The 115,343-nt window shown below is 61.4% G+C and carries 85 protein-coding genes, 1 tRNA gene and 1 pseudogene (1 of these 87 only partly in view); 48 read left to right on the top strand and 39 right to left on the bottom strand.

What is annotated here, in order from left to right; genetic code table 11:
* Window positions 1-72: 72 nt before the first annotated feature.
* Entirely contained in the window at window positions 73-936 is an 864-nt protein-coding gene (locus FRT59_RS20705; RefSeq protein ID WP_153872235.1) for an EamA family transporter, read from the bottom strand.
* A gap of 103 nt (window positions 937-1,039) precedes the next feature.
* Between FRT59_RS20705 and FRT59_RS20700 the strand changes: the two genes are divergently transcribed.
* The 3 genes from FRT59_RS20700 (at window position 1,040) to FRT59_RS20690 (ending at window position 4,825) form a co-directional block, all read left to right on the top strand.
* Window positions 1,040-1,822 carry an AraC family transcriptional regulator gene (locus FRT59_RS20700; protein ID WP_153872234.1) on the top strand — a complete coding sequence of 261 codons (783 nt, stop codon included), beginning with the start codon at window positions 1,040-1,042 and terminating at the stop codon, window positions 1,820-1,822.
* Between the two features lie 87 nt (window positions 1,823-1,909).
* The gene (locus FRT59_RS20695; protein ID WP_153872233.1) at window positions 1,910-3,463 is read left to right on the top strand and encodes a DUF726 domain-containing protein; all 1,554 of its coding nucleotides are present in this window, start codon (window positions 1,910-1,912) and stop codon (window positions 3,461-3,463) included.
* 42 nt (window positions 3,464-3,505) lie between these two features.
* Window positions 3,506-4,825, top strand: coding sequence for an Nramp family divalent metal transporter (locus FRT59_RS20690; RefSeq protein ID WP_034120115.1), 1,320 nt, complete (start codon window positions 3,506-3,508; stop codon window positions 4,823-4,825).
* Window positions 4,826-4,852: 27 nt separating this feature from the next.
* Here the strand turns inward: FRT59_RS20690 and FRT59_RS20685 are convergent, their stop codons facing one another.
* The 3 genes from FRT59_RS20685 to FRT59_RS20675 all read right to left on the bottom strand — a co-directional run bounded on the left by FRT59_RS20685 (window position 4,853) and on the right by FRT59_RS20675 (window position 6,660).
* Window positions 4,853-5,230, bottom strand: coding sequence for a type II toxin-antitoxin system VapC family toxin (locus FRT59_RS20685; protein WP_153872232.1), 378 nt, complete (start codon window positions 5,228-5,230; stop codon window positions 4,853-4,855).
* Window positions 5,227-5,586, bottom strand: a complete 360-nt coding sequence (locus FRT59_RS20680) for a type II toxin-antitoxin system Phd/YefM family antitoxin (RefSeq protein WP_233094217.1) — start codon at window positions 5,584-5,586, stop codon at window positions 5,227-5,229. Before FRT59_RS20680 ends, FRT59_RS20685 begins: the two co-directional genes overlap by 4 nt.
* Before the next feature lie 141 nt (window positions 5,587-5,727).
* Window positions 5,728-6,660 carry a LysR family transcriptional regulator gene (locus FRT59_RS20675; protein ID WP_153872231.1) on the bottom strand — a complete coding sequence of 311 codons (933 nt, stop codon included), beginning with the start codon at window positions 6,658-6,660 and terminating at the stop codon, window positions 5,728-5,730.
* A 117-nt stretch (window positions 6,661-6,777) separates the two neighbouring features.
* On the opposite strand from FRT59_RS20675, the gene FRT59_RS20670 reads away from it, so the two are divergent.
* The 3 genes from FRT59_RS20670 (at window position 6,778) to FRT59_RS20660 (ending at window position 7,986) form a co-directional block, all read left to right on the top strand.
* Window positions 6,778-7,266, top strand: a complete 489-nt coding sequence (locus FRT59_RS20670; protein WP_034120110.1) for a DMT family transporter — start codon at window positions 6,778-6,780, stop codon at window positions 7,264-7,266.
* A gap of 4 nt (window positions 7,267-7,270) precedes the next feature.
* Window positions 7,271-7,726 (top strand): DMT family transporter, encoded by a 456-nt coding sequence (locus FRT59_RS20665; protein ID WP_034120109.1) that lies wholly within the window; start codon window positions 7,271-7,273, stop codon window positions 7,724-7,726.
* A gap of 89 nt (window positions 7,727-7,815) precedes the next feature.
* Entirely contained in the window at window positions 7,816-7,986 is a 171-nt protein-coding gene (locus tag FRT59_RS20660) for a metallothionein (protein ID WP_153872230.1), read from the top strand.
* A 77-nt stretch (window positions 7,987-8,063) separates the two neighbouring features.
* Here FRT59_RS20660 and FRT59_RS20655 read toward each other — a convergent pair whose 3' ends face one another.
* Window positions 8,064-9,095: a purine-nucleoside phosphorylase gene (locus FRT59_RS20655; RefSeq protein ID WP_153872229.1), complete on the bottom strand. Its 1,032-nt coding sequence runs from the start codon at window positions 9,093-9,095 to the stop codon at window positions 8,064-8,066.
* Window positions 9,096-9,109: 14 nt separating this feature from the next.
* Window positions 9,110-10,060, bottom strand: coding sequence for a nucleoside-specific channel-forming protein Tsx (locus FRT59_RS20650; protein WP_034120106.1), 951 nt, complete (start codon window positions 10,058-10,060; stop codon window positions 9,110-9,112).
* Between the two features lie 211 nt (window positions 10,061-10,271).
* On the opposite strand from FRT59_RS20650, the gene FRT59_RS20645 reads away from it, so the two are divergent.
* The gene (locus tag FRT59_RS20645) at window positions 10,272-11,072 is read left to right on the top strand and encodes an aminoglycoside phosphotransferase family protein (RefSeq protein WP_153872228.1); all 801 of its coding nucleotides are present in this window, start codon (window positions 10,272-10,274) and stop codon (window positions 11,070-11,072) included.
* Here FRT59_RS20645 and FRT59_RS20640 read toward each other — a convergent pair.
* Complete coding sequence (locus FRT59_RS20640) at window positions 11,069-11,995, bottom strand: AraC family transcriptional regulator (RefSeq protein ID WP_153872227.1); 927 nt, start codon at window positions 11,993-11,995, stop codon at window positions 11,069-11,071. The genes FRT59_RS20645 and FRT59_RS20640 overlap by 4 nt on opposite strands.
* Window positions 11,996-12,205: 210 nt before the next feature.
* Between FRT59_RS20640 and FRT59_RS20635 the strand changes: the two genes are divergently transcribed.
* From FRT59_RS20635 to FRT59_RS20610, 6 genes are all read left to right on the top strand, one after another.
* Window positions 12,206-13,516, top strand: a complete 1,311-nt coding sequence (locus FRT59_RS20635) for an ABC transporter substrate-binding protein (RefSeq protein WP_153872226.1) — start codon at window positions 12,206-12,208, stop codon at window positions 13,514-13,516.
* Window positions 13,517-13,534: 18 nt separating this feature from the next.
* Window positions 13,535-14,308, top strand: a complete 774-nt coding sequence (locus tag FRT59_RS20630) for an L-iditol 2-dehydrogenase (protein ID WP_153872225.1) — start codon at window positions 13,535-13,537, stop codon at window positions 14,306-14,308.
* A gap of 196 nt (window positions 14,309-14,504) precedes the next feature.
* Window positions 14,505-15,152: a nicotinamidase gene (locus FRT59_RS20625; RefSeq protein WP_153872224.1), complete on the top strand. Its 648-nt coding sequence runs from the start codon at window positions 14,505-14,507 to the stop codon at window positions 15,150-15,152.
* A gap of 74 nt (window positions 15,153-15,226) precedes the next feature.
* Window positions 15,227-15,802 (top strand): DUF2239 family protein, encoded by a 576-nt coding sequence (locus tag FRT59_RS20620; RefSeq protein WP_153838366.1) that lies wholly within the window; start codon window positions 15,227-15,229, stop codon window positions 15,800-15,802.
* Window positions 15,803-15,821: 19 nt separating this feature from the next.
* Window positions 15,822-17,177, top strand: a complete 1,356-nt coding sequence (locus tag FRT59_RS20615; RefSeq protein WP_034120097.1) for an MATE family efflux transporter — start codon at window positions 15,822-15,824, stop codon at window positions 17,175-17,177.
* A 41-nt stretch (window positions 17,178-17,218) separates the two neighbouring features.
* A complete protein-coding gene (locus tag FRT59_RS20610) occupies window positions 17,219-18,391 on the top strand; it encodes an MFS transporter (RefSeq protein ID WP_034120096.1) in 1,173 nt (390 codons plus the stop codon).
* Here the strand turns inward: FRT59_RS20610 and FRT59_RS20605 are convergent.
* The gene (locus tag FRT59_RS20605) at window positions 18,373-18,582 is read right to left on the bottom strand and encodes a hypothetical protein (RefSeq protein ID WP_153872223.1); all 210 of its coding nucleotides are present in this window, start codon (window positions 18,580-18,582) and stop codon (window positions 18,373-18,375) included. The two genes, FRT59_RS20610 and FRT59_RS20605, sit on opposite strands and share 19 nt — an antisense overlap.
* A 230-nt stretch (window positions 18,583-18,812) precedes the next feature.
* Between FRT59_RS20605 and FRT59_RS20600 the strand changes: the two genes are divergently transcribed.
* The 3 genes from FRT59_RS20600 to FRT59_RS20590 are packed head-to-tail and all read left to right on the top strand — an operon-like array spanning window position 18,813 to window position 44,962.
* Window positions 18,813-29,810: a non-ribosomal peptide synthetase gene (locus FRT59_RS20600; protein WP_153872222.1), complete on the top strand. Its 10,998-nt coding sequence runs from the start codon at window positions 18,813-18,815 to the stop codon at window positions 29,808-29,810.
* A gap of 3 nt (window positions 29,811-29,813) precedes the next feature.
* A complete protein-coding gene (locus FRT59_RS20595; protein ID WP_153872221.1) occupies window positions 29,814-40,832 on the top strand; it encodes a non-ribosomal peptide synthase/polyketide synthase in 11,019 nt (3,672 codons plus the stop codon).
* Window positions 40,832-44,962: an amino acid adenylation domain-containing protein gene (locus FRT59_RS20590; protein WP_153872220.1), complete on the top strand. Its 4,131-nt coding sequence runs from the start codon at window positions 40,832-40,834 to the stop codon at window positions 44,960-44,962. Before FRT59_RS20595 ends, FRT59_RS20590 begins: the two co-directional genes overlap by 1 nt.
* Before the next feature lie 143 nt (window positions 44,963-45,105).
* Here the strand turns inward: FRT59_RS20590 and FRT59_RS20585 are convergent, their stop codons facing one another.
* Entirely contained in the window at window positions 45,106-47,496 is a 2,391-nt protein-coding gene (locus tag FRT59_RS20585; RefSeq protein ID WP_153872363.1) for a TonB-dependent siderophore receptor, read from the bottom strand.
* Between the two features lie 151 nt (window positions 47,497-47,647).
* The gene (locus tag FRT59_RS20580; protein ID WP_034120093.1) at window positions 47,648-49,300 is read right to left on the bottom strand and encodes a cyclic peptide export ABC transporter; all 1,653 of its coding nucleotides are present in this window, start codon (window positions 49,298-49,300) and stop codon (window positions 47,648-47,650) included.
* A 202-nt stretch (window positions 49,301-49,502) separates the two neighbouring features.
* Between FRT59_RS20580 and FRT59_RS20575 the strand changes: the two genes are divergently transcribed.
* The gene (locus FRT59_RS20575; RefSeq protein ID WP_153872219.1) at window positions 49,503-50,330 is read left to right on the top strand and encodes a formyltransferase family protein; all 828 of its coding nucleotides are present in this window, start codon (window positions 49,503-49,505) and stop codon (window positions 50,328-50,330) included.
* Window positions 50,331-50,465: 135 nt separating this feature from the next.
* Here FRT59_RS20575 and pvdO read toward each other — a convergent pair whose 3' ends face one another.
* From pvdO to pvdM, 3 genes and pseudogenes are all read right to left on the bottom strand, one after another.
* Complete coding sequence (gene pvdO, locus FRT59_RS20570; RefSeq protein ID WP_153872218.1) at window positions 50,466-51,338, bottom strand: dihydropyoverdine dehydrogenase; 873 nt, start codon at window positions 51,336-51,338, stop codon at window positions 50,466-50,468.
* Window positions 51,339-51,368: 30 nt separating this feature from the next.
* Window positions 51,369-51,701 (bottom strand): annotated as a pseudogene (locus tag FRT59_RS20565) (aminotransferase class V-fold PLP-dependent enzyme); the annotation flags it as partial.
* A gap of 48 nt (window positions 51,702-51,749) precedes the next feature.
* Complete coding sequence (gene pvdM, locus FRT59_RS20560) at window positions 51,750-53,099, bottom strand: pyoverdine-tailoring dipeptidase-like protein PvdM (protein ID WP_153872217.1); 1,350 nt, start codon at window positions 53,097-53,099, stop codon at window positions 51,750-51,752.
* 142 nt (window positions 53,100-53,241) lie between these two features.
* Here pvdM and pvdP point away from each other — a divergent pair, with 142 nt between their 5' ends.
* Window positions 53,242-54,870 (top strand): pyoverdine maturation tyrosinase PvdP, encoded by a 1,629-nt coding sequence (gene pvdP, locus FRT59_RS20555; RefSeq protein WP_153872216.1) that lies wholly within the window; start codon window positions 53,242-53,244, stop codon window positions 54,868-54,870.
* A 13-nt stretch (window positions 54,871-54,883) separates the two neighbouring features.
* Here pvdP and FRT59_RS20550 read toward each other — a convergent pair whose 3' ends face one another.
* Complete coding sequence (locus FRT59_RS20550; RefSeq protein WP_034120087.1) at window positions 54,884-55,426, bottom strand: acyl-CoA thioesterase; 543 nt, start codon at window positions 55,424-55,426, stop codon at window positions 54,884-54,886.
* Window positions 55,427-55,835: 409 nt separating this feature from the next.
* On the opposite strand from FRT59_RS20550, the gene FRT59_RS20545 reads away from it, so the two are divergent.
* A complete protein-coding gene (locus FRT59_RS20545; RefSeq protein WP_153872215.1) occupies window positions 55,836-56,198 on the top strand; it encodes a hypothetical protein in 363 nt (120 codons plus the stop codon).
* Window positions 56,199-56,319: 121 nt separating this feature from the next.
* Here the strand turns inward: FRT59_RS20545 and FRT59_RS20540 are convergent, their stop codons facing one another.
* Window positions 56,320-57,042 carry a pirin family protein gene (locus FRT59_RS20540; RefSeq protein WP_153872214.1) on the bottom strand — a complete coding sequence of 241 codons (723 nt, stop codon included), beginning with the start codon at window positions 57,040-57,042 and terminating at the stop codon, window positions 56,320-56,322.
* A 179-nt stretch (window positions 57,043-57,221) separates the two neighbouring features.
* On the opposite strand from FRT59_RS20540, the gene FRT59_RS20535 reads away from it, so the two are divergent.
* Together FRT59_RS20535 and FRT59_RS20530 are read left to right on the top strand one after the other, a co-directional pair.
* Window positions 57,222-58,172 carry a GlxA family transcriptional regulator gene (locus tag FRT59_RS20535; protein ID WP_153872213.1) on the top strand — a complete coding sequence of 317 codons (951 nt, stop codon included), beginning with the start codon at window positions 57,222-57,224 and terminating at the stop codon, window positions 58,170-58,172.
* A gap of 95 nt (window positions 58,173-58,267) precedes the next feature.
* Window positions 58,268-59,776: an ATP-binding protein gene (locus FRT59_RS20530; RefSeq protein WP_153872212.1), complete on the top strand. Its 1,509-nt coding sequence runs from the start codon at window positions 58,268-58,270 to the stop codon at window positions 59,774-59,776.
* Here FRT59_RS20530 and FRT59_RS20525 read toward each other — a convergent pair.
* Together FRT59_RS20525 and FRT59_RS20520 are read right to left on the bottom strand one after the other, a co-directional pair.
* Window positions 59,723-62,494: an ATP-binding protein gene (locus FRT59_RS20525; protein ID WP_153872211.1), complete on the bottom strand. Its 2,772-nt coding sequence runs from the start codon at window positions 62,492-62,494 to the stop codon at window positions 59,723-59,725. The two genes, FRT59_RS20530 and FRT59_RS20525, sit on opposite strands and share 54 nt — an antisense overlap.
* Window positions 62,495-62,552: 58 nt before the next feature.
* Complete coding sequence (locus FRT59_RS20520; RefSeq protein WP_034120082.1) at window positions 62,553-62,951, bottom strand: helix-turn-helix domain-containing protein; 399 nt, start codon at window positions 62,949-62,951, stop codon at window positions 62,553-62,555.
* Window positions 62,952-63,155: 204 nt separating this feature from the next.
* Between FRT59_RS20520 and FRT59_RS20515 the strand changes: the two genes are divergently transcribed.
* The 5 genes from FRT59_RS20515 to FRT59_RS20495 all read left to right on the top strand — a co-directional run bounded on the left by FRT59_RS20515 (window position 63,156) and on the right by FRT59_RS20495 (window position 68,350).
* A complete protein-coding gene (locus FRT59_RS20515) occupies window positions 63,156-64,064 on the top strand; it encodes a LysR family transcriptional regulator (RefSeq protein WP_153872210.1) in 909 nt (302 codons plus the stop codon).
* A gap of 141 nt (window positions 64,065-64,205) precedes the next feature.
* Window positions 64,206-64,796, top strand: coding sequence for an antibiotic biosynthesis monooxygenase (locus FRT59_RS20510; protein WP_153872209.1), 591 nt, complete (start codon window positions 64,206-64,208; stop codon window positions 64,794-64,796).
* On the top strand, window positions 64,793-66,631 hold the full coding sequence (locus FRT59_RS20505) for an amidohydrolase (protein WP_153872208.1): 1,839 nt from the start codon (window positions 64,793-64,795) through the stop codon (window positions 66,629-66,631). Before FRT59_RS20510 ends, FRT59_RS20505 begins: the two co-directional genes overlap by 4 nt.
* A gap of 24 nt (window positions 66,632-66,655) precedes the next feature.
* A complete protein-coding gene (ycaC, locus tag FRT59_RS20500) occupies window positions 66,656-67,273 on the top strand; it encodes an isochorismate family cysteine hydrolase YcaC (protein ID WP_034120078.1) in 618 nt (205 codons plus the stop codon).
* A 195-nt stretch (window positions 67,274-67,468) separates the two neighbouring features.
* Window positions 67,469-68,350, top strand: a complete 882-nt coding sequence (locus tag FRT59_RS20495; protein WP_034120076.1) for a LysR family transcriptional regulator — start codon at window positions 67,469-67,471, stop codon at window positions 68,348-68,350.
* A 7-nt stretch (window positions 68,351-68,357) separates the two neighbouring features.
* Here FRT59_RS20495 and FRT59_RS20490 read toward each other — a convergent pair whose 3' ends face one another.
* The 6 genes from FRT59_RS20490 to FRT59_RS20465 form a co-directional block, all read right to left on the bottom strand.
* Entirely contained in the window at window positions 68,358-69,317 is a 960-nt protein-coding gene (locus FRT59_RS20490) for a D-isomer specific 2-hydroxyacid dehydrogenase family protein (protein ID WP_153872207.1), read from the bottom strand.
* Window positions 69,314-70,483: an acyl-CoA dehydrogenase family protein gene (locus FRT59_RS20485; RefSeq protein WP_153872206.1), complete on the bottom strand. Its 1,170-nt coding sequence runs from the start codon at window positions 70,481-70,483 to the stop codon at window positions 69,314-69,316. The genes FRT59_RS20490 and FRT59_RS20485 overlap by 4 nt, the downstream gene beginning before the upstream one ends.
* Window positions 70,484-70,540: 57 nt before the next feature.
* Complete coding sequence (locus FRT59_RS20480) at window positions 70,541-71,881, bottom strand: LLM class flavin-dependent oxidoreductase (protein WP_153872205.1); 1,341 nt, start codon at window positions 71,879-71,881, stop codon at window positions 70,541-70,543.
* Between the two features lie 10 nt (window positions 71,882-71,891).
* The gene (locus tag FRT59_RS20475) at window positions 71,892-72,866 is read right to left on the bottom strand and encodes an ABC transporter substrate-binding protein (RefSeq protein ID WP_153872204.1); all 975 of its coding nucleotides are present in this window, start codon (window positions 72,864-72,866) and stop codon (window positions 71,892-71,894) included.
* Window positions 72,867-72,950: 84 nt separating this feature from the next.
* On the bottom strand, window positions 72,951-74,534 hold the full coding sequence (locus tag FRT59_RS20470; protein WP_153872203.1) for a rhodanese-related sulfurtransferase: 1,584 nt from the start codon (window positions 74,532-74,534) through the stop codon (window positions 72,951-72,953).
* Window positions 74,531-75,142 (bottom strand): cysteine dioxygenase family protein, encoded by a 612-nt coding sequence (locus FRT59_RS20465; protein WP_153838342.1) that lies wholly within the window; start codon window positions 75,140-75,142, stop codon window positions 74,531-74,533. The genes FRT59_RS20470 and FRT59_RS20465 overlap by 4 nt, the downstream gene beginning before the upstream one ends.
* A 213-nt stretch (window positions 75,143-75,355) precedes the next feature.
* Here FRT59_RS20465 and FRT59_RS20460 point away from each other — a divergent pair, with 213 nt between their 5' ends.
* Both FRT59_RS20460 and FRT59_RS20455 read left to right on the top strand, forming a co-directional pair.
* Window positions 75,356-76,261: a LysR family transcriptional regulator gene (locus FRT59_RS20460; RefSeq protein ID WP_034120068.1), complete on the top strand. Its 906-nt coding sequence runs from the start codon at window positions 75,356-75,358 to the stop codon at window positions 76,259-76,261.
* A gap of 106 nt (window positions 76,262-76,367) precedes the next feature.
* The gene (locus FRT59_RS20455) at window positions 76,368-77,162 is read left to right on the top strand and encodes a class II aldolase/adducin family protein (protein WP_153872202.1); all 795 of its coding nucleotides are present in this window, start codon (window positions 76,368-76,370) and stop codon (window positions 77,160-77,162) included.
* Between the two features lie 132 nt (window positions 77,163-77,294).
* Here the strand turns inward: FRT59_RS20455 and FRT59_RS20450 are convergent, their stop codons facing one another.
* Both FRT59_RS20450 and FRT59_RS20445 read right to left on the bottom strand, forming a co-directional pair.
* Window positions 77,295-78,377, bottom strand: a complete 1,083-nt coding sequence (locus FRT59_RS20450) for an LLM class flavin-dependent oxidoreductase (RefSeq protein WP_153872201.1) — start codon at window positions 78,375-78,377, stop codon at window positions 77,295-77,297.
* 165 nt (window positions 78,378-78,542) lie between these two features.
* Complete coding sequence (locus FRT59_RS20445) at window positions 78,543-79,397, bottom strand: AraC family transcriptional regulator (RefSeq protein ID WP_153872200.1); 855 nt, start codon at window positions 79,395-79,397, stop codon at window positions 78,543-78,545.
* A 109-nt stretch (window positions 79,398-79,506) separates the two neighbouring features.
* Here FRT59_RS20445 and FRT59_RS20440 point away from each other — a divergent pair, with 109 nt between their 5' ends.
* The 4 genes from FRT59_RS20440 to FRT59_RS20425 all read left to right on the top strand — a co-directional run bounded on the left by FRT59_RS20440 (window position 79,507) and on the right by FRT59_RS20425 (window position 81,626).
* Window positions 79,507-79,917, top strand: coding sequence for a hypothetical protein (locus FRT59_RS20440; protein WP_153872199.1), 411 nt, complete (start codon window positions 79,507-79,509; stop codon window positions 79,915-79,917).
* 72 nt (window positions 79,918-79,989) lie between these two features.
* Window positions 79,990-80,334 (top strand): hypothetical protein, encoded by a 345-nt coding sequence (locus tag FRT59_RS20435; protein ID WP_153872198.1) that lies wholly within the window; start codon window positions 79,990-79,992, stop codon window positions 80,332-80,334.
* Window positions 80,335-80,389: 55 nt separating this feature from the next.
* Window positions 80,390-81,298: a glutaminase B gene (gene glsB / locus FRT59_RS20430; protein ID WP_153872197.1), complete on the top strand. Its 909-nt coding sequence runs from the start codon at window positions 80,390-80,392 to the stop codon at window positions 81,296-81,298.
* Window positions 81,270-81,626 carry a zeta toxin family protein gene (locus FRT59_RS20425; protein WP_325167947.1) on the top strand — a complete coding sequence of 119 codons (357 nt, stop codon included), beginning with the start codon at window positions 81,270-81,272 and terminating at the stop codon, window positions 81,624-81,626. Before glsB ends, FRT59_RS20425 begins: the two co-directional genes overlap by 29 nt.
* 216 nt (window positions 81,627-81,842) lie before the next feature.
* Here FRT59_RS20425 and FRT59_RS20420 read toward each other — a convergent pair whose 3' ends face one another.
* The gene (locus FRT59_RS20420) at window positions 81,843-82,073 is read right to left on the bottom strand and encodes a DUF6124 family protein (RefSeq protein ID WP_153872196.1); all 231 of its coding nucleotides are present in this window, start codon (window positions 82,071-82,073) and stop codon (window positions 81,843-81,845) included.
* A gap of 171 nt (window positions 82,074-82,244) precedes the next feature.
* On the opposite strand from FRT59_RS20420, the gene FRT59_RS20415 reads away from it, so the two are divergent.
* Together FRT59_RS20415 and FRT59_RS20410 are read left to right on the top strand one after the other, a co-directional pair.
* A tRNA-Lys gene (locus FRT59_RS20415) sits at window positions 82,245-82,319 on the top strand.
* A 51-nt stretch (window positions 82,320-82,370) separates the two neighbouring features.
* Window positions 82,371-84,644: a hypothetical protein gene (locus FRT59_RS20410; protein ID WP_153872195.1), complete on the top strand. Its 2,274-nt coding sequence runs from the start codon at window positions 82,371-82,373 to the stop codon at window positions 84,642-84,644.
* Window positions 84,645-84,735: 91 nt separating this feature from the next.
* Here the strand turns inward: FRT59_RS20410 and FRT59_RS20405 are convergent, their stop codons facing one another.
* From FRT59_RS20405 to FRT59_RS20390, 4 genes are all read right to left on the bottom strand, one after another.
* The gene (locus FRT59_RS20405) at window positions 84,736-85,980 is read right to left on the bottom strand and encodes a saccharopine dehydrogenase family protein (protein ID WP_153872194.1); all 1,245 of its coding nucleotides are present in this window, start codon (window positions 85,978-85,980) and stop codon (window positions 84,736-84,738) included.
* A gap of 28 nt (window positions 85,981-86,008) precedes the next feature.
* Complete coding sequence (locus tag FRT59_RS20400; protein WP_034120055.1) at window positions 86,009-87,106, bottom strand: carboxynorspermidine decarboxylase; 1,098 nt, start codon at window positions 87,104-87,106, stop codon at window positions 86,009-86,011.
* A 268-nt stretch (window positions 87,107-87,374) separates the two neighbouring features.
* Window positions 87,375-88,463 carry a polyamine ABC transporter substrate-binding protein gene (locus FRT59_RS20395; RefSeq protein ID WP_153838337.1) on the bottom strand — a complete coding sequence of 363 codons (1,089 nt, stop codon included), beginning with the start codon at window positions 88,461-88,463 and terminating at the stop codon, window positions 87,375-87,377.
* A gap of 19 nt (window positions 88,464-88,482) precedes the next feature.
* Window positions 88,483-89,772, bottom strand: a complete 1,290-nt coding sequence (locus FRT59_RS20390; RefSeq protein ID WP_198809881.1) for an NAD(P)/FAD-dependent oxidoreductase — start codon at window positions 89,770-89,772, stop codon at window positions 88,483-88,485.
* 116 nt (window positions 89,773-89,888) lie between these two features.
* Here FRT59_RS20390 and FRT59_RS20385 point away from each other — a divergent pair, with 116 nt between their 5' ends.
* Together FRT59_RS20385 and metE are read left to right on the top strand one after the other, a co-directional pair.
* Window positions 89,889-90,764: a LysR family transcriptional regulator gene (locus FRT59_RS20385; RefSeq protein WP_153838335.1), complete on the top strand. Its 876-nt coding sequence runs from the start codon at window positions 89,889-89,891 to the stop codon at window positions 90,762-90,764.
* A 165-nt stretch (window positions 90,765-90,929) separates the two neighbouring features.
* The gene (gene metE, locus FRT59_RS20380; RefSeq protein WP_153872192.1) at window positions 90,930-93,218 is read left to right on the top strand and encodes a 5-methyltetrahydropteroyltriglutamate--homocysteine S-methyltransferase; all 2,289 of its coding nucleotides are present in this window, start codon (window positions 90,930-90,932) and stop codon (window positions 93,216-93,218) included.
* Between the two features lie 43 nt (window positions 93,219-93,261).
* Here metE and FRT59_RS20375 read toward each other — a convergent pair whose 3' ends face one another.
* The gene (locus FRT59_RS20375; protein WP_153872191.1) at window positions 93,262-94,416 is read right to left on the bottom strand and encodes an acetyltransferase domain-containing protein; all 1,155 of its coding nucleotides are present in this window, start codon (window positions 94,414-94,416) and stop codon (window positions 93,262-93,264) included.
* A 70-nt stretch (window positions 94,417-94,486) separates the two neighbouring features.
* On the opposite strand from FRT59_RS20375, the gene FRT59_RS20370 reads away from it, so the two are divergent.
* Window positions 94,487-95,029, top strand: coding sequence for a DUF924 family protein (locus tag FRT59_RS20370; RefSeq protein WP_153872190.1), 543 nt, complete (start codon window positions 94,487-94,489; stop codon window positions 95,027-95,029).
* Here the strand turns inward: FRT59_RS20370 and FRT59_RS20365 are convergent.
* Window positions 95,026-96,465 (bottom strand): alpha/beta hydrolase family protein, encoded by a 1,440-nt coding sequence (locus tag FRT59_RS20365; RefSeq protein WP_153872189.1) that lies wholly within the window; start codon window positions 96,463-96,465, stop codon window positions 95,026-95,028. The two genes, FRT59_RS20370 and FRT59_RS20365, sit on opposite strands and share 4 nt — an antisense overlap.
* A 146-nt stretch (window positions 96,466-96,611) precedes the next feature.
* Here FRT59_RS20365 and yfcF point away from each other — a divergent pair, with 146 nt between their 5' ends.
* A complete protein-coding gene (gene yfcF, locus FRT59_RS20360; protein ID WP_153872188.1) occupies window positions 96,612-97,244 on the top strand; it encodes a glutathione transferase in 633 nt (210 codons plus the stop codon).
* Here yfcF and FRT59_RS20355 read toward each other — a convergent pair.
* The gene (locus FRT59_RS20355) at window positions 97,203-97,487 is read right to left on the bottom strand and encodes a hypothetical protein (protein ID WP_034120044.1); all 285 of its coding nucleotides are present in this window, start codon (window positions 97,485-97,487) and stop codon (window positions 97,203-97,205) included. The genes yfcF and FRT59_RS20355 overlap by 42 nt on opposite strands.
* 137 nt (window positions 97,488-97,624) lie before the next feature.
* Between FRT59_RS20355 and FRT59_RS20350 the strand changes: the two genes are divergently transcribed.
* Both FRT59_RS20350 and FRT59_RS20345 read left to right on the top strand, forming a co-directional pair.
* Window positions 97,625-98,269, top strand: a complete 645-nt coding sequence (locus tag FRT59_RS20350; RefSeq protein ID WP_034120043.1) for a hypothetical protein — start codon at window positions 97,625-97,627, stop codon at window positions 98,267-98,269.
* Window positions 98,270-98,314: 45 nt separating this feature from the next.
* Entirely contained in the window at window positions 98,315-98,656 is a 342-nt protein-coding gene (locus FRT59_RS20345; protein ID WP_153872187.1) for a hypothetical protein, read from the top strand.
* A gap of 128 nt (window positions 98,657-98,784) precedes the next feature.
* Here the strand turns inward: FRT59_RS20345 and FRT59_RS20340 are convergent, their stop codons facing one another.
* Window positions 98,785-99,531 (bottom strand): creatininase family protein, encoded by a 747-nt coding sequence (locus tag FRT59_RS20340; protein WP_153872186.1) that lies wholly within the window; start codon window positions 99,529-99,531, stop codon window positions 98,785-98,787.
* Between the two features lie 30 nt (window positions 99,532-99,561).
* The gene (locus FRT59_RS20335; protein ID WP_153872185.1) at window positions 99,562-100,275 is read right to left on the bottom strand and encodes a murein L,D-transpeptidase catalytic domain family protein; all 714 of its coding nucleotides are present in this window, start codon (window positions 100,273-100,275) and stop codon (window positions 99,562-99,564) included.
* A 40-nt stretch (window positions 100,276-100,315) separates the two neighbouring features.
* Here FRT59_RS20335 and FRT59_RS20330 point away from each other — a divergent pair, with 40 nt between their 5' ends.
* Window positions 100,316-101,917: a L,D-transpeptidase family protein gene (locus FRT59_RS20330; RefSeq protein WP_153872184.1), complete on the top strand. Its 1,602-nt coding sequence runs from the start codon at window positions 100,316-100,318 to the stop codon at window positions 101,915-101,917.
* Window positions 101,918-101,990: 73 nt separating this feature from the next.
* Here FRT59_RS20330 and FRT59_RS20325 read toward each other — a convergent pair whose 3' ends face one another.
* Both FRT59_RS20325 and FRT59_RS20320 read right to left on the bottom strand, forming a co-directional pair.
* The gene (locus tag FRT59_RS20325; RefSeq protein ID WP_153872183.1) at window positions 101,991-103,382 is read right to left on the bottom strand and encodes a sensor histidine kinase; all 1,392 of its coding nucleotides are present in this window, start codon (window positions 103,380-103,382) and stop codon (window positions 101,991-101,993) included.
* Window positions 103,360-104,043 (bottom strand): response regulator transcription factor, encoded by a 684-nt coding sequence (locus FRT59_RS20320; protein WP_005787712.1) that lies wholly within the window; start codon window positions 104,041-104,043, stop codon window positions 103,360-103,362. The genes FRT59_RS20325 and FRT59_RS20320 overlap by 23 nt, the downstream gene beginning before the upstream one ends.
* A gap of 344 nt (window positions 104,044-104,387) precedes the next feature.
* On the opposite strand from FRT59_RS20320, the gene FRT59_RS20315 reads away from it, so the two are divergent.
* Window positions 104,388-105,293, top strand: coding sequence for a hypothetical protein (locus FRT59_RS20315; RefSeq protein ID WP_153872182.1), 906 nt, complete (start codon window positions 104,388-104,390; stop codon window positions 105,291-105,293).
* 101 nt (window positions 105,294-105,394) lie between these two features.
* Here the strand turns inward: FRT59_RS20315 and FRT59_RS20310 are convergent, their stop codons facing one another.
* Window positions 105,395-106,630, bottom strand: a complete 1,236-nt coding sequence (locus tag FRT59_RS20310) for a multidrug effflux MFS transporter (protein WP_153872181.1) — start codon at window positions 106,628-106,630, stop codon at window positions 105,395-105,397.
* Between the two features lie 93 nt (window positions 106,631-106,723).
* Between FRT59_RS20310 and pdxR the strand changes: the two genes are divergently transcribed.
* Complete coding sequence (gene pdxR / locus FRT59_RS20305; protein WP_153872180.1) at window positions 106,724-108,136, top strand: MocR-like pyridoxine biosynthesis transcription factor PdxR; 1,413 nt, start codon at window positions 106,724-106,726, stop codon at window positions 108,134-108,136.
* 106 nt (window positions 108,137-108,242) lie between these two features.
* On the opposite strand, the gene FRT59_RS20300 is transcribed toward pdxR, so the two are convergent.
* Window positions 108,243-109,151, bottom strand: coding sequence for a MurR/RpiR family transcriptional regulator (locus tag FRT59_RS20300; protein ID WP_153872179.1), 909 nt, complete (start codon window positions 109,149-109,151; stop codon window positions 108,243-108,245).
* A 284-nt stretch (window positions 109,152-109,435) separates the two neighbouring features.
* On the opposite strand from FRT59_RS20300, the gene FRT59_RS20295 reads away from it, so the two are divergent.
* From FRT59_RS20295 to iolG, 5 genes are all read left to right on the top strand, one after another.
* Window positions 109,436-111,373: a bifunctional 5-dehydro-2-deoxygluconokinase/5-dehydro-2-deoxyphosphogluconate aldolase gene (locus FRT59_RS20295; protein ID WP_153872178.1), complete on the top strand. Its 1,938-nt coding sequence runs from the start codon at window positions 109,436-109,438 to the stop codon at window positions 111,371-111,373.
* Window positions 111,374-111,476: 103 nt separating this feature from the next.
* The gene (iolE, locus tag FRT59_RS20290) at window positions 111,477-112,364 is read left to right on the top strand and encodes a myo-inosose-2 dehydratase (RefSeq protein ID WP_153872177.1); all 888 of its coding nucleotides are present in this window, start codon (window positions 111,477-111,479) and stop codon (window positions 112,362-112,364) included.
* 3 nt (window positions 112,365-112,367) lie between these two features.
* Window positions 112,368-113,156: a 5-deoxy-glucuronate isomerase gene (gene iolB, locus FRT59_RS20285; RefSeq protein ID WP_034120031.1), complete on the top strand. Its 789-nt coding sequence runs from the start codon at window positions 112,368-112,370 to the stop codon at window positions 113,154-113,156.
* Between the two features lie 10 nt (window positions 113,157-113,166).
* A complete protein-coding gene (gene iolD / locus FRT59_RS20280; protein WP_153872176.1) occupies window positions 113,167-115,098 on the top strand; it encodes a 3D-(3,5/4)-trihydroxycyclohexane-1,2-dione acylhydrolase (decyclizing) in 1,932 nt (643 codons plus the stop codon).
* 19 nt (window positions 115,099-115,117) lie between these two features.
* A protein-coding gene (gene iolG / locus FRT59_RS20275) for a bifunctional inositol 2-dehydrogenase/D-chiro-inositol 1-dehydrogenase (protein WP_153872175.1) crosses the window boundary here: on the top strand, window positions 115,118-115,343 show its 5' portion. The gene runs 785 nt beyond the window's last position; the window shows 226 of its 1,011 coding nt (coding positions 1-226); its start codon is at window positions 115,118-115,120; its stop codon lies beyond the right edge, outside the window.

Raw genomic sequence — 115,343 nt, 5'->3', positions numbered from 1 at the left:
AGCCGGGCTTTTGGCTATCTGCGTTGTAGTGGGACGATCAAAGTCCCCGATTTCTGGCAGGGTTATCTATCGCTAGACACGAGCGCTTTTGCGATAAAGCCCCACTGCCAGCCCGATAATGATCACGGCGATGAAGAGCCAATGGAGCGTGCTAATGCGTTCGCCCAGTATCAGCATCGAACTGGCAATGCCGAACACTGGAATCAACAGCGACAGCGGCGCCACGGTGGACACCGGGTAGGCCTTGAGCAGGGTATTCCAGCCCCAGTAGGCAAAATGCGTGGCAAGGTAGACCTGGAACAGGATCGACGCTATGGCGGTCAAGTCGAGCGCCGCCGGTACGCTGTCGAACGCGGCGCTGCCGTGCAGCCACCAGGCCATGAGGAACAGCGGAATCGGCGGGAACAGGCTGGCCCATACCATGAACGAGAAAATTTCCTTCACCCCCGAGATCTTGATGATCACATTGCCGATGCTCCAGGCCAACGCACTGAGCACAATCAACAATACTCCCTGCACGGCGTGGTCACCGTGCTGGGTAGCGATGATCCCCGTCAGGCCGATCAAGGCGAGAAAAGCGCCGAGCCACTGCGCACCACGGATTTTTTCCTTGAACAGCACACAACCCCAACCCAGGCTGAAAAATACGCTGAGCTGGATGAGCAACGAGGCAATGCCCGGGCTAACACCCCGTTGGATGCCATAGTTGATCACGCCCCACATGCCCAGGCCGAAGATAACGCCATAGGCCGCCACATAGCCGAACTTGACCGCTGGGCGGCGGATGATGAACACCAGTGGCAAGGCGGCAAGAGCAAAGCGAATGCCGGTCAGCACAAACGGATCGATTGAGTGCAGGCCCAGTTTGGTGATGGGAAAGTTCAGGCCCCAGACCAGGGTGACCAGGAGGGCGAGGGCCAGGTGTTTCTTGTGCATGGTGGTTCCTTGGGCGCGGGCAGGGGCTTCAAAGGTGAGAATGTTAGGGGGCGACGCTGTGGCCCGCTTGCTATGCCAGGTCATAGTTTGACAATATCGGGCCATGATCCCGACCTTTGATCCCAACGACCCCGACGCGGTGGTCACCCTGCGCCAGTATCCCGGTGGCAGCGTGTTCGAGCGGCATACCCACGTGCGGGGTCAGTTTGCCTACGCTTCCACCGGCGCGATGAGAATGTTCACCGACCTCGGCAATTGGGTAGTGCCGCCGCAGCGGGCTATCTGGGTGCCAGCGGGTGTGCCCCATGCCATGCACATGCGCGGTGAGGTGGTCATGTTGAACACTTACCTGGATGACGAAGCTGCCCGCCGTGCCGGCCTGCAGGCGCATTGCCAGGTGTTCGAGGTGTCGCCGCTGCTCAGGCATTTGTTGCAAGCGGCGCTGGCGATCGGGCCTTCGGCGGTGGGCGGTGTCCGCCAGCTCAGTGTGCTGGCGCTGTTGGTGGATGAAATCGGCGCCATGGCCGAGTTGCCCCTCAGCGCGCCGCTACCCGCTGAACCGCGCTTGGCGCGGGCGTGCCAACGCTTTCTGGAGGCGCCGACGCAGGCTGTTTCCCTCGACGAGATGGCCGCGTGGGCGAGCATGAGCCGGCGCACCTTCACCCGGCATTTCCATGACAGCACTGGCATGACGTTTGTGGCCTGGCGCCAGCAGGTTTGCCTGTTGGAGGCCACGGCCCAGCTCGGTCAGGGTGCGTCTATTACCGAGGTAGCGCTGGCGTTGGGTTTCAGCAGTTCCAGTGCATTCACCTCGGTGTTCCGCCGCAATCTGGGGGATTCCCCAACGCGCTACCTGGGCAGGTCCAAGGCGACACCCTTGTTCTGAGCCGGGCACACGTCGGTCAGGATTCACCTTTCCTATCGGCTCTGTTTGTTACTATCGCCGTCCCTTGCCACCAGGAGTCACCGGCCCATGCAACACCAGTGGGATGAAATGCACCGCACCCGCAAGCCCACGTTCGTCCTGTGTGGCGAGCCACAGGGGGATGTGCTCAATCTCTATGTTCACGGCTACTCGGCTTTCTTCAACCGTCAGCAACTGGGCAGTTTCAAGGAACAACTGGCGGGTATCGAAGGCTCGACCAACCTGATGCTGTTCTGGCCGGCGGGGCACTTTCTGGAAAACCTGTTTGCGCCGTTCAAGGATGTGATCACTTCGATGCTCGGCGGCGGCGGCCTGGGCGCCGCGACGGTGGGCGTGGGCAAGGCGATTGGCTATTTTCTTGACCATTACAAGAGTGTCGAGGCGCGGGTCGATGAAGTGGCCAAGACCTTGCTGCCCGAGCTGGCCGGCTACCTGCACGCCGAGTCACTGCCGGTGCGGCGCATCAACCTGATCGGCCACTCCCTGGGCGCAAGAATCCTGGTCAAGAGCCTGCTGGCCAGCCCCGAGGTGGCCCGCGAACTGCCGTTGCATAACCTGTTGCTGATGGGCGGGGCGATCTGTACATCGAGCCCTTGGGATGACGTGTCGGCGCCGCTCAAGGGGCGGCTGATCAACTGTCATTCGAGCAAGGACTGGGCGCTGGCCATGAAACCGGATACCGAACGGTGCATCGGTCGTTATGCGATTGACGTGACGCCCGCGCTCAAGACCAAGGTCACCAATGTGCACCTGGCCAGCTTCGATCATGCCGCCTACTGGCCGCAGTTGAAGACCGTGGTGCAGTACACCGACTTGCTGCAGGAGCGGCGCGGCATGATCCGTGCGGACCAGCGCAGCAGTGAAGTGCGCTTTGCCGAGGAGGATGGAGATTTGTTCCCGGCACTGGTGCAGGCGCGACCGGATGAGTTGAAGTTCCTCGCCGAGCTGATGGCGCAAAAGCGCAGTGCCTCGATTGATGCCAATGTGCGCGAACCGTTGAAGCTGGCCATCGAGTTGCAGCGCATGGGCGGTGACAGCTTTATGAACCTGGCCCGTGGTCACGGCGTGGGCTATCGCCAGATTGCCGAGGATGTGGCGCAGCGTTTGGGCATCACGTTCGACGAACCGCTTGGAAACGTGGTGCTGGCGGATATCGAAGGGCAAGTCGCAGAAAAACTGATCGAGCAGTACAAGGACAAGCTCAGCCGCGCCGACCGCCAGGCGTTCGATGCCGAGCTCAAGGCCGCTGCGCAAAAAGAGCAGGGCCTGTTCACCCGCTTCGATGTGGGCCGGTCGGCCACGACAGCCTTGAGCGGCACCGCGCTGGCCGGGCTGACCGGGTTTATCCTGCGGCGCGGTGCGGCCACGGCGATTCCGCTGGTGGGCCAGGCGCTGGCCGCGGCGATGTTGCTGGTCAGCGGTGTACGGGCGTTTTCCGGCCCGGCGTATTCGATCACCACCCTGGCGGTCTTGGTGATCGGCGTGATTCGCCAGCGCATGGAGCGCGAGGCGCTGAACCAGGAGCTGGACCTGGTGGTGCAAGTGGTGGAAGCGTTTGACCTGCCGCGGGACACGGTGATGCGCACGGTCGCGTCTGACTGATAAGCTGCTGCCCAAGTCTTGTGTATTTGCCTGGAATACTGCGTGAAATTCAGCCTGCCGAAAATCGCTACCGCCCCGTTCTGCCCACCGGAAGTGGCCGGCTCTGTCGCCGTTGACCCCAAGGCATCGTTTTTCAAACGAATGCTGATGTTTGCCGGGCCTGGCCTGCTGATCTCCATCGGCTACATGGACCCTGGCAACTGGGCAACCGCCATCGAAGCCGGGTCACGCTACGGCTATAGCCTGTTGTTTGTGGTGCTGCTCGCCAGCCTGGCGGGGATGGCGGTGCAATGCCTGTGCTCGCGGCTGGGCATCGCCACCGGTAAAGACCTGGCGCAACTGTGCCGCGAGCGTTACAGCAAGCGCTCCTCACGTACCCAGTGGGTATTGGCGGAAATCTCCATCATCGCCACCGACCTTGCCGAAGTGCTCGGCTGCGCCCTGGCGTTTCACCTGCTGCTTGGCGTGTCGCTGACCACCGGTATTGTCATTACCGCCTTCGATACGCTATTGATCCTGGCCCTGCAAAACCGCGGCTTTCGCCGCCTGGAAGCGATCATGCTGGCGCTGGTGGCGACCATCGGCGTGTGTTTTTTTATCGAACTGGTGCTGATCAAACCCTACTGGCCTGACGTGCTCAGCGGTTTCACCCCGTCATTGTCGGCCATCAGCGATGCTGCGCCGTTGTACCTGGCCATCGGTATCCTTGGCGCCACGGTCATGCCCCATAACCTCTACCTGCACACCTCCATCGTGCAGACGCGCCTGTTCGGCAAGGACCTGGCCAGCAAGCAGGACGCGGTCAAGTTGGCGCGTATCGACACCATCGGCTCCCTGGCCCTGGCCTTGCTGGTCAACGCGGCGATCCTGGTGCTGGCTGCGGCGGCGTTCTACAAGACTGGCCACACCGATGTGGTGGAAATCCAGGACGCGTACCATCTGCTCGACCCGCTGGTGGGTGGCGCCTTCGCCAGCATTCTGTTCGGTATCGCCTTGTTGGCGTCCGGGCAGAGTTCGACCTTTACCGGCACCATTGCCGGGCAAGTGATCATGGAGGGCTACCTGAACCTGCGCATACCTTGCTGGCAACGACGGCTGATCACCCGTGGGCTGGCGTTGATTCCGGCGTTCCTCGGCGTATGGCTGATGGGCGACGATGCCATCGGCAAGCTGCTGATTCTCAGCCAGGTGGTACTGAGCCTGCAGTTGCCCTTTGCGCTGTATCCGCTGATCCGCATGACCGGCGACAAGCAGTTGATGGGGCCGTTCGTTAACCGACTGCCCACGCGGCTGTTGGCATGGTTTCTGTTTGCGGTGATCAGTGGGGCGAATGCGTGGTTGATTGGGCAGTGGTTGTTTTGATTGGACATCGCGCTACTGGCGCATCACCTAAACTAACATCGCCAGGGATGTGTATTGGGCAACCTGCGGATCGGCTGTTAATAGCTTCATTGGTTCACTCAGCGCGGTTGCAATAATCAGCCGATCGAAAGGGTCCTTGTGATGATGCTCGAGATCCTTGACTGCAATGGCGTGCTCCAAGGTGATGGGGAGTTCGACGAAACCGCTTTCCAGGCAATACTCGCGGATTTCATCCAGGTCTACGGCGAGCTTTCCCACGCCAACGTTGATTGCCATTTCCCAGAATGTTGCCGCGCTGACGTAGACTTCTGCGGCGTTTTCAATCAGTTTGCGGGCTTTGCCGGACAGCTTGGGGTCATCGTTGAGTGCCCACAGCAGGATATGGGTATCCAGCAGCAGTCTCATGAAGGACTGCCCTCAAACGCATCCAACATATCGCTGGGTAGCGGTGCGTCGAAGTCTTCGGGGATGACCAGCTTGCCCTTCATTGCGCCAATTCGCCGGCCCTTGGATTTACCGATGGGGACAAGCTGTGCCATTGCACGGCCATGTTTGGCAATGGTGATGACTTTGCCGGCGGCGGCTTCATCGACCAGTTTGGACAGGTTGTTTTTTGCTTCACCCAGCGCGACGGTAATCATGTGGTCTTCCCCGTATTTTGGCCAAATATAGCCAAAACTACGAACGCTATCAAAGACGGCTCGACCACTGGTCAAGGCCGCTCGTTCGGCGCGTGATGGTTTGTAATACACGACATCCATGGCATCTCTCCAAAAAAAGAATTCGCCAAAGTCTGCCCCAACACATCGTGCCCAGAAATACTGGCCCGTAAAATCAGAACGGGCCTACTTTTCCTACGAGGAAATTTCCCTGCCGGTTTCGTTCAGAAGCGGCGATAGGGCTCACCGATCCCAATACGGCACCGCCCCGAAACACTCGACGAAATAATCGATCACCGTACGCACCTTCAGCGACAGCCTCCGGCTGCCGGGCCATAACGCCGCAATCTGCTGGGGCTCCAGGGTGGTGGCGACGTCGTATTCAGTCAGCACAGCCTGCAAGGTGCCGGCGCGCAAGCTTTCGCCAATCAACCAGGAAGGAAACACCACCAACCCCAGGCCCTGTTCGGCGGCGTGGGTCAGGGTATCGGCGTGGTTGCCGGTAATCGGGCCCTTGACGCTGTAGGGTGTCCAGTCGCCCTGGCCGTGCCTGAAGAACCAGCGCTGCTGGCCGGTGATGCCTTTGTAGGCCAGGCATTGGTGGTTGGCCAGTTCGTCAGGGTGGCGTGGTGTGCCATGGTGCGCCAGGTAGGCGGGGCTGGCGGCGATGCGAAAACGCTGGGGCGCGAAGATGCGTGCCTGCATGCCGGAATCATTGAGCACGCCGATGCGAAACAGCAGGTCGGTGCCATCTTGCAGCGGGTCGACGAAGGTGTCGGTCTGCTGGATATCCAGTTGCAACTTCGGGTAGCGCCGGCACAACTCCCCCAGCCACGGTGAAAGGTGGCGCTGGCCGAATACCATCGGCGCGTTGATGCGCACCAGCCCGCTGGGTTCGCTGTCCTGTTCCTGCAGGGCCTGGTTCGCTGTTTCCAACTGCTCCAGTACCAGGCGCGCGTGATGCCCGAGCAGGCGCCCGGCTTCGGTAGGGCTCACGGCGCGGGTATGGCGGTACAGCAATTGCTGGCCGAGGGCCTGTTCCATCAGTTGGATCTGCCGCGAAATGGAAGAGGGCGCCAGGCTTTCGCGGCGGGCCACCTCGGAAAAGCTGCCATGGTCTAGCACTGCCACAAACAGGCGCAGCGCTTTGAAACTCAATTCATTCAAGCCCTGCATCTTGTCTCCAGGCTGTGCGTATTGCGCAAAGGTGTTGTCTGCATACTCCCATTTATCGCATAGGACGGCCACCGGATAATGCGCGCCATGTTTCCTTTCTTGATGCGCAGGTGATGTATGCAGGCACGGACTATCGAGGGTGTGGCACAGGCCAGGCCGAACAAAAACCTTCTGCGGCTGCTGTTGTTGCCGTTGGTGATCCTGGCGGGCATGGGCCTGTCGGTGGAGGCCGGCCTGCTCGGGCCATTGGGTGTGCAGGTCGGGCATTTGTGGGCGACCTTGAGCATCTTCGGCGTCGGCACGGCAATCCTGTTTTTACTGCTGTTGTTCAGCGGCCCGCAGAAGGGCCCGGCATTCACCCAATTGCCACGCTGGCAGTTGATCGGCGGGTTCCTGGGGCCGATGTACGTAGTAGTGCTGACCCTGGCCACGCCGCACATCGGCATTGCCATGACGATGATCGCGATCCTGTCGGGCCAGGTGGGCAAGAGCGTATTGATCGACCACTTCGGTTGGTTCGGTACGGCGCGCAAGCGCGTCAATGGCGAGCGCTGGATTGCGCTGGCGTTGATTGTGGCGGCACTGGTTCTGATTGCACGAGGGTAAGGCGATGAATCTGATTATGTTATTGGTGGTGGTGATTGCAGCAGGCGCGGTGTTGAGTGTGCAGGCCGCGATCAACGGGCGTCTGGGCCAGACAGTAGGCGTGTTGCGCAGCAGTCTGCTGACCTTTGCGGTCGGCGCGCTCACCACCGCGCTGCTGATATTTTTCTTCGAACCGGCCCAGGCCGTCAGCCTGCTGGATGTGCCGAAGTGGCAACTGACCGGTGCCCTGTTCGGCGTGGTGTACATGCTGGTGATGGTCGGCGCGGTGCCTGTGGTTGGCACGGCAGTCGCCACGGTGGCAGTGATTGTCGGGCAGTTGGGCATGGGTATGCTGATCGACAACTTCGGCTGGCTGGGCAACCCGGCGATCGAATTGTCAGGTAGCCGCATCGTGGCAATGCTCTGCCTGGCCTTGGCGCTGGTGTTCATGTATCGCAGCAATACACGCGCGGCCGACTGATGGCGCTGAACCTTGGTGTCGTGCACGGAGTCACTGCTTAAGGTGTGGCGTTCGCCGCACCGGGACGACCATGAAAAAGGAGTCTGACCATGCCAGATAAAACCTGTGCTTGCCCACACTGCAAATGTGTACTGGGCACCGACGCGATAATGAAGGACGGTAAAGGTTATTGCTGTCAGGGCTGTGCCGAGCACCACGCCCACGGTGAACCTTGCGCTTCGGCGACGGACTGTGAATGCACCAAGTCCGCTCACGGTTGACATGATCGACCTGCAGGCCCGGGTAATCCGGTGCCTGCAGGATAAGTAAAAACAGTTCGCTTGGCGGCGGCCAGTCTTCACTCGACCTCGGGTACGCCTTTTTCCCACGCCGACCAGTTCTTCACAATCGCCTGGACCAACGGATTGCCCGTGCGATACAGGTTTTCCAACGCCGGCACGAACCCGCCCTGGTCCGCATACTTGAGCAGATTGTCTACTTCACTGTAGCCAGGATAAGGCCGGTCAAAGTCTGAGCCCGCGCGCACCACGGCCAGGCGCTGGATATCCACCAAGCCTTCGCGGCTGGCACGCAGCAGCGCTTCATAGGTGGAATTGTCTTCTTGCTGAGTGGTGCAGTATTCGCCTTTATTGTCGGTGAGCAATTTGGTCCAGACTTCGGCGCGTTCGCTCAGGCGAGTGCCGGAAAACCAGGTGTTGCCCGCCAGGGTATCGCAACGCGTGACTTGCGGCGGCTGATTGGCCGGGGCGGCGGGGTAGTGTTTGCGCCAGGCGGTAGACTCCTTGCTTTCCGTCAGCTCCACCGTGTGCGACAAGGCAAATGCCTTGGCTTGCAGCTTGGGGTTGAGCTCAAACACTTCGGTCTTGTAGTCCAGCGGTGGTTTTTCGTTGGGGCCCTTGGTATTGATACCGGTATAGCCGGTCGGCCAATCCTTGGGTGCATCCCGTGAATCCAGCTCCCACTGGGTGCCGAACTCCACCAGGTAATGGGCCCAGGCCGCGGTACCGATGGTGCCGTGCTTGGGGCTGATGCCCGCAATCCCGGCGATCAGGAAGTAGCTCTGGCGCAGGTCGAACTTGGGTGACAGGGCTAACGCCAGTGTTGACGCGGCAGCGTTGGTCTGGCCCATGCCGGTCACCAGCAGGCACACGTCCTGGGTGTTGCAGCGAATCACCGGGTACTCGGCAGACAAGCCTGGCACACGCACTTCTTGCTTGAGCTCCAGGCGGTCGATCCAGGTTTGCGCCTCGGGGGCGAACATGGTGATCAGCATCACCTTGGGTTTGATCGGCGCCGGGTTATCCGCCAGCACCAAATGGGGCAGCAGGGCCAGGCCGACGGCCAGCGACATACGGGTCAGTGCTTTCATCTACAGCTCCTTGATCAGAATTGGTATCCCACGCCGGCGTAGTAGCCCCAGCCGTCGGAGCGGGCGCGGAAGTTGCCTTCGCCGAAATTCAACTCGCTGCCGTCCTCCCAGTTGCCGCCGTTATGAAAATAACGACCGACCAGGGTAAAGCGCAGGTGGGTGAACGAGTACAGCAACACATTGGTGGCCACCAGGGAATTGGCGGTGCGCGCCGGGTTGTCCTTGTGCAGGTCTGAACCGAAATCGTAGTTGGTGAAACCGATGTAGGTCAGCGAGGCACCGTTGTCGAACTTGCCGATGGGTACGATGTACTTCATCTGCGCACGGTAGCCATCCCAGGAATATTCATTGCTGGCGCCGTAGTTTTCCCACTGGTAGCGCCCGTAGAAGTTGGCCGACAGGTTGACCCGCGAGTGGGTATCGATATCGGTGCCCAGGCCGCTGTACAGAGTGTTGGCGCGGTTTTCCTTGCGGCTGCCGTGGTCGTAGATCCAGTCAAAGGCCACATACCATTCCTTGAATGGGCCAATCGCCAGGCTGCGGCCTGCCAGGTAGTCGATGGAGATCCGCGGTTCATGCTCCATGAACACCGGCGAGCCATGGTCCCACACGCCCTTGTCATTGCTGTTACCGATGGTGAGGATCTTCGGTACGTCGATATAGCCGTACAACTCAAAGGGCCCTTTGCGCCCGAAGTACTCGTACTCCAGGTAGACGTCATCCTGGGGCTTGGGGCCGAAGCTGATGTCTTTGCTGCCGATCAGCGTCAGGTCCTGATTGAACCATTCCGACAGATAGACGCCTTTTTTCGCCGGGGGATTGGCCTCAGGGCTGAGGGTTTCGCCCTGTGCTGAGTCATCCACGGGCTTTTCCTGCGCCAAAATGGGTGCACTGAGTACTCCCGTAACGGCGGCCAGTAGCAAGGAAACACCAAAGCAAGCGCGGGGCCTTGAGGTAGGGTGCATTGAAAATCCTTATTCGTACGCGGTTGAAGCCCGTTTTAACGGGTAGAAGTGAACTTGGTGGTCAAGTTCGTTCCGCAAACGTTTGCACAGGTTGTACCAACTTGTGTCAATGGCTTGAACTGTTTAGAAAAAAGGCGGATTAGTCGACGTTTTGGTCAGAAAACCAGCGTGTTACCTGTCATCCTTCTGCACCACCGATTGGAGGACCTCTATGTTCGATCACTACCTGCACGCCTGGAAACTGAGTGCCGATGGCGAGCCCATCGTCACGCCTGGCAGTCACCTCCTGCCGGTGCGCTGGCAAGGCGTGCCGGCGATGTTGAAAATTGCTCATACCCCTGAAGAAAAGCTCGGCGGCCGCCTGCTGAGCTGGTGGGCAGGTGACGGCGCGGCGCAGGTGTTTGCCCATGACCACACCGCCGTATTGATGGAGCGGGCCACCGGCCAGGGCTCGTTGATGCATATGGCCCTCAATGGCCAGGACGACGAAGCCAGCCGGATCGCCTGCGCCACCGTGGCCCGGCTGCATGAGCCCCGTGCGTCACCGCCCGAGGGCTTGCTTGGGCTGGACGAATGGTTCAAGTCCTTGTGGCGCGCCGCCGAGCGCGAGGGTGGGGTGCTACGCGACTGCGCGACAGTGGCCCGCACATTGTTGGCGGCACCGCAGGATGTGGTGGTGCTGCACGGTGATATCCATCACGACAATATCCTCGACTTTGGCCCCCGAGGCTGGCTGGCGATTGATCCAAAGCGGGTGATGGGTGAGCGCGGCTACGACTACGTCAACCTGATCTGCAATCCGGATTTACCCACCTGTAGCAACCCGCAGCGTTTCAGCCGCCAGGTCGAGGTCATCACCCAGGCGGCGGGCCTGTCGCGCACGCGCGTGCTGCAATGGGTGGTGGCCCACGCCGGGTTGTCCGCAGCCTGGTTTCTGGAAGACCAGGAGCGCGAGCGCGCCGAGATTGAGTTGCGGGTTGCGCACCTTGCGCAACAGGCACTGGCTCATTAGGCGAGCTTGGCGATGGGGCTGAATAAATGCATCGCGGTCTGCCGCCGGTATTCGCTCGGCGTCTGGTGCATTTCGATGCGAAAGTGGCGGTTGAAATTGGACAGGTTGGCGTAGCCCACCTCAAAGCAGATATCCGCCACTGACATCTCACTTTGCAGCAACAACCGGCAGGCACGTTGCACGCGGAACTTGCGCATCAGGTCGATAAAACCGTGGCCGGTGTTGCGCTTGAAGAAACGCGAGAAGCCCGGTTCGCTCATCTCCAATTGCCGGGCAATCTCCGACAGGCGCACATCGCCGGTCAGCTCCCGCATAAGGTAATCGAAAGCCCTGTTGATGCGTTCGGCACTGCGCGCGTCCAGGGTCGGTGCGTAGCACGGGCTGGCCAGGGCCTTGGCCTGTGGCGGCGGGGCGTTCTTCAGGGTATCGAGCAATTGCAGGAACAGGATCAGGCGTTGCAGGCCGTGGGCGCTGCCGATGGCTTCCATCAGCCTTGCTGCGTTTGCAGCGGTCTCCCCGGTAAATTCAACGCCACGTCGCGCCTGTTCAAACAGCGGCTGTAAATCGCCGAGTTCCGGCAGGGTGTTGCGCAGGGCGAGGAGGGCGGCGCCGTCGAATTGCAGTACCACATCGCGGCCGCTCAGGTATTCGCCGGGCGCCAGGTCGCCGATCCAGTCGTGGGGCAGGTCAGGTCCGATCAGGGCGACATGGCCGGCGCTGAAGGCACCGATATAGTCGCCTGCCACCAGCTTGCCGCTGCCTTGGCGGATCAGGTGGATTTCGAATTCGGGGTGATGGTTCCAGCGCGCCAGTTCATAGGGGTAGTCATGTTCAAACCACCGGAAGCAGTGGTCCGGTTCGGGCAGGATCACTTCAAGTTCCGCAGGGCGGTGCTCGAACAGGGTAGCGCGGCTGACGGGCATGGTGCTGCCTCTTGTAGGTGTGCGATGGCCTCAAAATACGCGCACTGGCAATCAGTGCGCTACTCCCGGTTTCACCTGGCACTGGTACTTTTTTGATCCTGGGCGTGAGGTTAAAAAAGTATCAGCCGCGCATTCGCCAGGCGTTTGTGAGGGCCTGGCCAAGCTGCTGTAATCGCTGCTCAACAACAAAAACAACAGGTGGAAACCGCCATGTTCAAGCTCCCGCAAGCACTGTTCCTGCTGACCGGCCTGGCCCTGGCCATACCCAGCTACGCCGCTGACACTGTCACCATCGCCACGGTCAACAACAGTGACATGATCCGCATGCAACGCCTGTCCAAGGTGTTCGAAGCGCAGCATCCGGATATCAAGCTCAAATGGGTCGTACTGGAAGAAAACGTGTTGCGCCAGCGCCTTACTACTGACATCGCCACCCAGGGCGGGCAGTTCGACGTGCTCACCATCGGCACCTACGAAACCCCGTTGTGGGGTGCCAAGCACTGGCTGGAACCATTGACCCAACTGCCGGCCGACTACGACATCGAGGACATCTTCCCCTCGGTGCGCCAGGGCCTGTCGGTCAACAACACGTTGTATGCCTTGCCGTTCTACGGCGAAAGTACCGTCACCTACTACCGCACCGACCTGTTCAAGCAAGCCGGCCTGAGCATGCCGTCACACCCCACCTGGACTGAACTGGGTGAGTTCGCTGCCAAGCTTACCGCCAAGGACAAAGACCAGTACGGCCTGTGCCTGCGTGGCAAGGCCGGTTGGGGCGAGAACATCGCCCTGCTGAGCACCATGGCCAACGCGTTCGGCGCCCGCTGGTTCGACGAGCAATGGCAGCCCGAACTGACCAGCCCCGAATGGACCGCGGCCGCCAATTTCTACGTCAACACCCTCAAGCAATATGGCCCGCCGGGCGCTTCCAGCAATGGCTTCAACGAGACCCTGGCGCTGTTCAACAGCGGCAAGTGTGCGATCTGGGTGGATGCCAGTGTTGCCGGCTCCTTCACCACCGATAAAAGCCAGAGCAAAGTCGCCGACAGCGTAGGTTTCGCCGCAGCGCCCACCGAAGTCACCGACAAGGGTTCTTCCTGGCTCTACGCCTGGTCCCTGGCGATCCCGGCCACCTCCAGGCACAAGGATGCCGCCAAGGCTTTCATCAGTTGGGCGACGTCCAAGGACTACATCAAACTGGTCGCCGAGAAAGAAGGCGTCACCAACGTACCGCCGGGCACGCGCCAGTCCACCTATAACGCGGCGTACTTGCAGGCCGCGCCGTTTGCCCAGGTGACTCTGGAGATGATGAAACACGCCGACCCCGCGCACCCTTCGGCCAAACCGGTGCCGTACGTGGGTATCCAGTACGTGACCATCCCCGAGTTCCAGGCCATCGGCACCTCTGTCGGCAAGCTGTTCTCAGCGGCACTCACCGGCGGTATGTCGGTTGACCAGGCATTGCAGCAGGCGCAGTCCAGCACCGAGCGCGAGATGAAGCGCGCCGGCTACCCGAAATAACGTTTACAGGACGCCCACATGAAACGACTCGAAGGTAAAAGCGCGCTGATCACTGGATCGGCGCGGGGTATTGGCCGTGCGTTTGCCCAGGCCTACATCGCTGAAGGCGCCACCGTTGCCATTGCCGACATCAACCTGCAACGGGCACAGGCCACCGCCACCGACCTGGGGCCCCAGGCCTACGCCGTGGCGATGGACGTCACCGACCAAGCCTCCATCGACGCCGCAATCGCCGCAGTGGTGGCCCATGCCGGCAAGCTGGATATCCTGATCAACAACGCCGCGCTGTTTGACCTGGCGCCCATCGTCGACATCACCCGCGACAGCTTTGAGCGGCTGTTCTCGATCAACGTCGCCGGCACTCTGTTCACTCTCCAGGCCGCAGCCCGGCAGATGATCAGCCAGGGCCATGGCGGCAAGATCATCAATATGGCCAGCCAGGCCGGACGGCGGGGCGAGCCGTTGGTGGCGGTCTACTGCGCGACCAAGGCGGCGGTGATCAGCCTGACGCAATCCGCGGGGCTGAACCTGATCAAGCAGGGCATCAACGTCAACGCAATCGCCCCGGGGGTAGTGGACGGCGAGCACTGGGATGGGGTGGACGCGCTGTTTGCCAAGCATGAAGGTTTGGCGCCTGGGGAGAAGAAAAAGCGGGTAGGGGATGGGGTGCCGTTCGGGCGGATGGGGACTGCTGAAGACCTGACCGGCATGGCGATCTTCCTGGCGTCGAAGGAAGCCGATTACGTAGTCGCCCAGACTTATAACGTGGATGGCGGCAACTGGATGAACTAAAGTCATCTACCGTTCAAAAATGTGGGAGGGGGCTTGCTCCCGATAGCGGCGTGTCAGTCACTGAATATGTGGCTGAAACACTGCTATCGGGAGCAAGCCCCCTCCCACATTCGATCTTTATTGTTCATGACTTCGTGGCTGATCAGCAAAGCTTCGATTAAAAAAGTAGACCGCCCCAGGCCACCGGAGAGTCATCATGACCCTTGAGAAAACCGCCATCGCTTCATTCGATGTCGACGCCCAGAAGAGCTTCACACCGCTATGCCCCAACGAGTTGCCGGTGGCCGGTGGCGACCGTATTGGCGCCGAGCTCAACTTCATGGCCAGCCTTGCCGGCCATCGCATCGGCAGCAAGGACGCCCACACCCCGCATGCACCCTGGGTGGTCGCGCAGCACAGCGAGATGCTGCAACCCACCGGGCTGCCCCACGCCGATGTCACGTGGGTCAGCCACTGCGTGCCAGGTACCGAGGGTTTCACCTTGCTCGACGAGCTGCCCACGCCCTATGACTACGACTACTTCATCTGGAAAGGCGTCGAGCCCGACCTGCACCCCTACGGCGCCTGCTACCACGACCTGCACGACAAACTGTCCACCGGCGTCATCGAGTACCTCAAGGCCCAGGGCGTGGGCCGTGTGATTGTCGGTGGGCTGGCCCTGGATTACTGCGTCAAGACCACCGCATTGCAACTGCTCGAGGCCGGCCTGCAAGTGGTCCTGCATCTGCCGGCGTGCCGCAGCATCAGCGAGGAGGGCGGTGTACAGGCGGTGAATGAGATGCTCAAGGCGGGTGCTGTCATCAGCAACACTCGTGAAGAACTGGCCGTGTTGGTCGCACGTTAATCCAGGGCCTTGCAATCCGCAAATTACTGACTAATATAACCCGGGTAAAACAAATAAAACCCGGGTAATAAATCATGCCTACGCAAAATCCTCCCTTGTGCAGCGCTTTCGCAGGTCATCAGCGCATTGCTGCCGGTACTTATCCCGAAGTCGCCACGGCCCTTGCCGATCAAGCGTTGCCCGCCGGTAGCTTGCTGGTTTTCGATGATGCCACCGGCATGCAGGTCGACTACCCTTGGCCGGCGGGCTATACGCCGCAGTCACCCGCACAGGCCGACATCGACGACGAGCCGCCCGCTACGCCCTCGGTGGGTCGCCCGAAGTTGGGCGTGGTCGCCCGTGAAGTCACCTTGTTGCCGCGCCATTGGGAATGGCTCGCCCAGCAGCGCGGCGGTGCTTCGGCTGCTTTGCGTCGCCTGGTGGATGAGGCGCGCACAGCCCACGCCAGCGCTGATCAGGTGCGCCAGGCCAAGGAAGCCAGCTATCGTTTCATGAGCGCCATCGGCGGCGACCTGCCGGGGTTCGAAGACGCTTCGCGCGCGCTGTTTGCCCAGGATCGGGCCGACTTTTCCAACAAAATCGCGCACTGGCCGCCGGACCTGCAGGCGTACCTGGCCTGGTTGTCGCGCAATGCCTTCCCAGCTCAATAACCCAGGGACCCGCACCTTCATGGAAGTTACCCAGCAACGGCCGCTTTGGCAGATCTACCTGATCTTTCTGGCACCCATGGTGCTGTCCAATTTTCTGCAAAGCTTTTCCGGCACCCTCAACGGCATCTATGTCGGGCAAATGCTCGGCACCCAGGCGCTGGCGGCGGTGTCGGGGATGTTCCCCATCGTGTTTTTCTTTATCGCCCTGGTGATCGGCCTGGGGGCGGGCGCCTCGGTGTTGATCGGTCAGGCGTGGGGCGCCCAGGAGACTGGATTGGTCAAGGTGATCACCGGTGCCACTCTGACCCTGGGAGCGCTGGTGGGCCTGATTGCCGCCGTGCTCGGCAGCCTGTTCGCACGCCCGGCGTTGCAGGCACTGGGCACGCCGGTGGATGTGCTCGACGATGCGGTGGGTTACGCGCAGATGATGATGTTGATCATGCCGCTGTTGCTGGTGTTCATCCTCTATACCCAACTGCTGCGCGGGGTCAGCGACACGATTTCGCCGTTGTTGGCGTTGATGGTCTCGACCCTGGTGGGCTTGTTGCTGACCCCGGCGCTGATTCGCGGCTGGATCGGCCTGCCGCCTATGGGCATCCAGAGTGCGGTGTACGCGGGGTTAGTGGGTAACGCCTTGGCGATGCTGTTCCTGATCTTGCGCCTGCGGCATAAAAACCATGTGATGGCGCCGGACCGCGAGCTGCTCGCGGCCTTGCGCCTGGATCGCGTCATCCTCGGCAAAGTCCTGCGCATCGGCTTGCCGACAGGCTTGCAAATGGTGGTGTTGTCGCTGTCGGAATTGGTCATCCTGGCGCTGGTCAACGGCCATGGCTCCCAAGCCACGGCGGCCTATGGCGCGGTGACGCAGATCGTCAACTATGTGCAGTTTCCGGCGCTGTCGATTGCCATCACCGCGTCGATTCTCGGTGCCCAGGCGATTGGCGCCGGGCGCCTGGAGCGCATCGGACCGATCTTGCGTACCGGTTTGGTGATCAACCTGTGCCTGACCGGCGGCCTGATCGTGCTCGGTTATGGGCTGTCGCACTGGCTGCTGGGCCTGTTCATCACCGACGACGGCGCACGGGTCAGGGCCGAACACCTGTTGCACATCATGCTCTGGAGCATCCTGGTGTTCGGGTTCCAGGCGGTGATCGGCGGCATCATGCGCGCCAGTGGCGTGGTGCTGATGCCAGTGGCGATCTCGATCTTCTGCGTGCTCTGCGTGGAGCTGCCGATGGCGTATCTGTTCAACGCCCACTTCGGGTTGGAAGGGGTGTGGATGGCGTTCCCGGTGACGTACCTGGCGATGCTGGTGTTGCAGACCGCTTATTACCGATTGGTGTGGCGGCATAAGCAGATCAAGCGGTTGGTGTGATAAAAGATTGCGCAATTTAAGGACCAGAAGGCGTTCAAGTCATGGCAAACCCCTACGCCGAGTTGTTCCAGGTTCCTGGCGCTCGGGCTTTTGTACTGGCCGGCATGCTGGCGCGCATGCCGATATCGATGACCGGCATCGGCCTGATCACCATGCTCTCCCAGGTTCATGGCGGCTATGGGCTGGCCGGCTCGGTGGCGGCGGTGTTTGCCTTGGCCACGGCATTCTGTGCGCCGCAGGTGTCACGTTGGGTTGACCGTTACAGCCAGGGCAAGGTGCTGCCGATTGCCGCGCTGATCGGCGGCGGGGCGCTTTTGATGTTGCTGCTGTGCACGCGCTTGCAGGCCCCGAACTGGACGCTGTTCCTGTTCGCCGCGCTGGCCGGTTGCATGCCCAATATGTCGGCCATGGTGCGGGCGCGCTGGACCGAGCTGTATCGCGGCCAGCCCAAGCTGCAAACCGCGTTTGCCCTGGAGTCGGTGCTGGATGAGGTGTGCTTCATCGTCGGCCCGCCGATTTCCGTGGGCTTGAGCGTGGTGCTGTTTCCTGAGGCCGGGCCCCTGGTCGCGGCAGTGTTGTTGGCCGTGGGTGTCACCACCTTTGTAATGCAACGGCAAACCGAGCCACCCGTTCACGCCCACCAAGGCGCCCATGGCCGTTGGCTGATCGCTTCACCGTCGGTACTGATCCTGATGATCCTGCTGCTGGCCATGGGTGTGATCGTCGGCGTGGTGGATGTGGTCAGTGTGGCGTTCGCCCAGCAGCAGGGCCAGCCAGCGGCGGCGAGTATCGTGCTGTCGGTGTATGCCATCGGTTCGTGCCTGGCCGGGTTGGCCTTCGGTGCCCTCAAGCTGAAGGCGCCGTTGCCGCGCCAGTTCCTGTGCTGCGGCGTAGCCACGGCGTTGACCACCTTGCCCTTGTTGCTGGTGAGCAATATTCCGGGCCTGGCCGCTGCGATTTTCATCTCCGGCCTGTTTTTCGCGCCCACGTTGATCGTGTCCATGGCCATGGTCGAGCAGATCGTCCCACCCAGCCGCTTAACCGAAGGCATGACCTGGCTGATCACCGGCCTGAGCATCGGCGTGGCCATGGGTGCCGCCAGCTCCGGTTGGATGATCGACCACTTCGGCGCCGCCAGCGGGTTCTGGGTGGCGTTGGCGGCGGGGGCGGTGGTGTTGGGCTCGGCGGTGTTGGGTTACCGGCGGTTGGGCTGACGGGCTTCGTTGCGTTCCCGTTTAAGAACGTCATTCACGGCTTCTCGAAAGGCCGCCTCCAACGCTTGTTCGGTTTGCCCTTCATAACTCACCAGTGCGCTGATGTACAAAAGCCTGCCAAACAGGCAATTGTCCTCAGCGCTGTATTCAATTGAGCCGGTATAGCCTTGGTATTGCAGTTGGCGATTCACTCTCGGATTTTCCTCGCGTCACCGGCTGGGTAATCTGACGTCGGCAGCCTAGATCGCACGCATCGCTGAAAATATCGGCAGCGTACTGGTTTTTCGTAGGACGCTTCCCGGCAGCCCGCATTTCTCGCGGACAACAGCCCCCCATCCCCCGCTAATTTTTCCTCTTCCGGTTCGTTTTATAGGGACGACGTGCCTTTGTGCTTCCCGCCTATTGCCCCGGATTCGAAGAAATGAACGCTGAAGACTCCTTGAAACTTGCTCGCCGGTTTATCGGGCTGCCCCTGGAAAAACGCCAACTGTTCCTGCAAGCGTTGCAGAAAGAAGGCGTGGATTTTTCCCGGTTTCCGATTCCGGCAGGGGTGGAGGCGGAGGATCGCCAAGCGCTGTCCTACGCACAGCAGCGCATGTGGTTTCTCTGGCAACTGGACCCGGCCAGCGGCGCCTACAATTTGCCCGGTGCGGTGCGCTTGACCGGCGTGCTGAGCCTGCCAGCGATGCAGCAAGCGTTTGCCAGCCTGGTGGCGCGTCACGAAACCCTGCGCACCGTGTTCCAGCGACAGGCCGATGAACGTCTGGCGCAGGTGCCGATAGAGCCGTCGCTGACGGTCGAGCACCTGGACTTCAGTGCCTTGCCCGCCGCCGAGCGCGAACAGGCTGTCAACGACGCCGCCACTCACCAATCCCTGTTGCCCTTCGACCTGGAGCACGGCCCGCTGCTGCGTGTGCAACTGCTCAAGCTCGCCGATCAGGAGCACGTGTTGCTGCTGACCCTGCACCACATCGTCTCCGACGGTTGGTCGATGAACGTGCTGATCGACGAGTTCATCCGTTGCTACGACGCCCATGAACGCAACGAAGCGCCGCAACTGCTGGCGCTGCCGATCCAGTACAGCGACTACGCCCTGTGGCAGCGGCGCTGGCTGGAAGCAGGCGAGCAGGCGCGCCAATTGGAATACTGGCAGGCGCGCCTTGGTGATGAGCATCCGGTACTGGAACTGCCAACCGACCACCCGCGCCCGGCGATGCCCAGCTACCAGGGCACGCGGCATAACTTCGCGATTGATCCGGCGCTGGCTGCGCAACTGCGCAGTTGCGCGCAAAAACACAACGTCACCCTGTTCATGCTGCTGCTCGGCGCCTTCAATGTGCTGCTGCACCGCTACAGCGGGCAGGGCGATATCCGCGTCGGGGTGCCAATTGCCAATCGCAACCGTACCGAAGTCGAAGGGCTGATCGGTTTTTTCGTCAACACCCAGGTACTGCGCACCGAACTGACCGGGCAAACCCGCATTGCCGAGTTGCTGCAAGGCATCAAGGAGCACGCCCTTGGCGCCCAGGCTCACCAGGAGTTGCCCTTCGAGCGCCTGGTAGAAGCGTTGAAACTCGAGCGCAGCCTGAGCCACACGCCGCTGTTCCAAGTGATGTACAACCACCAGCCGGTGGTCGCCGACATCGCGTCGGTGAGCACTGCATCCGGCCTGGAATTGGCCCTGGTGGAATGGCAAGGCCGCACCACCCAGTTCGACCTGACCCTGGATACCTATGAAAAATCCGGCACCCTGCATGCCGCGTTGACCTACGCCAATGACCTGTTCGACGCGCCCACCATTGCGCGCATGGCCCAACACTGGATCAGCCTGTTGCAGGCAATGGTGGTGGATGGCGAACAGCGTGTCGGCGAGCTGCCGATGCTCGATGCCAGCGAGCAGCAACGGCTGGTTCACACGTGGAACCAGACCGCCGAGTCGTACCCGACCGAACGCGCCATTCATCACCTGATCGAAGACCAGGCACAGCGCACCCCGAATGCACCGGCACTGGTGTTCGGTACGACCACCTTGACCTACGCCCAGCTCGATGCGCGTGCCAACCAACTGGCCCATGCCTTGGGCGAGCAGGGTGTAGGCCCCGACGTGCTGGTGGGGATCTGTGTCGAGCGCTCCATCGAGATGGTCATCGGCCTGCTGGCGATTCTCAAGGCCGGTGGCGCCTATGTGCCCCTCGACCCTGAGTACCCCCAGGAACGCCTGGCCTACATGATCGAAGACAGCGGCATTCAACTGCTGCTCAGCCAGCAGAGCCTGCTGGCCTCGCTGCCCGCCGTCGGTATCCAGGTGATTGCCCTGGACCAGCCCGCGCTGTGGCTTGACGGTTACAGCAGCGAAGCGCCCGCTGTGGCTGTCCATGGCCTGAACCTGGCCTATGTGATCTACACCTCTGGCTCCACCGGCAAGCCCAAAGGCGCCGGCAACAGCCATCGCGCGCTGGTCAACCGCTTGAGCTGGATGCAGCAGGCCTATGGCTTGGATACCAGTGATGCGGTGTTGCAGAAAACCCCGTTCAGCTTCGACGTGTCAGTGTGGGAGTTCTTCTGGCCGCTGATGACCGGCGCGCGCCTGGTGGTTGCCGCGCCTGGCGAACACCGTGAACCGGCGCGCCTGATCGAAACCATCGGCCAGCACGCTATCACCACCTTGCACTTCGTGCCGTCGATGCTGCACGCGTTCATCCATGAGCCGGGCGTGCAGGCGTGCACGAGCCTCAAGCGTATCGTGTGCAGCGGCGAAGCCTTGCCCCTGGATGCGCAACTGCACGTGTTCGCCAAGTTGCCGGATGCAGCGCTGTACAACCTCTATGGCCCGACCGAAGCGGCCATCGACGTCACCCACTGGACCTGCGTCGATGAAGGCGCCGACAGCGTGCCCATTGGCCGCCCGATCGCCAACCTCGGCACCTATGTGCTGGACGCGCAACTCAATCCGGTGCCGGCCGGCGTTTGCGGCGAGCTGTACCTGGGCGGCATCGGCCTGGCGCGCAGTTACCACCGGCGCCCGGCGTTGACCGCCGAGCGCTTTGTACCCAGCCCGTTCGTGACCGGCGAGCGCCTGTATCGTACCGGTGACCGCGTGCGCCAACGTGCCGATGGGGTGATCGAATACCTTGGCCGCCTCGATCATCAGGTCAAGCTGCGCGGCTTGCGTATCGAGCTGGGCGAAATCGAAACGCGCCTGATGCAGCACGCGCAAGTGCGCGAAGCGGTAGTGCTGGTGCACGGCGGTAAGCAGTTGGTCGCGTACCTGGTGCTCGAAGGCGAGGAGCCGACCGACCTCAAGGCCTGGCTGCTCAGAAGCTTGCCGGAGTACATGGTGCCAACCCACTTCATTACGCTGGCCAAGTTGCCGGTGACCGCCAACGGCAAGCTCGACCGCAAGGCATTGCCAGTACCGGACGCGGCGCTGCAACAGGCATTTGTCGCGCCACAAAACGCCTTGCAAAAAGCCTTGGCAGCGATCTGGAGTGATGTACTCGGCGTTGAGCAAGTCGGCCAGGATGACAACTTCTTCGAACTGGGCGGCGACTCGATCATCTCCATCCAGGTGGTCAGCCGCGCCCGCCAGGCCGGTATTCGCCTGAGCCCACGCGACCTGTTCCAGTACCAGAGCGTCCGCAGCCTGGCGCTCGTGGCCAGCTTCGACCAGGTCAGCGTGATCGACCAAGACCCGGTCAGCGGCGAGGTGATCCTGACGCCCATACAGCAGAGCTTTTTCGCCGAGGCGATCCCGGCGCGTCATCACTGGAACCAGTCCTTGCTGCTGACCCCGCGTGAAGCGTTGGAGCCTGTACGGCTTGACGCGGCGTTGACGCAACTGATCCACCACCACGACGCCTTGCGCCTGCGTTTTGTGCAGCAGGCCGACGGCTGGCAGCAGAGCCATGCTGCACCGCTCAGCGAACCGCTGTTGTGGCAGTCCCACGCCAGCACCGACGCCGAATTGGCGGCGCTGTGTGATGAAACCCAGCGCAGCCTCGACCTGGAGCAAGGCCCGCTGCTACGTGCTGCGTTGGTAAACATGGCCGATGGCAGCCAACGTTTGCTGCTGGTAATCCACCACTTGGTCGTCGATGGCGTGTCCTGGCGCATTCTGCTTGAAGACCTGCAACAGGCTTACCGCGACCAGGCGCTGCCAGCGAAAACCAGTGCCTTCCAGCATTGGGCGCAACAGCTGCACAACCACGCGCAAACTCTCGATGCGCAACTGCCGTACTGGCAAGCGCAATCCATCGACGCCGAATTGCCCTGCGATCACCCCGAGGGCGGCCTGCAAAACCGTCTGGGTGCCAAGCTGGAAACGCGCCTGGACGCCGAGCAGACCCGTCGCCTCCTGCAAGACGCACCAGCGGCCTATCGCACCCAGGTCAATGACCTGCTGCTGACCGCCCTGGCGCGGGTGATCAGCCGCTGGAGCGCGCAGCCCGCCGCGTTGATCCAGCTGGAAGGCCACGGCCGTGAAGACCTGTTCGACGACATCGACCTGAGCCGCACCGTCGGCTGGTTCACCAGCCTGTTCCCAGTGCGTCTGCACGCCGAAGGCGAGCTGCCCGATGCGATCAAGTCGGTCAAGGAGCAACTGCGTGCGGTGCCCGACAAGGGCCTGGGCTACGGCCTGCTGCGTTACCTGGGCACGTCGCAGGCCCGCGAAAGCCTGTCGAACCTGGCTGCGCCACGCATCACCTTCAACTACCTGGGCCAGTTTGATCGCCAGTTCAATGAGTCGGCGTTGTTTGTGCCGGCCAGCGCAAGCAGCGGCCAGGCCCAGGACCCCGAGGCACCGCTGGCCAACTGGCTGACGGTGGAAGGGCAGGTGTATGGCGGCGAGCTGGCGCTGCAATGGGGGTTCAGTCGTGAGATGTTCGAGGCGTCGACTGTCCAGCGTCTGGCGGACGATTATCGGCAAGAGCTGCTGGCGCTGATTGCGCATTGCATCGATCCGCAGCAAGGTGCTTTCACTCCGGCCGATGTCGCCCTGGCTCGACTGACCCAGCAGCAATTGGACGACCTGGCGCTGCCGTCGCGCGAGGTGCAAGACCTGTACCCGCTGTCGCCGATGCAGCAGGGCATGCTGTTCCACAGCCTCTATCGGCAGGGCGAGGACGACGTCTACGTCAGCCAGTTGCGCGCCGATGTTCAGGGTGTGGATGTGGCGCGCTTCCAGGACGCCTGGGCGCAGGTGCTGGCGCGGCACGATATGTTGCGCACCGCATTTGTTTGGCAGGACGAGCAGGGCCAGGCCCTGCAGGTGGTGTATCGCCAGGTCAGTCTGCCGTTTACCGAATACGACTGGCGCGGGCGTGAAGACCTTACCGCTGCGTTGGAGGGCCTGGCCGTCGAGCACCATCGCCAAGGCTTCGAGCTGGCCCGCCCGCCGTTGCTGCGGGTGGCGCTGGTACGCAGCACCGATGATCGCTGGCACCTGATCTACACAAGCCATCACATCTTGATGGATGGCTGGAGTAACGCGCTGGTCCTCAACGAAGTGCTGCAAGTCTGCAAGGGGCAGGCTCTGCCGCCAGCTGGAGCGGCGTTCTCCCACCACATTGCCTGGCTGCAGCAACAGGATCCGGCGCTGGGCGAGGCGTTCTGGCGCCAACGCCTGGCGCAGTTGGACGAGCCGACGCACCTTGCGCACAGCGTGGCCAAGACCGCAGAGCTGAATGCCGTTGCATACGGTGAAGTTCGCTGCGAGCTGGACGAGGACCAGACTCGGCGCCTGGTCGCCTTCGCCCGCACTCATCAGGTGACCCTCAACACGCTGGTGCAATCGGCGTGGCTATTGTTGCTGCAGCGCTATACCGGCCAGGCCAGCGTGACCTGTGGGGTGACGGTGTCGGGGCGGCCGGCGCAGTTGGCGAGTGTCGAGCAGCAAGTCGGTCTGTTTATCAATACCTTGCCCCTGATTGCCGCGGCCAATCCGGCGCAGAGCGTCAGCGACTGGGTGCGCACGGTACAGGCGCTCAACCTGGAAATGCGCGAGCATGAGCACACGCCGCTGTTTGATATCCAGCGCTGGGCCGGCTCGGCCGGTGAGGCGCTGTTCGATACCCTGGTGGTGTTCGAAAATTTCCCGGTGGCCAAGAGCCTGGAACAGTCGGACGACATCGGCCTACGCTTCAGTAACGTCAGTCATCAGGAGCGTACCAACTACCCGCTGACCCTTACCGCACATGGCGGCCAGCGCCTGAGCCTGCACCTGGAATACCTGTGCGCGGAGTTTGCCACTGACGCCGTGCAACACATCGCGGCGTACCTGCAAGGTCTGTTGCAGCAGTTTGTTGCCGCCCCGCAGCAAGCTCTCGGCGCGATCCCGCTGCTGCTTGCCCATGAACACCTGCGCGTGCTCCACGACTGGAACCCGCCTCACGCTGCTCAACCGGCCCAGGCCAGCGTGCTGCAGCGCTTCGAGCAACAGGCAGCGCTGCACCCGAATAACATCGCGCTGATCCTCGATCAACAGCGCATGAGCTATGCCGAACTCAACGTGCGTAGCAACCGTTTAGCCCATCGTCTGATCGAGCTGGGCGTCGCCGCCGATAGCCTGGTGGGTGTGGCGGTGGACCGTTCCCTGGAGATGATTGTCGGCCTGCTGGCAGTGCTCAAGGCCGGCGGCGCCTATGTGCCGCTGGATCCCAAATATCCGGCCGAGCGCCTGCAGTGCATGATCGAAGACAGCGGCTTGCAACTGCTGCTGACCCAGCAGCCGCTGCTTGAACGGTTACCGATCACTGACAACCTGACCCTGGTGTGCCTGGAGCAGGCGTCCGGCTGGCTCGCCGACTACAGCGCGCAAAACCCATTGCCACGGGCTCAGCCCACCCACCTGGCCTACGTGATGTTCACCTCCGGTTCCACCGGCCGACCCAAAGGTGTGGGCATCGACCAGGCTTCACTGGCACGGCATGTGGAAGTGTTCTGTGAGTTGTTTGCGTTGCAATCCCATGACCGCGTGCTGCAATTTGGCACCTTCAATTTCGACGGTTTCGTCGAGCAACTGTACCCGGCCTTGTGCAGCGGCGCAGCCGTAGTGGTGCGCGGCGGCGACCTGTGGGACAGCGACACCTTCTACCAGCAACTGCTCGACCACGACATTTCCGTGGTCGACCTGACCACCGCCTACTGGCTGCAACTGGTGCGCGATTTTGCCGAGCGGGGGCCACGCGATTACGGACGCCTTCGCCAACTGCACATCGGTGGCGAAGCCATGCCGCCGGAAGGGCTGAACGCGTGGCGCGAGGCGGGTTTGCAGCATGTGCGCCTGCTCAACACCTATGGCCCGACCGAGGCGACTGTGACCGCCACCGCGCTGGATTGCGCAGCCTACGTGGACGGTCGCGAAGCCTTGCCGTCAATGATGCCTATCGGGCGCGTGCTGGATGGGCGCGCCATCTATCTGCTGGATGCCAACCTCAACCCGGTGCCGGTAGGTGTCGCAGGCGAGCTGGTGATCGGTGGGCCGCTGCTGGCACGAGGCTACTTCAACCGCCCTGATCTGACGGCGGATCGTTTTATTCCCGACCCATTCTGCGCCGGGGGGGCGGGCCGCCTGTACCGCACCGGCGACCTGGCACGTTACCGCGCCGACGGCATGATCGAGTACGTGGGGCGTATAGACCACCAGGTGAAAGTGCGTGGTTTCCGGATTGAATTGGGCGAAATCGAAGCGCGGCTGCTGGCCCAGTCCAGTGTGCGCGAAGCCTTGGTGATCGCCGCGGATAACCAGTTGGTGGGCTATGTCGTGGCCAGCCAGGCGCTGTCCGAATCAGCCCAGGGCGCCTTGTGTGAACAGCTCAAGGCCACCCTGCGCGAGGAACTGCCGGACTACATGGTGCCCGCGCACCTGGTATTACTTGACCGGCTACCGCTGAGCCCCAACGGCAAGCTGGACCGCGCCGCACTGCCCAAGCCCGATGCCAGCCAGTCCCTGGCCAATTGGATTGCGCCGGTGAGCGCCGTGGAACAACAAGTCGCGGCTATCTGGGCGCAGGTGCTCGGTGCCGAGCGGGTTGGGCTAAGTGATCACTTCTTCGAGATGGGTGGGCATTCGTTGCTGGCGACGCAGGTTGTGTCCCGCGTACGCCATGGCCTGGGTATCGAGGTGGCGCTCAAGACGTTGTTCGAACAGCCAGTGTTGAGGGAATTCGTGGCGGCCCTGGGCCGCGTGAACGACTCAGCACCCCAGATGACGGCGGTAGCGCGTGACCAACCGTTGCTGTTGTCCTATGCCCAGGAACGCCAATGGTTCCTCTGGCAACTGGACCCCACCAGCGCGGCCTATCACGTACCCAGCACCCTGCGCCTCACAGGTCAGCTGGACAAGGTCGCCTTGCAGCGCGCTTTCGACACGCTGGTGGCGCGCCATGAAAGCCTGCGCACTCATCTGCACCAGGAAACCGCACGCACCGTACAAGTCATCAACCCGCAGGCACGCGTTCAGTTAGCTTCGATGGACGCCGACCAGGCAGGGTTGAAGGCGATGGTCGAAGCGCTGATCACCCAGCCATTCGACCTGCGGCAGGGCCCATTGATGCGCGTCAGCCTGTTGCGGCTGGCTGAAGACGAACATGTGCTGGTGCTGGTGCAGCACCACATCATCTCTGACGGTTGGTCGATGCAAGTCATGGTCGACGAACTGGTGCAACTCTACGCCGCCTACAGCCAGGGCCAGGACCTGCACTTACCGGCGCTGCCCATCCAGTATGCCGACTATGCCGTATGGCAACGCAACTGGATGGAAGCAGGGGAGAAGACTCGTCAACTCGATTACTGGCGTGCCCTGCTCGGCGGTGAGCAACCGGTGCTGGAGTTGCCGTTCGATCACCAGCGTCCCGCCGTACCGACCCATCGTGGGGCACGCTTGAATATCGAACTGCCGACACCATTGATCGATAGTCTCAAGCACCTGGCCCAGCGTGAAGGCGTGACGCTGTTCATGCTGTTGCTGGCGTCCTATCAGGTGTTGCTGCATCGCTATAGCGGCCAGCGGGACATCCGCGTTGGCGTGCCGATCGCCAACCGCAACCGTGTCGAGACCGAACGCCTGCTCGGCTTTTTCGTCAACACCCAAGTGCTCAAGGCCGATATCGACGGGCACACCACCGTTCATCAGTTGCTGGCACAGGTCAAGCAGCGCGCACTGGAGGCCCAGGCCCACCAGGACCTGCCGTTCGAGCAACTGGTGGAAGCCTTGCAGCCTGAACGCAGCCTCAGCCTGAGCCCATTGTTCCAGGTGGCGTTCAACCACCATATCAGCCTGTCCGGTCGCCATTTGCAGCGCTTGGCACAGTTGGACATGAGCCCGGTGAGCTGGGATGAAGCGGTCGCGCAATTCGACCTGACCCTGGATATCGAGGAGGCCGAGGACCGCTTGGCCGCTTCCCTGAGCTACGCCACCGACCTGTTTGAAGCCTCCACTATTGAACGCATGGCGCGTCACTGGCTGAACCTGTTGCAGGCCATGGTTGCCGACCAGCAGCAGATGATTGGCCAGTTGAAGTTGCTCGACGCTGCCGAGCAGCAGCACATCCTGCAAGTGTGGGATTGCAGCGGCGCAGGCTTCCCGGCCCAGCGCCTGGTGCACGAGTTGGTGGGCGACCGCGCCCTGCAAACCCCGGACGCGGTGGCGGTGAAGTTCGACGCGCAAACCCTGAGCTACGGCGAACTGGATCGCCAGGCCAACCGGCTGGCCCATGCTCTGATTGCCCGTGGCGTCGGCCCGGAGGTACGCGTAGCGATCGCCATGCCGCGCAGCGCCGAAATCATGGTGGCCTTTCTCGCGGTGATGAAAGCGGGTGGTGTGTATGTGCCGCTGGATATCGAGTACCCGCGTGATCGCCTGCTGTACATGATGGAGGACAGTCGCGCGCAGTTGCTGTTGACCCATACCCGTGCGTTGCAGCAACTGCCGATCCCTGAGGGCCTGGGCGCCCTGGCAATCGATCGCAGCGAAGACTGGGCCGATTACAGCGATACCGCGCCCGACGTCTCGTTGGACGGTGACAACCTCGCCTACGTGATTTACACCTCGGGCTCCACCGGTATGCCCAAAGGCGTGGCGGTGTCTCACGGGCCTCTGGTTGCGCATATCATCGCCACCGGCGAACGCTATGAAACCAGCCCGGCCGATTGCGAGCTGCACTTCATGTCCTTTGCCTTCGATGGTTCCCACGAAGGCTGGATGCACCCGCTGATCAATGGCGCCAGTGTGTTGATCCGTGATGACAGCCTGTGGCTGCCGGAGTACACCTACCAGCAGATGCACCGTCATAACGTGACCATGGCAGTGTTCCCACCGGTTTATCTGCAGCAGCTGGCCGAACATGCCGAGCGTGACGGTAACCCACCGGCGGTCAGGGTTTACTGCTTCGGTGGTGATGCGGTGGCCCAAGCCAGCTACGACTTGGCATGGCGCGCGCTCAAGCCCACCTATCTGTTCAACGGCTACGGCCCGACGGAAACCGTGGTCACACCGTTGTTGTGGAAAGCACGCAAAGGCGACCCATGCGGCGCTGTCTACGCACCGATTGGCACCTTGCTGGGCAACCGCAGCGGCTATGTGCTCGATTCACAGCTCAACCTGCAACCCATCGGCGTGGCCGGTGAGTTGTACCTGGGGGGCGAGGGCGTAGCGCGGGGTTATCTGGAGCGTCCGGCACTCACCGCCGAACGTTTCGTGCCGGACCCGTTCGGCAAACCTGGCAGCCGTGTCTATCGCAGTGGCGACCTGACCCGTGGCCGCCCTGATGGTGTGGTGGATTACCTCGGCCGTGTCGACCACCAAGTGAAAATCCGTGGCTTTCGCATTGAATTGGGCGAAATCGAAGCGCGCCTGCGTGAACAGAATAGCGTCGGTGAAACCGTTGTCGTCGCCCAGGACGGCCCGACCGGCAAGCAACTGGTGGCGTATGTCGTGCCGGCAGAGGCGATGCCCGACGAAGCCGTATTCCGCGACACCCTGCGCCGCGCCTTGAAAACTCGCCTGCCCGATTACATGGTGCCGGCGTACTTCATGTTCCTGGCGCAGATGCCGCTCACGCCCAACGGCAAGCTTGACCGCCGAGGCCTGCCCGAGCCGGATCCGAGCCAGCTGCAGCAACACTACGTAGCGCCACAAACCGAGCTGGAGCAACAGGTCGCCGCGATCTGGGCCGACGTGCTGCGCCTGCCGCAGGTGGGCTTGAACGACAACTTCTTTGAAATCGGCGGCCATTCACTGCTGGCCATCCAGATCACTTCCCGCGTCCAGTCCGAACTGGGCCTGGAAGTGCCGTTGGTGGAAGTGTTCCAGACCGATTCGTTGCGCGCCTATGTGCAGGCCGCTGCCACCTTCCGCGCCGGTACCGCGGAAGACTTTGATGATCTTCGTGACTTTCTGAGCGAACTAGAGGCGATTTGAACCATGCTTTCCAACCCGAATACTGATCTGGTCTCGCGCTTTCTTCGCCTGCCTCTGGAACAACGCCAGCAGTTTTACCAACGCCTGCAAAGCCGTGGCATGAGCTTTGCGCAATTGCCGATCGTCTCGGTGCGCGAGGCCGGCCAGGCCACGCCGCTGTCCTATGCCCAGGAGCGCCAGTGGTTTCTCTGGCAACTGGACCCTGACAGTGCCGCTTATCATATTCCGGGCGTACTGCGCCTCACCGGCACTTTGGACAAGCAAGCGTTGCAGCGCAGTTTCGACAGCTTGCTGGCGCGCCATGAAAGCTTGCGCACGCGTCTGAATCTGCAGGGCGAAAGCCGTTCCCAAGTGGTGCTGGAACATACGCACATAGCGATGGCTGAGCGCGCAGTGAACGAAGCGCAGTTGCAGGCCAGCGTGCAGGCAGAAATTACGCGGCCATTCGACTTGCAGCACGGGCCTCTATTGCGGTTGAGCTTGCTGCATCTGGGCGAAGAGGAACATGTGCTGGTGCTGGTGCAACACCACATTGTCTCGGATGGCTGGTCAATGGGGATCATGGTGCAAGAGCTGATGCAGTTCTACGCTGCTTTCAGCCAAGGCCTTGAATGTCAGCTGGCGCCGTTGTCGATCCAGTATGCGGACTATGCTCTGTGGCAGCGCAGCTGGATGGAAGCCGGAGAGAAAGCGCGTCAGCTGGGTTATTGGTGCGAACAGTTGGGCGGCACGCAACCGGTATTGGAGTTGCCTTTGGACCATCCGCGCCCAGCCCGGCAGAGTTACCGGGGCGCGCGCCATGATGTCGCGCTGGAGCCGGCGCTGGCCGCCAGCCTCAGGGCCTTGGCGCAACGCGAGGGCGTGACCCTGTTCATGCTGTTGCTGGCCTCGTTCCAGACCCTGTTGTATCGCTACAGCGGCCAATCCGATATCCGCGTGGGCGTGCCGAACGCCAACCGAAACCGTGGCGAGACCGAGGGCCTGATCGGCTTCTTCGTCAATACCCAGGTGATCAAGGCTGATATCGAAGGGCAAATGACATTCAGTCAGTTGCTGGCCCAGGTCAAACAGCGTTCGCTGGAGGCCCAGAACCACCAGGACCTGCCGTTCGAGCAACTGGTGGAGGCGCTGCAACCTGAACGCAGCCTGAGCCATAACCCGTTGTTCCAGGTGATGTTCAATCATCAGGTCCAAGCGCGAAAACCGGCTGGCAAACACCAATTGCCGGGCCTGGCAGTGCAGCCCCTTGCGTTTGAAGAGCAAAGCACCCAGTTCGACCTGAGCCTGGACACCGAGGAAACCGATCAGGGCCTCTGGGCTTCGTGGACGTACGCCACCGACCTGTTTGAAGCGGCCACCGTGGAGCGCATGGCGCAGCACTGGCAAACCCTGTTGCGCACGCTGGCCGATGGTGCGCAGTGGCGTATCGACCAAGTGGCGATGTTGGCCGGCCAAGAGCAGCGACAACTGCTGGATGACTGGAACAACAGTGCTGCTGCGTTTGAAAGCGCAAGCTGCGTTCATGGTCTGTTTGAAGCCCAGGCGCAGCAACGGCCGCACGCTGTTGCGTTGTGCCTTGACGGTCAGTCGCTCACGTATGCCGACCTGAATCACCAGGCCAACCGGCTGGCCCATTACCTGATCAGCCAGGGCACCGGCCCCGAGGTGATGATCGGCGTCGCGGTAGAGCGCTCGTTTGCCATGGTCATCAGCCTGTTGGCGGTCCTCAAGGCTGGTGGTGCGTATGTGCCGCTCGACCCGCAATACCCGCGCGAACGCCTGTTGCACATGTTGCAAGACAGTGACGTGCGTTTGGTGCTGTGCCAATCCACACAGCAACTGGCGTTGCCTGCTGGTGTGGCACGGTTGGATATAGATCGCGCCGAAGCGGCGTTGCAGCGCTGTGCGCAAGATGATCCACAGGTGACAGTGGCCCCGCAGAACCTCGCCTATGTGATCTACACCTCCGGTTCCACCGGCAAGCCCAAGGGTGTGGCGATCAATCATGCGGCGCTGACCGAGTTTTCCAGCATCGCCGCCGGTTATTCACGCCTGGTGCCTGATGATCGCGTGCTGCAATTCTCGACCCTGAACTTCGACGGCTTCGTCGAGCAGCTTTACCCGGCATTGACCCACGGTGCCACCGTGGTCTTACGCGGTGCCGAGTTGTGGGACAGCGCACGGCTATACGCTGAAATCATCGCCCAGCGCATCACCCTGGCCGACTTGCCGACAGCCTATTGGAATTTGTTCCTGCTGGATTGTCTGGCGGCGGGGCCGCGTTCGTACGGTGCGCTGCGTCAGGTTCATATCGGCGGTGAAGCGATGCCGCTGGACGGGCCGGCGCAATGGTTGAAAGCCGGCCTCGGCCATGTACGGTTGCTCAACACCTACGGCCCGACCGAAGCTACTGTGGTTTCGAGCGTGCTGGACTGCACGTCAGGCGATGACGGCGTTGGTGCCACCGCCAGTCCGATTGGCCGCGCACTGCCGGGCCGGGGGCTGTATGTGCTGGATCGCGACCTGAACCTGGCGCCATTGGGCGCGGTGGGCGAGTTGTATATCGGCAGTGAATGCGGCCTGGCCCGTGCTTATCTGAACCGTCCGGGGCTGACCGCTGACCGCTTTGTGCCGGCCCCATTGGGTGGCAGTGGCGAGCGCCTGTACCGCACCGGCGACCTTGCGCGCTACCGCGCCGATGGTGTTATCGAGTACGTCGGCCGAGTAGACCATCAGGTAAAAATTCGCGGTTTTCGCATTGAGCTGGGAGAAATCGAAGCGCTGGTGCTGGCCCAGGATGGCGTGCGTGAAGCCCTGGTTCTGGCGGCCGATAACCAACTGGTTGCCTATCTGGTGGCCGACCCGCAAGACGCCGACGCGCTTAAAAGCGTGCTACGCGAGCAACTGCCGGATTACATGGTGCCCGCGCATCTGATGTTCCTGGAACGCATGCCGCTCAACCCCAATGGCAAGCTCGACCGCCAAGCCCTGCCCAAACCCGATGCCAGCCTGCTGCAGCAGGCATGGGTTGCACCGGTGACCGCGCTAGAGCAGCAGGTAGCGGCCGTGTGGGCCAAGGTCCTGGGGGCCGAGCGAGTAGGGTTGACCGACCATTTCTTTGAGATGGGTGGGCACTCGTTGCTGGCGATGCAAGTCATCTCGCAGTTGCGTCAGTTGCTTGGCCACGATGTGCCGCTGCGCAGCCTGTTCGAGCAGCCGCGTCTGCAAGGCTTTGTTGCCAGCGTGGTGGCTGACGCGGCGCACGCAGCGCCGTCGGCACCGCCGATGCGAGCGGTGAATCGTGATCAGCCGTTGCGGTTGTCGTATGCCCAGGAACGCCAATGGTTCCTATGGCAACTGGAGCCTGACAGCGCTGCTTACCACATCCCCAGCGCATTGCGCCTGCACGGCCCACTCGATATCGCGGCCTTGCAGCGCAGCTTCGACACCCTGGTGGCGCGTCATGAAAGTCTGCGCACGCATATACAACAGACGGACGCGGGGGCAGTGCAAGTCATTCAAGCGTTCGCCCCGGTCTCTATCGTGTTTGCCGAGGCGCAAGAGGCCGATGTGCAAATGCGCGTCGAAGCCGAAATCGCACGGCTGTTCAATTTGCAGCAGGGCCCGCTGTTGCGCGTGACCGTGCTGCGCCTGTCGGCGGATGAGCATGTGCTGGTGCTGGTGCAGCACCACATCGTTTCCGATGGCGGGTCGATGCAGGTCATGGTCGATGAGTTGATGCAACTGTATGCCGCCTACAGCCAAGGCCAGGACGTGCAGCTACCGGACCTGCCGATCCAGTACGTCGACTACGCCTTGTGGCAGCGCGACTGGATGGAAGCGGGTGAGCAGCAGCGGCAACTGAGCTATTGGCGCGACCTGTTGGGCGGGGAGCAGCCGGTCCTCGAGCTGCCGTTCGATCACCAGCGGCCGGCTCAGCAGAGCCATCGTGGTGCGCGTCTGGAGGTGTTGTTGCCGGCCTCGCTCACTGCCGGCCTCAAAGACTTGGCCCAGGCTCAGGGCGTGACGATGTTCATGCTGCTGCTGGCGTCCTTCCAAGCCCTGTTGCACCGCTACAGCGGCCAGCAAGACGTGCGCGTCGGTGTGCCGATTGCCAATCGCAACCGGGCCGAGACCGAGCGCCTGATCGGCTTTTTCGTCAATACCCAAGTGCTCAAGGCCGACATTGACGGGCACACCACCGTGCGTGAGTTACTCGCCCAGGTCCGCCAGCGTGCCTTGGAAGCCCAGGCCCATCAGGACCTGCCGTTCGAGCAACTGGTGGAGGCGCTGCAACCGGAGCGCAGCCTGAGCCTCAACCCGCTGTTCCAGGTGATGTTCAATTACCAGACCGACGGGCCCACCGTCGATGCGCCGACGCTTGCGCACCTGCGTTTCGAAAACATCAGCTGGGAAACCCGCACGGCTCACTTTGATCTTGACCTGGATGCTCACGACAGTCGCGAGGGGCTCTGGGCTTCCCTGGGCTACAGCACCGATCTGTTTGAAGCCGCCACCATCGAGCGCATGGCACGCCATTGGCAAAACCTGTTGCAGGCAATGGTTGCCGATCAGCAGCAAGGTATTGGCCAGTTGAACCTGCTCGACGTTGAAGAGCAGCAGCACATTCTGCAGCTTTGGAATCGCACGGACTCTGGCTTCTTGGCCCAGCGCCTGGTACACGAGTTGGTGGCCGACCGTGCCCGCGAGAATCCGGCAGCCATCGCGGTGAAATTTGACGCGCAAACCCTGACCTACGGCGAGCTCGACCGCCAGGCCAATCGCCTGGCCCATGCCTTGATCGCCCGTGGCATCGGCCCCGAAGTACGCGTGGCCATCGCCATGCCGCGCAGCGCCGACATCATGGTGGCGTTCCTTGCGGTGCTCAAGGCCGGTGGCGTCTACGTGCCGCTGGATATCGAATACCCGCGTGATCGCTTGCTGTACATGATGCAGGACAGCCGTGCACAGCTGCTGCTCACCCACACCCGTGCGTTAGCGCAGCTGCCGGTCCCCGACGGCATGCAGATGCTGACCATTGATCGTACCGAAACGTGGGCGGATTTCAGTGATGCAGCACCGAATGTCAGGCTCGAGGGTGACAACCTCGCCTATGTGATCTACACCTCTGGTTCCACCGGTATGCCCAAAGGTGTGGCGGTTGCCCATGGTCCATTGGTCGCACACATCATCGCTACCGGCGAACGCTATGAAACGTCGCCGAGCGATTGTGAATTGCACTTCATGTCGTTCGCCTTCGACGGCTCCCACGAAGGTTGGATGCACCCGCTGATCAATGGCGCGAGCGTGTTGATCCGTGATGACAGCCTGTGGTTGCCCGAATACACCTATGCGCAGATGCACCGCCATAACGTCACGATGGCTGTGTTTCCGCCGGTGTATCTGCAACAACTGGCCGAGCATGCCGAGCGCGATGGTAACCCGCCTGCGGTGCGGGTCTACTGCTTTGGCGGTGATGCGGTGGCACAAGCCAGCTATGACCTGGCATGGCGCGCATTGAAGCCGACCTATCTGTTCAATGGTTACGGTCCGACCGAAACCGTTGTCACGCCGTTGCTGTGGAAAGCCCGCCGTGGCGATCCATGCGGCGCCGTCTACGCGCCCATTGGCACCTTGTTGGGCAACCGCAGCGGTTACGTGCTGGATGCTCAGCTCAACCTGCAACCCATTGGCGTCGCGGGCGAGTTGTACCTGGGCGGCGAGGGTGTGGCGCGTGGTTACCTGGAGCGTCCGGCACTCACCGCCGAACGCTTCGTGCCCGACCCCTTCGGTAAACCTGGCAGCCGCGTCTATCGCAGCGGCGACCTGACCCGTGGCCGCCCGGATGGCGTGGTGGATTACCTTGGCCGTGTCGATCACCAAGTTAAAATCCGCGGTTTCCGCATTGAGCTGGGGGAAATCGAAGCGCGCCTGCGCGAACAGGACAGCGTCGGTGAAACCGTGGTGGTCGCCCAGGAAGGGCCGAGCGGCAAGCAGCTGGTGGCCTATGTGGTGCCTGTATCCGCCCAGGTCAACGAGGTTGAATTTCGTGACGCCTTGCGTCGCGCACTGAAGGTGCGCCTGCCGGATTACATGGTGCCTGCGCACTTCATGTTCCTGGCGCAAATGCCGCTGACGCCCAACGGCAAGCTCGACCGAAAGGGCTTGCCGCAGCCGGATGCCAGCCAATTGCAGCAGGTGTACGTGGCTCCGCAAAATGCGCTGGAACAGCAGATTGCCAGCCTCTGGGCCGATGTATTGCGCCTGCCGCGTGTGGGCTTGAATGACAACTTCTTCGAGCTGGGGGGCGACTCGATCATTTCCATCCAGGTGGTCAGCCGCGCACGGCAGGCCGGTATTCGTTTCACCCCCAAGGATCTGTTCCAGCACCAGACGGTGCAGAGCCTGGCAACGGTCGCCCAGACCGGAGGGCAAGGGCTCATCATCGAGCAAGGGCTGGCCACCGGTGAAGCACTGCTGTTACCGATTCATCAGTACTTTTTCCAGGAGGACATTGCCGAGCGTCACCACTGGAACCAGTCCGTGGTGCTGCGCCCGGGTGTGCAGCTGGATGTAGCTACATTGAACGCCGCCTTGTTGGCGTTGATCGAGCATCACGACGCATTGCGCTTGAGCTTCAGCCCGTCAGCGGGCAGTTGGAAGGCTGAGTATCGTGGTGTTGCGTCGCACGACAATCTGCTCTGGCACAGGCCCCTGGAGACTGTTGGCGCGCTTGAGCCCCTAGGTCTGGAGGCACAGCGCAGCCTGGACCTGGCCGAGGGGCCGTTGATGCGTGCGGTGCTGGTTGAATTGCCGGATGCCTCTCAGCGGCTGCTGCTGGTGATCCACCACTTGGTGGTGGACGGCGTGTCGTGGCGCATTCTGCTGGAAGACCTGCAGACCGCCTATACCCAACTTCAAAGCGGGCAGGCCGTTGCATTGCCGGCCAAGACCAGTTCGACCCAAGCCTGGGCAAAACGCTTGCAGGCCCATGCGCAGAGCCCGGCTTTGCAGGAGGAACTGCGATTCTGGCAAACACAGTTGCAGGGCGCCGATGCCGGTTTGCCGTGCGATAACCCACAGGGTGGCCTGCATAACGCATTGGCAATTTCCGTCGCCACCCACCTCGACCAGTCCTTTACCCGTCGCCTGTTGCAAGAGGCACCAGCGGCGTATCGCACCCAGGTCAACGACCTGCTGTTGACCGCCTTGTCCCGTGTGATTACGCGCTGGACAGGTGGTGATTCACTGTTGGTCAAGCTGGAAGGGCATGGCCGTGAAGACCTGTTCGACGATGTGGACCTGACTCGCACTGTCGGCTGGTTCACCAGCATGTACCCACTGGCGCTGACGCCGGCGGCGACCCTGGCGGATTCGATCAAGGGCATCAAGGAGCAGTTACGCGCGGTGCCAGACAAAGGCATCGGTTTCGGCGCGCTGCGCTACCTGGGCGATGAGCATGCGCAGCAGGTGTTGAGCGGCCTCGCGCAGCCGCGGATCACGTTCAACTACTTGGGCCAGTTTGACGGCACCTTCGAGGAGGATGAAGCGGGGGCCTTTTTTACCCCGACGGGCGAGGAGGCCGGGCCTGAGCAAAGCGAACAGGCCCAGTTGGGTAACTGGCTGGAGATCAACGGCCAGGTTTATGGCGGTGAACTGAACCTGAGTTGGAGCTTCAGCCGTGAAATGTTCAGTGAGGCCACGGTGCAGCGTCTGGCTGACGCGTATGCGCAGGAACTCAAACAACTGATCGAGCATTGCTGCCTGTCATCCCATCAGGGGGTGACGCCGTCCGACTTCCCGCTGGCCGCGCTTACCCAGGCGCAACTGGACGGGTTTGAGTTGGCGGGCGTCGAGGATGTGTATCCGTTGTCGCCCATGCAGCAAGGCATGTTGTTTCACGCGCTGTATGAACCGCAGGCGGGCGATTACGTCAACCAGATGCGCGTGGATGTAGAGGGCCTGGACGTTCCGCGTTTCCGCGATGCCTGGCAGGCGGCACTGGATAACCATGACATCCTGCGTACTGGCTTTATCTGGCATGGCGGCCTGGAGCATCCGTTGCAAGTGGTGCATCGCCACGTGCAGTTGCCGTTTATCGAAACCGAATGCCCTGAAGGCCCCGGGCAGCAACAGATGCTGGACCGTCTGGCCGACGCCCAGCGCGTGCAAGGGTTCAACCTGGAAAGCCCGCCGTTGGTGCGTATCGCGCTGGCCCATACCGGGCCACAGCGTTGTCAGCTGATCTACACCAGCCACCATATTCTGATGGATGGCTGGAGCAGTTCCCAATTGCTCGGTGAAGTGCTGGAACGTTACGCAGGCGTTGTTCCGCAAGCCCAGGTCACGCGTTACCGCGACTTTATCGAGTGGTTGCATGCCCAGGATAAAACCCTGCGCGAAGCCTTCTGGAAGACGCAGCTGGCCAAACTGGATGAACCGACACGGCTGTTCCAGGCGCTGGCGCGCAACAAGGATCAAGCGGCGTCTGGTCTGGGTGAATATGCGCATGAGCTGGATGCAGCGCAGATGGCCAGGCTCAAGGCCTTTGCCCAGGGTCAGAAGATCACGCTCAACACCCTGGTGCAATCGGCCTGGCTACTGCTGCTGCAACGTTACACCGGGCAGGACACCGTCGCCTTCGGTGCCACCGTCTCGGGACGCCCCGCAGACCTGCGCGGCGTTGAGCAGCAGGTCGGGTTGTTCATCAATACCTTGCCGGTTGTGGCAACGCCTCGGCCCGATATGACGGCGGCGCAGTGGATGCAGCAAATCCAGCAACAGAACCTGGGCTTGCGCGAGCACGAGCACACACCGCTGTTCGAGCTGCAACGCCTGGCCGGATTGGGCGGTGAGGCGTTGTTCGACACCATTCTGGTGTTTGAGAACTACCCGGTATCAGAGGTGCTGGAGCAGGGCGCCCCGTTGGGAGTTCGCTTCGGTGAGGTGAAGAGTCGCGAGCAGACGCACTATCCGTTGTCGATTGCCGTCGGTTCCGGTGAAACGCTGAGCCTGCACTACACCTATGACCTTGGCCAGGTTGAGGCCGCCACGGTCATGCGCCTGCACCAGCACTTGCTGCATCTGATCATGGCAATGGTTGCCAGGCCTCAGGACGCGCTGGCGCAATTGACGTTATTGACCGAACCGGAGCACCTGGCGCTGATGGCGCAAGGCAATGGCGTGCTCAATGACGCTCCACGCAGCCTTGTCCAGCACCAATTCGAACAGCAGGTACGGCGTACGCCGCAGGCAACAGCGGCGATCTTTGCCGATCAGCAATTGACCTATGACGCCTTGAACCGACGTGCCAATCGCCTGGCGCACGGGTTGATAAAGCAAGGCGTTGGCCCCGATTCGCTGGTGGGTATCGCACTGGAGCGCTCCTTCGACATGCTCGCGGGTTTGCTGGCGATCCTCAAAGCCGGCGGTGCCTACGTACCGCTTGACGTGGACTATCCGCAAGAGCGCCTGGCCTACATGCTCAAGGACAGTGGCGTGAAATGGCTGCTGACTCAGTCGCATCTGGACTTGCCACCGGCCGAGGGCGTGCAGTGCCTGAGCCTGGAAGGTGATCAAGCCTGGTTGAAAGACAGCGACGAAACAGATCCACAGGTGGCGGTGAGCGGCCAGAACCTGATGTATGTGATTTACACCTCAGGCACCACTGGCAACCCCAAAGGCGTGGGTGTGACTCACCATGCGTTGGCACAACGCCTGGCGTGGATGCAGGAAACCTACGACTTGCAGGCCGACGATGTGCTGCTGCAAAAGGCACCGATGAGTTTTGACGTATCGGTGTGGGAGTGTTTCTGGCCATTGATCAGCGGCAGCCGCCTGGTCATAGCGGCGCCGGGCGAACACCGAGACCCGGTGCGCCTGATGGAGTTGATCCAGGCATTCGGCGTGACCACGTTGCACTTCGTCCCCTCGTTGCTGCAATTGTTCATGGATACGCCGGGTGTTGCGCAATGTACGCGTGTGCGCCGATTGTTCTCAGGCGGCGAAGCGCTGAGTGCGGACCTGCGCAACCAGATCCTGCGCACCCTTCCGTCCGTGGTGCTGCACAACCGTTACGGCCCGACGGAAACGACGATCAATGCAACCTGGTGGCCATGCTCCCTGGAAGATGGCGCGCGTTCGCCGATTGGCCGGCCGTTGGGCAATGTGGTCTGCCGGGTGTTGGACGGTGACCTGAACCCGGTGCCTGTCGGCGTTGCCGCAGAGCTATGCGTCGGCGGAGAAGGCTTGGCGCGCGGTTATCTCGGGCGACCGGGGTTGTCGGCCGAGCGCTTTATCGCCGACCCATTCGGCAGCGCGGGAGCGCGCTTGTACCGCACCGGCGACCGCGTGCGCTGGGGCGATGATGGCGCCTTGGAGTACCTGGGCCGCCTGGATCAGCAGATCAAGATTCGCGGCTTCCGTGTTGAACTGGAGGAAATCTGCGCGTTGCTGCTGCTCCAGGCGCAAGTGGCGCAGGCCGAAGTGATTCTGCGCCCGGGCAGCGGCGGCGGCCAGTTGATTGGCTACTACGTTGCCCAGCCGTCCGCTCCGGACGAGGCCGAGCACAGCCAGGCGTTGCGCGATGCCCTGCAGGCACAACTGCCGGACTACATGGTGCCCAAGTACTTTGTGCGCCTGCCCGGCATGCCGCTCAGCCCCAGTGGAAAGCTGGATCGCAAAGCGTTGCCGGAGCCTGGCAACCACGTCTCGCAAAGCGAGTATGTGGCACCTCAAAGCGACCTTGAGAAGCAGTTGGCGGCGATCTGGCAGGACGTGCTGGACGTCGAGCAAGTGGGACTCAATGACAATTTCTTCGAGCTGGGCGGGCATTCGCTATTGGTGATCAATGTGATGTCGCGCATTCAGTTGGAGTTGGGGGTGAAGATCAGCGTGCATGAGCTGTTCCAGCATGCCCAGTTCAAGCAGCTGGCAGACCTCCTGCAGGGGCAGGGCAGCGGTGTCAGCACAGAAAAACTGTCGTTCCTGGATTCGCTCCTCGACGAAATGGAGGAGGTGTAATGGATAGCCAGATGGCCCAGAAAATCATGAAGCGCTTTATCGGGCTGGGGCTTGAACAGCGCAAGGTCTATCTGCAGAGGATGCTGCAGGAGGGCGTGTCGCCAGCGAACCTGCCTATCCCGCAAGTGCGGCTTGAGGCCGCTGCCTTGCCGCTTTCGTATGCCCAGGAGCGCCAGTGGTTTCTCTGGCAGTTGGACCCGCAGAGCGCGGCTTATCATATTCCCAGCGCCTTGCGACTCAAGGGCCGCCTGGATATTGCCGCGTTACGGGAGAGCTTTGAATACCTGATCGGGCGCCACGAAAGCCTGCGCACGCGGTTCCGTCGGTTCGGTGAGATCACGCAGCAGCAGGTGCTACCCGGACTTCCTGTGGTACTGGAACCTGAGGACATTGATGAAGACCGCCTGAGGGCGCGTGTCGAACAGGAAATTGCGCGGCCCTTCGACCTTGAGCAAGGCCCGCTGTTACGCATCACTTTGCTGCGCCTGGCAGAGGAGGATCACGTGCTGGTGCTGGTGCAGCACCACATCATCTCTGACGGCGGGTCGATGCACGTCATGGTGCAAGAAGTGGTACAGGCGTATACCGCCCTCAGCCTCGGGCAGGGGATTGACTTGCCGGCCTTGCCGATCCAGTACGCGGACTACGCCATATGGCAACGCAGTTGGATGGAAGCCGGGGAGAAGGAACGCCAACTGGAATACTGGTGCAACCTGCTCGCGGGTGAACAACCGGTGCTGGAGTTGCCGTTGGATCGCCCGCGTCCGGCAGTACAGAGTTATCGTGGAGCGTCCCTGGACCTGATGCTGGATGACCAACTGGCTACTGATGTCAGGGCCTTGGCCCAGCGCGAAGGGGCGACCAGTTTCATGTTGCTGCTGGCCTCCTTTCAGGCGTTGCTGTATCGCTATAGCGGGCAGCAGGATATCCGTGTCGGTGTGCCGACCGCGAACCGCAATCGGGTGGAGACGCAGCGTCTGATCGGGTTCTTCGTCAATACTCAGGTGATGAAGGCTGATGTGGACGAACACACCACGGTTCTGACGCTGTTGCACCAGGCCCGTCAGCGCGTATTGGAGGCCCAGGCGCACCAGGATTTGCCCTTCGAACAATTGGTTGAAGCGCTCCGTCCGGAACGCAGCTTGAGTTACAGCCCGTTGTTCCAGGTCATGTTCAATCATCAGAATCGTGGTGCCGGCAGCGCCAGCGTGGCGCAGGCCTCCAGTCTCGTGCTGGAAGGGCTGGATTGGGAGAGCCGCACGGCGCAGTTCGACCTCAGCTTGAACGTCTCCGAGGAGGGTTCGAGTATCCAGGCTTCATTTGGCTACGCGACCGACCTGTTCGACGCGACCACCATCGAACGCATGGCGCATCAGTGGCAGCGCCTGTTGAAGGCAATGATTGCAACGCCGCAGGCTTCAATCCACTCGTTGGCACTGTTGGATGCCCAAGAGCGTCGGCAGATCGTCGATGACTGGAATGCCACCGCCACCGATTATTCTCTTGAGCAGGCGGTGCATCATTGCTTTGAAGAGCACGCCGAGCGTACCCCCAACCGGCCCGCCCTGGTGTTTGGTACAGCGCAATTGACCTACGCGGCCCTGAACCAGCGCGCAAACCGCCTGGCCCATGCCTTGATCGCCCGTGGTGTCGGCCCCGACAGCCTGGTGGGCGTGGCGATGGAGCGCTCGGTGGAGATGGTCGTCGCCTTGATGGCGATCCTCAAGGCCGGGGGGGCCTATGTTCCTGTGGACCCGGAGTATCCCCAGGAGCGTCAGGCCTACATGCTTGAGGACAGTGCGGTAGAGCTGCTGTTGAGCCAGTCACACGTGAGCCTGCCGTCGGTTGGCAATGTGCTGCGTATTGACCTGGATTGCGATGACGCCTGGCTCAAAACCTACAGCGAGGCGAACCCCGGCGTGGCGATCAACGGCGAGAACCTTGCCTATGTGATCTACACCTCCGGTTCGACCGGCAAGCCCAAAGGCGCGGGGAACAGTCACTCGGCCCTGACGAATCGCCTGTGCTGGATGCAACACGCCTATGCCTTGGGCGCCAGTGATACGGTGCTGCAGAAAACACCGTTCAGCTTTGATGTGTCGGTGTGGGAATTCTTCTGGCCCTTGCTCAGCGGCGCCCGGCTGGTGGTGGCGGCGCCCGGCGATCATCGTGATCCGACCAAGCTGGTCGAGCTGATCATGCGCGAAGGTGTCACGACGCTGCACTTTGTACCGTCGATGCTGCAAGCCTTCTTGCAGGACGGCCAAGTGGGCGCTTGTACCAGTGTGGAGCGCATCATCTGCAGTGGTGAAGCGCTCCCCGTCGATGCGCAGCAACAGGTCTTTGCGAAGTTACCGCAGGCCAGCTTGTACAACCTCTACGGCCCCACGGAAGCAGCCATCGACGTGACCCACTGGACCTGTGTCGATGAGGGCAAGGATGCCGTGCCCATTGGCAAACCCATCGCGAACCTGGCTTGCCATATCCTGGACGCTAACCTGGAGCCTGTGCCAATCGGGGTACTGGGCGAGTTATACCTGGCGGGCAAGGGGCTGGCGCGCGGGTACCACCGCCGGCCAGTGTTGACCGCCGAGCGTTTTGTCGCGAGCCCTTTCGGGGCCGGGCAACGGATGTACCGTACCGGCGACCTGGCGCGTTATCGCCCTGATGGGGTGATCGAGTACGCCGGGCGTATCGATCATCAAGTCAAACTGCGTGGCCTGCGTATCGAGTTGGGTGAAATCGAGGCGCGCCTGCTGGAACATCAAACGGTGCGTGAAGCGGCAGTCGTGGCGCTGGATGGCACTCAACTGGTCGGCTATGTGGTGCTTGAAGAGGCTGGGCCACAGTGGCGTGAAGGCCTTGCCGCGCATTTATCCATACACCTGCCGAGCTTTATGGTGCCGGCCCAATGGGTGCTGCTGGAGAACATGCCGCTCAGCCCCAACGGCAAACTGGAGCGCAAGGCGCTGCCGCGGCCTGAAGCGGGCACAGGGCAACGCGACTATGCGCCACCGCTCACTGCGTTGGAACAGCAGGTCGCGCAGGTCTGGCAGCAAGTGCTGGGTGTTGAGCGCGTCGGTCTTGACGATAATTTCTTCGAGCTGGGTGGGCATTCGCTGCTGCTGCTGGTGGTGAAGGAGCGCTTGGCTGTTCACTGCGGGCTGGTACTCACGGTCAACCAACTGATGACCCGGCCCACCGTCAGGGCGCTGGCAAGCGATACACCGGATGAACGCCAGCACTCGCTGATCGTTGATCTGAACGGCCACCAGGCAGCCCCGTCATTGTTCCTGTTTCATCCAAGCTTCGGTTCGGCGCACTGCTATAAAGCCATTGGTATGGCGTTGCGTGTGGACATGCCGGTACGCGGCATCATTTGCCGTGCACTGATCGACCCGCAGAGCGAGGTGCCGGCTTGGGATGCGATGGTCGACGAGTATGCCCGGCAGATCCAGGCTGTTCAGCCGCAGGGGCCGTATTACCTTGGCGGGTGGTCACTGGGGGGTAATCTGGCGTTGCAGGTGGCGGCGTTTCTGGAAGAGCAGGGCGCCGAAGTCGCGTTCGTGGGCTGTATCGACGCGCCGCCACCGTTGCGCGTCAAGGCGTTCTGGGACAGGGAAAAACCCTCGATCCCCGCTGCCGAGTTATTGGCAACCAGCGATACGTTCCTGGAGCGGCGCGTGGAACTGCTGGCGGTGATGTTCCCTGATGCTGCGCAGGCCATTACACACGCCTGGCAGGATATCGAACACGCCGGCGTCGCTGCTGATCAACAATGGGCAGTGTTCTGTGACTGGGCAGATTCGTCCCTGGGCGAAACGTTCACCCGTCTGCGCAGTGAGTTGCAACAGGGTGGGGAGCTGGATGTTTCGTGGGCGTTGAAACTTACGCTGGATGAGCGCTTGAAAGAGGCCGACTACGTGCGCATTGCCGCACCGGTGAGCTGTTGGTGGGCCGCTCAAAGCAAGTCTGAAGTGGACCGCCAGGTGATCAGTACGGCGCTTGAGGAGGGCATTGGCCATGGTGTTCAGGCTTCGGTGGTGATCGATACGACCCATGACAAGATCGTCCACAACCCTGAGTTCATTGCCTCGTTCATATCCGCAGTCAAGCGCGCCAGACGTTAGTTCGCGGCGGGTTTTTCCCCTCGAACACCGGCCCCGCGCCGGTGTTTTTATTGAGCGTGCGGGCAGTGGCCAGAGTGTCCGGGCCCAAACAAAACCCCCGCCGAATGGCGGGGGCTGGGTTGTTCAGGCGGTACCTGCCGGGGTCAGAAGTCCACGCGTGTGGTCAGCATGACGTTGCGTGGGTCGCCGTAATAGCCCGTGTTGAAGAAGCCGATGTTGGTGAGGTAATACTTGTCGAACAGGTTGTTGACGTTCAGTGTCGTAGAGACGTTGTCGGTGAACTGGTATTTGGCCATGGCGTCGACCACCCAGTAGGCTTCCTGGCGAACGTCTTCGGATTGGAATTTCGCGCTGTTGTAGACCGATTGCCAGGTTTTACCCTGCCAGCGAGCGCCGCCGCCGATGGTCAAGCGGTCCAGCGGCCCTGTGAGCTTGTACGTGGTGAAGAAGCTGATCTGGTCCTGGGGCTCCAGGGTTGAGGCTTTATTACCGTGCTCGTCGCGGATGACTTTGTGGGTATAGCCAGCCTGGGCTTGCCAGCCAGGTGCCAGCTCACCGGACAACTCGGCTTCAAAGCCTTTGGTCTTGGCTTTGATGCCCCTGGAGGCTTCCTTGATCGCTGGGTTGGTCGGGTTGGCGTTGTATTCGGCGTCAGATTCCGCACGGTTGGACTCATGCACTTCGAAATAGGCCAGGCTGGTGTTCAGCCCACCGTTGAAGAACTCGCCTTTCACACCCAGTTCGTAGTTCTTGCCTTCGTCTGGTTCCAGCACCTTGTTGTTCCGGTCGCGTGCCGTCTGCGGGTAGAAGATTTCGGTGTAGTTGGCGTAAGCGGTGAAGTTGTCGTTGAGGTCGTACGTGGTGCCGACGTAGGGAATCAGTTTGCCGGTTTCCGTGCTGTCGCTGGTGCCTGTCAGCCAATAGTTGGCCACACGACTGCCGAGAATGACTTTCAAATCATCCGTGAGGTTCAAGCGTGCAGTCGCGTAGCCTGCAGTTTGCCGGGTGGTTTCATCGAATCTGTCGGTCACCGCGCCCCAGTCCGGTTTCGGGAAGTCACCGTCGAAGTTCCAGAAATCGACGATGCGACCATTGGCGTGAATGGGGGCGGCGTGATTTTTACCTTTCCAGTGGGAGTTCGACGCAGAAACGCCCACCACCAGCTCGTGTTCACGCCCGCCCAGGCTGAACGGGCCGCTGGCGTAGATATCGCCGGAGTCGGCGCGGGTATCGCCGGTGAATTTGTTTGCATAGAGTGTCGACAGGCCGGTCGCAGGGAAAGGGCCCGCCTGGATCGACCCCATCTGTGCGTCATAACCGCTGAATTGATGGGTGTATTGGCCCTTGACCACCCAGTCGTTGGCGAATTGGTGCTCCAGCGTGGCGAATGCACTTTGGGTGAACTGCTGCCAGCTGCTCCACTTGGCGGCGCTGTTAAACGAGCGCTTTACGTCGATGCGGTTACCGCTGCGGTCAAACAAAGGACGGCTACCCGCCCAGCCTGCGCCGGAGGGGTCGCTGTTCTGGTAATCGAAACCGACAGTCAGCAGGGTATCTTCGCTGAGGTCGGCTTCAATCGTGCCGAAATACACGTTGGTCTTGCGTTCATAGTGGTCCAGGAACGAGTGCTTGTCCTGGTACGCGGCCACCGCACGACCGCGGATGTTGCCGCTTTCCGTGAGTGGGCCACTGACGTCCACCTGGGAGCGGTAGTTATCCCAGCTGCCCGCACCCAAATCGAGACTCGCTTTGAAGTCCTTGGTTGGCTTTTTACGGATCAGGTTGAGCGTTGCCCCTGGGGCCCCGGCGCCCGACAACAAGCCATTGGCACCCTTGAGTACTTCAACGCGGTCATAGATCGCCATGTCAGTGAGCGTCTGGCCCGACGAATAAGCTGCGTTACGCAGGGTAGGGATGCCGTCATATTGAAAGTTCTCGATCGAGAATCCACGTGCGAAGTATTGCGTCCGCTCGCTGTCCAGTCTCGATACGGTGACGCCTGGCGTATGGCGCATCACATCATCGATAGAGGTAAGCGCAAAATCATCCATGTGCTGGCGGGTGATCACGCTGATCGACTGAGGTGTTTCACGCGGGGTCAGCACCATCCGCGTGGCGGTGGCGATGGTGCCCGGTGTATAGGAGCCTGAATCTTCAGTCACCGTACCCAGCTGGTTAGTAGTGACCTGGGTCGCACCCAGTTCCAGCGTCGAAGATTCACCGGCAGTGGCTGCAATGGTAATGGTGGTGCCCTGCAGGCCGTAAGTGACGCCGGTGTTCTGGAGCAGAGCGGCGATAGCCCGGGTTGGTGCCAACTTGCCCTTTACGGCATTGCTGTTCTTGCCTTGCACATCCGCCGGGCTATAGAGCACCTGCAAATTGGTCTGGCGACCAAACTCCTGCAGCGCCGCCCCCAGCGGCTGGGCAGGAATGTTGACGTCGATCTCCTGGGCTTGTACATAACCGGCGATGGGCAGCGAGACCGCAACAGCAAGCGCGCACGGTTTCAAGTTAAAGCTCATGGCCCGCCGCATGGACAGCGCTTTGCTCAGAGGGCTGAGACCGAGTCGTACGGACATGAATGCGTTCTCTCCACTATTTTTGGTTGGCAGATTATAGGTATTTATTGGGTTTGGTTCTCATTAACTCCTGTGAGACGTTTCTTCTGCGCAAAACCGGAAAAATTCAAGCAGGCTCCATTTCGTGGACTACCTTGCCCGCACGCAGACGCACCAGTTTGTCAGCGATATCGAAATAGCGGTCGTCGTGGCTGATGACGATGATGGTCTTGCCCAAGCGCTTGAGATCCGGCAACAACTCCGTATAGAAGATCCTGCGGAAAGCCGGATCCTGGTCCGCAGCCCATTCGTCGAACACCAGTACCGGGCGCTCCTCCAGCCAGGCATTGACCAGGGCGAGACGCTTGCGCTGCCCGGTGGACAGGTCGGTGGTGCTGAATGAGCCATCCTTGATGGTGACTTTGTGCGCAATTTCCAGGCGTTCCAGGTATTGGGCCGCACTGTCCATCGATTGTTGACCGCCGCCCTGGACCAGGTCGTCAAACAGGTAGTAGTCGGCGAATACGGTTGTGAACAACTGGCGGTAATCATCGCGGGTAGGGGCAATCACGGCTTCGCCGTTGAGGTGGATCTCACCGGACTGCGGCTGATAAAGGCCCAGCAGCAGCTTGATCAGCGTAGTTTTGCCGCAGCCGTTCTCGCCGACGATAAACACGATATCGCCTTGCTTGATGGTCAGGTTGACAGGCCCCAGGTGGAACGGCTCGCTGCCTTCCACCGGTGGAGGGCTGTAGCTCACGTCGCGCAATTCCAGGCTGTGTACCACTGGTTTTGGGGCTTCGCTGTCTTCGAGTAGCAAGTGCGGCTCGGGGGACGAGAAGCGGTCGGACAGTTCGGCGATGCGCGAAAACGCGATCTGCGCGCGACTGACGATCGGCAGCGCGGTGACCACATGCTCAAGCGGCCCCTTCATATACAGCAGCACCAGCACAAAACCGGTGATCACGGCTGGGTCGGGGTTCGGGTTATAGGCCTGGAAAGCCAGCGCCAAGCCGATGACCACGAAGAACAGCATGGAGCCGAAGGTCTTGGCGACAATGAAGATGTTCACCGAGCGAACCTGGATATCGCTGATGCGATCAGCAGTGGCCTGGATTCGATGGGTATTCATCCGGTAGCGGCGAGGCCTGTGCATGCGCAACTCCTTTGCGCCAGAGGCAATTGCGGTGTAGTAGCGTTGCAGCTCATCTTCCTGGTCGCGAGCCGCTTCAAACCCCTTGATCCCTGCAGAGCGCGCGACGTACTGCACAGACGTGCCGATCAGAATCGCCACGACCATCATCAGGAACATCGGTACCGACAGGTACGCCAGGTATCCCAGGCAGCCCAGGGTGACAGTGCTGGCGATGGCCAATGGAGTGAAAGAAAAGGAGAAATCACTGATGGTGTCGACGTCGTGAGTCAACACCGGGATCAGTTTGTGGGTACGGTAGCGCTCGATTTGCTCGATGGGCGCTGACAGCACCTTCTCTCCCAGATCCTTACGCAGTGCGGCGATGATGCGCTGGCCAACGTAGTTGGTACCGATATCCGACACGATCGAGCTGATCAGGGCGAGTACGCACAGCGCAGCAAAGGTCAGGATCACACCGTGCGTCATGCCGCCCTCCGAATGCAGGGCATTGTTGATGGTCGCCAGCAGCAAGGTGATGGCCAGGCCGCCGGCCATGCCCAAGGCAATGGAGACCGTCACAATGGTGCGAAAGGGCCTGAGCAATGCGAGCAAACCTTTGAAGGCGCCGCGCTTGGGGTCGGTCATAAATACTTCCCGGAAAGTGAAAAAGAGGGGGCTGGGCACACAGACCCTTACCCATGACAAACGAAGCGCCGGCGTGACTATTTAGCTCGGCGTGCCGGGCGGTGGCAGTGACCGATAAATTGCCCGGGGCCTGGTTCGTTCTTCTTCTGTAGGCGCAGGTGTATTGACGCCGTGCGCGGCCCTTTCAGCGAGAGCGAAACAAATGACGAAAAAGAACCTGGTGTATGTCTGGTCCCTGAGAAATGCCGCCGCCGACAAGGCCGGGCAGCCGGTGGCCTACAAGGACCACGAGCGCTACATGAAGTCGGTGCTGGAGTTTGTGGTGGGCTCGCTCAATGACACGCCGTTGGGCGAGGCTTACAACCTGGTGGGTGTGGTGTATGACGATGATGAGCAAAACCCACGGGACCAGCAGTTGGTGGCGGACTATGGCTTTGCCTGCAAGCCGGGTCGCCAGTGGCTGTACCCGGCGGATTTGCGTGTACAGGGCAAGTTGGTCAACGACCTGCTGCTGAGCGTGCCGTCCACCTATCGTCGCCTGCCACGGGGCAGCGCTGAACATGTTGCCGGCAAGCAGGATTTCGAGCGACGCCTGCATGACACTCTGGTAGAGCTGAAGGCCGATATCGTGGTGCTGGATGGCCTGCTGGTGATCCTCGACGAGCTGGTCCGCCCGGGCGCGCCGTTTGCCCGTCGCATCATGAACATCCACCCAGGCATCACTCGCATCGAATCGCCTTACGAGCGCCGCGGTGCCTACGCCACCTGGAATGCGTTGTACGGTGCGCGTGGGCAGGCTGTTATCGATTGGGCTACCAGGCAGACGCAACCGTGCGAACCGCTGTACCTGACCGGTGCGTCGTTCCATTACGTGGATAACGGTATCGACTCCGGTGAAGTGTTCCACGACGTGCTCAAGACAGAGATTTCGCCCGAGGACACCATCCTCGAGCTGCGCTGGAACAACTTCAATAACAGTCTGTTCCCGGCGTTGCACGAAGGCTTGGAGCTGTTGGCCAAACAAGGCTGAAACAATCTTCCTGGTGCATGGCATCTAAATGTGGGAGGGGGCTTGCTCCCGATGAGGGTATGTCAGTCAATGCATGGATGACTGACACACCGCTATCGGGAGCAAGCCCCCTCCCACATTGGATCTACTGCGTGATCAGAGATCGCGCACTACCCGAAAGCCAATCCAGTCCCCACGGGTCTGCGGATAGATGTTATTGCGATTCCCCGAGCGCGAAAACACCGGAGCCTCACCCCAGTCATTCCCGCGAATCTGATACGCCTCACAGTTGGGCTCCACCCACGCACTGCCATCAGTCGGCGCGCCGACGTAGTTCGGGTGCTCGCAATCAGCCACCCGCTCATACACATTGCCGTGCATGTCATACATGCCAAACGCATTTGGCGGGTAGCTGCCTACCGGCGACGAATAGCTGTAGCCATCCGCCGGCCCGTAGGTGTTGGCGTGCTTGGCGATGCTGTAGCCCTTGCCCTCATCGAACGGGAAAGGGAACGGTCCGGTAGTGCCGGCGCGAGCGGCGTATTCGCGCTGGGCTTCGCTGACCATGTGGTACTTCTGCCCGGTCTTCTTCGACAGCCAACTCACGTATTGCTTGATGTCATCCATGTCCATGCACACCGCCGGCTGGCGTGGGCCCTGGGGGTAGCGCGGCTTGCTGGCGATGCATTCGCGGCCGGGGCGGGTGTCGCCATCGGCGATCATTACACCGGTCTGGCGCACATAGCTGTCCCATTCGCCAGCGGTGATATGGAAGCGGCTCATGGCGAAGGGCTTGGCGAAGGTCACTTCATGCATCGGGCCCTCGTCGGGCTCGCGGCCGACTTCGTCCTCGGGGGTGCCCATGGTGAAGGTGCCTGCGGGCAGTACCACCATTTCCGGGCAGTCCTTGCAATCCTTGAACACTTTGCCCGGTTGTGGGGCGGCGGCCTGGGCCAGGTTGGGCAGCAGCGCGCCGCACAGGGCCGTGAGTGCCAGGGCGGTGAGCGGGTTGAGTCGGGATGGAGTCATGTGGGCATCTCGTTCAAAGGAAAAAAGGTGTCATAACCGCTGGCTCAGCAAGGTCATGAAGCGCTGGATCTCATCCGAGCTGTTGAGCAGGCCGGGCGAGGTACGAATCACCGGGCCGACGTCCCGATCGACCGCGTCCACCACCACACGGTTTTTCATCAGGTAGGCCGCGACTGCATCGCTGTCCTGGCCCTTGACCCGGAAGAAGGTGAAGCCCGCCGACAGCTCGGGGCTGCGCGGCGTGACCAGTTCGATCTGCGGGCGGGCCAGCAACTGGTCCTTCAGTTCGGTGTTGAGGGCATGGATGCGCGCCTGCACCGGCGCCTTGCCCAACTGCAGGTGCAGCTTGAAGGCTTCGCCGGCCTGCTTGAGAAATGTACGGCGGTCGGTCATGGGCTTACTTCGTGGTCATTAGCGATTGGCCAATGGCTTGGCGGCTTTTTGTACCTGGTCCCACACGCGCAGGAAGTTGCCTCCCCACAGCTTGGCGATATCGGCTTCGGAGTAGCCGCGCTGGATCAGTTCGGCGGTGACGTTGCGCACCTCGCCGACGTTCTCCCAGCCCTTGAGGCCGCCGCCGTCGTTGAAGTCCGAGGCGATGCCGACGTGATCGATGCCGATCTTGCGCACGGTGTAGTCAATGGCGTCTCCCAGGTCCTTGAGGGTGGCCTTGGGTTCTTCTTCAAGGATGCTGTACAGCGCGCTGGCGTATTGGCCGAACCGTTGTTCCGGCCAGGCGGCAATGATTGCATCGCCGGGCATCAAGGCCATGGCCAGGTTGGGCAGCGGCGGCAGGTCGAAGCGTGCGCGCAGGGCGTTGAGCTTGTCCTGGGAGGGCTGGCTCAAGGGCCGCAGATACGCGGGGAAGCCCACCACCTGCACCACGCCGCCGCTGTTCTTGATCAGTTGCAGTTCCTTGTCGCTGAGGTTGCGCGGGATATCCACCGAGGCCCGTGGTGCCGAGTGGGACGCCACCATCGGTGTGCGGCTCAATTGTGCGACTTGCTCCAGGGCCTTGGTCGACATCTGCGACACGTCGATTATCACCCCCAGGTCATTCAGGCGATGCACCGCTTGTTGGCCGATGGGCGACAGGCCCTCGAGGGCGTCGACTGAGTCATTGAAAAACGGCAGCGGACGCGACGAGTCAGACCAGGCGTTATTGCCGATGTAGCTGAAACCGAACATGCGCATGCCGCGTGCGGCCCACAGGTCGAGCTGGTTCAGGTCATTGCCCAGGGGGTAGGCGTTGAGCATGCTGATAAAGATCGCGAACTTGCCTTCACCGTGCAGGCGCCGCATATCATCCGGGGTGTAGGCGATGCCCACCTGGTTGGGAAAGTCGCGGACCATGCCGGAGATAATCTTGTAGCGCACTTCCTGCTCATGGCGGGCCTCTTCGACAAAACCGTCGGTGGGCTTGTGCGGGGCGTTGGGGCCGTTCCAGATTTCCGGCCAGCCGAAGATCGTCAGCGCGGCGCCAGACAATCGGCCACGCGCCGCCTTGGCCAGGTCGAACTGGCCGCTGCCATCCTTGTCGGCCTCGTTGCCTGCGGTGCCGAAATCCAGGGGCAGGGTGATATGGCTGTCGAATGACAACAGGCGATCCTGCATTTCATTGGCTTGCTTGATCACCTCCAGCGGGTAGCCGGCGTTGCCCTTGAACCACTGATCCCAGACCAGAAAGCCGGCCCCGGCGCCGATCGCCAGGGCCAACGGCAGGCCGATATACAGCGCCTTTTTCGAACGTGATTTTGTCATTGCCATCTCAGTCAGTTGAGGCCTTTGCTATCAGGGAAGAACGAGCGATGGCGGGGGAAATTTAGGTGGCGGTGGTGTGGCGGTAAATTTCATCGGGCTGCAAACGTTCTAGCTCTGATTAAGCCGTTTCCTAAGGTAGACAATGACAATCTCTCGACGTGGGTTCATCGCAGGCCTGGCGCTGACCGGCGCGGCCGTGCCGGCGGCCTTTTATGCCCATCGCGAGCTGACGCGGGAAGAAGAATTTCCTATCACCCCCGGCGAAGCCACGGTCGACCTGGCCGACACCCAGGGCCAGCACTTGGCGAACACCCTGCGCGGCGTCTGGAGCCTGCGCCTGGAAGGCCGCGATGCCGGCCTCAAGGGCCTGCCCCTGCAGGGTTTGGAGTTGCTGCTCGATATCGCCCCCCGTGGCCGTGGCCTGCGCGGTTACCTGGACACCGCCGAGAACCTGCGCGCCGACGGCGAACCGCGCTACCGCGTATTGGGCAATCTGCTGACGGGCGAGGGCGCCGTGCTCTATTGGCGGCTGATCGACCGCGATGCGCCGGCCGGCGTGCCCGCCTATGAGTTCAAGATGATCCTCGATGAAGTCTGGGCCGCCTTTGGCAATGCCGGCAGCGCCACCCTCAGCGGGCAGATTCTCGACCTCGAGCGGCCCTTGGCCCTGACCGAACGCGACAACCGTTTTATCGCCCACAAGCAGCTGTTCCCCGAAGCCCGCCAGCGCATTGGCCTTAACCCGACCTTGCTGGCCTGGCTGATTTCTCCCGAGCACCGCCTGTTTCACCAGTTGTGGCACGCCACCCGCGACCAGTGGCACAAGCTCTCCGAAGAAAAACGTGACGCCCTGCGCGGCGTCGGCTGGCAGCCCGGGCCCCGTGGCCAGGAGCGTGATGCCCGCGGCAAGCGCAAGGATCGCAACGGCTCGGGCATCGACTTTTTCTTCATGCACCGCCATATGCTCGGCACCGCACGCTCCCTGCAGGATTTGCCCTCCTGGCCGCAATTCCCCGAGCCGCAACCGGCGCTGGAGCGCGATCGCCTGGGTTTTGTGCGTTACTTCGACAATCACGACGGCTTCGCGCTGCCGCCCTGTTGGGCCGCACCGGATGACGCCGAATACACCCAGTGGGTTAGCGATATCAAGGCGGCCGAGACTTATCACAGCAACTTCCAGGTCTGGGAATCCCAATACCGCGACCCGCGTTACCTGGCCAAGTTGACCCTGGGCCAGTTGGGATCGGAGATGGAGCTGGGTCTGCACGACTGGCTGCACATGCGCTGGGCCTCGGTGCCCCGCGACCCCTCCAACGGTGCGCCGGTGCCGTTTGCCCGTGACCCGGCAGATTTTGCCGCCCGTTGGTATGCGCCGGAGAACGACTTCCTTGGCGACCCGTTTTCATCCCACGTTAACCCGGTGTTCTGGCACTTCCATGGCTGGATCGATGACCGCATCGAAGACTGGTTTCGCGCCCACGAACGCTTCAACCCAGGCGAGGTGAACCGGATGGAGGTCAACGGCGTGGCCTGGTTTGCACCGGGCCGCTGGGTTGAAGTGGGCGATCCATGGCTGGGCCCGGACACCCACGGTTGCAGCACCACGCCGGGGCTGCAACAAGGGCGCTCGATGGAAATGGACCCGGAAATCATGAAGCTGGCCCTGCGCATTACCTTCAGCGCCGACGAAGAACTGCTCAAGGGCTTGTTCAAGCGCGTACCGCAGCGGCCCTGGTATGCGCGGCATTTAAAGGTCAAGCGCGACACCTAAGTGCGGTGTTGCCCTAAAGCTGTTCCTCTTCCCGCAGTTGCACACTCATTTCATCGCAACTGCGCGCCCAGTCACTCAGCCATTGCGGCATCGCTGGCGAGGTCTCATCCAAGCCCAGCTCCCGTACAAATTCGGCCGGGGGCAGGGTGCCCTTGGCAGAGCGAAACAGCCCGCGCATCACCACCACGCCGACCACCCGGCCATTACTGACGAAACGGTGTTCCATCAGGCTCCACTTGTGGTCCCAGCCGAGCATGCGGGTGTGCACGTCGAACACCTCGAATAGCTTCAATTCCCGGCGAAATTTACCCCAGGTATCCCCCACGATCGGCATTGCCTTGTGGCGCAGCGCCACGCGGAAGGCGCCAGTGCGCAAGACAAAATCCATGCGCGCCACATCCGCCAGGGTGAAATACCGGCCGTTGGTGACATGCCGGTTGAGGTCCAGGTCCAGCGGCCAGACCCGCATGCGCACCACGGTGGTGTCCAGACCATGTACCGGTTTGCGCCAGGGGCGACGCAGGAGCATATGCAGTAATCGAAACCAGAGATTCATTAAAGACGCCAGACAGTTGATCAATGGCAGCACTGTAAGGGCGTGGAGTCGGCTAAGGAAGGTGCACAAATGACTTATTGCATGCGAAAAGTGCAAGCCGCAGACAGCAACTCGTTTCGCTGCCTGTTTCAGCAACGGGTGGGGATGTTGCCGGCGGCGTATCGCAAGAAATTCCTGATTGTTCAGGGATGAAGGTGACGACGGCTGTATTAGTCGCAGACCTACTAGCTGATGCCCTGCGATCCAAATGTGGGAGCGGGCTTGCTCGCGAAGGCGGCCTGACAGGCGACCAGGATCTTGCGTTGGTTCGAGTACATATCCATTTCTGCGGTAACGGCCGCTATTGGTTCCGCTCTTACAGCGGCTCGCTGCGCATCGTGGTTACGGTGGCCGTTACAGCATTGTGTAGATGCAAATCGCAGTCGAAAAAAAACCGGCTGATCAGGCCGGTTTGGGGTGTCCCGCCGACAGCGCGGGGTTATACGTGGGTGCTCAGCAGACGCTCGGCACCACCTTCAGCCAGGCCGCGTTCTTGCAGACGATCAGCACCACCTTCAGCGAGGCCGCGTTCTTGCAGACGATCAGCACCGCCTTCAGCCAGGCCACGTTCCTGCAAGCGATCGGCGCCACCTTCGGCAACACGGGTTTCTATCAGGCGATCCGCACCCCCTTCAGCGACAACCGGGTGGGCAAAAGCGTTGGCAGCGAGTACCGAGAAAGCGAGGCTAAGCAAGAGTTGGCGTTACATGGTGATGTGCTCCGAATGTTTTAGTTGGGTGCCGTTTGGCATGGGTTTGATGTTACGCGTTGGATTTTTTAAGAGAACTTCATTGCGCTGATGGTGACTATCGACGCCAGCGATGGCCCGTCTCACCGGGCCATCAATCAGGCCGTCACGGCATGTGCGGCAACTCCTGTGGGCGCAGGTCAAACACCAGCACCTCGGCGTCCTCGCCATGGCTGAGGCGAATCTGGCGCTCATCGCGCAGGCGGGCGCCGTCACCTTCCTGCAAGCGCTGGCCATTGAGTTCAACGCTGCCCCGCGCCACATGGATGTAGGCATAACGATCCGGCGCGAGCTCCAGGCGGGTGCTTTCATCACCGTTGAACAGCCCGGCATACACCCGCGCATCCTGGCGCACCTTCAGTGAGCCATTGGCGCCATCCGGCGAGATGATCAACTGCAAGCGCCCGCGTTTCTGCGCTTCACTGAAGTGCTCCTGCTGATAGCGTGGCTTGGCGCCGGTTTCATCGGGCACGATCCAGATTTGCAGGAAGTGCACCCCACGGTTTTGGCTATGGTTGAACTCACTGTGGGCCACGCCGCTGCCGGCGCTCATCAGCTGTACATCGCCAGGGCGGATCACCGAGCCGGTGCCCAGGGTGTCCTTGTGTTCCAGGGCGCCTTCGAGCACATAGGAGAAAATCTCCATGTCGCGGTGCGGGTGCTGGCCAAAACCTTTGCCGGCGGCGACGCGGTCATCGTTGATCACCAGCAGGTCGGAAAAACCCTGCTCCTTGGGGTTCCAGTAGCTGGCGAAGGAGAACGTGTGGAACGACTTCAACCAACCGTGATTGGCGGCGCCGCGTTCGGAAGCTTTGCGAAGGGTCAGCATGGTCCAGTCCTCAAGTGAGCGCGGGTTGCGAGATGCAGTGCGCTTGCGTGAGAAGAAGATTAATGGTTATCCATATATTCATTAAGAAGGTGAAAATTGAATAACTGTCTCTCTCAGGTGGACATTGAAAGACGTGCCATAATGCCCGCCGCATTCCTGCTCGATGGACATTCCCGCTTATGAAAACCGTGGCCATGGCGCTGTTTCCGGACTTCCTGCTGCTCGACATGGCCGGGCCGCTGGAGGTGTTTTCGATTGCCAACCGCTACCTGCCCGCAGCCGATCACTATCAAATCCTCACCCTCGGCACTGAGCCCGGTCCATTGCGGGCCTCCAACGGCGTGAGGGTCCAGACCGACCTGCAGTTGGACCAGGCCCAGGCCGCCTACGACCTGCTGCTGGTGCCAGGCGGCCCGGGCGCCTATAACGAATGCCATCCTGCGTTGCTGCCTTGGCTGAAAACCGCTGCGCCACGCGCACGGCGTTTCGGCTCGATCTGCACCGGCGCCTTTGTGCTCGGGCATGCCGGTTTGCTCGATGGCCACCGTGTGACCACCCATTGGCATTACACCGAGCGGTTGATCAAGGCGTTCCCCAACGCCATCGTCGAGACCGATCGCATCTACCTGCAGGACGGGCGCCTGATCACCTCGGGCGGCGTCACCGCCGGTATCGACCTGGCCCTCTCGGTGGTCGCCCAGGACCATGGCAAGCAAGTGGCGGTGGACGTGGCCAAGGTGTTGCTGGTGGTGATGAAGCGCCAGGGCGGCCAGGCCCAGTTCAGCCCGATGACCGCTGCCGTGGCGCCTCAGGAAACCGCGATCACCCGCGTGCAGAACCACGTGCTGGCGCATCTGGATCAACCCTTTACCATCGAGTCCATGGCCGAACTGGCTGGCATGAGTGCACGGCATTTTGCGCGTCTGTTCGCCAAGGACGTGCAGATGACGCCGATGGTTTTCCTGCAGGGCGCACGCATCGACCGTGCCCGGCAACTGTTGGAAACCACCGACCTGCCGCTCAAGACCGTGGCATTTCACGCAGGTTTTGGTAGCGTGAGGCATATGCGCTTTCTGTTCAGTGAAAAGCTCGGCCTGAACCCCACCCAGTACCGACAACAGTTCAGTTAACAACACAATGTCCGTCTGGGGCACTCGATTGTCCGTATTGCTCCCCGTGTCGGCATTGTCCTGATATCGCCAACTGGCAAGATAGCGTCGAGCCCATGGAAAAGGATGCGCAGGCACTCAAGCACGGGTGTTCCAGCGCTGTTACGGACATGCAAAATTGTGCCGCGGTGAATTTCGGCCCCTACACCTTTCATCGGCAACAGCGCCTGGTCAGCAAGGCGGGCTGGCCGGTGCCCCTGGGCGGACGTGCCTTGGATATTCTCGCGGTATTGCTCGAGGCGCCCGGGCAGTTCGTCAGCAAGGCCACGTTGATCGAGCGGGTCTGGCCCAACAGTGTGGTCGAAGACAATAACCTGCGCGTGCACATAGCGGCGTTGCGACGTGCCCTCGACGGGCGACGCTTGATCCTCAATCATCCCCAGCGCGGTTACTGCTTCGTCGCGCCCGTGCAAGGCACGCAGCCGGCGCTGCTGCCCCAACACAACCTGGCTGCGCGGCTCAGCCCGGTATGCGGTCGCGATGAACTGGTGGGCATGCTGGTGCGGCGCATGACCGGGCACCGTCTGTTGACGCTCACCGGGGTAGCCGGCATTGGCAAAAGTACGTTGGCCCTGGCCGTGGCCGAGCGCGTGTTGCCACGCTATTGCGACGGGGTGTGGTGGGTCGATTTGACCCCGATGCAGGCGCCACACGAACTGCTCGGCACGCTGGCCACGGTATTTCAGCTGGAGGCCTGCCAGAGCCTTGATGAGCTGTGCCGCCGACTGGCCTCGCGTCAGTTGCTGCTGGTACTCGATGGTGCCGACCTGCTGCTGGGTGCCTGTCGCAAGCTGGTGCGCGCATTGCGCGAACGGGCGCCCGGCGTCAGCGTGCTGGTCAGCAGCCGCGAAGCCTTGCTGGCCCCTGGTGAGTGGGTGCTGCGTGTGCCGCGATTGGCCGTGCCGTCACCGTCGGCGTTAAGTAGTGTCGAGCAGGTGATGGGCTGTCCTGCGGTACAACTTTTCGTCGCACGGGTACGCGCCAGTCAGCAGGGTTTTGTATTGAGGCGCCAGGACCTGGCAGCGATACGCGATGTTTGTTCGCGCCTGGACGGTATCCCGCTGGCCCTTGAACTGGCGGCAGCCCAGGTCGACGCGTTGGGCATTGGCGGTGTGCAGAGGCAAGTGCGCACGGGGCTGCAGGTGCTGACCCGTGGGCGCCGTACGGCGGTGGAACATCATCGTTCACTGGCCGCTGCCCTGGATTGGAGCTACGAACGCCTGAGCCTGCCGGAGTGCTGGCTGTTCCTGCAGTTGGGTTTGTTCAAGATGGCGGTGACCTTGCCTACCTTGAGCGACCTGGTAAGCGGTACCGAGCTTGAGCACGCCGACCTGGCCTATCTGCTGGCGCGCCTGGTCAATGTCTCTCTATTGAACGTCGAGCCTGGCCTGGGCCCGCAGCGCCGCTATCGCCTGCTCAACTGCGTGCGCAGCTACGCCCTGGCGCAACTGCGTGACCCGCGTCAGGTCGAGCGCTTACAGCAGGGCTATGGGCAATGCATGGGCGTGTTTTCAGGCCGGCCGTTTGTCCTGCAACTGGTCGAGCAGGCGGCGTGCTCGGATTAAATCCTGGGTGGCGAATCCTTCGGTAAAACGCCCGTAGACCGAGCCCAGCAGATCCCGGGCGGCCTGCAGGCGCCCCTGCTGGCACCAAAGTCGTGCCAGGGAAGTCGCACAGCGCAGCTCCCAGGCCAGGGCACCTTGCTGATGCGCCACGCCCAGGGCTTCGAGCAGCAGGGGTTCAGCGGCGAGCCTGTCGCCCTGGTGCACCCACTGCTCGGCGCGGACCCGCAGGATTTCCGGCGCGCACCAACCCGCAGAGCCATTGCGTGCGCGCTCGAAGGCTGCGTCATCGACTTCGTCGGCACCCAATGTGATCAGGGTGTCCTCAATCAGGCCCAGGCCCTGCAAATGCTGATTGCCGAGGATACCGGCGTAATGCCCGGCCCAGGTCTGGAACAACTGCGCTGAATGCTTGTGCGACTCCTCAAGCAGTCGCCTTTGCAGGGTTTGTGCCTCGTGTTCGGCGCCGTTGTAACGGGCGATCACCACCCCGGCCAGGGCCAGGGTGTAGCAGATCGACGTGCCATGATTGATCTGCAGTGCCAGTTCCAGCGCCTGGCTGGCGGTGCGCCAGGCGCGATCGGGAAGGCCCTGCAGCCACAGGATCCGCGCGAGCAGGGTCAGGGACGCGACGCTTTGGTCGTATTGCACGCCGACGCCGTGGGCGAACCGGTTCACATGGCCGCTGTGACTCATGCGCTGCAGCACTTGCTCGGCATTGTGTCGGGCGAGCGCCTGGTTTCCGGTGTAATGCTGGGCCAGCGCGCGCAATCGCTGGGCGCTCAGGTCCAGCAGCGGTTCGGTGCGCGGGTCGAGGCGAGCAAACTGCAGGCTCTGCTGCAGCGCTTGAGCGTAGCGCCCGGCACACAGGTTCACGGCCATATGCCCGGAGACCGCACGCAACTGGCCAGCAAGGTCCTGGCGCGCCTCGGCCAGGCGTTCGGCACTGACAAAGGCCGCGATGGTTTGGGGCGCAGCACCCATGGCGTGGTAGGAGAGGCTGCCCAGCGCCAATTGCAGTTGCAGGGTCAATTGGGTGCAGGGGGTGTTGACCTGGCCTATCAGCGCCAATGCCGTGTCCACATAGCCGCCGTGTTCACGCAGCAATGACAATTCCTGCCACAGGGGCATCGCGCTGACCGTCAGGCGGATAGCCAGCAAGTGCCCGCGATCTTCGGCAAAGCCCCAGTCGAGTGCGGCGCGTACGTCCTCGCGCAGCGGCGCATAACGGTCGATCCAAGGCTGCGTGGCAAGCAGCTCCCAGTCGGCCTGGGCCTGTTCCATCAACGCCAGGCAGCGGGCTGCGTGGCGCTCTCGCGTGGCTGCCAGTTCAGCGGCGAGGCTGAGCTTTTCCAGGGCATAAGTGCGGGTGATATCCAGCAGGCGATACACCATCTCGTCATCACCGGCTTCCACATTCAACAGTGACTTGGCCACCAGTTGCGTGATGGAGCCCAGCACCTCGGCGGGGGCGATCGTTTCCCCGGTGATCACCGCCGCGGCACTGACCAGGCTGAAGCCTGCGCGAAAGACCGCGAGGCGGCGCAGGCAGGTTTTTTCGCACTCGGTGAGCAGGTCAAAGCTCCAGTCGAGGGTCGCCCGCAGGGTTTGTTGGCGGGGTAGGGCGCTGCGCCGCCCGCGGGCCAGCAGGCGGAAGTTGTCCTCCATCTGCACCAGCAGCGCCTGCAAGCCGAATCGCTCGATTTGCGCGGCCACCAGTTCGATCGCCAGGGGAATACCGTCCAGGCGCTGGCAGATATCAATCGCCAGTGGCAGTTCAGCTTCGCTGAGGGCAAAGTTGTCCTGATGGGACATGGCCCGCTCGATCAGCAATTGCATCGCCGGGTAACCCAGGGCCTGGGCACGGTTGCCGGTGGCAGGCGGGCAGGCCAGCGGTTCCAGGCGTTGCACATATTCACCTTCGGCGCGCAGGGCTTCGCGGCTGGTAGTGAGGATGTGCAGATGGGGTGCATGGCGCAACAGGGTTTCGCTGATCAGGGCGATGTCGTCAAGCAGGTGTTCGCAGTTGTCGATCACCAGCAGCATCTGGCGCGCCTGCAGGCTGCGGGCGAAGTTGGCCAGCGGCGCATTCTCGCCAAGTGTAAGGTCGAGCAGGGCGGCGAGGTTGGGCAGGATCATCGATGCCGTACTGAGCGGCGCCAGGTCCAGCAGGTGAATACCGTCGCGGTAATGCCCGATCAATAACTCGGCGACACGCAGGGCGACGGTGGTCTTGCCGATGCCACCGGCGCCGGTCAGGGTGATAAAACGCTGCTGCGGCAGTTGCTGCACCAGGGTGTCGATCAGGGCCTGGCGACCGATCATTCGTGTGCGTCGCAGCGGCAGGTTATGGCTTGGGCGTTGAGGCATACCGCCTGTGGGTAGCGTCATCGGTTCGATGCTCAGTGGGGCAACAAAACTGTAGCCGCGCTGGGCGACCGTGACGATATAGCGCTGCCCGGCCTGGCCATCACCCAGTGCCTTGCGCAAGGCTGCCATGTGCACCCGAAGATTGCCGTCTTCCACCACGGTTTTGGGCCATACCCGCGCGATCAGCTCCTGCTTGCTCACCACATTGCCGGCGTGCTCCAGCAAGACCAGCAGAATATCTACCGCACGCCGCCCCAGGCGCAGCGGGCGACCGGCCTCCAGCACCAGGCGCTGGCGCGGGTGGATGCGATAGGGGCCGAAGTGCACGGCCTGGTCGCTCAAGTCAGTCATGGCTGCCCGGGTTCTGGATACAGGGATGGGCCAGCATATTCCAGGTGCGAGAAGACCACTAGGCGGCGATTACCTCAGGTTTGTGACGCGACTGGTGGTTTCGCCAGGTCATCGGGTTCACACCCTCGCTGCGCGTGAACATATGGCAGAAGTGCGCCTGGTCGCAGAAACCACATTCCAGGCTGATTTGCGTGAGACTCATGGACGAACCGGTGATCAACTCCTTGGCGCGCTGGATGCGCTGCTGGCGAATCCAATCCTGGGGCGACAGGCCGGTAGTGCACTTGAATGCGCGGGAAAAATGACTGCGCGACAAGGCGCAGGCCTGGGCCAGGTCGGCGATGGCCAGGCTTTCGCCGAGGTTGGCGAGGATCAGTTGCTTGGCGATTCGCTCGCGCCGTGGGCACAGGCCACCGGTGGCGGACAAACGCGGGGCATATTGCTCGAGTCGGGCCATGACAAATATCCTTAGTCGATGGGAGCGTTCCCGGTGGATGGATGCAGTGTAGACGCCGCCATTCTTGGCGCCGGACCGCCGGGCTGACGAGTTAATCGTTGTTAATTTCTCCAGTTATGGGGCTGAAAATGACAGCACAGCCATGCAATCGCAGGCGTTCCGGGCATGCTTCCCTGGCTGTCTGGAAACTGTGTGGAAACCGCCATGAACCGCAACGACCTGCGCCGCGTCGACATGAACCTGCTGGTGATTTTCGAAGCACTGATGTTCGAGAAAAACCTGACTCGGGTGGCCGAGAAGCTCTTTATGGGCCAGCCGGCGGTGAGTGCCGCGTTAGGCCGCTTGCGCGATTTGTTCGACGACCCGTTGCTGCTGCGCAACGGTCGCGGCATGGAACCCACGCCCCGTGCGGTGGCGATACTCAAGGAGCTGCAACCGGCCATGGACACCATCTCCGGCGCCGTCAGTCGCGCCAAGGACTTCGACCCTTCCAGCAGCAGTGCGGTGTTTCGCATCGGCCTGTCCGATGACGCCGAGTTCGGGCTGTTTCCGTCGTTGCTCAGTCAACTGCGCGAAGAGGCACCGGGCATCATCGTGGTGGTGCGCCGGGCCAATTACCTGTTGATGTCGGCGCTGCTGGCCAGCGGCGAGATCTCGGTGGGGGTCAGCTACACCACCGAACTGCCGGCGAATGCCAAGCGCAAAAAACTGCGGGACATCCCCTGCAAGGTGCTGCGCGGCGATGACGGCGTGGCGCCGCTGAGCCTGGATGACTACTGCGCCAGGCCCCATGCGATGGTGTCGTTTTCAGGGGACTTGAGCGGCAATATCGACCTCGACCTGGCGCGCATCGGCCGCTCGCGGCGGGTAGTGCTGGCCGTGCCGCAGTTCAGCGGGTTGCGCGCGTTGCTGGCGGGCACGCAGATTATCGCCACCGTACCGGATTACGCGGCGTGCGCATTGACCGAAGGCACCCGCTTGCGCGCAGAAGACCCGCCGTTTGCGATTGACGCGGCGGAGTTATCGATGGTGTGGAGTGGGGTGCATGACAATGACCCCGCGGAGCGCTGGTTACGGGCGAGGATTGTGGAGTATATGGCGGCGGCTAACTGACTGCCTGGAAGGATGTTGGGTTTTTGACCGAGTACAGACCCACTCTCCAAGAAACCCAAACAGCACATACATCCAATTCCCCGCCCCCCCAGCCCGGCAAACTTCTCCTATCGCTCAATCCTGCGGGGGAGTCACCCAACCATGGACCCAACACCCAAAACCAGCCCCGACGAAGTCGTCACCCTGGTCGTCAAGCACCGGGTCAAACCGGGTCGCGAAACTGAATACGAAGCCTGGCTACGCCGCATCGTGCGCATCGCCGGCGAGCGCCCAGGTCATCTCGGCGTCGATGTGGTGCGTAGCCAGCAGAACGGCATGGCGTTGTTCACCTGCGTACTGCGCTACCGCTCCACGGACGCCCTGGAATTGTGGCTCGACTCCCCCCAGCGCCAAGCCCTGATCGACGAAGCCGTGCCGATGCTGGCGGACGGCGACCAGACTGAAATCGGCGCCGTCAATGAGTTCTGGTTCGCGCCCCAGGCCGACGGCGCTGCGCCGCCGCCGCGCTGGAAGCAGGCGGTGGTCAGCCTGTTTGTGATTCTGCCGCAAACCCTGCTCCTGCCCTTTATCTGGGGACCGATCCTGCGCTTGCACCCGTTCCTGTCCAACTACGTGGTCTCCACCTTCCTGGTCACCCTGACCATTGTGTTGCTGGTGGTCTACCTGCTGATGCCCGCGGCCACCCGCCTGTTCGCCCCCTGGCTTCAAGCCTCTGTAAAGGAAACCCTATGAACGCCGATCTGATTCTGTTCAATGGCCAGTTCCACACCGTGGACCGGGAAAACCCACGCGCCACCGCTGTCGCCATCCACGACGGGCGCTTCGTCGCTGTCGGCACGGACGGCGAGGCCATGGCCCTGCGCGGCAGCGGCACCCAGGTCATCGACCTCAAAGGCCGCACGGTGATCCCCGGCCTTAACGACTCGCACCTGCACCTGATCCGTGGCGGGCTGAACTACAACCTTGAACTGCGCTGGGAAGGCGTGCCTTCCCTGGCCGATGCCTTGCGCATGCTCAAGGGCCAGGCTGACCGCACTCCCACGCCGCAATGGGTGCGGGTGGTTGGCGGCTGGAACGAATTCCAGTTCGCCGAAAAACGCATGCCAACCCTTGAAGAACTCAACCAGGCCGCGCCGGACACCCCGGTGTTCGTGCTGCACCTGTATGACCGCGCCTTGCTCAACCGTGCGGCGCTGCGCGTGGCCGGCTACACCAAGGACACGCCGAACCCGCCGGGCGGCGAGATCGTGCGCGACAGCCACGGCAACCCCACCGGCATGCTGGTGGCGCGGCCTAACGCGATGATTCTGTACTCGACCTTGGCCAAGGGCCCGAAACTGCCACTGCAATACCAGGTCAACTCCACCCGCCAGTTCATGCGTGAACTCAATCGCCTGGGCTTGACCAGCGCGATCGATGCCGGTGGCGGTTTCCAGAACTACCCTGACGACTACGCGGTGATCGAGCAACTGGCCAAGGATCAACAGTTGACGGTGCGCATCGCCTATAACCTGTTCACCCAGAAGCCCAAGGAAGAACTCAGCGACTTCAAGAACTGGACCGGCAGCGTCACTCTGCATCAGGGCGATGACTATCTGCGCCACAATGGCGCCGGCGAGATGCTGGTGTTTTCGGCGGCGGATTTCGAAGACTTCCTCGAACCACGGCCCGACCTGCCGCTGACCATGGAACAGGAGCTGGAGCCGGTGGTCCGTCACCTGGTGGAACAGCGCTGGCCGTTCCGCCTGCACGCCACTTACGACGAGTCGATCTCGCGCATGCTCGACGTGTTCGAGAAGGTCAACCGCGACATTCCTTTCAACGGCCTGCCATGGTTCTTCGACCACGCCGAAACCATCACCCCGAAGAATATCGAACGCGTACGCGCCCTCGGTGGTGGCATTGCGATCCAGGATCGCATGGCGTTCCAGGGTGAATACTTTGTCGAGCGCTACGGCGCCAAGGCCGCCGAAGCCACGCCGCCGATCAAGCGCATGCTCGCCGAAGGCGTACCGGTGGGGGCGGGCACCGATGCCACGCGGGTCTCGAGCTATAACCCGTGGACTTCGCTGTACTGGATGGTCAGCGGGCGCACCGTCGGCGGGCTGGAGCTGCATGCCGAAGGTCTGCCACGCCTCACCGCGTTGGAGTTGTTCACCCACGGCAGCGCCTGGTTCTCGTCCGAGCAGGGCAAGAAAGGCCAGATCAAGGTCGGCCAGTTGGCGGATGTGGCCGCGTTATCGGCGGACTTTTTCAGCGTCGATGAAGAGGCGATCAAGTGGATCGAGTCGGTGCTGACCGTAGTCGGCGGCAAGGTCGTATACGGCGCCGGCGACTTCGAAGACTTCGCACCACCACGGGTACCGGTGCTGCCGGACTGGTCGCCGGTGGTCAAGGTGCCGGGGCACTGGCGCCCCAGTTCGCCATTGCAAGCCCAGGTCCATCAATGCAGCGGCCCCTGTGGCGTGCATTCCCACAGCCATGAAAAAGCGCGTCTTTCCAGCGTGCCGGTCAGCGACTTCCAGGGCTTCTGGGGCGCGTTCGGCTGCTCCTGCTTTGCCTTTTAATCCAGAAACCAAAGGAGTTACCCCATGACTTACAAGCGCTTGAACAAAGACGAAGCAGTCGTACTGTTGGTCGATCACCAGACCGGCCTGATCTCCCTGGTACAGGATTTCTCCCCTAACGAGTTCAAGAACAACGTACTGGCCCTGGCCGACGTGGCGAAGTTCTTCAAGCTGCCGACCATCCTCACCACCAGCTTTGAAACCGGCCCCAACGGCCCGCTGGTGCCGGAACTCAAGGAACTGTTCCCGGATGCGCCGTACATCCCGCGCCCAGGCCAGATCAATGCCTGGGACAACGAAGATTTCGTCAAGGCCGTGAAGGCCACCGGTCGCAAGCAGTTGATCATTGCGGGCGTGGTGACCGACGTTTGCGTGACCTTCCCGACCCTGGCGGCATTGGCTGAAGGCTTCGAGGTATTTGTGGTCACCGATGCCTCGGGGACCTTCAACGAAGCCGTGCAACGTGCTTCCTGGGCACGCATGAGCGCTGCCGGCGCCCATCTGGTGAACTGGTTCTCGGTGGCCTGCGAACTGCAGATCGACTGGCGCAACGACATGGAAGGCCTGGCCAACCTGCTGTCGCCGCGCATCCCCAACTATCGCAACCTGATGAACAGCTACTCGGCGTTCACGGCCAAGTAACCGGTTCTCAAACCTGTAGGTAATCCCATGTGGGAGGGGCGGTGCGACGATTCGACTTGCTCCCGATGGCGGTGTGTCAGTCACGGCATTTTTGACTGGTGCACCGCCATCGGGAGCAAGCCCCCTCCCACATTAGGTTTGTGCTGTGCCTCTGACCCCGCTATAAATCAGCCCATCGTCCACCGAGAAGCGACAATGAACCCCTTTGAAGACATGCGCCTGTTCTGCCAGGTCATGGAATCCGGCAGTTTCACCGCCGCCGCCGAGCAGTTGGGCCTGTCCAAGCAATTTGTCAGCCGCCGCCTGATCCAGCTCGAAGAGCGCCTCGGCGTGCGCCTGCTCAACCGCTCCACGCGGCGCCTGGATGTCACGCCACTGGGCCAGAGTTACTACGAATCCGCCTTGCGCCTGCTCAGTGATGTCGAGCAAGTGGAGCAGGGCATCGCCGGCCAGAACAGCGAGCCGCGTGGCACCCTGCGTCTCAGCGCGCCGCTGTCGTTTGCCATGGCTCACCTGAGTTGTTTGTTGCCGTTGTTCCTGCAACGTTATCCGCAGGTTTCGGTGGAAGTCGATCTCAGCGACCGCCCGGTGGACCTGATCGGCGAGGGCTATGACCTGGTGCTGCGCATCGGCACCCTGGAGGATTCCACCTTGATTGCTCGGCGGATCGCCAGTGTGCAGCGGGTGTATTGCGCCAGCCCCGATTACCTGGCGCTGCGGGGTACACCGTTGAAACCCGAGGATTTGACCGCGCACGACTGCCTGCCCTACGGGCATGGGCGCCAGGTGCAGTGGCGCTTCAAGGGCAAGTTGCAAGTGTTGAATGTCACTGGGCGGATGCGCGTGAATAACGGCGAACTGTTGCGTGACACGGCCATTGCCGGGTTGGGGGTGACGTACCTGCCGACGTTTATCGTCGCTGATGCCTTGAAGGACGGGCGCCTTGTGGCAGTGTTGGAAGACTTTGCCCCAGAAGCCTTGACCTTGTCGGCGGTGTACCCGCAGCACCGGCAGAGTTCACGGCCGGTGCAGGCGTTGGTGGAGTTTTTGCGTGAGCGTTTGGCCGCAGGCTGCTGAACGAAGATCACCTGCGCGGGCTGGCATTCGCCAAGTTGAGCAGTGCAAGCCCCTCGATGTAACGCTGCAAGTTGGCCAGGAACGTATCGGCAATTTCATGCTGGCTGCGGGTGGAAATCGCCGAGGTGTGCGGCGACAAGCGCACCCGCGGATGGGTATACAACGGATGCCCGTCCGGCAGTGGTTCTGGTTCGGTGACGTCGAGGGAGGCCAGGCCGATCTGGCCGTTATCCAGTGCCTCCAGCAGTGCCTCCTGATCCAGCAGGCCACCGCGCGCGATATTGATCAGGTGCAGTCCCGGTTTGGCACTGGCCAGTACCTTGCGATCAACGATATGCCGCGTGGCTTCGGTCAGGGGCGCGGCGAGTACCAGGTGGTCGGCGCGGGCGAACAGGTCGTGGATATCCCTGGCCGCTTGCACACCGTCAACCTCAAAGGGTGCCTGGCTTTGCCTGAGCGCCACGACCTCGATCCCCAGGGCCAGGGCCTTTTGCGCCAGGCTTGCGCCAATCGCACCAAAGCCTAGGATGCCCAGGGTGGTGCCCTTGAGCGGGCGCAGGGCGGTGAAATTCCACTGCGAATCCTTTACCCAGATATCCGGCAAGTGCTTGGACGCAGCAAAGATCGACGCCAGGGCGAACTCGGCCAGGTTGTCGGCGGCGCTGCCCCGGGAGGTGGTCACGGGCGGGCCGTTGAATAGCCACTGCGGGTAGAAGTCGATGCCCGACGACACCAGGTGCACCCATTGCGCGCCATAGGGCCAGCCCGGTGGCGGGGTATCGGGGGCGGTGTAGCCGCGCACGTTGATCGGGCGCAGCAGCAGGATATTGGCCTGGGGCGGCAGGTCGCTGGGCACGCCGACCGGCACGCCGATCACCTGGGCCGCGGGGTGCAGCGGCGCCAGGCGCTCGCGGATCACCTGGTTGAAGTCTTCGTCCAACTGGCTGGCAATAATCACCTGACTCATGTGCGTTCCTTCTGGCGTTGGGTGAACACGGCTTTGCCCACGCCTTGCAGCACGGCGTCGTTCTGTGGGGTGTGCACCCGACTGCACAGCACATCGCGGTAATGCCGTTGCAGTGGGCTATGGCGTGACAAGCCGGGGTTGCCCGAGGCTTCGATGGCCAGCTCGACCGCACGGATCGCGTTGCCGGTCACCAGGTACTTCACCTGCGCGGCATTGGCGGCAGGCGTGTGGCCATCGGCGGCGGCGTCGAGCAGGCTGCGGTTGGCGAACAATAAGGTGTCGATATGGCCGACGGTTTCCTGCAAACGCGGCAAGCTCGACAGCGCTGCGCCGAGGTTGGACGGCTTGCGTTCCTCCAGCCAGTTCACCAGCCAGTCCCGTGCCGCCTGGGCCACCGCGTCGTACACCGACGACAGCAGCACTGACATCCACAGCAAGCCATCGCCATCCAGTTCCGGCTGCGGCGCGCTCCAGGGGCTGACGCTGACGGCGTGGTCCAGCGGCACCCGCACGTTATCGAGCACCACCTCATGGCTGCAGGTGGCGCGCATGCCCAGGTGATCCCAGGTGTCGATGATGCTTACGCCGGGGCTGTCCTTGGGCACCAGCCAGGCACCTACCAGCGGGTCTTCGTCATCGCTGCGTGCCCACACGCTGAACCAGCTCAGGCCATGGCTGCCGGTGGAGTAGAGCTTGCGCCCGCTGATGCGCCAGCCGTCGGCGGTGCGTACCGCCGTGGTGGCCGGTAAGCCGCCACGGGCGGGCGTGCCCAGGTCTGGTTCGACACGCAGGGCGTTGATCAGCGCGCCGTTGCGCACTGCGTCTTCGGCGACTTTAACGCGCAGGTGTGCCGGCCAGGTGTGGCTGTCTTGCAGGCGGGTGTGTTGCAGGTACTGCATCACCAGGATCAGCGCCGTGGACGGTTCGCCCTTGGCAATCGCGCTGATGGCCTTGCGCGCCTGGGCAAGGCTGGCACCGCCGCCACCGAGGGCCTTGGGCACGGTGAGGGCGACCAGGCCGTGTTGGTGCAACAGGTTGAAGTTGGCGTGGGGGAAGGCGCCGCTTGCGTCGTACAGGTGAGCGGTGCTGGCCAGCTGGAGGCTGAGTCGGTCGAGCGTGGTGTCGAAATCGACGGCTTCCACAGCCCGTAGAGACGATTGAGTCATCAGTATGTACTCGGTCAAATGTGGGAGGGAGCAAGCCTCCTCCCACAGGGAGAGTGTTCAGGCCAGGGCTTTTTCAGCGGCTTCAACGACGCTGTAGCGGTTCGCTGGCACATCCAGGCCGAGGTTGTCGCGCAACGTGTGGCCGCTGTATTCGGTTCGGAACAAGCCGCGCCGTTGCAAAACCGGCACCACCAGTTCTGTGAAGTACTGCAAACCATCGGGCAGTACCGAGTTGATGATGAAACCATCGCTGGCGCCGCTCTCGAACCAGCGCTGGATGGCATCCGCGACCTGCTCCGGGGTGCCGACAAAGTCGCGCTTGGGTCGCGAAAAGCGCAGGGCTACATCGCGCAGGGTCAAGCCTTCATCCCGGGCCAATTGCTTGATGCGCTCGGAGCCGCCTTTCTGGCTGTTGGAACCCAGGTCGCCGAGTTCGGGGAAGGGCGCATCCAGCGGGTATTGGCTGAAATCATGGTCATTGAACGGCCGGCCGAGGGCGACGATGGCGTCCTCCACGGTGACCAGCGCCACCGCTTGCTGGTAGCGGCTTTCCACTTCGGCGGCATCGCGCCCGACAATCGGGCGGATACCCGGCAGGATCGACAGGCTGTCGGCGTCGCGGCCAAAGCCGCTGGCGCGGCGCTTCAAGTCGGCGCTGTAGGCCTTGGCCTCATCGATGTGCTCCACATGCACGAAAATCGCATCGGCGTGTTCAGCGGCAAAGTTACGCCCATCCTCCGAGGTGCCGGCCTGAAAGATCGCCGGTTGGCCTTGGCGTGAACGCGCGATATTCAGCGGGCCTTTGACCGAAAAGAATTCGCCCTTGTGGTTGAGCGCGTGCAACTTGCCGGGGGTGAAGAATTCGCCACTGTGCTTGTTGTAGGCAAAGGCGTCGTCTTCCCAGGAGTCCCACAGGCCCTTGACCACATTCAAGTGTTCCTTGGCGATGCGGTAGCGCACTGCATGGGGCGGGTGTTCGGCTTTACCGAAGTTATCCGCCGTGCCACTGAGCCATGAGGTGACCACGTTCCACCCGGCGCGGCCGCCGCTGATGTGGTCCAGCGAGGCGAACTGGCGTGCCACCTGATAGGGCTCGGTGTAGCTGACGGTCACGGTGGCGACCAGGCCGATGTTCGTCGTCAGTGCGGCCAGGGCCGACAGAATGGTCAGCGGCTCGAAGCGGTTGAGGTAATGGGGGCTGGACTTGGCGTGGATATGCAGGCTGTCGGCAATAAACACGAAATCAAAGCGCGCCGCTTCGGCCAGTTCGGTCTGCTGCTTGTAGAAGCCGAAGTCGGTACTGGCGTTGGGTTGCGCCTGCGGGTGGCGCCATTCGCCCCAGCCGTGGCCGACACCGTGGACCATGGCACCGAGTTTCAATTGGCGTGGCTTGCTCATGTTCTGCTCCTTAGCGCGAGGCTTGGTCGAGGCGGGTACGCTTGGCGTTGAAGCTTTCGTCGAAGCCCTGGGAGACGTCGATGTGCTTGCTCAGCAGTCCTTCTTTGACATAGGTGTCGGCGGTGGCTTGCAGGCCGTGGATCACCGTGTCGTCTATTGCGACCGGGGACAGCTGGGTGTCCTTGGCCACTTCGATGTGCACGGCCAACGGCAAGCCGGTGATCCTGGCCTGGGCGGCGGCGTATTCATCGGGGTGGGTGTTGGCCCAGGCGTAAGCGCGGTCAACCCGCGCGACAAAGTCGTCCAGTTGCACGCGCTTGTCGGCAATGGCCTGGCGGGTGGCGGCGAAGTACAGGTGATTGCTCAACAGGTTTTTGCCGCTGACCAATACGCGGGCGTTGCTCTGTGAGGTGACCACGGTGGTGTACGGGTCCCATGTCGCCCAGGCATCTGCGGTGCCGTTGTCCAGCACCAGCCGCGATTCGGCGGGTAGCAGGAAGATGAAGTGCACATCCTGGGTGCTCAGGCCGGCATCGTTCAGGGCCTTGATCGCCAGGTAATGCCCGATGGAGCCGCGGCCGGTGACGATTTTCTTGCCCTTGAGGTCGGCCGCGGTCTTTATCGGTGAGTCCTTGGGTACCAGCAGCGCGGTGGTATTACGCCCTTGCGCATGGATGATGCTGATCACTTTGAGCGACGCGCCGGCACCCAGGGCGAACACATACGGTGCGTCACCCAGGGCGCCGACATCCACGGCGCCGGCATTCAGCGCTTCGCCCAGCGGCGAGGCGGAGGGGAATTCCGACCACTTGATTTCGTAGGGGACGTTCTGGGTTTCGCCAGAGGCTTCCAGCAGCGCCTTGATCGTGGATTTCTGGTTGGCCACGCGCAGCGGTTGCAGGTCGGCGGCTTGGACGCTGGAAAACAGGCCGAGGGCCAGGGCAGTGCCCAGCAGCAGGCGTTTGAATGGGGTGGCGTACGGCATGGGGCAAACTCCAGGCGTTGAGTAAAGGGAGATACCTCCGCCTGGAGAAGGGGTCGGATGTCCGGGGAACGGTGCAGCAATGAGTCAGATCACATAGAAACCATGGGTGCCGTCGCGGGCCAGTTGCGCGACCAGGCCGAATTCCCAATCCAGATAAGCCTGCATGGCTTGCCGTGGGTTGTCGGTGCCCTCGTAGGGGCGGCGGTAGCGGTCGATACGCGGTGAGGCCAGGTGGATTTCACCTTCCTCCAAGGGCAACTGCGCGGCGATCCAGCCGGCGGTGCCGTCCTGCAACAGGAACACCTGCTTGCCGGTCAGGGCCTCGACTTCGGCCACCGCCAGGCGCGCCAACTGGCTGCTGCCACAGGTCAGTACGTAACGCTGGGCACTCGGCACCTTGGCCAAGGCCTGGGGCAATTGCGCGCGCAGGGCCCACCAGGCACCGGGGATATGGCGTTTGACGTAATTGGCGCTGGCGGTGAAGTCCAGCACCACAGTGTCGCCGTGGCCGAGCCAGTCGGCGAGGGTATGGGGGCTGATCAGTTCGGCCTGGGGCGGCGCGGGCACCGGCGCGACCCACGCACCGCGTTCGCTGAAATGCGCCGCTTGCAGGTCGTCCAGCACGTGCACCTGCCAACCCAATTGGGCCAGCCAGGACGCAGACATATTGGCGCGCACGCCGTCGTCATCCACCAGCACCAGGCGCGCCCCGCGCACGCTGGCGACATGGTCGGTTTCCTGCACCAGTTGCCCGCCGGGTGTGGAGCGTGCGCCCGGCAGGTGGCCGGCTTCGAATTCTTCCGGGGTGCGCACATCGAACAGGTAGGTGGTGCGCGTAGTGTCCTGCTGCCAGTGATGTAGATCGCTGAGGGTGGCGCGGCCGACGCGGGCCTTGTCGGCCACACGGCGTGCATCTGCGGCGGCACGTTGGCGATGTTTTTCCGAGGTCGGCGCAAAACGGCGTGCTTGCCCATGGGCAAGTTTTTGCCCGGCCAAGGTCCAGCCGATGGTGCCGTTGCGCAACGCTGCCACCGGGTTGGCTACGCCGGCATTGATCAACGACTGGGTGCCGATAATGCTGCGGGTGCGCCCGGCGCAGTTGACGATAATGCGCGTGGCCGGGTCCGGTGCCAGCTCACGGGCGCGCAACACCAACTCGGCCCCTGGCACGCTGATGCCGGTGGGAATGCTCATGGTCTGGTATTCGTCGAAACGGCGGGCGTCGAGCACCACCACATCGGCCTGGCTGTCGAGCAGGGCCTGGACTTCTTCGGCGGCCAGGGACGGCGTATGGCGCTGGCTTTCCACCAGTTCGCCAAAAGCCTTGCTCGGTACATTGACGTCGATAAACAGCTCACCACCCGCCTGGCGCCAGCCGTCCAGCCCACCCTCAAGCAGACTCACGTGGGTATAGCCCAGCGCAACCAAGCGTTCGGCGGCGCGGCTGGCCAGCCCTTCACCGTTGTCGTACAGGGTGACCTGGGTATCGCGGCGTGGAATGCGCGAATACACCTCCAGTTCCAGCTTGGACAGCGGGATATTGGCGGCGAACAGCGGGTGGGCTTCGGCAAACGGCGCTTCCTCGCGCACGTCGATCAGCGCGACTTCTTCATGGTCCAACAGGGCCTGGCGAATCTGGGCAAAGCTGCGGGTCGATACGGTGGTCATAGGGCAGGGCTCTTTTCTTTGGACAAGTCCCAGATGTTCGGGAGATAGGCGTTCGAATAACCAGAGATAAACTGTTTTTCGCTACCGTCGGGCTGATACACCGCACGGCGCACCGCACCGATATTGGCGCCGTACACATGAATGCTGATGGATACCTGATCGCTGTGGGCATTGCTGACCTGATGAATATCGCCAATCTTGGGCGACACCGCCTCGACCTGGCCCGGCAGCAGTTGAATGGGCTTGCCTTCGGCCACCAGGCTGCCATCGGGCGCACGGGCAAAGCCTTGGGAAAACTCCGAGCCGCGCAACATGCCGATCAGGCCCCACACCCGATGGTCATGAATCGGCGTGCTTTGCCCCGGCCCCCACACAAAGCTGACAAGGCTGAAACGCTGGCGCGAATCGGCATGCAGCAGAAATTGCTGGTAACGCTCGGGGTTGGGCTGGGCGAATTCATCGGGGAGCCAGTCATCATGGCTGACCAGTTGCGCCAGCAGCTTGCCGCCACGGTGCAGCAGGTCGCCTTCACGCGGGTTGGCGTCGATCAATTCCGCCAGGGCGCCTATGAAGGCTCTGAGTCTCTCGGGGTGTCGGGCCTGGGTCATGACCATTCCATCGGGCTGTTTTGATAAGCTCATATAAGCATAATGTTTATAGTTAATATGCTATTTTTTAATGATTAGCTTATAGCCGAAGGTAATTTAGAACGGGTATGCATAGCGTTAGACGTTATCGATCACAGCACGGGCTATCCAGACCGGTGTGCGGCAACTATGCTTCACGCACATCTTAATGACTGTTCTCTATGTGCGGGCCAAATGAAAATTGACGATATCGATGCCTTTGTCGAAGTGATTCGTTGCCAGTCCATCAGCCACGCCGCCGAGTCGTTGCAACTGACCCAGCCGGCCATCACCCGCCGCGTGCAGAACTTTGAGCAGGCGCTGGGGGTCGAGCTGTTCGACCGCAACACCAAGCCTCTCAAGCCGACGCTCATCGGCACCCGCGTCTATGAGCAGTGCCGGCTGATCCTGCGCGAGATGGACGCCCTGCGCGAACTGGTGGCCACCGATGCGCCGCCCACCGGCGTGTTGCGTCTGGGCGTACCGCAGACCATCGGCGATGTAGTCCTGCTGGACGCGCTCAAGCACTTGCGCACTGAATACACCGACCTGCGCGCCCAGGTCGCCACCGGCTGGGGCAGCCAATTGGTCGGCAAGATCGAACGCGGCGAGCTGGATGCGGCGGTGGCGTTGTTTCCGGCAGGCAAGATCTTCCCGGACAACATCGTCGGTGAGTCCATTGGCAAGATGGAGCTGGTGGTGGTCTGTGCCAAGGCGCAACTGCCGAAGAAGCCCTGCAAGCTGGCGGATGTGTACCAGAACGGCTGGATCCTCAACCCGGACGGTTGCGGCTTTCGTGCCGGGTTGCAGCGCACCTTGTCTGACCAGGGCCTGGCGTTGCGGGTGAACCTGGAAACCTTCGGCACCGAACTGCAATTGGGTTTGGTCGCGGATGGACTGGGCCTTGGCCTGGTGCCGCGCCCGTTGCTGGAGCGCAGTGCCCATCGCGAGCAACTGGCGGCGATGCCGCTCAAGGACTTCAAGCCGGTGATGGACCTCTGGCTGATCTACCCGCATTTTCTCGGCAACCTGCAAGGGCCGGTGGATGCGTTTGGTCAGTGGGTGGCAGATTCTTTGCACAAGATACGCAAGGTGGCGTGATATGAAAAAAAATAATAATTAGCTTAGATTAAAATGTGCTTTTTATTATTTTTTTGCTTCCCCTAGGCTGGCCTGGAGTCCTTAAGGCCATCCAGGAAGATTTGCCATGAGCAGCGTCACCTCGCTATCCAGTGTTTCCAATACCGTCCGCCAGCGTGTCACGCCAGAGGAATGGGAGGTGCGCGTAAAACTGGCCGCCGCCTACCGCTTGGCGGCCTTGTACAAGTGGACCGATCACATCTATACCCACTTTTCCGCCCGTGTACCGGGCCCCGACGAGCATTTCCTGATCAACGGCTTCGGGTTGTTGTTCGATGAAATTACTGCCTCCAATCTGGTCAAGGTCGACCTCGACGGCACCCTCGTCGACGACCCCACTGGCCTGGGGATCAACTACGCCGGCTACGTGATCCACAGCGCCATCCACGGCGCACGCCATGACTTGCAAGCGGTGCTGCACACCCACACCCGCGACGGCATTGCGGTGTCGGCGCAGAAGGACGGCTTGCTGCCGATTTCCCAGCATGCCATCGCATTCTCGGGGCGCGTGGCCTATCACGGTTACGAAGGCGTGGCCCTGGACCTGGACGAACGTGAGCGTCTGGTGGCCGACCTGGGCGACAAGAGCGTGATGATCTTGCGTAACCATGGCTTGTTGACCGCAGGCGTCAGTGTCGAGCACGCCTTCCAGCAACTGCAAAGCCTGGAGCGGGCCTGCAATATCCAGATCGCCGCGCAGGCAGCGGGGAATGCCGAGTTGATCTTTCCGCCGGCAGAGGTGGTGGCCAAGGTCGAGCAGCAGGCCAAGGTGTTCAGCAATGGGGAAGGGCCGGGCGTGGCGCGGCATTGGAATGCGCTGGTGCGCCAGTTGGAGCGTACCGATACCGACTACAAAAACTGATCCTGAATTCACAGCAAAGCAAATGTGGGAGGGGGCTTGCTCCCGATAGCGGAGGTTCAGTCATAGATGAATTGACTGACCCACCGCTATCGGGAGCAAGCCCCCTCCCACATTTTTCGACCTGCTGTGTTCTTAAGCCACTTGTTGAGCCTGCTCCCGCTCGGCGACCAACTGGCGGGTGAGGGGAATCAGCTTCTTGCCGTAGTCAATCGCATCATTGAGCGGGTCAAACCCACGAATCAGGAAAGTAGTAATCCCCAAATCGTAGTAATCCACCAGCGCCTGCGCGACCTGCTCAGCGGTGCCCACCAGCGCGGTGGAATTACCCTGCGCCCCGAGCAGCCCGGCAATCCCGGTCCACAGGCGCTTATCCAGCCGCGACCCCTGCGCCGCCGCCGCCAGCAACCGCCGCGAGCCTTCATTCGGCGGTTCGCGGCGCACAAAGCCATTCTTCTCGGCCAGTGCCGTGGCTTGCTGCAAAATCTGCTCGGCACGCTGCCACGCCAGTTCCTCGGTGTCGGCGAGGATCGGCCGCAGCGACAGGCTGAAGCGAATCGTACGTCCATGCCTGGCGGCTTCGGCACGCACCTGGGTCACCACTTCGCGCACCTGCTCATAGGTTTCACCCCACAGCGCATACACATCCGCATGCTTGCCGGCCACGGCAATCGCCGCTGCTGAAGAACCGCCGAAATACAGCGGGATATGCGGCTGTTGCGGCGACTTCACCGTGGAGTGCGCGCCTTCCACCTGGTAGTAAGTGCCGGAAAAATCGAAAGGCTGCTCACTGGTCCATTCCTGGCGCACGACGCTCAGGTATTCGTCGGTGCGCGCATAACGTTCGTCCTTGCCGATATGGCTGCCATCCCCACGCAGTTCCTTGTCATCGCCACCGGTGATGATGTGCACGGCGGTACGCCCACCGTTGAACACATCCAGCGTAGCGAACTGGCGCGCAGCCAATGTGGGTTGGGCAAACCCTGGGCGGTGGGCGATAAGAAATTGCAGTGTGGTGGTGACGCTGGCCGCATGGGCCGCGATCAGCGTGCTGTCCGGACTATTGGAGTGGAAGGCTACCAAGGCGCGGTCGAACCCCGCCGCTTCGTGAGCCCGCGCTACGCTTTCGACGTAGTCCGGTTGCAGGCTCGGGCCGCTGCGAGGGTGGATTTCCGAGGCGTGGTGGCCGCCGATATAGCCGATGAATTCAATGCTCATGGTCAGGTCCTTGTCGAGGTCGGTAAACAAGCCTCCACCGGGCAGGGGGTCGGTCCGTAAGCGTGAAAGTAGGGGCAGCGGCCAAGCCTGTAAAATGCCGATTGGTTCTAACCTAATTATTAAAAAATAAAATGAATAGTTTTACTAAATATCAGTAAATTGCATTTAATCAGTGTTCTCACGCATTGCGATACCGGGTTGCGCTTCATGATGGATTGCGCCCATGCGGTCCGCCAGGTAGCGCGCCGGCGGTTGGCCCATCGCTTTGCGGAACATGGTGATAAAGCCGCTGGCATTTTCATAGCCCAGGTCCAGCGCCACGGTCTGCACGCTTTCGCCGTTGGCCATGCGTTGCAGTGAGAGGATCACATGCAGTTGCCGGCGCCAGCGACCGAAGCTCAAACCGATCTGCTCCAGCAACAGGCGAGTCATGCTGCGCTCGCTCATGCCGATGCGCACGGCCCACTCGCTCAAGGTGGACTTGTCGCCGGGGTTGGCCAGCAAGCTATCGGCCAGTCGCGTCAAGCGGGGGTCTTTAGGCATCGGCAAATGCAGGGCTTCGATCGGCGCCTCGGCCAGTTCATCCAGCAATGTCGCCACCAGTCGACCCTGGGCGCCGTCTTCGTCATAGAGCTGCGGGAAACTGACCGCCTTGCCGATCAACGCGTGCAGCAGTGGCGACACCGACAGGGTGCAACATTGTTGGGGCAGGGCGCTGGCGGCGTCTGGATCTATCAACAAGCAATACACGTCCGCCTCGCCGGCACCCCGTGCCGCGTGGGACACACCGCCGGGGATCCACAATGCGCACTGCGGTGGCACGATCCAGATGCCGGCCTCGATCACGCAATGCACCACTCCGCGCAAGGTGTAGATCAGTTGCCCGTGCTGATGGTGATGCGGGGTATGTTCCCAGCGCTCGGAGGTACTTGAGGCTCCCACGGCAACCACCGGGCGCGGGATCGCAGCGGCGTCGCGAACCCGGCTGGGGTCGTGTTGGTCGAGGCGGTGATGAACCATGGTGCTGACTGCCTTGGCTGGTTTGCGAAATATTCTGGCTATTCTGTGCAATGCCGTCTAGCACCTTGATCTTTATGATGAGAACTAATCTCATCCAAGGAGCTTGGCCATGCGACTCGACAGTTCAACTTTCCCCGTGGTGAAAATCGTCTTTGACGCGCCCAATGAAGGCGGGCCGGAGGATGCTTTCCTGATCTTCGAGCGCCTGTTGGCCCGTGAGCAGCCTTTCGTGCTGCTGCATGAAAAAGCCGTGGACGAGAACAATCACGAGCATTCCCATGAAGAGCGCAAACACGCCTCGATCTGGATGAAGAAACATAAGGCGGCTCTGCGCACGTACGTCAAAGGCATGATCCAGGTCGAACCCAGCGCCGCCAAGCGCCTGGCCCTCAAGCCATTTGCCGTAACGTTCGGCAAGGCCTGGGGTTACCCGCTGCTGGTGGTGGAGTCCAAGGACCGCGCCTGGGCGCTGGCAGAGGATGTGCTGGATGAGCAGGTCTCGGATGCGGCGCATTTCTAAGCTTCGTCAAACTCGACAGCGTCCACAATTGAACTACCTTGATTGACGAGCCTTCCCACTCGGTACTCAAGCATGCGCACGTTATGGACGCGGTATATGGCGTTGTTGGAAAACGACCTGAGCACACAGATTTTCGACAACGTGAAGAACCTGCTGGTGTGCGCGCTGTTGTTCGCGGCGGGGACCAATACGCTGGTGGGGCAGCAAGCGTTATTCATTGGGGTATTTGCCTCCAACGTCGCCGGTTGGGGGCTGATTATCCTGTCGACGCTGTTGATGTTATTGAATATCAGCGACGGCATTCGGCGCCTGGCCAAGTTGCGCTACCACTTGGTGCTGCAACTGTTGTTGATCCTGGCGTATGTGGTGATTGCCGAGCGGGTGGTAGAGATTGTGTGGGTCTTGCGCGCCCATTGAAGTATCCTCCGCGCCTGGTTTTTCACTGATTCAAACAACGATGACAGGACAAGATATGCAGGCGCTGCTGGAGTCGATCCTCGACGAAGTGCGCCCCCTGATCGGCCTCGGCAAAGTCGCCGACTACATCCCCGCGCTGGCCGACGTACCCGCCAATCAACTGGGCATCGCGGTGTATGGCAACGACGGTGCGGCTTACTGCGCGGGTGATGCCGACACCCTGTTCTCGGTGCAGAGCATCTCCAAGGTATTCAGCCTCGTGCAGGCCATCGACCACGGCGGCGAAACCATTTGGGAGCGCCTGGGCCACGAACCTTCGGGGCAGCCGTTCAACTCCATGGTGCAACTGGAATTCGAACGCGGCCGCCCGCGCAATCCGTTTATCAATGCCGGCGCCCTGGTGATCTGCGACATCAACCAATCGCGCTTCGCTGTGCCGATCCTGTCGATGCGCGACTTTGTACGGCGCTTGTCCGGCAACCCGCAGATCCTGGTCAACAGCGTGGTTGCCGACTCCGAAGCCCAGCACGGCGCGCGTAACGCGGCCATGGCCTACCTGATGAAGTCGTTCGGCAACTTCCATAATGACGTGGACGCCGTGCTGCACAGCTACTTCAACTACTGCGCGTTGCAGATGAGCTGCCTGGACCTGGCCCGGGCCTTCAGCTTCCTGGCCAACGAAGGCGTGAGTGCTCACAGTGGCGAGCAGATCTTGACGCCGCGCCAGACCAAACAAGTGAACTCGATCATGGCCACCAGCGGGCTGTATGACGAGGCGGGCAATTTTGCCTACCGCGTGGGGTTGCCGGGCAAGAGCGGGGTAGGTGGCGGGATTGTTGCGGTAGTGCCGGGGCAGTTTACGGTGTGCGTGTGGTCGCCGGAGTTGAACGCAGCGGGGAACTCGCTGGCGGGGATGAAGGCGTTGGAGTTGTTGAGTGAGCGGATTGGGTGGTCGGTGTTTTGAGCGATTCCATACGTTACTTTTAAAATTTCCTGACTCACTTGCCAAGTTGGACGATCTCATTGTAGAGGGTGGTCAGATCACCTTTCCTTCACGACACGTTGATTCCTATATCGCTTCTGTTCTATCTGACTTTATTCGCGTTTCTCTGATTGAGGAGCGTGTGAGTTTCACTTTTGAAACCGTTATGTCGGATAGCAGCAAAATTGAGCTGCTGCGACATGCGAAAGCCGCAGGTTATCGGGTCTACGTTTACTACGTCGCTACGGCAGATGCCGACATCAACGTCGCCAGGTTCGCTTACAGGGCTTCCATGGGAGGGCATGCATGACGTCCCAGCAGACAAGATTCGATCCCGTTATAAGCGTTCCTTGGAAAATCTTTCCAAGGCAATATTGCTGTCAAATCGAGCTTATATCTTCGACAATTCGCAGAGGACGAAGGTGCGGCGTGCTCAAGCGGTAACTTCCTGTTGCGGGCTTTCGATAGAGTGCTCGAAGATAGCTCAGGCGCTTTATATCGTCCATCTCAGGCGTGGGAACAATCGTCAAACGGCTGGGTTGGCTACGTTCAGGGCCTTGTCCACCAGCAACTGCACGCCTCCTAGCATTCGGCAAATGCCCAGCGCGACATTGCGCTGCGATCCGTCGCTTTCAAAGGCCATGTGGTTGGCGATTTCGCAGATGAGCGTCAGGTCCTGGGAGGCGTAATCTGTGAGTGTTGACAGTTGTAGACTGTTCTGGTTGTCAACCGACCCAGCAAGGTTCTGCCACGCCACGCTGGTGTCTATATGGAACCTCCGCATCCTATGCAACAACGAAACCTGTAGTCATTCAGAGGCAGATTCGATGATGCAGGTGGGAGAAAAGCACAGCGTTGTCAGTTAAAGCTTAAGGAAGATCATGACCCTTCACATTCTTCAGGTGTTGCTCGACAATGCGCCCTCTGTTCCGGAGTAGTTCAGCGGTAGAACACTCGGCTCTTAACCGGGTGGGCGCTGGTTCGAATCCAGCCTCCGGACCCATCACATACCACGCAATCTGGGAACACCTCCAGATCACACGGAGTGACTAGCATGGACGCAGGTTATGCGGTCTTCCAACTGGCGAAAGCGCTGCTCGCGCACGATTTGGATTGCGGCCCAGTCGCTCGCTTCAAATCCCGCAGACGTATCTCACGCTGGCAACAGGTCATTGGGAACCTGCTGCAAGGCTGCGTCGAGTATGGCTCGCGCACACCGGTTGCTGAGATTCCTGCATGGGTTACGCTGGAAGTCGTTACGGGGGGCTTTGCTACCGGCAATCTGTCGGCAGGTGGAGAGCTGACGGAGTATGAGCGTGAACTGGCCGTCTCTATTCCAGGTATTCGTCCAGGCTTTGAACGACTCGATATCAATGCCTGGCATCTCACGGATGACGGCCTTGAGTCCCTGCACTCACGTTTAGCCCGTTGTGATTATGCGGTCGATGTGCCGGAAGAGGCCGCGTTGCTGACAGTAGCTTGGCTAGTAGGGCAGCAGCGCACCGAGCAGGCTCGAGCGCTGATAGACGTGATTGGACCCTTCTTTGACCGACTGCGGTTTTTTCCGTCGATCTCTACGCAGTTGCCGATCTCAGCAGCGCAGGTTCACATTGTGGACGCTGGCGAGATTAAGCAGTTGCTTTCATCCTTGCCTTCCCAGGCTCAGATCGTTGTGCAGAAACAGACGATCGAAACGCGTTTACCGCTTTATGATTCAGCTGTTTCGCATTTCCTCCTGACCTATGTGGCTGGCTGGCCATGCCGTAATTACCCGAGTGGGTGGCGCGAGCTGGCGGCCGAGTTAGAGGTGGATTTTAAGCGGCTTGGTATCGACAGGCGCTCTTCGGATCGCGTGGAGGAACTGTTTTCTTTACTTGGTCAATGCTCCCGCGATGCGGAATCGCTCACCGGGCGTCAAGTCGGTCGCATACGGCAAATCGTCGATGACTTTGTGCGAAAGCATGGCGATCCGGATTCAGCCTCTCACCTTGCGTTGCGTGCGAATCAACTTAGTCAGGTGGCGAGGCCAGAGCATCACCTCATTGCTCGTATTGTGGCGAAGCGTCTCTCAGCGTATCCCGCGCAAAGTGGTCTCTCGGATTTTGCTGATTTGGCAGCGCCGATCACCGCTGAGGAGGCATTGGCGTTTGGGCTGGGTGAGGGCACAGCCATACCCGCGGCGATCCTGCGCCGTCTTCAGCGATGCCGGAGTGGGACGATTAGCGAGTTGATTGAGCATGGGCTGATTACTTCAGGTGATACCGTCGCGCGGGTGCTGTCCGCAATGACAGCGCAACTGAGTAGCTCGGGGTTGCGCGACGAAGCGCTTAGAATGGTCTACGCCTCTACCTATCGTGCGTTCCGCCGGCGGCGTTCGTTATTACTGCTGAACCTTGAGCGTCAGGTTGGCCTCAGTGAGTTGCCTTGGGTTGCCGTAATTGAAGGCGACCGCCAGCCCGGTGCTCTGGTGGCGGGAGCTGCCAAGCAGACGCTGGTTGAGTCATCGGCATTGACGCTTTCTGCTTTCCCATACGCCATCCTGCCTAACAAGCTTCTCCAGGAATTTTCAACACTGGCAGACACTGCGGAGCTGGACCTGCTCTTTGTGGAAGAGGTTGCTGCAGATATCTTCATGGGTAAGTTTTCCGATAAGTTTGCCGATGCCGCCAGACGAACGGGCCGGGTGATAGCAGGTTCGCTTTACGCACGCTATTACGACATTGATACCGATGAGCTGGCGAGCCTTGTTGCCAGAGGGCGACGACGTGCACGAGTTGCAAGCGATGCCTTCGCGACGTTGTGCGCAAAGCGTGCAGGGGCTGAGCTGGGTACGTGGCACCCGGCTACCAACGGCACCATTCTTGAGCAGCAGCAAATTTTAACTACGCAGAACCTTGCGCTACTGTTTGAAGAGCTTGGGTTGAAGGTTTTGCTGCAGCCTAGACTGGGCAGCATGGTGCAGGCGTGTTTTGAGTGGGTCTGCAAACGGCATCAGATGCGAATTGAACACTATCATGCGCGGTTGATAATGCTCAAAAATACGGCCTATGCCTGGCGCCAGATGGTGTTCTACCTGGCGATGCTTGACGAGTGTGAGCGCAGAGATGCCTTGGCGTCAGTCGAGGCTTATTTCGCCACACAGCCAGTGGCCTTTCAAGAGAGATTTCTTCCGCTAATGAGTGGCTTGCGCAAGGCTTGCGGCGGCGAAGTGTTGCCCCAGCACGCGCCAACTGAGGATGGCGCGAGAGTCTTTCTGGGATGGACAGCCACACGGCATTGGTTACTGCCACCGCAGGACGTTGCTTCAAGCCGGGCGATTGAGCAGTAGTCCCGCTTCGTTGTTCTGAAGAGTCTCTATAGGCTCCAACAAAAAATGCGCCCCTGAGGGCGCATTTTTTTGTCCGGTCAGCTATCGCCTATCAGGCAATCGCATCCCAAGCACGATCACCGTGCTCGTCTTTGATCCGAGTCGGCAACCCCATCACATCCAGCGCCTTGAGGAACGGCTCTGCCGGCAGCTCCTCGACGTTGGCCATGTGCTTCACGTCCCATTCGCCACGGGCAACCAGCAGCGCAGCGGCTACGGGTGGAACGCCGGCGGTGTAGGAGATGCCTTGGCTGTCTGTCTCGGCATACGCCTCTTCGTGATCAGCCACGTTGTAGATGAACATCTCGTGCGGCTGGCCGTTCTTGGTGCCTTTGACCAGGTCGCCGATGCAGGTCTTGCCGGTATAGCCCGGGGCCAGCGAAGACGGGTCGGGCAGCACGGCCTTGACCACTTTCAACGGAATTACTTCCAGGCCTTCGGCGGTCTTGACCGGCTTTTCGGAGAGCAGGCCAAGGTTCTTCAACACGGTGAACACATTGATGTAGTGTTCGCCGAAGCTCATCCAGAAACGCACGTTGGGCACGTCGAGGTTTTTCGACAGCGAGTGCACTTCATCGTGGCCGGTGAGGTAGAGGTTCTGCGAACCGACTACCGGCAGGTCGTCGGTACGTTTGACTTCGAACATGGTGTTGCTGGTCCACTGGCTGTTCTGCCAGCTCCACACCTGCCCGGTGAATTCGCGGAAGTTGATTTCCGGATCGAAATTGGTGGCGAAGTATTTGCCATGGGAGCCGGCATTGACGTCGAGAATGTCGATCGAATCAATGCGGTCGAAATGCTGTTGCTGCGCCAGCGCGGCGTACGCGTTGACGACACCTGGGTCGAAGCCCACGCCAAGGATGGCAGTGATGTTCTTCTGTTTGCACTCTTGCAGGTGGTTCCATTCGTAGTTGCCGTACCACGGCGGGGTCTCGCAGACCTTGCCCGGCTCTTCGTGGATGGCGGTGTCGAGGTAGGCCACGCCTGTATCGATGCAGGCACGCAGTACCGACATGTTGAGGAACGCGGAACCGACGTTGATGACGATCTGCGATTCGGTCTCGCGGATCAGGGCCTTGGTCGCTTCCACGTCCAGGGCGTTCAGCGCAAAGGCCTGGATATCGGCGGGTACCTTGAGGCTACCCTTGGCCTTGACGCTGTCGATGATGGCCTGGCATTTGGAGATGTTGCGCGACGCGATAGCAATACGACCGAGTTCGTCGTTGTGCTGCGCGCACTTGTGGGCCACCACCTTGGCGACACCTCCTGCACCAATGATAAGAACGTTCTTTTTCAATTGCTTTATTTCTCCTATATCCGCCAGCTTACGAAAGGCTGGACAGGTAGTCGTCGTAACCAAATTCACGAACCACTTCGACTGTACCGTCGAGTTGTTTCACTACGATGGACGGCATTTTCAGGCCGTTGAACCAATTTTTCTTGACCATGGTGTAGCCCGCGGTGTCGATGAACGACAGCCGATCGCCGATGGCCAGCGGACGATCAAATTGATACTCGCCGAAGATGTCCCCAGCCAGGCAGGATTTGCCGCACACCATGTAGGTGTGTTCACCCTCGCTTGGCGCCAGCTTGGCATTGAGGCGATAGATCAGCAGGTCCAGCAGGTGGGCTTCGATGGAGCTGTCTACCACGGCGAGGTTCTTGCCGTTGTAGAGCGTGTCGAGCACGGTGACTTCCAGGGAGGCGCTGTTGGTGATCGCCGCTTCGCCGGGTTCCAGGTACACCTGCACGCCGTACTTCTCGGAGAACGCCTTCAAACGCGCGCAGAATGCATCCAGCGCGTAGCCTTCACCGGTAAAGTGGATGCCGCCGCCGAGGCTGACCCACTGGACCTTGTGCAGCAGCTCACCGAAGCGCTCCTCGATGGTGCCGAGCATCTTGTCGAACAGGCTGAAGTCGCCGTTTTCGCAGTTGTTGTGGAACATGAAGCCGGAGATTTGATCGATCACGCCGTCGATCTTCACCGGGTCCCACTCGCCCAGGCGGCTGAACGGGCGCGCCGGGTCAGCCAGCAGGTAGTCGGAGCTGCTCACCTGTGGGTTCACACGCAGGCCACGGGTCTTGCCTTCGGAGCGCTCGGCATAACGCTTGAGTTGGCTGATGGAGTTGAAGATGATCTTGTCGCAGTTCTCCAGCATCTCTTCGATTTCATCGTCGGCCCAGGCCACGCTGTAGGCGTGCGCTTCACCTTCGAATTTCTGGCGACCGAGCTTCAACTCGTACAGCGACGACGAGGTGGTGCCGTCCATGTATTGCTGCATCAGGTCGAACACCGACCAGGTGGCAAAGCACTTGAGTGCCAGCAAAGCCTTGGCGCCGGACTGTTCGCGCACGTAGGCAATCTTCTGCATATTGACCAGAAGCTTCTGTTTATCGATGAGGTAGTACGGCGTTTTGATCATTTTTGAGAGCCTGCGGCGGTGCCTGCCAAAAAAGGACACGCATTGTGCCCGCACTTGGAACAGATCGAAAGGTTAGTGGGCGGATTTTGCGCGCCGCGTTTAATCTGGCCTGTGAATATGACAGGCCATCAGTAGGATGAGCCCCCCGGGGCAGGGAACCAGGTTGGGGCGACGAGAGGTGAGAGTGGGCGCATGGGTACCGTCAGTTTGGCGGTCGCTTGACCCACTGTTATCGCAGCGGGTTGATTGTGCCCAGCGAAGGATGCGCTTAAGTATTGGTCTTCAACTTGGTCCACAGCCGGGTCGCCAGCCGGGCTATGGCCGGTGGCAGGTCTTCGACGATAAACAGCTTGTCCATCACACTGCTCGGTGGGTAGATCGCCGGGTCCTGTTTTACCGCTGGGGTGAGGAATTCATCTGCTGCGCTGTTGGGGTTGGCGTAGTGGATGCTGTTACTGATGTTGGCGATTACCTTAGGGTCCAGCAGGTAGTTCATGTAGGCGTAGGCGTTCTTTTCATGGGGTGCGGCCTTTGGCATTACGACCATGTCCAGCCATAGCGTCGTGCCTTCTTCGGGGATGGAGTAGGCGATCTCGATACCGTTTTTAGCCTCTTTGGCGCTGGTGGCGGCTTGCACCACATCGCCGTTGAAACCGATGACTGCGCAGATGTTGCCGTTGGCCAGGTCGCTGATGTACTTGGAGGCGTGGAAATACTGCACATAGGGGCGGATTTTCAACAGTGCCTGCTCGGCTTTTTTATAGTCGCCCGGTTCATGGCTGTGGTGGGGCAGGCCCAGGTAGTTGAGGGTAATGGGCAGGATCTGCGTGGGGTTGTCGATGATTGCTACGCCACAGGTGCCGAGCTTCTTGATGGTGTCCTCATCGAAGAACATCTTCCAGGAACGGGTCACGTCGGTATTGCCGAAAATCGCCTTGATCTTCTCGACGTTGTAACCGATGCCGGCTGTGCCCCACATATACGGGAAACCGTATTGGTTGCCGGGGTCGTTGGCCTCAAGTTTTTTCATCAATACCGGATTGAGGTTTTTCCAATTGGGCAACTGGCTGCGATCCAGTTTCTGGATGGCCCCGGCTTTGATCAGGCGCGACAGAAAATGGTTCGACGGGCTGACCACATCGTAGCCGGTATTGCCCGTCATCAGCTTCGACTCCAGCACTTCGTTGCTGTCATGGATGTCGTAGGTGGCCTTGATCCCGGTGGCCTGGGTAAAGCTCACGAGAGTGTCGTCGGCGATATAGCCGTTCCAGTTGGAGATGTTCACGTCTTCGGCGGCGTGACCGGCCACAGAAAATGCGCTGAGCATGAAGGCCACGGACAATCGCTTGATGGGCATTGCATTCACCTTTTTTGTTTTAGATTTCTGAACGGGCGCGTACGGCTTCGACGCGCATGCGCAGCAGGGCACCGAGGTCGAACAAGGGGCGCGGTGGCAACCAGCCGGGTTGCGCACGCTGGATGACCGATTGCAGCAAGGGCGAGCGTTCACCGCTGGCCCACTCGGCCAACAACCGGCCCCACAAGGTGCCTCGCGCGACGCCGGAGCCGTTGCAGCCGGCGATGGCATACAGGTTGTTTTGCACCTGGGCGAAGTACGGTTGACCGGAGCGTGATGCGCTCAGGTGACCGGTCCAGGTGTAGTGAATGTCCTGCTCGGTGAGCCACGGGAAGCGACGTTGCAAGCCCCGCACATGGTGGTGACGGCGCTCAAGCAAGTCGCGGTTTGACAAGTCGCGTGTGCGGTATTCGGCGGTGTTGCGGATCATCACACGACGGTCTGGGGTCAGGCGCACGGTGGCCCCGAGCGGGCGTGTTGACAACACACCCCAAGGTTCGGCGGCGCATTCTTTTTCCGTCAGCGGGCGGGTGAGGCTGGCGCTGAGTTCCATGGGGAAGGTGGCACTGTTGTCCAAGCCGACGCGGGGGATAAAGGCGTTCAGGCACACCAGTATTTGGCGGGCTTCAATATGCCCGCTAGGGCTTGTGGCGCGAAGGGCACCGTTGGTCATGCGCTCCAGGCCGGTGATGGCGGTGTTCTCATACAGGGTGACATTCGCCGGCAATGCCTCCAGCAAGCCCTTCACGTATTTGGCCGGTTGCAGCAAGGCGTTGCCGGCGCCGCACCAAATTCCCGCCTGGTAGTGCGCGGTGCCAAGCGTGTGCCGCAGGTCGTCGCCTTGCAGGAACTGCGCCTGCGCACCGAGCGCGCGCAGGGTGGCGAGCTTGGCGTCGACCTGGTTGAGCTTGTCGGCATCATGCACGGCGAAGAAGTAGCCATTATCGCGATAGTCGCAGTGGATGCCGTGGCGAGCGATGCGCTGGCGCACTTCGTCGCTCGCGGCTCGGGCGATGGCCGTGTCCACCTCAAAGCCGGCGTAGCCCGGTCGCCCCATCAATTCGTGGTCGGCCGGATGTTCGTGGGCCACCACAAACCCCGAGTTACGGGCTGAGGCACCTTGCGCCGCACACTGGCGATCGACGATGACGATGCGGGCGTCGGGGTGTTTTTCCGCCAGGCTATGAGCGGCACACAGCCCCGTGATGCCGGCGCCGATTACCAGCCAGTCTGCCAGTTGCGCGCCTTGTAAGGTGCTGCGGGCGGGTAGGGGGTCGGTTTGGGCTATCCAGCCACAGATATTTTCCACGGTGACCTCGGTTACATGCGCTGCTCGCATGGATGATTTAAGGCGATGGCTAGAATCTATAGGGGGTTGGGTGATACAACCAACGTTATAAAATCATCCAGCTATTTGGAAAACGCATGGATAAGGTTCGTCATGTACCCTCGCTGCAGGGCTTGCAGGCGTTGGTTGCGGTCAGCGACAGCGGCAGCTTCACCCAAGCCGCACAGACGTTGTGTCTGACCCAGAGCGCGGTCAGTCGCCAGGTACAACAATTGGAGAGCCATTTCGGCATGCCGTTGTTGGCCCGCACCAGTCGTAGCCTGCGCCTCACCGCCGAAGGTGAGCAGGTACTGGCCAGCGCGCGCAATATCCTGGCGCAACTGAAGACGCTGGAAGACCGGATCTCACCCTACAAGCGCCCATTCCGCATTCGCCTGCACGTGTCATTGGCTGTGCGCTGGCTGCTGCCTAGGCTGAGCGATTTTTATCGGTTGCACCCGGATACCTCCCTGGCGATCGAAACCGTCGCCACCGAAGTCGTCGAGCCTGCCAGCGACAGCGACGCTTACATCCAGTACCTGCCCCAGCCGCCGAACGACTCGGCCTGCCTGACGTTATTCGAGGAGCAACTGGTGCCGGTGTGCGCGCCTGGCCTGGGGGCAATGGCCACAATGGAAGACCTGTTGCGGCAGACGCTGCTGCATCGTTCAGTCGACAAACATGACTGGCGCGTATGGCTGGCCGCCCACAGCGCCGGGACTTTGGACGATTACCGGCATCTCCCTTTCAACCTCGATGAGCTGGCATTGGATGCCGCCGCCCGCGGGCTCGGGGTGGCAATGACAGACCTGACGTTGGCTAGCGAGTCCATTGACCGGGGCATATTGGTGGTGCCCTTGGGTCAGCCGTTGGCAACGGGTGGGGTGTATGCGTTGTGCCTGCAACCGATGGCAGCCTCTCATCCAGGCTGTGCTGTCGTCATGGAATGGTTTGGCCGACAGGCACAGCACTGAGGCTGGCGCCGCCGTGTGCGGGTATTTCGTGGTTCGTACGTTCACTGTTTCATCTGATCTGAACATGAGTAGATCTTGTGATCATCTAGAATAAAATGAGTTTGTCTCACTATTAGGGTCTGTCGACAATAGCTCCCATAAACGCACCTATTGGAGTTGTAAGTCATGGCAGTCGCTCATTCTCTTGGATTTCCGCGCATTGGACGCGACCGTGAACTGAAAAAAGCGCAGGAAGCGTTCTGGAAAGGTGAGCTCGACGAAGCCGGCCTGCGTGCCGTGGGCCGTGATTTGCGCAAGACCCACTGGGCCCTGCAAAAGGACGCCGGGATTGAGCTGTTGCCCGCGGGTGATTTCGCCTGGTACGACCAAGTGCTGACCCACTCGCTGATGTTTGGTGTAATCCCTGAACGTTTCCGCCCAGCCGATGGTCAGGCCACGCTGCACACCTTGTTCGCCATGGCCCGTGGCGTCAGTGACAACTGCTGCGGCGGTGCCCACGCCCAGGAGATGACCAAGTGGTTCGATACCAACTATCACTATCTGGTGCCTGAGTTCAGCGTCGATCAGCAATTCCACCTGGGTTGGGACCAACTGTTTGAAGAGGTCAAGGAAGCCCGTGACCTCGGCCACACCGTGAAGCCGGTCGTCATCGGCCCGCTGACCTACCTGTGGCTGGGCAAGACCAAGGGCGGCGATTTCGACAAGCTCGACCTGCTCGAGCGCCTGTTGCCGCTGTACGGCCAGATCTTCCAGCGCCTGGCGGACCTGGGCGTGGAGTGGGTGCAGATCGACGAGCCGATCCTGGTGCTCGATTTGCCGCAGGAATGGAAAAACGCCTTTGAGCGTGCCTATAACCTGATCCAGCGTGACCCGCTGAAAAAGCTGGTGGCGACTTACTTCGGTGGCCTGGAGGAGAATCTCGGCCTGGCAGCCAACCTGCCGGTGGACGGGCTGCACATTGACCTGGTGCGTGCACCGGACCAGTACCCGACCATCCTCGACCGCCTGCCGGCGTATAAAGTGCTGTCCCTGGGCGTGGTCAACGGTCGTAACGTGTGGCGCTGCGACCTGGAAAAAGCCCTGGCCACCTTGCAGCATGCCCATGCGAAGTTGGGCGATCGCTTGTGGGTAGCGCCGTCTTGCTCGCTGCTGCATAGCCCGGTGGACCTGGGCCGCGAAGACAAGCTGGATGCCGAGCTGAAGAGCTGGCTGGCGTTTGCCGTGCAAAAGTGTGAAGAAGTGGCGGTGCTGGCTCAGGCTGTGAACCAGCCTGAAGCGCCAAACGTTATTGCCGCCCTGGCTGAAAGCCGCGCCGTGCAAGCAGCCCGTGCCGCTTCGCCGCGTATCCACAAACCGGCGGTGCAAGCCCGAGTGGCTGCGATCAGCGCCAAGGACAGCCAGCGTCACTCACTGTTTGCCCAGCGTATCCAGAAACAACGGGCCGGCCTGAACCTGCCGTTGTTCCCGACCACCACCATCGGCTCGTTCCCGCAAACCGCGTCGATCCGCCTGGCGCGCCAGTCGTACAAGGCCGGCAAGTTGAGCGAAGCCGAGTACGTCGAAGCCATGCACAGTGAGATCAAGCACGCCGTCGAGGTCCAGGAAAACCTTGGCCTGGATGTGCTGGTACACGGTGAAGCCGAGCGTAACGACATGGTTGAGTACTTCGCCGAGCAACTGGATGGCTATGTGTTCACCCGCTTCGGCTGGGTACAGAGCTACGGTTCGCGCTGCGTGAAACCGGCAGTGATCTTTGGTGACTTGAGCCGCCCGAAGGCCATGACGGTCGAGTGGATCCGCTATGCCCAAGGCCTGACCGACAAGGTGATGAAGGGCATGCTGACTGGCCCTGTGACCATGCTGATGTGGTCGTTCCCACGCGAAGACGTGAGCCGCGAAGTGCAAGCCCGGCAATTGGCCCTGGCGATTCGTGATGAGGTGGTGGACCTGGAAGCCGCCGGCATCAAGATCGTGCAGATCGACGAAGCCGCGTTCCGTGAGGGCTTGCCGTTGCGCCAGGCGCAGTGGCAGCACTATCTGGATTGGGCCACCGAAGTGTTCCGCCTGTGCGCCTCTGGCGTGCGTGACGAAACCCAGATCCATACGCATATGTGCTACAGCGAGTTCAACGATGTAATCGAGTCCATCGCGGCAATGGATGCCGACGTGATTACCATCGAAACCTCGCGTTCGGATATGGAGTTGCTCGACGCGTTCGAAGCCTTCGCCTACCCGAACGACATCGGCCCAGGTGTGTATGACATCCACTCGCCACGGGTACCGGATGCCTCGGAAATGGCCAACCTGCTGCGCAAGGCCGCCAAGAGGATTCCGGCCAACCGTCTCTGGGTCAACCCCGATTGCGGCTTGAAGACGCGGGGTTGGCCGGAAACGGAAGCGGCATTGATCCACATGGTCACTGCGGCTCGCCAACTGCGCGCTGAGTTGGCCTGAGTCCTGAGCCGAGCGAGGCTCAAACTGCGGGGGCGGCGTCAGGTCAGAGGTATTTGAGCCAGACGATGTCGCGCCGACGCGCTTTGAGCCCGGCAAACCAATGCACTGGCGGGTACAAGGCCAGCGGCAGCAACAGCGCGGTTAACCACACCGCGCCAACGCTGTCGAAGCCAAAGTAGCTGCCGTGGTTGAGCCCAAACCACGCCACACAGGCGACATACAGCACTTTCAGTACATACAGGTGCAACAGGTAAAAGAACATCGGCGCGGCGCCAAACACGGCCAGCACGCCGATCCAGCGTTGCTGCCCGGCGCGTTCGAACGCCAGCAATAACAACAGCCCGATCCCCAGCGTCAGCGTCAGGAACAACAGCGACGGCGGGTACTTGGTGATGTTGAAAAAGCTCATCACCGTCAGCACCCCACTGTCATACGCGTGCCAAGGCTGCTCGCCATAACCGTTGGCCGCCCGCATCAATACAAAGCTCACCAAAGCCCCCACACCCGCGATCAGCAAATAGCGCTGGCGCATGAGCGGCTGCGTGGCTTTGGCAAACCACGGCCCGAGGCCATAGCCCAGGGCAATCACACCGATCCACGGTAGCACCGGGTAGGTAGTACGCAGGCGCAGGTGTTCAGACACCTCTATCCAACTGCGTTCATGCAGGATCGTCCACGGGATGTGCCACGCCGATCCCGGAGTGAAATGCACGCCATCGAGCAGGTTATGCCCGGCAATGATCACCAGCGCCAACGCGATCAGCAATGCACGAGGTAGCCAGATCAAGGCGGCGAGGGCGATCATGCTGATGCCGATCGCCCAGATCACTTGCATGTAGATCACACTGGGCGGTAACTGGAAGGTCCAGGCGAAATTGACCAGGGTGAACTCCAGCACCACCAGGAACAGCCCGCGCTTGAACAAAAACGCCGACACGTCACGCCGGCCCTGATATTTCTGGCCGTAGAGCCACGCCGATAATCCGGTGAGCAGCACAAACACCGGCGCACAGAGATGGGCAAGGGTGCGGCTGACAAATAGTGCAGGCTCGGTACTGTCGATGCTCATCGGGTCGCTGACCTGGCGGTGCAGCAGGAAGGTTTCGCGCACGTGGTCCAGTAACATGAACAAAATTACCAGGCCGCGCAGGGCGTCAATGGACAGCAGGCGTTGTCGTAAAGGCGTAGCGTCAGTCATAAGTCAGGATCGCAGCGGGCAAAAAAATTGACGTTATCCTATAACATTTAGCGAGGTGCTGATGACAAGCATGACCACACAATCGGCCGAGGCCGTGATCCAGTTCTGGAAACAGGCGGGGCCCAAGCGTTGGTTCGCCAAGGACGAGGGCTTCGATGCAGCCTTTCGCGACACCTTCCACGCCACCCACATGCAGGCAGCGCGGCGCGAGCTGGAGGGTTGGCTGGCCGCGGCCGACGGCGCGCTGGCGTTATTGATCCTGCTGGACCAATACCCGCGCAACGCCTTTCGCGGCACCGCGCATATGTTCGCCACCGACCCGCTGGCGCGTCTGTATGCGCGCCAGATAGTGGACGCCGGGCTGGATCAACAGATCGAACCCGAGCTGCGTGCGTTTTGTTATTTGCCGTTTGAGCACTCGGAAGATCCACAGGACCAGCAGCGCTCCCTCGACCTCAACCGGCAGTTGGATGCCAACACCTACCACTGGGCCAAGGAGCATGCCGATATTATCGAGCGGTTTGGGCGTTTTCCTCATCGTAATGCGGTGTTGGGCAGGGTCACCACCGAAGAAGAGCATACCTTCTTAAAAGCGGGTGGCTTTTCCGGTTAGGCTTCTGCTTGCGCCAGGCTTTGCTTGGCGCCGACGTTACGAAAACGCCGCAACCCCTTAAGGTCAATCGCCCAGCGCAGGGCTTCGGTCGCCGAAGGGCGTAGACCTTGAGTGATCGCTCGCTCGTCCTCGCCCAGTGCGCCGAGGTAACCCTGAGCGCCGCCGCGTTCGCTCCAGTAGTGGGTATGGCTGAACCAGGACCTCGCGAGCCAGCCATTCCAGTTGCCCACGGTCACCGGCAAGTCCAGCACACCGTTGCCCATCACCGGTTTGACCGGGCCGCCGACGATGTCGCCGAACAGGCCGAAGGGGGCAGGGAAGTAGAGGTTGGTCCAGCGCGTCACCGCAAATGCCGCGGCATGGTGCAGGTAATACGGGGTGAAGGGTTTTTGGCCGAGCAGCAGTGGTTGGCGGGCGTTGTAGCCGTAGCCTTGGGTGTCTTCGGTGGGCGGGCAGGCCGGGGCTTCGCGGCGTTCGATGCGCTGCTTGAAGTCGCTGACGCTGCGGCCCAGCAGCAGGCTGGCGTGGGCCATCGGGCTACCCACGGTGACCAGGTCGGTGATGCGCCAGGGGTTGCCCAGGCCGCGCTGTTCGATAAATGCCTCGGCCTGTTGCTCGCGAAATTTCAAGGTGCTGCCCAAGCTGCCGTCCAGCATGGCGCCGGCTGTGGGCAGGGCATTCTTGACCACCGGCTGCAGCGGTTCGCGGTTGGCATAACGAGCCGCCAACTCACGGTTGCCGGGGGGCAACTGGGTCAACTGGTCGTGATGTTCGTGCCATAGGTAGCCGACGATATCGTAGGCAATCACGCTGCCCAAGCTGTGGCCGACCACGATGATGCGCTCGTAGTTGCCCTGGTTGTGCAGGGCACGCAGCAATTCAACGCCGTCAGCGCGGATCTGTTCGCGCACCATCACGTTCTGCGGGTTGGGGCTCAGGTAGCGCGCGGCGTCTCCCAGGTACGACAGCGCCGAATAGCGCAGCCCCAGGCCAATGCCGGCCAGCAGCAGCGGGATCAGCGCGAAGGGGTTGTCGTCCGGGGTGAATTGGCCCCAGATCGAGGCCAGGGTGCCGCTGGCAATCAGCAGCAATAACACCATCACTGTCCAGCGTGTGCTGCGCCAGATCGGCACAATCGCGTCGGGAATGTCGCGGCGCGGGCGCTTGAAGATGTCCCACAGCCAACCCAATAGATGGCCGAGCTTGGTGCCCTGCATCTTGTGGGCCCAGTAGTACTCGTAGAAGTCCGTAGAGGTGCGGCCCGATGACTTCAATACGCGCAGGTCGAAATTGCGCGACAGCCGATCCGGCTTGCTCCAGTAGAGGGGTTTGCCATCGGGCGTATCCGTGGGGATCATCGCCTCGACAAAGCCGCGCAGGGTGTCCATCGGGCGCTGTTCGCCGATGCCGTGGATGACCACAACCGCTTGTTTCATATGCTGTTCGTCCTTGAATATCAGCGTGTAGCCATAATATTGCCACTATCTGCTCTATTCCCGCCAGGAATGCCCCCATAAAAACCCTGCATTGTCTTTATCGGCCCGGATCTCGTAGCGTGATGATTCATCCCTGGAGATTGCCCATGAGCCAACGCCTGCTGCGCCTCTACGTTGATTCGCTGTTCACCAGCCCCTACGCCATGTCGGTGTTCGTCGCCCTGCGGGAAAAGGGCCTGGCTTTCGACACCGTGACCCTGGACCTGGACGCTGGACAAAACCAGACGGCGGATTTCATCCAACGCTCCCTGACCCATCGGGTGCCGACTCTGGAGGATGGCGGCTTCGCGCTGTCTGAGTCTTCGGCGATCACGGAATATCTGGACCAGGCCTACCCCGAGACCCGCGTTTACCCCGCCGACTTGCAGCAAAGGGCGAGGGCGCGACAGGTTCAGGCATGGCTGCGCAGTGACTTGCTGCTGATTCGCCAGGAGCGCTCGACGTTGGTGGTGTTCTGCGGGCAGCGGATGCCGCCGTTGTCGCCGCTGGCGCAGGCCGCCGCGGGCAAGTTTATCAGTGCGGCGCAGGCGTTGCTGGCGGGCGAGCCTGACTACCTGTTCGGGGAGTGGTCAATTGCCGATGTTGACCTGGCGGTGATGCTCAATCGCCTGATCCTCAACGGCGACGCGGTGCCGGCTGAGCTGGTGGCGTACGCGCAACGCCAGTGGCAACGGCCCTCAGTGCGAGAGTGGGTCGACCTGCGACGGCCTGTGCTCTAGCTGCCACTCTCGGGTTACACGCCGGTCGAGCTCTTCCCAGTCCGCCATACCCAGCACCCGCGTGGTATTCAAGCCGTGCAGGTAGCCGCGCAGTTGTTGGGCACTAGCCGAGCGTCTCTCGGCTTTGGCGCTTTGGTCCAGCAGCACTTTTTCATAAACGGCCAGGTAATCAGCGACCCGCTCGCGAAACTCCGGCAGTACGGCTTCGCGGATGCGGTCGAAGGTTTTCTGGTAGGGCTTCATGGCGGGGTCCTTATAGGTTTTATGGGCTGCCTGACACTATCGGTTCAAATGATAGTCACCATCAAGGATCACAAGTTCTGTTTTTTCGCCAAGCGCGCAGAATCTGCACATCGAGACGCGACTCAAGGAAATGTGCGATGAGGACGATTATCCCGCTGGCTTTAATGGCCCTGATGCTTGGCACGGCGGTCATGACCACCCCGGCAATGGCTGATGAACTGCGTACAGGCCATTTGCTGCCACTCGCTGCTAGCGTAGACTCCCTGCAGCGAGACCGTTCGGTGGGGGTGTTGTTCAGCGAAAACACTCGCGACAACCTCAGCTACCTTGAACGCTACCACGCCATGGCGCTGAACGGCGCCAAGGATGCCCTGGATGGGCGGATTCGTGAGGCGTTCGTCAACAGCTCCGACCCGGAACTGGCTATCGACTGGTTGATGAACTCGCTGCAGGGCGCTTTTCTCTCGGTGACGGTCTACAGCAGCCTGGATGCCCTGGTGCAGGCGCATCCGGACGTGGTGGTGGTGCTCGATACCCATAACCAATTGCTGACCCAGCGTAACGATCGGGTCGAGGCGCGATTTGCCGCACGCTTTTATGACGCGAACCTGCAGTACATCGCCAAAGCTGAAGGCTCGGTGGACAGGCAAGTACCGTCGGTGTGGGTACACGGCAAGGCGGCGCCTGAGATCGCGGCGCTGATCGAGCAACAACGAGATATCCAGCAAGACGCCCTGAAGCAATTCGATGTGTCGCTCAAGGCCCTGGTTCGCGCAGGTTGACCCGCGAATGGATGTAAACCCTATTTGTTATTTTCAGGAATCTGTATGCGCTCTTTTTTCGCCTCGGCCCTGGCCTTTGCTTCCTTGTTGCTGGCCGGTTGTATCACTGCTCCCAATGCCCCGTCGCTGACCCTGCAAACCGACAAGACCCCCGAAGGCTATGTGCAATGCGTGTTGCCCAAGCTGGAAAAGCACGGCATCACCTCGACCGTGACGCAGAACTCGCGCCACGCCAAGGTGCTGTTGACCAGCAAGATTGCTGCCGATGATGTGCTGGAGGCCTACAAGTCACAGGACGGCACCAAGGTGTTCCTGTATGAGCGCAAGCCGCTAGCTTCTGCGATCAAGCCGTCGCGACTTGAGCAGGCGGCTCAGGACTGCAGGTAAGCCCAGGTGACGCCTAAGCGAATGTGGGAGCGGGCTTGCTCGCGAAAGCGGTGTATCAGTCAATACATTCGTTGCTGACGGGTCGCTTTCGCGAGCAAGCCCGCTCCCACATTTGATTTGTGTTCGGCTTATGGTTTCGGTTCGTCAGTGAAGTTCTTCACGGTCTTGACCAACCCCTGCGACGCCAACGCCACCAACTCACCGCCTTTCTCCACCGTTGCCAGTGCCGGGTCCGAGCCCATGCGGCCGTCCGGGAAGCGTGCGCGGAAGTCCAGGGCTTCGCGGATCGGCCCGGTGTTGGCGATTTGCGGCGAGTAGTCGGCTAACTTGATCGACTGCGGGTAAGCCCACTGCGTCACGGCAATTTCCGACGGCGTGGCGTGGCTGCCGTGGCCCACCGGGAATTGGCGGTGGGCCAGGTCGGTGACGCCTTCCAGGTCCCACCAGTTCACCAGCTTCAGCGCGAACCCGGCCGGGCGGCGAGCATAGCTGGCTTCGGCGTACAGTTCGGAGAACGCCGCTTCAATCGTGGCGATATTGCCGCCGTGGCCGTTCAAAAACAGGATCTTCTCGAAACCATGCCCGGCCAGCGAGCGCACCCAATCGCCAATCGCAGCGATGAAGGTGGAAGGGCGCAGGGAGATCGTGCCGGGAAAACCCAGGTGGTGCTGGGCCATGCCGATATTGAAGGTCGGGCCGATCAGGATGTCAGCGTTTTTTTGCGCCTCATGGGCAATGATCTCCGGGCACATCCAGTCGGTGCCCAGCAGGCCGGTGGGGCCGTGCTGTTCGTTGGAGCCGATGGGGATCACCACCGTGCGGCTGCGCTCCAGAAATTGCCCGATTTCGATCCAGGTGCTGGTGTGTAGAAGCATGCGACGCTCTCTTTTATCTATGGGGACAGGCTATCCGCCACGGATTGTACGACTACTCGCCACCTGTTGGGGTTTGCAGTTGAGGTACGTCGAAGACTTCAACCAACGCTGGTCGGGGTACCACGAGAACATGAACTGCCCGTCCTTGAGCTTGTCCACTACCTGGCGCGCCACCTGCGGGCGCACTGCCGGGCAACCCTGGCTGCGGCCGATCCGACCTTCGCGCTTGCTCCACACCGGGCTGACGTAGTCGGCGGCATGAATCACGATCGCGCGGTCGCGGGCCAGGTCATTGAAACCAGGCTCCAGGCCATCCATGCGCAGCGAGTAACCGTGGGCGCCGAGGTAGCTTTCCTGGGTGCGGAACAACCCCAGGCTGGACTGGTGGCTGCCCTCGAGATTGGAGAACTGGGTGGCGAAGTTTTCCCCGGACTTGGCACCGTGGGCTACCAGGTCGCGCAGCACCAGGGTTTGTTTGCGCAAATCGAAGATCCACAGCCGACGGGCGGTCGAGGGCTGGGAGTAGTCAATAACCGCTAGGCGATCGGAGCGCTCCTCGCCGTTATTGACCGCACACTGCACCGCGCTCAGGGCGCTTTTAAGCACGGTGGGATTGAGTTCTGGAGCCGAGCGCGCCAGGCTGCTATACAAGGAAGGAGGGGGGCTATTGGCGGCGAGCGCAAAATTGCTCAGTAAAGCCAGGCTCCCGGTGATCAAGCCGAGGCGGCGCATAAAAGTCAGCATCTACAGTCGATCCCCAAGCTGTGGAGTGGAGCTAAGTCAATTGTTCAAAAAACACGCATGTTACTTGAGCATTTGCTTGCTCGTTGCACCATTGGTCGCCACGGCAGATGCACTGCCGCTAGAGGCGTTGCCAGTAACCACGCCGGCGCCGGTTGACCTGGCGCCCGTGCAACAGGCCCTGGCGCAACTGCCCAGCGTCTGCCCCCAGTTGGCCCCGCGGATCGACGCCGCCGCGCTGGTGCGCCTGCAGGCCTTTTACCAGCAGCAGGGCAATGCGCCGCTGTGGTCGGCTGAAGAACCCCGCAAAACACTGCAAACCCAGTTGCTGATACTGGCCGACGACGGCCTGGACCCCACCTACTATAGCTTGCCCACGGTGGATGCCGCGGCTAACGTGCTGTGCAGCGACATCGCTACCAGCCAGCAGTACCTGCAAGCCCTGCAGGATTTGCATTACGGGCGCCTGCAGCAATCACGCTTCGAACCGCTCTGGCGTTCCCAGCCACCCACCCGCGACCCGGATACCGAAGTGCTGGCGTTCGCCGCCACCGGCCTGCAAGACATGGCCAAAGCCTTCGACCAGGCACGGCCCAGCGCCGATTTATACCGCAGCCTGCGCAATGTCTATGCCGGCGTACGCCAGCAGCCGTTGCCCCATTGGGGCCCCGTCGCCGACGGCCCTTTATTGCGCCCGGGGATGGAAGACCCACGCGTGCCGGAACTGGCGCGGCGCCTGCACAGTGGCGGTTACCTGACCAAGTTGCCCAGCGGCAACGGCAAGCAATACCAGGGCGAGTTGGTCAAGGCGGTGAAGGCGTTCCAACTCAGCCACTCGCTGCAAGCCGACGGCGTGATCGGTGCCGGCACCGTGGCCGAACTCAATATCAGCCCGCAGATGCGCCGCGAGCAACTGCGCATCAACCTGGAGCGTTTCCGCTGGCTGGCCCAGGACCTGGAGCCCGAAGGCGTAGTGGTCAACGTGGCAGCTGCGCAACTGAGCGTGTACCAGAGCGGCATCCCGGTGTGGCAAACCCGCCTGCAAGTGGGGCGCGCCGAACGTCAGACACCGTTGCTCAAGTCGCGCATCACCCGACTGACCCTCAACCCCACCTGGACCATCCCGCCCACCATCATGCGCGAGGACAAACTCCCGGCCATCCGCCTCAACCCCGAATACCTGCGCCAGCAAAACCTGCAAGTGCTCGACGCCGAAGGCCACCCGCTGTCGCCCGACCAGGTCGATTGGGCGCGCCCCGGTAACATCCTGCTGCGCCAGCAGGCCGGCCCGCGCAACCCACTGGGCAAGATTGTGATGCGTTTTCCCAACCCCTATTCGGTGTACCTGCACGACACCCCCAGCCAGCCGTTGTTTACCAAGGGGCCGCGGGCGTTCAGTTCGGGATGCGTGAGAGTCGAGCAGCCGCTGCTACTGCGCGACCTGCTGGTGACCCCGGCCGAACGCACCCGCACCGATGAATTGCTGGCCACCGGTGTGACCCATGAATTCAGGCTGGCCACGCCGGTGCCGGTGCTGTTGGGGTATTGGACCGTGGAGGTGGATCGCCAGGGGAGCCTGATCTACGCGCCGGATATCTATGCATTTGATCCGGTGTTGATCAAGGCCATGGGGAGTGTGTTGTAGCGCTCAATGGCTCGGTACCCATGTGGGAGGGGGCAAGCCCCCTCCCACATTTGGTTCTCTGTGCCCCGACGATCTAGTCAGGCATCAACTGCTGACGGCACTCCAGCACCAGGCGGGCGCCGCCCAGTTCACTGGTACCGACTTCGAGCTTGAAGCCATGCAAGTTGATGATCGCTGCCACAATCGACAATCCCAGACCAAAACCGCCGTGCTGATCGCTCTCATCCACCCGATAGAAGCGCTGGAATACCGAAGCGCGCTCGGCGGCCGGAATCCCGGGCCCTGAGTCAAGCACTTCGATACGGGTGCTGCCCATATCATTGACCGCCCGCAGGATGACTTTGCCGGCAGGCGGGGTGAACTTGATCGAGTTGCTCAACAGGTTGGCCAAGGCCTCAAACAACAGCGCGCGGTCGCCGGTAACCCACGGCAGTGATTCAGGCGCCTGCAGCACCAGTTCCATTTCGCCTTCTTCGGCCAGGGGCAAGTAAAAGTCGTGCAATTCGCGCAGCAGCGGCAGCGGGTCCATCACCAGGAAACCCGAGCGGCGCTGGTGGTCTTCCAGTTCAGAAATGCGCAGCAGCCCGCGAAAGCGCGCCATCAGGGTGTCGGTTTCGGCTATCGCATCATCGAGTTTTACCGCGTGGACCGAATCTTCCTCGGCTTGTTGCTTGATGCGGTAAAGCTGCGCGCGCAGGCGGGTGAGCGGGGTGCGTAGGTCGTGGGCGATGTTGTCGCACACGCCCTTGACCTCGTTCATCAGCTTCTCGATGCGGTCGAGCATGGCGTTGACGATGGCGGCGAGCATGTCCAGCTCGTCACGACGGTTGGACAGCGGCAAGCGATGTGTCAGGTCGCCGGCGACGATGGCTTCGGCGCTGGCCTGGATCCCACGGATCCGCCGCAATGGGCGACGGCGCAGCAGGTGCCAGCCCGCCGCGCCGGGGATGATGGTCAACGACAGCGCCCACAGCAGCGCATGCCAAATGATCCGGGTCACTCCGAACAACGAGCCGTTGGCGCGCACCAGCACCAGCCAGCGCCCGTCGCCGGTGTGGGTGGCCACGGCGTCGCAACTGTCCTTGGGGAGTTTCGGGTCGTCGGACTCGACGCAATTGGCCAGGGCGTGGATCTTGCCATCCATCGGCAAGTCAGCCGGCACTGCGCGTATCGGCCCGCTCAACGGGCGAAATTGCTCATCGAACAGGCCATAGGCGTCTACGCCTTTCATGTCGAAGGTCATGCTGGTGGTCAGCGCTTCCACCAGCTCTTCGCCTTCAAAACGCTGGAACAAGTGTTGGCGCTGCATCAGGGAATGGCGCGACAAGTCGCCCAAGTAGCCAGACACCTCGTAATACAGCACCCCCATGAGGATGCAGCTCCACGCCACGAACAACGAACTGTACAGCGCCAGCAACCGACTGCTGGAAGAACGCCAGCCCTTAGAGGGGTTCAGCAATGACATAACCGGAACCTCGTACCGTGCGGATCAGCGGCGTGAGGCCCGGGGGGTCGATTTTCTTGCGCAGGCGACCGATGTGCACATCGATCAGGTTGGTGCCCGGGTCAAAGTGATAGCCCCAGACTTCTTCGAAGATCATCATCCTCGACAGGATCTGCCCGGTGTTGCGCATCAGGAATTCGAGCAGTTTGTATTCGGTGGGCAACAGCGTCAGCGGCTGCTCGGCACGGCTGGCTTCGCGGCTGATCAGGTTCAGTTCCAGGTCGGCCACGCGCAGGGCGGTTTCAAATTCCTTGACCGTGCTTTTGCGCCGCAGCAGCACTTCGACGCGGGCGGCCATTTCGTCGGAAGCGAACGGCTTGGTCAGGTAATCATCACCCCCGGCACGCAGACCGCGTACGCGCTCATCGACATCGGAGAGGGCGCTGATCATCAGGATCGGCGTCGACACCCCGATGGTGCGCAGGGTGGTGACGATGGCCAGGCCATCCAGCTCGGGCAGCATGCGGTCGAGGGTGATCAGGTCGTAATCACCGCTGACGGCACGGACCAGGCCCTCGCGGCCGTTGTCCACCCAGTCCACGTCCAGTCCATGGCTACTCAGCTCGGCGACGATCTCGCGGGCCGTTACGGCGTCATCCTCGATGGTCAAAATGCGGGTCATAGGATTACCTGGTGAGCGTTCACACTAGAAGTGAGGGCATTTTGCCAAGAAGTTGCTGAATGTTTCCTAAATAAAACTTCATCTTGGCAAAACTGCTACCTGTTCATGACTGGCACGACCCAGTGTGGGAGGGGCTTGCTCCCACATGGAGCTCTGTTCGTTGAGAGAATGCATATCGCCCGCTCGGAACAGCCATTTCTTGCAACTTGCATGGTTTTAGTAAGTTCAATTTAATTAACTTATTGAAAAATAAAGACTTTAATTTTTGCTTCAACTGGCATGGTGCCTGCACTGTCCTTTTTGAGACTTGTAACACCATTTTTCATGCCTGGAGCAAAAAAACAATGATCACATCCTCATCCACGCTGCAAGAGTCAAGCACGCTCTCCGGGGTTTCCTGGGGGGCGATATTCGCTGGGGCGGCTGCGGCCGCTGCCTTGTCATTGATACTGGTGTTGCTGGGCTTCGGCCTGGGCTTTTCGGCGGTATCGCCGTGGGCCGACAGCGGCATCAGTGCCAAGGGCCTTGGCATTTCCACGATTGTCTGGCTGGCCTTTACCCAGATTGTCGCATCGGGCCTGGGCGGCTACATCGCCGGTCGGTTGCGGGTGAAGTGGGCCAATATGCATGGCGATGAGGTGTACTTTCGCGACACCGCCCATGGCTTCCTGGCGTGGGCAGTGGCCACACTGGTCACCGCGATGCTGGTAGTCGGTTCGGTCAGCAGCGTCGTCAGCGGTGGTGTGAAAGCCGGTGCCAGCGTTGCTTCGGGTGCCGCCAGTGGCCTGACCCAAGCGGCCGGCAGCGTGGCCAAAGGCGCCGACACCGGTGATTTTGGCTACTACGTCGACAGCCTGTTCCGCGATGATCGCCCGGCCGCGGTCAGCGACGACGCCGCTCACGCTGTCGTCGGTCGTATCTTCGCCCGTACCTTGAGCAATGATGGCCAACTCGCCGCCGAAGACCGTACCTACCTGGCCCAGTTGATCAGCCAGCGCACCAACCTCAGCCAGGCCGATGCCGAAGCGCGTATCGACAAAGTCTACGGTGATGCCCGCAAAGCTATCGAAGACGCCAAGGTCAAGGCCAAGCAGGCTGCTGACACTGCCGCAAAAGTCGCAGCCTATACCTCGCTGTGGACCTTCGTGGCGCTGTTGATCGGTGCGTTCTTCGCCAGCTTCGCCGCTACCTTTGGCGGTCGCCGCCGGGATGCCGTGGTGTATGTCGAAACCGAAAACTACGTTCGTTAATTCAAGGCCCATTCATTTAAGGAAAGCATCATGCGCTCATTACTGCTGTGGTTCCTCGGCGTGCCGATTCCGGTGATCATCCTGATCGCGATCTTCATGCACTAAATCTGAGACTGTCTCGATAAAGAGTGGGAGGGAATTTGTTCCCTCCCACTTTTCGTTGTGCGCAATGCCAGCCAGGTGGTGACCAGCAATGCACTGGCAAGCGATGTCATGATCACCAACGGTGCTGAACTGCCGTCCGACAGCAGCCCGGTGACCCAACTGCTCACCGCCGTGACAAACATCTGGATAAAAAAGAACAGCCCCGACGCCGTGCCGGCGATCGCCCCATAAGGCTGCAACACAGACAACTGGCAGGCAGGCATCGTCAGGCCCACCGACACCATGATCACCACCATCGGCAATACAATCGCCAGCCACTCTTGCGCCATCAGTGTCGTGGCCGTGGCGAGCAGGATGCTGCCCAGCACATTCAGGCCGATGGCGACGCTGATCAAGCGGTCTGCCTCGAACCGCGCCACCAGGCGTCGGAACAGGTTGGCACCGAGCATGTAGCCGCTGATCGTCGCGGCAAACACCAGGGCGTAGGCAGTCGGCGACAAATCAAAGCCCCGCTGCAGCAACGCCGAAGACTCGCTGATAAACGGAAAGTACGTGCTGTACACGCAGCCAATCGCCAAGGCGTAGCGCAGGAAATAGCGATCACGCAGCAGTTGGCTGTAAATGCGCAGCACGTTGGCGGGCGGTGCAGCGGCTACTTCCGGCGGGCGTGTTTCAGGCAAGCGGCGCTGGACCACCAGGCACAGCACGCTGCCGACCACCCCGAGCAACACAAACAAGCCACGCCACCCCAAAAGCGGCAACAACACGCTGCCGAGCACCGGCGCGGCCATGGGCGACACGGCCATCGCCATGGAGATCAACCCCAACAGGCGCGCCTGCTCATGCCGGTCGAAATAATCGCGCACGATCACCCGGCCAATCACCGTGGTGCAGCACCCGCCCAGCGCCTGGAACAGCCGCGCAATGACCAGCACGCCCAGGCTGTCGGCCAGTGCGCAGGTGATGGTTGCCAGCACATACATCGTCAGCCCGGCCAGTAGCACCGGGCGTCGGCCGAAGCGGTCGGTGAGCGGGCCGCTGACCAGCAAGGAAATGGCCGAGCCGAGGGTGTACAGGGTCAGGACCAATTGCAACTGGCTGTCTGAGGTCTGGAAGTAGTCGGCCATGGCGGGCATGGCGGGTAAGTGCAGGTCCAGGGTGAGACGCGGCAGGCCCACCAGGACCGTCAGCAGGGTCAGCCAGAACCAGGGTGCGAGTAGGCGTTGAGTCATGGGCGGGTTTCTTCGCAAGGAGTCGAGCTCGGACTCTAGCGGCTTTGTGGTTTAATCCTGAGAACCACTTAGGCCTGGAATGACTGGACCACTATGAGCCGAGGAAAAGCCGCCTCCAACCTTGACCTGCCGCGCCCCGATACGCTGGACGTAGGGAAGCAGCAGGGCGCCTACGAGGCGCTGCGCAGTGCGATCCTGACTCGGCAGTTGCCGGCGGGCAGCCGTTTGCCGTCGACCCGCAGCCTGGCCGAGCGTTGGCAGGTGTCACGCGGCACCCTTGAAGCCGCGTTCGAGCGTTTGCATGGCGAAGGCTATGTGCAACGCGTGGTTGGATCCGGGACGCGAGTGTGCGCAGTGATCCCCGAGCAATTCATCGCGGCCCCGGCGGCGGCGCAACCCGTGCGCCGACCGGTCGAACCCGATCCTCCTCACGCCGGCGTACAAAGCCACGTGCCCTTTGTGGCACGACGCCCGGATGCCAGCCTGTTCGACCTCAAAGCCTGGGCACGTTGCATCTCCCGCGGGCTGCTGGCGGCAGGCCCCGGCGTACTGGAGGCCGCGCACCCGGGTGGGCTGCCGACCTTGCGTGAACAGATTGCGGATTACCTGCGCAGCTATCGCGGCATGCACTGCGAGGCGGACGAAGTGATCGTCACCACGGGCATTCGCCATGGCCTCGACCTGATCGCCCGCACGCTGCTTCAGCCGGGTGACACGGCCTGCGTCGAGGACCCCGGCTACACACCGGCGCAACGGCTGTTCAGCCTGGCCGGGGCGCAGGTGCAGGCGATCCCGGTCACTGCCGAAGGGCTCGATACTACCCGGCTCCCTGAGTACGCACGGCTGGCCTATGTCACCCCCGCACACCAGGCGCCGCTGGGCGTGACCCTGTCGGTGTCGCACCGCTTGGCGTTGCTGGACTGGGCCAGCCGTGCCGATGCCTGGGTGGTCGAGGACGACTATGACAGCGAGTACAACTACAACAGCGCGCCGCTGGCGGCGCTCAAATCCCTGGACTCGAACAACCGCGTGATCTATTGCGGCAGCTTCAACAAGAACCTGTTTCCGGGCTTGCGGGTCGGCTTCATGGTGGTGCCCAAGGTTGTGCGCCCGGCACTGCTGCGCACCTTGCAACTGACCGGGCATTCAGTGGGCGCAACCGATCAGTTGGGCCTGGTGGAGTTTCTTGGCAGTGGTGCATTCGTTCGGCATTTGCGCGCTTCGCGCCAGGCGTATCAGGCGCGGCGTGATGCCTTGCTCGCCTGCCTGCCGGAGGGCGTCACGGTCAGTGGCCAGCAAGCCGGGCTGCATTGCGTGTTGTGGTTGCCGGCCGGGGTGCAAGAGGCGGATTTCAGCGCCCGCGCCGCCAACGCCGGGCTGAGCTTGCAACCGCTGGGCAAGTTCTGTGTCGATGTGACGTTGCCGCCCGCCGTGATTATCGGCTACACCGCGTTGACCCTCGCGCAGATCCGTTTCCACGGCCGGGCCCTGGCGCAATTACTGTAGGAGCGAACTTGCTCGCGAAGATCGTTAACGATAACGCGTGCATCCTGGATGATCGCAGTGCCTTTGGTTTTTTCGCGAGCAAGCTCGCTCCTACAGGTGGCGCACCTCAGTCGTCGAAACCCACCTGCTCGTGAATCTCATCCACTTTCAATTCCAACCGATACGCCACCGCAATAAACAACGCCTGGCACAGGCACAAGGTCGCGCTCAATGAGCGGAAGGCAAACGAGGAGCCTTCATTCACCAACAGCACCGCATTCGCCCGCTTGGCCAGGGGCGACAGGTTGCTGTCGGTGATGATCAGGGTCTTGGCCTGATGATGCTGGGCGATGCGCAGGCAGTGCTGTGTCTCTTTGCCGTAGGGCGTGAAGCTGATCGCAATCACCAAGTCATTGGCGCGCACACTGCGCATCTGCTCGCGGTAACTGCCGCCCAGGCCGGAGATCAGGTGGATGCGCTTGTTGGTGTGCTGCAGGTTGTAGACCAGGTAGTCGGCCACTGCGAAGGAACGGCGCACACCGACCACGTAGATGTTGTCGGCATTGACCACCAGGTCTACGGCTTTTTCGAAAGCGCTATCGTCCAGCTCCAGGCCCAGGCGTTCGATGCCCGAGAGGGTAGCGTTGACGCATTCGCGCGCCAGGTCGCCGCCGCTGGCCTTCTGCGACTTGTTGGCGATCATGCTGCGGATGCGCTGCTGGTAGTTCTGCACCGGCGTGGTCTTGTGCGTATACGCCTCGCGAAACAGCGCCTGCATCTCACTGAACCCACTGAAGCCGAAACGCTGGGAAAACCGCACGATGGCCGAGGGGTGCACTTCGCACTCGCGGGCAATGTCGCTGATGCGGTCGACCATGATCCGGTCGCTCTGCTGGCTCATGTAGCTGGCAATGCGCTTGAGCTGACGCGGCAGGCTCTCGTATTCGTCGGTGATCAGCTGCAACAGGCGTTCGGCATTGATCGGCGGGCTGGCGACAGTTGCTTCCAGGGGGGGCTCGGGATCGGTGCGGGACATGGGCAATCCTTCTGGCGTGTTCGTTTGATGCGCTGATGAGTGGCGCAAGTCTACAGGGTAGGCGCAAAAAAATACCTCGGCATCACGGCCCGCGTGGCCTGCTGAAACGATGCACGAGCGTTGGCTTGCCCCTATGCTGACGTATTAGAAAAAATATTCCACTAAAAATAATTATGGAATAAATATTGATTGCCGCCGTTGGACGTTCTAGTCTGCTCCCACCAAGAGCGTTTGCCGTCGCCACGGCGGCACAACGCAGGCTGATAAAAATAACAGGAGCCAGCATGGGCCAGACTCGTTTTGCCAGTGGGCGTCAATTGGATCTGATTTGCCTCGGGCGCCTGGGCGTCGACCTCTATGCGCAGCAAGTCGGTGCGCGGCTCGAGGACGTGTCCAGCTTCGCCAAGTACCTCGGCGGTTCCTCCGCCAATATCGCCTTCGGCACCGCCAGGCTAGGGCTCAAGTCGGCGATGCTGAGCCGGGTGGGCGACGACCATATGGGCCGTTTTCTGGTGGAATCCCTGGCTCGCGAAGGCTGCGATGTCAGCGGCATCAAGGTCGACCCGGAGCGCCTCACTGCCCTGGTGCTGTTGGGCCTCAAGGACCGCGAAACCTTTCCTTTGGTGTTCTACCGTGAAAACTGCGCCGACATGGCCCTGCGCGCCGAAGACATCAGCGAAGCCTTTGTTGCCTCCAGCAAAGCGCTGCTGATCACCGGCACGCATTTCTCCACCGACGGCGTGTACAAGGCCAGCATCCAGGCCCTGGACTACGCCGCCAGGCACAACGTCAAACGCGTGCTGGACATCGACTACCGCCCGGTGCTGTGGGGCCTGGCGGGCAAGGCCGATGGCGAAACCCGTTTCGTCGCCGACCAGAATGTCAGCCAGCATGTGCAGACAATCCTGCCGCGTTTCGACCTGATCGTTGGCACCGAGGAAGAATTCCTCATCGCCGGCGGCAGTGAAGACCTGCTCACGGCCCTGCGCACCGTGCGCGAACTGACCCCGGCAACTTTGGTGGTCAAGCTCGGCCCCCAGGGCTGCACGGTCATCCACGGCGCGATTCCTGCGCGGTTGGAGGACGGGGCGATTCACCCCGGTGTGCGCGTTGAAGTGCTCAATGTGCTGGGGGCCGGCGATGCCTTCATGTCGGGCTTCCTCAGTGGCTGGATCAACGATGCCAGCGACGAACGTTGCAGCCAGTTGGCCAATGCCTGCGGCGGCCTGGTTGTCTCGCGCCACGCCTGCGCCCCCGCCATGCCGACGCCGGCCGAACTTGATTACCTGTTCAGCAGTCCAGTGCCCATCACCCGACCGGATCAGGATGCAACCCTGCAACGCCTGCACCGCGTCACCGTGCCGCGCAAGGCTTGGAAGCAGCTGTTCGTGTTCGCCTTCGACCACCGTTGGCAACTGGTGGACCTGGCGCAAAAAGGCGGCCAGGATCCGGCGCGTATCAGCGCGATCAAGCAGTTGTTTATCCAGGCCATCGAGCGCGTGGAGCGCAAACTCGGCGAGCAGGGCGTCGAGGCTGACGTGGGCCTGCTCGCCGACCAACGCTTCGGCCAGGATGCCCTCAACGCTGCCAGCGGTCGCGGCTGGTGGATCGCACGCCCGGTGGAAGTGCAGAACTCACGGCCCCTGGCGTTCGAACATGGCCGGTCGGTGGGCAGCAACCTGATTGCCTGGCCCCAGGAACAGATCATCAAGTGCCTGGTGCAATTCCATCCCGATGACGAGCCGATGCTGCGCCTGGAACAGGAAGCGCAGCTCAAGGCGGTGTACGAGGCGTCCATCGTGAGTGGGCATGAACTGTTGCTGGAAGTCATCCCGCCCAAGGATCACCCGTCCACTTACCCCGACGTGCTGTATCGCAGCCTCAAGCGCCTGTACAACCTGGGCATCTACCCGGCCTGGTGGAAGATCGAGGCGCAGTCGGCCGAAGACTGGAAAAAGCTCGACGAGCTGATCCACGAGCGCGACCCGTACTGCCGTGGCGTGGTGCTGCTGGGCCTGAATGCGTCCCCTGAGTTTCTGGCTGACGGCTTCAAGCAGGCCAGTCAAAGCAGCACCTGCCGCGGGTTTGCCGTAGGCCGCACGATCTTCCAGGAACCGAGCCGGGCGTGGATGGCGGGGGAGATGGATGATGAGACGCTGATTGAGCAAGTACAGGCGACCTTCGAACAACTGATCAATGCCTGGCGCAGTTCCCGAACTTAGTCACACATTCCAAATGTTCAATGCAATCCAATGTGGGAGGGAGCAAGCCCCCTCCCACATAAAGCAGATCTCAGTGATACCTGAAAATAATAAAGGTGCAGCCATGCCCGCAATCCGAATTGGCATCAACCCGATCTCCTGGAGCAACGACGACCTCCCGGCCCTCGGCGGTGAAACCCCGCTGAGCACGGCCCTGAGCGAAGGCAAGGCCATCGGCTACGAAGGTTTCGAACTCAACGGTAAATTCCCCAAGGATGCCAAGGGCGTTGGCGACGTGTTGCGCCCCTACGACCTGGCCCTGGTCTCGGGCTGGTACTCCAGCCGCCTGGCCCGTCGCTCCGTGGCCGAGGAAATCGAGGCGATTGCCGGCCATGTCGAACTGCTCAAGCACAATGGCGCCTCGGTGCTGGTGTACGGCGAAGTCGCCGACTCGATCCAGGGTTCATACGTGCGCCTGATCGAACGCCCGCGTTTTCACAGTGAGCAGGCCTGGCAAGACTACGCCGACAAACTCACCGAACTGGCGCGCTTCACCTTGTCCCAGGGCGTGCGCCTGGCTTACCACCACCATATGGGCGCTTACGTTGAGTCCCCCGAAGACATTGACCAGCTTATGAAGCGAACGGGCCCGGAAGTCGGCCTGCTGTTCGATTCGGGCCACTGCTACATGGGCGGCGGCGAGCCCATTGAGGTGTTACGCGAACATATCGACCGCGTCTGCCACGTGCATTTCAAGGACGTGCGCAAACCTGTCGTACAGCTGGCGCGCAACCAGATGTGGAGCTTCCCCGATTGCATCGTCAACGGCACCTTCACCGTGCCCGGCGATGGCGATATCGACTTTGCGCCGTTGCTTGACGTGCTGATCGCTGCCAACTACGAGGGCTGGCTGGTGGTGGAAGCCGAGCAGGACCCGGCCGTGGCGCCCAGCTATATCTACGCGAAAAAGGGTTATGACACCTTGCGTGCGCTTCTTTGCGAGAGGACTTGAGTGATGAGCTTGTTGGTCAAAAGCAGCAAACGTGGACAAACCATGGTCGCCTTGGAAGCCGGGCGCCTGGAGTACGTAGGCTTTGCCGCCTACCGCCTGAGCTTGGGCGAAACCTTGCCGGTCAGCGCGGGCGATCAAGAGCTGTGCCTGGTGTTGCTCAGCGGTCGGGTGACTATCGAAGGCGCGGGCTTCAGTTGGCAGAACCTCGGTGATCGCCAGTCGGTGTTCGAAGACAAATCACCGTTCGCCGCCTACCTGCCGCCCGGCACTGATGCCCAGGTCACCGCCTTGAGCGACGTACAGATCGCTGTCTGCGCTGCGCCGGGCGCCCAGGGTTTCGCCCCGCGTCTGATCCGCCCTGAGCAGTGCAAGCGCAGCGTACGTGGTAAAGGTGCCAACACCCGCTATGTGTGCGACATCCTGCCTGACAGCGAGCCGGCCCATTCGCTGCTGGTGGTGGAAGTGCGCACGCCGTCGGGGCATTCCTCCAGCTACCCGCCGCACAAGCACGACACCGACGACCTGCCGCACCAGAGCTTTCTGGAGGAGACCTACTACCACCAGGTCAACCCACCCCAGGGCTTCGTGTTCCAGCGCGTGTACACCGACGACCGCAGCATCGACCAGGCCATGGCCGTGGAAAACAGCGACCTGGTGGTGGTACCCAAGGGCTATCACCCGGTCAGCGTGCCGTACGGCTACGAGTCTTATTACCTCAACGTGATGGCCGGCCCCAAGCGCGCCTGGCATTTCCATAACGACCCGCAGCACAGCTGGCTGCTGGACCTCTAAGGGGCGCGACATGAGCACAACCCGACTGACCATGGCCCAGGCCCTGGTGAAATTCCTGGATAACCAATACATCGAAGTCGACGGCGTACAGAGCAAGTTTGTCGCCGGGGTGTTCACCATTTTTGGCCACGGCAATGTGTTGGGGCTCGGCCAGGCCCTGGAGCAGGACAGCGGTGACCTGGTGGTGCATCAGGGCCGCAACGAGCAAGGCATGGCCCACGCCGCCATCGGCTTTGCCAAGCAGCACCTGCGCCGCAAGATCTATGCGTGCACGGCGTCGGTGGGGCCCGGCGCGGCGAATATGCTCACTGCCGCCGCCACCGCCACGGCCAACCGTATCCCGTTGCTGCTGCTGCCTGGCGATGTCTACGCCAGCCGCCAGCCCGACCCGGTGTTGCAGCAAATCGAGCAGTTCCACGACTTGAGCATCAGCACCAACGATGCCTTCCGCTCTGTGAGCAAATACTGGGACCGCATCAACCGCCCTGAGCAACTGATGACCGCAGCGATCCACGCCATGCGCGTGCTCACCGACCCGGCGGAAACCGGCGCGGTGACCCTGGCCTTGCCCCAGGACGTGCAGGCCGAAGCCTGGGACTATCCCGACTACTTCCTGCAAAAACGCGTGCACCGCATCGACCGGCGCCCGCCCACCCGCGGCATGCTTGACGATGCACTCGCCGCCTTCCGGGGCAAGCGCAAACCGCTGATCATTTGCGGCGGCGGGGTGAAGTACTCCGGCGCCAACGCGGCACTGCAAGCCTTTGCCGAGCGCTTTGCCATTCCCTTCGCGGAAACCCAGGCGGGCAAAAGTGCGGTGGTCTCCAGCCACCCGCTGAACGTTGGCGGCATCGGCGAGACCGGCTGCATGGCGGCCAACCTGCTGGCGCCCGAGGCGGACCTGATCATCGGCATCGGCACCCGTTATACCGACTTCACTACCTCGTCCAAGTCGCTGTTCAAGCATGCCGAGGTGAAATTCCTCAACCTCAATATCAGCCCGTGCGACGCCTTGAAACTTGACGGCGTACAAGTGCTGGCAGATGCCAAAGTCGCCCTTGACGCGCTGGCCGATGCGCTGGGCGATTACCGCTCTGGCTGGGGTGAGCAAATCGCTGACGCCAAGGCGCAACTCGACGCCGAAGTGGACCGTGTGCATCAAGTGGAATATCTGGGTGATGCGTTCGTCCCCGAAGTCGACGACCACCTGGACCGCGGGGTACTGCGTGAATTCATCGAACTGACCGGCTCATGCCTGACCCAAAGCCGTGTACTCGGCGTGCTCAATGACCGCCTGGCCGACGACGCAATCATCGTCGCCGCCGCTGGCAGCCTGCCCGGCGATTTGCAGCGTGCCTGGCGCAGCAAAGGCGTCAACACCTACCACGTCGAATACGGCTATTCGTGCATGGGCTACGAGATCAACGCCGCCCTGGGTGTGAAGCTGGCCGAACCGACCAAGGAGGTCTACGCGCTGGTCGGTGATGGCTCTTACATGATGCTGCATTCGGAGCTGGCCACCTCGATCCAGGAGCGCCGCAAGATCAACGTGGTGCTGCTCGACAACATGGCCTTCGGCTGCATCAATAACCTGCAGATCGGCAATGGCATGGACAGTTTCGGTACCGAGTTCCGCTACCGCAACCCCGAGAGCGGCAAGCTCGACGGCGGCCTGGTGCCGGTAGATTTCGCCATGAGTGCGGCGGCCTATGGCTGCAAGACCTACAAGGTCAGCAGCGTGGAACAGCTCGAAGCGGCTTTGGCCGATGCGCGCACGCAGACCGTCTCGACCCTGATCGATATCAAGGTGCTGCCCAAGACCATGATCCACGGCTACCTGTCTTGGTGGCGGGTGGGTGTAGCGCAGGTGTCCACCAGTGAACGCACCAACGCCGCGGCAAAAAAACTCAATGAACAGCTGGCCAAGGCCCGGCAGTACTAATAACAAGAGGAGTGTTTGCATGTCTTTGAAGCTTGGAGTGATCGGTACGGGCGCCATTGGCCGGGACCATATCCGTCGTTGCAGCCAGACCTTGCTCAACAGCCAGGTGGTGGCGGTCACCGACATCAACCTTGAGCAGGCCGCCCAGGTAGTGGCGGACTTGAAGCTGGATGCCGAGGTGTACCCGGACGGCCATGCATTGATCAACTCGCCCCAGGTCGAAGCGGTATTGGTGACGTCGTGGG

This window comes from Pseudomonas haemolytica (assembly GCF_009659625.1).
Taxonomy (GTDB): Bacteria; Pseudomonadota; Gammaproteobacteria; order Pseudomonadales; family Pseudomonadaceae; genus Aquipseudomonas; species Aquipseudomonas haemolytica.
Note: the sequence above shows the minus strand (reverse complement) of the source record. Positions and strands in the feature narration are given on the sequence as shown.

Excerpts from the sequence above, each read along its gene's own strand:
- FRT59_RS20455 (WP_153872202.1), top strand. The coding sequence starts at position 76,368 with ATGAGCAGCGTCACCTCGCTATCCAGTGTTTCCAATACCGTCCGCCAG.
- FRT59_RS20460 (WP_034120068.1), top strand. The coding sequence starts at position 75,356 with ATGAAAATTGACGATATCGATGCCTTTGTCGAAGTGATTCGTTGCCAG.
- FRT59_RS20315 (WP_153872182.1), top strand. The coding sequence starts at position 104,388 with ATGATCACATCCTCATCCACGCTGCAAGAGTCAAGCACGCTCTCCGGG.
- FRT59_RS20630 (WP_153872225.1), top strand. The coding sequence starts at position 13,535 with ATGAAACGACTCGAAGGTAAAAGCGCGCTGATCACTGGATCGGCGCGG.
- FRT59_RS20660 (WP_153872230.1), top strand. The coding sequence starts at position 7,816 with ATGCCAGATAAAACCTGTGCTTGCCCACACTGCAAATGTGTACTGGGC.
- FRT59_RS20705 (WP_153872235.1), bottom strand. The coding sequence starts at position 936 with ATGCACAAGAAACACCTGGCCCTCGCCCTCCTGGTCACCCTGGTCTGG.
- FRT59_RS20365 (WP_153872189.1), bottom strand. The coding sequence starts at position 96,465 with ATGAAACAAGCGGTTGTGGTCATCCACGGCATCGGCGAACAGCGCCCG.
- FRT59_RS20620 (WP_153838366.1), top strand. The coding sequence starts at position 15,227 with ATGCCTACGCAAAATCCTCCCTTGTGCAGCGCTTTCGCAGGTCATCAG.
- FRT59_RS20375 (WP_153872191.1), bottom strand. The coding sequence starts at position 94,416 with ATGACTGACGCTACGCCTTTACGACAACGCCTGCTGTCCATTGACGCC.
- iolD (WP_153872176.1), top strand. The coding sequence starts at position 113,167 with ATGAGCACAACCCGACTGACCATGGCCCAGGCCCTGGTGAAATTCCTG.
- ycaC (WP_034120078.1), top strand. The coding sequence starts at position 66,656 with ATGACTTACAAGCGCTTGAACAAAGACGAAGCAGTCGTACTGTTGGTC.
- FRT59_RS20345 (WP_153872187.1), top strand. The coding sequence starts at position 98,315 with ATGCGCTCTTTTTTCGCCTCGGCCCTGGCCTTTGCTTCCTTGTTGCTG.
- FRT59_RS20340 (WP_153872186.1), bottom strand. The coding sequence starts at position 99,531 with ATGCTTCTACACACCAGCACCTGGATCGAAATCGGGCAATTTCTGGAG.
- FRT59_RS20680 (WP_233094217.1), bottom strand. The coding sequence starts at position 5,586 with ATGGATGTCGTGTATTACAAACCATCACGCGCCGAACGAGCGGCCTTG.
- FRT59_RS20675 (WP_153872231.1), bottom strand. The coding sequence starts at position 6,660 with ATGCAGGGCTTGAATGAATTGAGTTTCAAAGCGCTGCGCCTGTTTGTG.
- pvdM (WP_153872217.1), bottom strand. The coding sequence starts at position 53,099 with ATGACAAAATCACGTTCGAAAAAGGCGCTGTATATCGGCCTGCCGTTG.
- FRT59_RS20475 (WP_153872204.1), bottom strand. The coding sequence starts at position 72,866 with ATGCCGTACGCCACCCCATTCAAACGCCTGCTGCTGGGCACTGCCCTG.
- FRT59_RS20695 (WP_153872233.1), top strand. The coding sequence starts at position 1,910 with ATGCAACACCAGTGGGATGAAATGCACCGCACCCGCAAGCCCACGTTC.
- FRT59_RS20445 (WP_153872200.1), bottom strand. The coding sequence starts at position 79,397 with ATGGTTCATCACCGCCTCGACCAACACGACCCCAGCCGGGTTCGCGAC.
- FRT59_RS20465 (WP_153838342.1), bottom strand. The coding sequence starts at position 75,142 with ATGACCCAGGCCCGACACCCCGAGAGACTCAGAGCCTTCATAGGCGCC.
- FRT59_RS20325 (WP_153872183.1), bottom strand. The coding sequence starts at position 103,382 with ATGTCATTGCTGAACCCCTCTAAGGGCTGGCGTTCTTCCAGCAGTCGG.
- FRT59_RS20650 (WP_034120106.1), bottom strand. The coding sequence starts at position 10,060 with ATGCACCCTACCTCAAGGCCCCGCGCTTGCTTTGGTGTTTCCTTGCTA.
- FRT59_RS20655 (WP_153872229.1), bottom strand. The coding sequence starts at position 9,095 with ATGAAAGCACTGACCCGTATGTCGCTGGCCGTCGGCCTGGCCCTGCTG.
- FRT59_RS20575 (WP_153872219.1), top strand. The coding sequence starts at position 49,503 with ATGACGAAAAAGAACCTGGTGTATGTCTGGTCCCTGAGAAATGCCGCC.
- FRT59_RS20515 (WP_153872210.1), top strand. The coding sequence starts at position 63,156 with ATGAACCGCAACGACCTGCGCCGCGTCGACATGAACCTGCTGGTGATT.
- FRT59_RS20410 (WP_153872195.1), top strand. The coding sequence starts at position 82,371 with ATGGACGCAGGTTATGCGGTCTTCCAACTGGCGAAAGCGCTGCTCGCG.
- FRT59_RS20310 (WP_153872181.1), bottom strand. The coding sequence starts at position 106,630 with ATGACTCAACGCCTACTCGCACCCTGGTTCTGGCTGACCCTGCTGACG.
- FRT59_RS20295 (WP_153872178.1), top strand. The coding sequence starts at position 109,436 with ATGGGCCAGACTCGTTTTGCCAGTGGGCGTCAATTGGATCTGATTTGC.
- FRT59_RS20520 (WP_034120082.1), bottom strand. The coding sequence starts at position 62,951 with ATGGCCCGACTCGAGCAATATGCCCCGCGTTTGTCCGCCACCGGTGGC.
- FRT59_RS20590 (WP_153872220.1), top strand. The coding sequence starts at position 40,832 with ATGGATAGCCAGATGGCCCAGAAAATCATGAAGCGCTTTATCGGGCTG.
- FRT59_RS20385 (WP_153838335.1), top strand. The coding sequence starts at position 89,889 with ATGGATAAGGTTCGTCATGTACCCTCGCTGCAGGGCTTGCAGGCGTTG.
- FRT59_RS20450 (WP_153872201.1), bottom strand. The coding sequence starts at position 78,377 with ATGAGCATTGAATTCATCGGCTATATCGGCGGCCACCACGCCTCGGAA.
- FRT59_RS20540 (WP_153872214.1), bottom strand. The coding sequence starts at position 57,042 with ATGCTGACCCTTCGCAAAGCTTCCGAACGCGGCGCCGCCAATCACGGT.
- iolB (WP_034120031.1), top strand. The coding sequence starts at position 112,368 with ATGAGCTTGTTGGTCAAAAGCAGCAAACGTGGACAAACCATGGTCGCC.
- FRT59_RS20595 (WP_153872221.1), top strand. The coding sequence starts at position 29,814 with ATGCTTTCCAACCCGAATACTGATCTGGTCTCGCGCTTTCTTCGCCTG.
- FRT59_RS20510 (WP_153872209.1), top strand. The coding sequence starts at position 64,206 with ATGGACCCAACACCCAAAACCAGCCCCGACGAAGTCGTCACCCTGGTC.
- pdxR (WP_153872180.1), top strand. The coding sequence starts at position 106,724 with ATGAGCCGAGGAAAAGCCGCCTCCAACCTTGACCTGCCGCGCCCCGAT.
- FRT59_RS20670 (WP_034120110.1), top strand. The coding sequence starts at position 6,778 with ATGCAGGCACGGACTATCGAGGGTGTGGCACAGGCCAGGCCGAACAAA.
- FRT59_RS20580 (WP_034120093.1), bottom strand. The coding sequence starts at position 49,300 with ATGACCGACCCCAAGCGCGGCGCCTTCAAAGGTTTGCTCGCATTGCTC.
- FRT59_RS20615 (WP_034120097.1), top strand. The coding sequence starts at position 15,822 with ATGGAAGTTACCCAGCAACGGCCGCTTTGGCAGATCTACCTGATCTTT.
- FRT59_RS20525 (WP_153872211.1), bottom strand. The coding sequence starts at position 62,494 with ATGACTGACTTGAGCGACCAGGCCGTGCACTTCGGCCCCTATCGCATC.
- FRT59_RS20665 (WP_034120109.1), top strand. The coding sequence starts at position 7,271 with ATGAATCTGATTATGTTATTGGTGGTGGTGATTGCAGCAGGCGCGGTG.
- metE (WP_153872192.1), top strand. The coding sequence starts at position 90,930 with ATGGCAGTCGCTCATTCTCTTGGATTTCCGCGCATTGGACGCGACCGT.
- FRT59_RS20685 (WP_153872232.1), bottom strand. The coding sequence starts at position 5,230 with ATGAGACTGCTGCTGGATACCCATATCCTGCTGTGGGCACTCAACGAT.
- FRT59_RS20545 (WP_153872215.1), top strand. The coding sequence starts at position 55,836 with ATGCAAATCGCAGTCGAAAAAAAACCGGCTGATCAGGCCGGTTTGGGG.
- FRT59_RS20530 (WP_153872212.1), top strand. The coding sequence starts at position 58,268 with ATGGAAAAGGATGCGCAGGCACTCAAGCACGGGTGTTCCAGCGCTGTT.
- FRT59_RS20625 (WP_153872224.1), top strand. The coding sequence starts at position 14,505 with ATGACCCTTGAGAAAACCGCCATCGCTTCATTCGATGTCGACGCCCAG.
- FRT59_RS20400 (WP_034120055.1), bottom strand. The coding sequence starts at position 87,106 with ATGATCAAAACGCCGTACTACCTCATCGATAAACAGAAGCTTCTGGTC.
- FRT59_RS20635 (WP_153872226.1), top strand. The coding sequence starts at position 12,206 with ATGTTCAAGCTCCCGCAAGCACTGTTCCTGCTGACCGGCCTGGCCCTG.
- FRT59_RS20470 (WP_153872203.1), bottom strand. The coding sequence starts at position 74,534 with ATGACCACCGTATCGACCCGCAGCTTTGCCCAGATTCGCCAGGCCCTG.
- FRT59_RS20435 (WP_153872198.1), top strand. The coding sequence starts at position 79,990 with ATGCGCACGTTATGGACGCGGTATATGGCGTTGTTGGAAAACGACCTG.
- FRT59_RS20320 (WP_005787712.1), bottom strand. The coding sequence starts at position 104,043 with ATGACCCGCATTTTGACCATCGAGGATGACGCCGTAACGGCCCGCGAG.
- FRT59_RS20335 (WP_153872185.1), bottom strand. The coding sequence starts at position 100,275 with ATGCTGACTTTTATGCGCCGCCTCGGCTTGATCACCGGGAGCCTGGCT.
- glsB (WP_153872197.1), top strand. The coding sequence starts at position 80,390 with ATGCAGGCGCTGCTGGAGTCGATCCTCGACGAAGTGCGCCCCCTGATC.
- FRT59_RS20495 (WP_034120076.1), top strand. The coding sequence starts at position 67,469 with ATGAACCCCTTTGAAGACATGCGCCTGTTCTGCCAGGTCATGGAATCC.
- FRT59_RS20600 (WP_153872222.1), top strand. The coding sequence starts at position 18,813 with ATGAACGCTGAAGACTCCTTGAAACTTGCTCGCCGGTTTATCGGGCTG.
- FRT59_RS20355 (WP_034120044.1), bottom strand. The coding sequence starts at position 97,487 with ATGAAGCCCTACCAGAAAACCTTCGACCGCATCCGCGAAGCCGTACTG.
- FRT59_RS20485 (WP_153872206.1), bottom strand. The coding sequence starts at position 70,483 with ATGACTCAATCGTCTCTACGGGCTGTGGAAGCCGTCGATTTCGACACC.
- iolE (WP_153872177.1), top strand. The coding sequence starts at position 111,477 with ATGCCCGCAATCCGAATTGGCATCAACCCGATCTCCTGGAGCAACGAC.
- pvdO (WP_153872218.1), bottom strand. The coding sequence starts at position 51,338 with ATGACTCCATCCCGACTCAACCCGCTCACCGCCCTGGCACTCACGGCC.
- FRT59_RS20640 (WP_153872227.1), bottom strand. The coding sequence starts at position 11,995 with ATGCCCGTCAGCCGCGCTACCCTGTTCGAGCACCGCCCTGCGGAACTT.
- yfcF (WP_153872188.1), top strand. The coding sequence starts at position 96,612 with ATGAGCCAACGCCTGCTGCGCCTCTACGTTGATTCGCTGTTCACCAGC.
- FRT59_RS20550 (WP_034120087.1), bottom strand. The coding sequence starts at position 55,426 with ATGAATCTCTGGTTTCGATTACTGCATATGCTCCTGCGTCGCCCCTGG.
- pvdP (WP_153872216.1), top strand. The coding sequence starts at position 53,242 with ATGACAATCTCTCGACGTGGGTTCATCGCAGGCCTGGCGCTGACCGGC.
- FRT59_RS20535 (WP_153872213.1), top strand. The coding sequence starts at position 57,222 with ATGAAAACCGTGGCCATGGCGCTGTTTCCGGACTTCCTGCTGCTCGAC.
- FRT59_RS20505 (WP_153872208.1), top strand. The coding sequence starts at position 64,793 with ATGAACGCCGATCTGATTCTGTTCAATGGCCAGTTCCACACCGTGGAC.
- FRT59_RS20370 (WP_153872190.1), top strand. The coding sequence starts at position 94,487 with ATGACCACACAATCGGCCGAGGCCGTGATCCAGTTCTGGAAACAGGCG.
- FRT59_RS20645 (WP_153872228.1), top strand. The coding sequence starts at position 10,272 with ATGTTCGATCACTACCTGCACGCCTGGAAACTGAGTGCCGATGGCGAG.
- FRT59_RS20700 (WP_153872234.1), top strand. The coding sequence starts at position 1,040 with ATGATCCCGACCTTTGATCCCAACGACCCCGACGCGGTGGTCACCCTG.
- FRT59_RS20300 (WP_153872179.1), bottom strand. The coding sequence starts at position 109,151 with ATGTCCCGCACCGATCCCGAGCCCCCCCTGGAAGCAACTGTCGCCAGC.
- FRT59_RS20350 (WP_034120043.1), top strand. The coding sequence starts at position 97,625 with ATGAGGACGATTATCCCGCTGGCTTTAATGGCCCTGATGCTTGGCACG.
- FRT59_RS20585 (WP_153872363.1), bottom strand. The coding sequence starts at position 47,496 with ATGCGGCGGGCCATGAGCTTTAACTTGAAACCGTGCGCGCTTGCTGTT.
- FRT59_RS20440 (WP_153872199.1), top strand. The coding sequence starts at position 79,507 with ATGCGACTCGACAGTTCAACTTTCCCCGTGGTGAAAATCGTCTTTGAC.
- FRT59_RS20480 (WP_153872205.1), bottom strand. The coding sequence starts at position 71,881 with ATGAGCAAGCCACGCCAATTGAAACTCGGTGCCATGGTCCACGGTGTC.
- FRT59_RS20395 (WP_153838337.1), bottom strand. The coding sequence starts at position 88,463 with ATGCCCATCAAGCGATTGTCCGTGGCCTTCATGCTCAGCGCATTTTCT.
- FRT59_RS20490 (WP_153872207.1), bottom strand. The coding sequence starts at position 69,317 with ATGAGTCAGGTGATTATTGCCAGCCAGTTGGACGAAGACTTCAACCAG.
- FRT59_RS20610 (WP_034120096.1), top strand. The coding sequence starts at position 17,219 with ATGGCAAACCCCTACGCCGAGTTGTTCCAGGTTCCTGGCGCTCGGGCT.